Annotated in this window: 88 protein-coding genes, 2 tRNA genes and 1 riboswitch (1 of these 91 cut by a window edge); of the genes, 49 read left to right on the top strand and 41 right to left on the bottom strand. The window is 74.7% G+C overall.

Features of this window, described 5'->3' with window-relative positions:
• Nucleotides 1-1,021 precede the first annotated feature (1,021 nt).
• Genes ACI790_RS16350 through ACI790_RS16340 form a run of 3 tightly spaced genes read right to left on the bottom strand, consistent with a single transcriptional unit; the run spans nt 1,022 to nt 5,827 of the window.
• Entirely contained in the window at nt 1,022-3,136 is a 2,115-nt protein-coding gene (locus ACI790_RS16350) for a hypothetical protein (RefSeq protein ID WP_456570841.1), read from the bottom strand.
• Nucleotides 3,137-3,176: 40 nt separating this feature from the next.
• A complete protein-coding gene (locus ACI790_RS16345; protein ID WP_456570840.1) occupies nt 3,177-5,150 on the bottom strand; it encodes an ATP-binding protein in 1,974 nt (657 codons plus the stop codon).
• A complete protein-coding gene (locus tag ACI790_RS16340; protein WP_456570839.1) occupies nt 5,147-5,827 on the bottom strand; it encodes a hypothetical protein in 681 nt (226 codons plus the stop codon). The genes ACI790_RS16345 and ACI790_RS16340 overlap by 4 nt, the downstream gene beginning before the upstream one ends.
• Nucleotides 5,828-6,347: 520 nt before the next feature.
• Between ACI790_RS16340 and ACI790_RS16335 the strand changes: the two genes are divergently transcribed.
• The 10 genes from ACI790_RS16335 (at nt 6,348) to ACI790_RS16290 (ending at nt 15,005) form a co-directional block, all read left to right on the top strand.
• Nucleotides 6,348-6,917 (top strand): hypothetical protein, encoded by a 570-nt coding sequence (locus tag ACI790_RS16335; RefSeq protein ID WP_456570838.1) that lies wholly within the window; start codon nt 6,348-6,350, stop codon nt 6,915-6,917.
• On the top strand, nt 6,914-7,402 hold the full coding sequence (locus ACI790_RS16330) for a hypothetical protein (protein WP_456570837.1): 489 nt from the start codon (nt 6,914-6,916) through the stop codon (nt 7,400-7,402). The genes ACI790_RS16335 and ACI790_RS16330 overlap by 4 nt, the downstream gene beginning before the upstream one ends.
• Nucleotides 7,403-8,136: 734 nt before the next feature.
• A tRNA-Thr gene (locus ACI790_RS16325) sits at nt 8,137-8,212 on the top strand.
• A 51-nt stretch (nt 8,213-8,263) separates the two neighbouring features.
• On the top strand, nt 8,264-9,052 hold the full coding sequence (locus ACI790_RS16320; protein ID WP_456570836.1) for a TIGR03084 family metal-binding protein: 789 nt from the start codon (nt 8,264-8,266) through the stop codon (nt 9,050-9,052).
• Between the two features lie 112 nt (nt 9,053-9,164).
• Complete coding sequence (locus ACI790_RS16315) at nt 9,165-9,923, top strand: 3-hydroxyacyl-CoA dehydrogenase (RefSeq protein WP_456570835.1); 759 nt, start codon at nt 9,165-9,167, stop codon at nt 9,921-9,923.
• A complete protein-coding gene (locus tag ACI790_RS16310; protein WP_456570834.1) occupies nt 9,920-10,924 on the top strand; it encodes an NAD(P)H-dependent flavin oxidoreductase in 1,005 nt (334 codons plus the stop codon). Before ACI790_RS16315 ends, ACI790_RS16310 begins: the two co-directional genes overlap by 4 nt.
• Nucleotides 10,925-11,045: 121 nt before the next feature.
• Nucleotides 11,046-12,239 carry a thiolase family protein gene (locus ACI790_RS16305; RefSeq protein WP_456570833.1) on the top strand — a complete coding sequence of 398 codons (1,194 nt, stop codon included), beginning with the start codon at nt 11,046-11,048 and terminating at the stop codon, nt 12,237-12,239.
• A 67-nt stretch (nt 12,240-12,306) separates the two neighbouring features.
• On the top strand, nt 12,307-13,119 hold the full coding sequence (locus ACI790_RS16300; RefSeq protein WP_456570832.1) for a crotonase/enoyl-CoA hydratase family protein: 813 nt from the start codon (nt 12,307-12,309) through the stop codon (nt 13,117-13,119).
• A 61-nt stretch (nt 13,120-13,180) separates the two neighbouring features.
• A complete protein-coding gene (locus tag ACI790_RS16295) occupies nt 13,181-14,194 on the top strand; it encodes a phosphotransferase family protein (protein WP_456570831.1) in 1,014 nt (337 codons plus the stop codon).
• A 121-nt stretch (nt 14,195-14,315) separates the two neighbouring features.
• Complete coding sequence (locus ACI790_RS16290; RefSeq protein ID WP_456570830.1) at nt 14,316-15,005, top strand: TetR/AcrR family transcriptional regulator; 690 nt, start codon at nt 14,316-14,318, stop codon at nt 15,003-15,005.
• 101 nt (nt 15,006-15,106) lie between these two features.
• Here the strand turns inward: ACI790_RS16290 and ACI790_RS16285 are convergent, their stop codons facing one another.
• Nucleotides 15,107-15,505, bottom strand: coding sequence for a DUF5313 family protein (locus ACI790_RS16285; RefSeq protein ID WP_456570829.1), 399 nt, complete (start codon nt 15,503-15,505; stop codon nt 15,107-15,109).
• 74 nt (nt 15,506-15,579) lie between these two features.
• Between ACI790_RS16285 and rarD the strand changes: the two genes are divergently transcribed.
• From rarD to ACI790_RS16260, 5 genes are all read left to right on the top strand, one after another.
• Nucleotides 15,580-16,497, top strand: a complete 918-nt coding sequence (gene rarD, locus ACI790_RS16280) for an EamA family transporter RarD (protein ID WP_456570828.1) — start codon at nt 15,580-15,582, stop codon at nt 16,495-16,497.
• Nucleotides 16,498-16,613: 116 nt separating this feature from the next.
• Complete coding sequence (locus ACI790_RS16275; RefSeq protein WP_456570827.1) at nt 16,614-16,952, top strand: DUF3263 domain-containing protein; 339 nt, start codon at nt 16,614-16,616, stop codon at nt 16,950-16,952.
• 308 nt (nt 16,953-17,260) lie between these two features.
• On the top strand, nt 17,261-18,457 hold the full coding sequence (locus ACI790_RS16270; RefSeq protein WP_456570826.1) for a LytR C-terminal domain-containing protein: 1,197 nt from the start codon (nt 17,261-17,263) through the stop codon (nt 18,455-18,457).
• Between the two features lie 77 nt (nt 18,458-18,534).
• On the top strand, nt 18,535-21,414 hold the full coding sequence (locus ACI790_RS16265) for an alpha/beta fold hydrolase (protein WP_456570825.1): 2,880 nt from the start codon (nt 18,535-18,537) through the stop codon (nt 21,412-21,414).
• Nucleotides 21,414-22,289 carry an ABC transporter permease gene (locus ACI790_RS16260; protein WP_456570824.1) on the top strand — a complete coding sequence of 292 codons (876 nt, stop codon included), beginning with the start codon at nt 21,414-21,416 and terminating at the stop codon, nt 22,287-22,289. Before ACI790_RS16265 ends, ACI790_RS16260 begins: the two co-directional genes overlap by 1 nt.
• Before the next feature lie 68 nt (nt 22,290-22,357).
• Here ACI790_RS16260 and ACI790_RS16255 read toward each other — a convergent pair whose 3' ends face one another.
• Nucleotides 22,358-23,179, bottom strand: coding sequence for an HAD family hydrolase (locus tag ACI790_RS16255; protein ID WP_456570823.1), 822 nt, complete (start codon nt 23,177-23,179; stop codon nt 22,358-22,360).
• A 58-nt stretch (nt 23,180-23,237) separates the two neighbouring features.
• Nucleotides 23,238-23,367: riboswitch (SAM riboswitch) on the top strand.
• 12 nt (nt 23,368-23,379) lie between these two features.
• Here ACI790_RS16255 and thrC point away from each other — a divergent pair.
• The 3 genes from thrC (at nt 23,380) to groL (ending at nt 27,008) form a co-directional block, all read left to right on the top strand.
• Entirely contained in the window at nt 23,380-24,681 is a 1,302-nt protein-coding gene (thrC, locus tag ACI790_RS16250; RefSeq protein WP_456570822.1) for a threonine synthase, read from the top strand.
• Between the two features lie 196 nt (nt 24,682-24,877).
• Nucleotides 24,878-25,078, top strand: a complete 201-nt coding sequence (locus ACI790_RS16245) for a cold-shock protein (RefSeq protein WP_040337424.1) — start codon at nt 24,878-24,880, stop codon at nt 25,076-25,078.
• A gap of 304 nt (nt 25,079-25,382) precedes the next feature.
• Nucleotides 25,383-27,008 (top strand): chaperonin GroEL, encoded by a 1,626-nt coding sequence (gene groL / locus ACI790_RS16240; RefSeq protein WP_456570821.1) that lies wholly within the window; start codon nt 25,383-25,385, stop codon nt 27,006-27,008.
• A gap of 82 nt (nt 27,009-27,090) precedes the next feature.
• Here the strand turns inward: groL and ACI790_RS16235 are convergent, their stop codons facing one another.
• On the bottom strand, nt 27,091-27,459 hold the full coding sequence (locus ACI790_RS16235; protein ID WP_456570820.1) for a VOC family protein: 369 nt from the start codon (nt 27,457-27,459) through the stop codon (nt 27,091-27,093).
• Between the two features lie 25 nt (nt 27,460-27,484).
• Here ACI790_RS16235 and ACI790_RS16230 point away from each other — a divergent pair, with 25 nt between their 5' ends.
• Entirely contained in the window at nt 27,485-28,282 is a 798-nt protein-coding gene (locus ACI790_RS16230) for a DUF72 domain-containing protein (protein ID WP_456570819.1), read from the top strand.
• Between the two features lie 9 nt (nt 28,283-28,291).
• On the opposite strand, the gene ACI790_RS16225 is transcribed toward ACI790_RS16230, so the two are convergent.
• The 3 genes from ACI790_RS16225 to ACI790_RS16215 all read right to left on the bottom strand — a co-directional run bounded on the left by ACI790_RS16225 (nt 28,292) and on the right by ACI790_RS16215 (nt 30,870).
• Nucleotides 28,292-28,939, bottom strand: coding sequence for a hypothetical protein (locus ACI790_RS16225; RefSeq protein ID WP_456570818.1), 648 nt, complete (start codon nt 28,937-28,939; stop codon nt 28,292-28,294).
• Nucleotides 28,940-29,047: 108 nt separating this feature from the next.
• Entirely contained in the window at nt 29,048-29,878 is an 831-nt protein-coding gene (locus tag ACI790_RS16220) for an SDR family oxidoreductase (RefSeq protein WP_456570817.1), read from the bottom strand.
• Nucleotides 29,875-30,870, bottom strand: coding sequence for a Gfo/Idh/MocA family protein (locus ACI790_RS16215; RefSeq protein ID WP_456570816.1), 996 nt, complete (start codon nt 30,868-30,870; stop codon nt 29,875-29,877). The genes ACI790_RS16220 and ACI790_RS16215 overlap by 4 nt, the downstream gene beginning before the upstream one ends.
• Nucleotides 30,871-30,908: 38 nt before the next feature.
• Here ACI790_RS16215 and ACI790_RS16210 point away from each other — a divergent pair, with 38 nt between their 5' ends.
• Entirely contained in the window at nt 30,909-31,193 is a 285-nt protein-coding gene (locus tag ACI790_RS16210) for a DUF4031 domain-containing protein (protein ID WP_456570815.1), read from the top strand.
• On the opposite strand, the gene ACI790_RS16205 is transcribed toward ACI790_RS16210, so the two are convergent.
• Both ACI790_RS16205 and ACI790_RS16200 read right to left on the bottom strand, forming a co-directional pair.
• Nucleotides 31,150-31,791 (bottom strand): HD domain-containing protein, encoded by a 642-nt coding sequence (locus ACI790_RS16205; protein ID WP_456570814.1) that lies wholly within the window; start codon nt 31,789-31,791, stop codon nt 31,150-31,152. The two genes, ACI790_RS16210 and ACI790_RS16205, sit on opposite strands and share 44 nt — an antisense overlap.
• Entirely contained in the window at nt 31,788-33,059 is a 1,272-nt protein-coding gene (locus ACI790_RS16200; protein ID WP_456570813.1) for an ArgE/DapE family deacylase, read from the bottom strand. Before ACI790_RS16200 ends, ACI790_RS16205 begins: the two co-directional genes overlap by 4 nt.
• A 63-nt stretch (nt 33,060-33,122) precedes the next feature.
• On the opposite strand from ACI790_RS16200, the gene ACI790_RS16195 reads away from it, so the two are divergent.
• A complete protein-coding gene (locus tag ACI790_RS16195; protein ID WP_456570812.1) occupies nt 33,123-33,509 on the top strand; it encodes a DUF2510 domain-containing protein in 387 nt (128 codons plus the stop codon).
• Nucleotides 33,407-33,859 carry a phospholipid scramblase-related protein gene (locus ACI790_RS16190; RefSeq protein ID WP_456570811.1) on the top strand — a complete coding sequence of 151 codons (453 nt, stop codon included), beginning with the start codon at nt 33,407-33,409 and terminating at the stop codon, nt 33,857-33,859. The genes ACI790_RS16195 and ACI790_RS16190 overlap by 103 nt, the downstream gene beginning before the upstream one ends.
• Before the next feature lie 333 nt (nt 33,860-34,192).
• On the opposite strand, the gene ACI790_RS16185 is transcribed toward ACI790_RS16190, so the two are convergent.
• The 5 genes from ACI790_RS16185 to ACI790_RS16165 all read right to left on the bottom strand — a co-directional run bounded on the left by ACI790_RS16185 (nt 34,193) and on the right by ACI790_RS16165 (nt 40,188).
• Nucleotides 34,193-34,435: a DUF6458 family protein gene (locus ACI790_RS16185; protein ID WP_456570810.1), complete on the bottom strand. Its 243-nt coding sequence runs from the start codon at nt 34,433-34,435 to the stop codon at nt 34,193-34,195.
• Nucleotides 34,436-34,606: 171 nt separating this feature from the next.
• A complete protein-coding gene (locus ACI790_RS16180; protein ID WP_456570809.1) occupies nt 34,607-36,379 on the bottom strand; it encodes a DEAD/DEAH box helicase in 1,773 nt (590 codons plus the stop codon).
• 199 nt (nt 36,380-36,578) lie between these two features.
• Complete coding sequence (locus ACI790_RS16175; RefSeq protein WP_456570808.1) at nt 36,579-38,669, bottom strand: xanthine dehydrogenase family protein molybdopterin-binding subunit; 2,091 nt, start codon at nt 38,667-38,669, stop codon at nt 36,579-36,581.
• On the bottom strand, nt 38,666-39,685 hold the full coding sequence (locus tag ACI790_RS16170; RefSeq protein WP_456570807.1) for an FAD binding domain-containing protein: 1,020 nt from the start codon (nt 39,683-39,685) through the stop codon (nt 38,666-38,668). The genes ACI790_RS16175 and ACI790_RS16170 overlap by 4 nt, the downstream gene beginning before the upstream one ends.
• Nucleotides 39,682-40,188 (bottom strand): 2Fe-2S iron-sulfur cluster-binding protein, encoded by a 507-nt coding sequence (locus ACI790_RS16165; protein ID WP_456570806.1) that lies wholly within the window; start codon nt 40,186-40,188, stop codon nt 39,682-39,684. The genes ACI790_RS16170 and ACI790_RS16165 overlap by 4 nt, the downstream gene beginning before the upstream one ends.
• A gap of 255 nt (nt 40,189-40,443) precedes the next feature.
• On the opposite strand from ACI790_RS16165, the gene ACI790_RS16160 reads away from it, so the two are divergent.
• The gene (locus ACI790_RS16160) at nt 40,444-42,519 is read left to right on the top strand and encodes a DUF222 domain-containing protein (RefSeq protein WP_456570805.1); all 2,076 of its coding nucleotides are present in this window, start codon (nt 40,444-40,446) and stop codon (nt 42,517-42,519) included.
• A 28-nt stretch (nt 42,520-42,547) separates the two neighbouring features.
• A complete protein-coding gene (locus tag ACI790_RS16155; RefSeq protein ID WP_456570804.1) occupies nt 42,548-42,967 on the top strand; it encodes a hypothetical protein in 420 nt (139 codons plus the stop codon).
• Here the strand turns inward: ACI790_RS16155 and ACI790_RS16150 are convergent, their stop codons facing one another.
• Nucleotides 42,968-44,653 carry a DNA repair helicase XPB gene (locus ACI790_RS16150; RefSeq protein WP_456570803.1) on the bottom strand — a complete coding sequence of 562 codons (1,686 nt, stop codon included), beginning with the start codon at nt 44,651-44,653 and terminating at the stop codon, nt 42,968-42,970.
• A gap of 128 nt (nt 44,654-44,781) precedes the next feature.
• The gene (locus tag ACI790_RS16145; RefSeq protein ID WP_456570802.1) at nt 44,782-47,034 is read right to left on the bottom strand and encodes a helicase-associated domain-containing protein; all 2,253 of its coding nucleotides are present in this window, start codon (nt 47,032-47,034) and stop codon (nt 44,782-44,784) included.
• Nucleotides 47,035-47,086: 52 nt separating this feature from the next.
• Between ACI790_RS16145 and ACI790_RS16140 the strand changes: the two genes are divergently transcribed.
• The 3 genes from ACI790_RS16140 (at nt 47,087) to ACI790_RS16130 (ending at nt 49,621) form a co-directional block, all read left to right on the top strand.
• Nucleotides 47,087-47,611, top strand: coding sequence for a hypothetical protein (locus ACI790_RS16140; RefSeq protein ID WP_456570801.1), 525 nt, complete (start codon nt 47,087-47,089; stop codon nt 47,609-47,611).
• 116 nt (nt 47,612-47,727) lie between these two features.
• Nucleotides 47,728-47,958, top strand: a complete 231-nt coding sequence (locus tag ACI790_RS16135; RefSeq protein WP_456570800.1) for a hypothetical protein — start codon at nt 47,728-47,730, stop codon at nt 47,956-47,958.
• Between the two features lie 7 nt (nt 47,959-47,965).
• Nucleotides 47,966-49,621 (top strand): AMP-binding protein, encoded by a 1,656-nt coding sequence (locus tag ACI790_RS16130; protein WP_456570799.1) that lies wholly within the window; start codon nt 47,966-47,968, stop codon nt 49,619-49,621.
• Here the strand turns inward: ACI790_RS16130 and ACI790_RS16125 are convergent.
• Together ACI790_RS16125 and ACI790_RS16120 are read right to left on the bottom strand one after the other, a co-directional pair.
• Nucleotides 49,618-49,926, bottom strand: a complete 309-nt coding sequence (locus ACI790_RS16125; RefSeq protein ID WP_456570798.1) for a hypothetical protein — start codon at nt 49,924-49,926, stop codon at nt 49,618-49,620. The genes ACI790_RS16130 and ACI790_RS16125 overlap by 4 nt on opposite strands.
• 50 nt (nt 49,927-49,976) lie before the next feature.
• Complete coding sequence (locus ACI790_RS16120) at nt 49,977-50,744, bottom strand: endonuclease/exonuclease/phosphatase family protein (protein WP_456570797.1); 768 nt, start codon at nt 50,742-50,744, stop codon at nt 49,977-49,979.
• A gap of 77 nt (nt 50,745-50,821) precedes the next feature.
• Here ACI790_RS16120 and ACI790_RS16115 point away from each other — a divergent pair, with 77 nt between their 5' ends.
• The gene (locus ACI790_RS16115; RefSeq protein WP_456570796.1) at nt 50,822-51,388 is read left to right on the top strand and encodes a hypothetical protein; all 567 of its coding nucleotides are present in this window, start codon (nt 50,822-50,824) and stop codon (nt 51,386-51,388) included.
• Here the strand turns inward: ACI790_RS16115 and ACI790_RS16110 are convergent.
• Both ACI790_RS16110 and ACI790_RS16105 read right to left on the bottom strand, forming a co-directional pair.
• Entirely contained in the window at nt 51,375-51,695 is a 321-nt protein-coding gene (locus tag ACI790_RS16110) for a DUF202 domain-containing protein (protein WP_456570795.1), read from the bottom strand. The two genes, ACI790_RS16115 and ACI790_RS16110, sit on opposite strands and share 14 nt — an antisense overlap.
• Entirely contained in the window at nt 51,692-52,051 is a 360-nt protein-coding gene (locus tag ACI790_RS16105; protein ID WP_456570794.1) for a YidH family protein, read from the bottom strand. The genes ACI790_RS16110 and ACI790_RS16105 overlap by 4 nt, the downstream gene beginning before the upstream one ends.
• Nucleotides 52,052-52,207: 156 nt before the next feature.
• On the opposite strand from ACI790_RS16105, the gene ACI790_RS16100 reads away from it, so the two are divergent.
• The gene (locus ACI790_RS16100) at nt 52,208-52,603 is read left to right on the top strand and encodes a cold-shock protein (RefSeq protein WP_456570793.1); all 396 of its coding nucleotides are present in this window, start codon (nt 52,208-52,210) and stop codon (nt 52,601-52,603) included.
• A 10-nt stretch (nt 52,604-52,613) separates the two neighbouring features.
• Here ACI790_RS16100 and ACI790_RS16095 read toward each other — a convergent pair whose 3' ends face one another.
• Both ACI790_RS16095 and ACI790_RS16090 read right to left on the bottom strand, forming a co-directional pair.
• Nucleotides 52,614-53,078, bottom strand: coding sequence for a DUF2771 family protein (locus tag ACI790_RS16095; protein ID WP_456570792.1), 465 nt, complete (start codon nt 53,076-53,078; stop codon nt 52,614-52,616).
• A complete protein-coding gene (locus tag ACI790_RS16090) occupies nt 53,075-54,454 on the bottom strand; it encodes an MFS transporter (RefSeq protein ID WP_456570791.1) in 1,380 nt (459 codons plus the stop codon). The genes ACI790_RS16095 and ACI790_RS16090 overlap by 4 nt, the downstream gene beginning before the upstream one ends.
• Before the next feature lie 198 nt (nt 54,455-54,652).
• Between ACI790_RS16090 and ACI790_RS16085 the strand changes: the two genes are divergently transcribed.
• Nucleotides 54,653-55,465, top strand: coding sequence for a DUF3027 domain-containing protein (locus ACI790_RS16085; RefSeq protein WP_456570790.1), 813 nt, complete (start codon nt 54,653-54,655; stop codon nt 55,463-55,465).
• Here the strand turns inward: ACI790_RS16085 and ACI790_RS16080 are convergent.
• Nucleotides 55,455-55,694 (bottom strand): DUF2530 domain-containing protein, encoded by a 240-nt coding sequence (locus tag ACI790_RS16080; RefSeq protein ID WP_456570789.1) that lies wholly within the window; start codon nt 55,692-55,694, stop codon nt 55,455-55,457. The genes ACI790_RS16085 and ACI790_RS16080 overlap by 11 nt on opposite strands.
• A gap of 104 nt (nt 55,695-55,798) precedes the next feature.
• On the opposite strand from ACI790_RS16080, the gene ACI790_RS16075 reads away from it, so the two are divergent.
• Genes ACI790_RS16075 through thpR form a run of 5 tightly spaced genes read left to right on the top strand, consistent with a single transcriptional unit; the run spans nt 55,799 to nt 60,199 of the window.
• Nucleotides 55,799-57,346, top strand: coding sequence for an NCS2 family permease (locus tag ACI790_RS16075; RefSeq protein WP_456570788.1), 1,548 nt, complete (start codon nt 55,799-55,801; stop codon nt 57,344-57,346).
• Nucleotides 57,347-57,373: 27 nt separating this feature from the next.
• On the top strand, nt 57,374-57,808 hold the full coding sequence (locus ACI790_RS16070) for a MarR family winged helix-turn-helix transcriptional regulator (RefSeq protein ID WP_456570787.1): 435 nt from the start codon (nt 57,374-57,376) through the stop codon (nt 57,806-57,808).
• On the top strand, nt 57,805-59,190 hold the full coding sequence (locus tag ACI790_RS16065; protein WP_456570786.1) for an MFS transporter: 1,386 nt from the start codon (nt 57,805-57,807) through the stop codon (nt 59,188-59,190). Before ACI790_RS16070 ends, ACI790_RS16065 begins: the two co-directional genes overlap by 4 nt.
• A 59-nt stretch (nt 59,191-59,249) precedes the next feature.
• Nucleotides 59,250-59,633: a hypothetical protein gene (locus ACI790_RS16060; protein ID WP_456570785.1), complete on the top strand. Its 384-nt coding sequence runs from the start codon at nt 59,250-59,252 to the stop codon at nt 59,631-59,633.
• Nucleotides 59,594-60,199 carry an RNA 2',3'-cyclic phosphodiesterase gene (gene thpR, locus ACI790_RS16055; protein WP_456570842.1) on the top strand — a complete coding sequence of 202 codons (606 nt, stop codon included), beginning with the start codon at nt 59,594-59,596 and terminating at the stop codon, nt 60,197-60,199. Before ACI790_RS16060 ends, thpR begins: the two co-directional genes overlap by 40 nt.
• A gap of 1 nt (nt 60,200) precedes the next feature.
• Here thpR and ACI790_RS16050 read toward each other — a convergent pair whose 3' ends face one another.
• Complete coding sequence (locus ACI790_RS16050) at nt 60,201-61,169, bottom strand: aldo/keto reductase (RefSeq protein WP_456570784.1); 969 nt, start codon at nt 61,167-61,169, stop codon at nt 60,201-60,203.
• Nucleotides 61,170-61,196: 27 nt separating this feature from the next.
• On the opposite strand from ACI790_RS16050, the gene ACI790_RS16045 reads away from it, so the two are divergent.
• Entirely contained in the window at nt 61,197-62,030 is an 834-nt protein-coding gene (locus tag ACI790_RS16045) for a thioesterase family protein (protein ID WP_456570783.1), read from the top strand.
• Between the two features lies 1 nt (nt 62,031).
• On the opposite strand, the gene ACI790_RS16040 is transcribed toward ACI790_RS16045, so the two are convergent.
• From ACI790_RS16040 to ACI790_RS16030, 3 genes are read right to left on the bottom strand one after another with little or no spacing between them, the layout of a single operon-like run.
• On the bottom strand, nt 62,032-62,730 hold the full coding sequence (locus ACI790_RS16040; RefSeq protein ID WP_456570782.1) for a TetR/AcrR family transcriptional regulator: 699 nt from the start codon (nt 62,728-62,730) through the stop codon (nt 62,032-62,034).
• On the bottom strand, nt 62,646-63,416 hold the full coding sequence (locus tag ACI790_RS16035; protein ID WP_456570781.1) for an ABC transporter permease: 771 nt from the start codon (nt 63,414-63,416) through the stop codon (nt 62,646-62,648). The genes ACI790_RS16040 and ACI790_RS16035 overlap by 85 nt, the downstream gene beginning before the upstream one ends.
• On the bottom strand, nt 63,413-64,132 hold the full coding sequence (locus ACI790_RS16030; protein WP_456570780.1) for an ABC transporter ATP-binding protein: 720 nt from the start codon (nt 64,130-64,132) through the stop codon (nt 63,413-63,415). The genes ACI790_RS16035 and ACI790_RS16030 overlap by 4 nt, the downstream gene beginning before the upstream one ends.
• Before the next feature lie 124 nt (nt 64,133-64,256).
• Between ACI790_RS16030 and ACI790_RS16025 the strand changes: the two genes are divergently transcribed.
• The gene (locus tag ACI790_RS16025) at nt 64,257-65,063 is read left to right on the top strand and encodes a TrmH family RNA methyltransferase (protein ID WP_456570779.1); all 807 of its coding nucleotides are present in this window, start codon (nt 64,257-64,259) and stop codon (nt 65,061-65,063) included.
• A 15-nt stretch (nt 65,064-65,078) separates the two neighbouring features.
• Here the strand turns inward: ACI790_RS16025 and ACI790_RS16020 are convergent, their stop codons facing one another.
• Both ACI790_RS16020 and sepH read right to left on the bottom strand, forming a co-directional pair.
• Nucleotides 65,079-65,552, bottom strand: a complete 474-nt coding sequence (locus ACI790_RS16020; protein WP_456570778.1) for a general stress protein — start codon at nt 65,550-65,552, stop codon at nt 65,079-65,081.
• A 36-nt stretch (nt 65,553-65,588) separates the two neighbouring features.
• Nucleotides 65,589-66,512, bottom strand: a complete 924-nt coding sequence (gene sepH, locus ACI790_RS16015; protein ID WP_456570777.1) for a septation protein SepH — start codon at nt 66,510-66,512, stop codon at nt 65,589-65,591.
• 246 nt (nt 66,513-66,758) lie between these two features.
• On the opposite strand from sepH, the gene ACI790_RS16010 reads away from it, so the two are divergent.
• A complete protein-coding gene (locus tag ACI790_RS16010; RefSeq protein WP_456570776.1) occupies nt 66,759-68,660 on the top strand; it encodes a prolyl oligopeptidase family serine peptidase in 1,902 nt (633 codons plus the stop codon).
• Complete coding sequence (locus tag ACI790_RS16005) at nt 68,657-70,126, top strand: circularly permuted type 2 ATP-grasp protein (protein WP_456570775.1); 1,470 nt, start codon at nt 68,657-68,659, stop codon at nt 70,124-70,126. Before ACI790_RS16010 ends, ACI790_RS16005 begins: the two co-directional genes overlap by 4 nt.
• Nucleotides 70,127-70,139: 13 nt before the next feature.
• Here the strand turns inward: ACI790_RS16005 and ACI790_RS16000 are convergent, their stop codons facing one another.
• From ACI790_RS16000 to ACI790_RS15990, 3 genes are all read right to left on the bottom strand, one after another.
• On the bottom strand, nt 70,140-72,800 hold the full coding sequence (locus ACI790_RS16000; RefSeq protein ID WP_456570774.1) for an ATP-binding protein: 2,661 nt from the start codon (nt 72,798-72,800) through the stop codon (nt 70,140-70,142).
• A 33-nt stretch (nt 72,801-72,833) separates the two neighbouring features.
• Nucleotides 72,834-73,946 (bottom strand): phosphoserine transaminase, encoded by a 1,113-nt coding sequence (serC, locus tag ACI790_RS15995; RefSeq protein ID WP_456570773.1) that lies wholly within the window; start codon nt 73,944-73,946, stop codon nt 72,834-72,836.
• A 102-nt stretch (nt 73,947-74,048) separates the two neighbouring features.
• Nucleotides 74,049-75,167 (bottom strand): citrate synthase 2, encoded by a 1,119-nt coding sequence (locus ACI790_RS15990; RefSeq protein WP_456570772.1) that lies wholly within the window; start codon nt 75,165-75,167, stop codon nt 74,049-74,051.
• Between the two features lie 189 nt (nt 75,168-75,356).
• Between ACI790_RS15990 and pdxH the strand changes: the two genes are divergently transcribed.
• The gene (gene pdxH, locus ACI790_RS15985) at nt 75,357-76,004 is read left to right on the top strand and encodes a pyridoxamine 5'-phosphate oxidase (RefSeq protein WP_456570771.1); all 648 of its coding nucleotides are present in this window, start codon (nt 75,357-75,359) and stop codon (nt 76,002-76,004) included.
• A 16-nt stretch (nt 76,005-76,020) separates the two neighbouring features.
• A complete protein-coding gene (locus ACI790_RS15980; protein ID WP_456570770.1) occupies nt 76,021-77,358 on the top strand; it encodes an MFS transporter in 1,338 nt (445 codons plus the stop codon).
• Between the two features lie 117 nt (nt 77,359-77,475).
• On the opposite strand, the gene ACI790_RS15975 is transcribed toward ACI790_RS15980, so the two are convergent.
• Nucleotides 77,476-78,144: a UdgX family uracil-DNA binding protein gene (locus ACI790_RS15975; RefSeq protein WP_456570769.1), complete on the bottom strand. Its 669-nt coding sequence runs from the start codon at nt 78,142-78,144 to the stop codon at nt 77,476-77,478.
• Between the two features lie 144 nt (nt 78,145-78,288).
• Here ACI790_RS15975 and ACI790_RS15970 point away from each other — a divergent pair, with 144 nt between their 5' ends.
• The 6 genes from ACI790_RS15970 (at nt 78,289) to ACI790_RS15945 (ending at nt 86,391) form a co-directional block, all read left to right on the top strand.
• Complete coding sequence (locus tag ACI790_RS15970; protein ID WP_456570768.1) at nt 78,289-79,197, top strand: ABC transporter ATP-binding protein; 909 nt, start codon at nt 78,289-78,291, stop codon at nt 79,195-79,197.
• Complete coding sequence (locus ACI790_RS15965) at nt 79,194-80,378, top strand: ABC transporter permease (RefSeq protein ID WP_456570767.1); 1,185 nt, start codon at nt 79,194-79,196, stop codon at nt 80,376-80,378. The genes ACI790_RS15970 and ACI790_RS15965 overlap by 4 nt, the downstream gene beginning before the upstream one ends.
• Nucleotides 80,379-80,415: 37 nt before the next feature.
• Nucleotides 80,416-81,396, top strand: coding sequence for a TIGR03557 family F420-dependent LLM class oxidoreductase (locus tag ACI790_RS15960; protein WP_456570766.1), 981 nt, complete (start codon nt 80,416-80,418; stop codon nt 81,394-81,396).
• A 119-nt stretch (nt 81,397-81,515) separates the two neighbouring features.
• Complete coding sequence (locus tag ACI790_RS15955) at nt 81,516-82,376, top strand: tetratricopeptide repeat protein (RefSeq protein ID WP_456570765.1); 861 nt, start codon at nt 81,516-81,518, stop codon at nt 82,374-82,376.
• Nucleotides 82,377-82,442: 66 nt separating this feature from the next.
• Nucleotides 82,443-85,244 carry a phosphoenolpyruvate carboxylase gene (gene ppc / locus ACI790_RS15950; RefSeq protein ID WP_456570764.1) on the top strand — a complete coding sequence of 934 codons (2,802 nt, stop codon included), beginning with the start codon at nt 82,443-82,445 and terminating at the stop codon, nt 85,242-85,244.
• On the top strand, nt 85,237-86,391 hold the full coding sequence (locus ACI790_RS15945) for an inositol monophosphatase family protein (RefSeq protein ID WP_456570763.1): 1,155 nt from the start codon (nt 85,237-85,239) through the stop codon (nt 86,389-86,391). The genes ppc and ACI790_RS15945 overlap by 8 nt, the downstream gene beginning before the upstream one ends.
• On the opposite strand, the gene ACI790_RS15940 is transcribed toward ACI790_RS15945, so the two are convergent.
• A complete protein-coding gene (locus ACI790_RS15940; protein ID WP_456570762.1) occupies nt 86,357-87,769 on the bottom strand; it encodes an NADP oxidoreductase in 1,413 nt (470 codons plus the stop codon). The two genes, ACI790_RS15945 and ACI790_RS15940, sit on opposite strands and share 35 nt — an antisense overlap.
• 74 nt (nt 87,770-87,843) lie before the next feature.
• Between ACI790_RS15940 and ACI790_RS15935 the strand changes: the two genes are divergently transcribed.
• Complete coding sequence (locus tag ACI790_RS15935; RefSeq protein ID WP_456570761.1) at nt 87,844-88,152, top strand: putative quinol monooxygenase; 309 nt, start codon at nt 87,844-87,846, stop codon at nt 88,150-88,152.
• Here ACI790_RS15935 and ACI790_RS15930 read toward each other — a convergent pair.
• From ACI790_RS15930 to ACI790_RS15920, 3 genes are read right to left on the bottom strand one after another with little or no spacing between them, the layout of a single operon-like run.
• The gene (locus ACI790_RS15930) at nt 88,149-89,024 is read right to left on the bottom strand and encodes a hypothetical protein (protein WP_456570760.1); all 876 of its coding nucleotides are present in this window, start codon (nt 89,022-89,024) and stop codon (nt 88,149-88,151) included. The two genes, ACI790_RS15935 and ACI790_RS15930, sit on opposite strands and share 4 nt — an antisense overlap.
• A gap of 48 nt (nt 89,025-89,072) precedes the next feature.
• Nucleotides 89,073-89,882, bottom strand: a complete 810-nt coding sequence (locus ACI790_RS15925; RefSeq protein WP_456570759.1) for an Fpg/Nei family DNA glycosylase — start codon at nt 89,880-89,882, stop codon at nt 89,073-89,075.
• A gap of 33 nt (nt 89,883-89,915) precedes the next feature.
• Complete coding sequence (locus ACI790_RS15920) at nt 89,916-90,236, bottom strand: GNAT family N-acetyltransferase (RefSeq protein ID WP_456570758.1); 321 nt, start codon at nt 90,234-90,236, stop codon at nt 89,916-89,918.
• 185 nt (nt 90,237-90,421) lie between these two features.
• Here ACI790_RS15920 and ACI790_RS15915 point away from each other — a divergent pair.
• Nucleotides 90,422-90,494 (top strand) — tRNA-Arg (locus tag ACI790_RS15915).
• Nucleotides 90,495-90,844: 350 nt separating this feature from the next.
• On the opposite strand, the gene ACI790_RS15910 is transcribed toward ACI790_RS15915, so the two are convergent.
• Both ACI790_RS15910 and ACI790_RS15905 read right to left on the bottom strand, forming a co-directional pair.
• The gene (locus ACI790_RS15910) at nt 90,845-91,516 is read right to left on the bottom strand and encodes an ABC transporter ATP-binding protein (RefSeq protein WP_456570757.1); all 672 of its coding nucleotides are present in this window, start codon (nt 91,514-91,516) and stop codon (nt 90,845-90,847) included.
• A 39-nt stretch (nt 91,517-91,555) separates the two neighbouring features.
• Nucleotides 91,556-92,194, bottom strand: the 3' portion of a protein-coding gene (locus tag ACI790_RS15905; RefSeq protein WP_456570756.1) for an ABC transporter permease. 852 nt of this gene lie beyond the right edge of the window; 639 of the gene's 1,491 nt are visible here — the last part of the coding sequence; its start codon lies off the right edge, out of view; its stop codon occupies nt 91,556-91,558.

Below are 92,194 nucleotides of genomic sequence, written 5' to 3'. Positions count from 1 at the left end.
CGCCGCACTGCGGGCGCGATCGGCACTGCGCCGCACTGCGGGCGCGATCGGCACTGCGCCGCACTGCGGGCGCGATCGGCACTGCGCCGCACTGCGGGCGCGATCGGCACTGCGCCGCACTGCGGGCGCGATCGGCACTGCGCCGCACTGCGGGCCTACGGTGCCCACGTGAAGGAAGCGCTGCCGTCGCGTTCGGTGTGGTGCCAACGTGACGATCACGGGCGCTGCTCGCATGTCGCGGGCTACGAGGGGATGAGCCTGTGGCGTCTTCGCCGGCGCCCGGAGTTGTCGGCCCGGCTGTGCAACTGCGGCTGTCACACCGAGTGCGCACTGAGCGGCCAGCAGACCGCGCCCCGGACCGTCTGGCTGGAGCGGTGCACCTGCCCGGGGGCGGTCACCGCTCGGCAACGCCACGACCAGACGGAGCAGCGCAAGGCTGAGATGTCTGCAGTGATGGAGCAGGCGCGCCAGGAGGGAGCCCTCCAACCCGCCGAGATCGAGCGGCGGCTCCGGGCGGTCTTCGAGGCGCACGGGGAGCGCCCGCCACCGCTGGAAGGCGTCTCCCGGCTGTCGGCCGTCGCTACGGCGCCCCGCGGCACTCGGATGGTGCGACTGTTGTGGATGGGTGTGCTGGCCGTGGTCCGGGCCGTGCGGTGGGCGTGGGAGCCCACCCCAGTGGGCGCCGGTCACGACAACCGCACGCAGCGCGAGGCGGCTTCCTTGTCGTTGCCGGAGGCGGCGGCGCGGCGGCGACGCTGGTTGCGTCGGCGATCCGGTCGCGCGGCGGGCGCCGACTCCTGCTTGGTGTTTTCGCCGGAGTGGTCGGGCTGGTCAGCACATGGGCGCTCGTCCTGGTCACCGGAGTCACCGCGGTCTCGCGGGCCGCCGAGAAGCACGGGCCAGACCGGCAGGGACCTTCTTCACGGAACGGCCCGGCTGGGTGACGGGCCTGCCCGGGCCGTGATGGGCTGCACTGCGTCGCGATCGGCACTGCGTCGCGATCGGCACTGCGTCGCGATCTTCACCGCGCCGGCGAGGGCTCTCCTTCAGCGGTGTCATCGTCTGCCACTGCGACGTCGGGTTCAGGGGGCTCTTTCTCCCGAACAGCGCGACGCCTCCTCGCCGGCGCGCGGGCGTCGGACAGTTGGCGGGGTGTGGACCGGTTGCCCACCACCACCGCAACGACGACGTGCTGTGGGGAGGCGTCAGGTCGAGCCCTGTGCTCCGTCGCCCAGGCAAGGTCCCGCAGGCGCGGGACGCCGTCGGGGTGGTTGGAGAGGTCCAGGACCAGCAGCTGGCTGAACGGCACGTTGGCCCCGGAGTAGGCCGCCGACTGCGGCGCGTACTGGTCGAGCGAGTCCCTGCTGGCATCGGTGAGCTCGCGCTTGACCTCGGTCACCAGCTTCAACTCGCCGATGCGGACGATGACGTCGACGCGTCCCGCGGCGATGTGCGACACCTCGCACTGGACCCGTCCTGCGAACGTCTCCGAGTTGGCCAGCCAGAAGTAGAACTCCCACTGGAGGTCTTCCTCCTTCGGCCGCGTCTCGTCCTTGCTGAGGCGGCGCAGGATGTTCGGCCGGCCTGGGAGGAACGGGCCTGCGCGCTCGTACCGGTCCTGCAGGAACGTCAGGGTGCGGTCGAGCAGGGCGATCGCGGCAGCGCGGGCTTCTCCGGCGAACTCCGGGTGGGTGGAGAGCCCTTCGATGAGCTCATCGCGCACCCGGCCGAGTGCTGGATGTTCGGCCGTGCCGGAGGCGAACATGACGGTGAGGGCGCGGCCCAGCTGGGTGAGCTGTTCGTCATCGACATGCCTGGCGAAGGCGCGGGCGATGTCGGTGCCCAGGTCGCGGAGCCTGGGGGCGAAGCGGTCGATTCGGGCGTCGAGGGCTTCGTCGTCCTCCGCATCGGCGTCCTCGGGCAGATCTCGGTCTCGTGCGACGCCGGCGGTCCGGCGCTCGCGCACGGCCTGCATCAGCAACTCCGCGGCCGGCGGGAGCGTCGGCTCCTCCCGCTGCCGGTCGGCGTCGATCGTCCGCGTCAGCTGGTCGAGCAGGACGGCGTTGGCCGCGACGGGGTTTTCGATCGCTGGCCGCACGACCGCGGCAAGCCCCGCGGCCGGCGCGGTCGACCGTTCAGCCGTGTAAGCGCGAGCAAGCTGGCCTACGGCGGCGGTCGCCTCTAGCCAGCTCGGCTCGGCCAGGCGAGCGGCGGCGCGGCGCAGGTCGAGCACGAGCCCGAGCCACTCCACCTCGGCGTCCAGCTTGGGCCGCCGCCACGCCGGCTGGTGCATGTTCCGTGTCCACGAAGTCCGTCGCCGCATGACGGTCTCCAGCTCATCGACGGCCTCGACAAGCGGGCCGGTGTCGGCTGCGCCGAAGGCGGCGACAGCCGTGCAAACGGCCGCGTAGGCGGCCGCGTCATCCCGGGTGTCATCGAGGGAGTACGCCGCGCTGAACTGATCGGCCGCCTCCAGGAGCCCCCCGCTCGCGGCTGTCGCGTCGGTCTGCCGCAGCGCGGCGCGCATGCTGGCGCAGGCGAGCTCGTAGGCAGCATCCGCTGCGGAAACGTCCAAGTCCTGCAGTACGTGCAGCGCCTGCGTGAGCGGAGCCGTCAGGGTGCTGTCGTCGTCCCAGGCGTCCAGCGCGATGCCGATCAACCTCGGCAGCCGTTCGACGTAGTCCTCGGACACGGCCGGCCCGATGTCCGTGAGGCTGTGCAGCACCAGGTACGGCGTCACGGCACCGGCGATGGCGAGACGAAGGGCTCCCTCGAGGTGGGCCACCGCCAGCAGGGGACTGGGGTCCAGGCTGGTGCGGTGCCCCTCGAGGAGCGCTGTGTGCAGCGGAGCGGCCACCGTCCTCGCGGCGATCGGGTCGTCGAGCAGCACGTCGAGGCTGTCGCGTAGGGCCAGGTAGCTGGTCTGTTGCCGCAGGCGCGCCGCGAACTCGACCGTGGCCGCGGTCCAGGCGCCCGCTCCGTCGGAGATGGCGGCGACAAGGGTCGCGGCCGCGAGAGGCGCAAGGGGCGTGTCGGCGAGCTGGACGAGCTCGGTGGCGACGTCGGCAAGGCTGCCCAGGTTGGCCACATCGCACGTCTCACCGGCGGTCTCGGCGGTCACCAGGGCCAGCGCCACCGAGCCGGTCACGAGTGTGCCCGGAGGGCTCGACGACGGGTCACCACAGCGGCGCGTTGGGGGTGACTGGCCGCAGCACATGGTCGGCGTCGAGCCGTCCATCCGGCAGGGCCTGGTCCGCGGTCGTCGTGATGATCTGCAGCCCGGGCGTCTGGGCGGCCACCTCGATCAAGGCGTCGAGGATCTCGTGGGCGTCGTCGTCCTGGACCTCCTCCGCACGGAGGCTGTCCAGCATCAGCAGGCCGGGGTGGGTCGCAACTCCGCGGCGGGCCCCGACGCGCAGGAGAGCGATGATCGTGGCGATCCGCAGCCGCAGCCGTCCGCCGGCGCTCTGACTGCCGAAGGTCTGGCCGGTCACGCCGCCCTTGTCGACGAGCATGGTGCCGTTGAGCCGGATCTTGGCGCCGGTCACCGCCGTCATGCCGAAGGTGCGCGCGAGCTCGGCGATCTCGTCGCCCACCGCCTTGATCAGGTCTTCCGACTCTGCGGCCTGTTCCTGTTCGAGTTCGGCCGCGAGAGCTTCGAGGACGGCCAGCAGCCGCTCGCCCTGCGGTCCGCCGGTGTCCTCCTTCGAGTCGTCGAGCGACCTGGGGTCGGCTTCGGCGAGGACCGCCAGGGCACCTTCGGCGCGAGCGACCTCGAGTTCCAGCCGGGCGCGGTCACCCACCTGGCGTGCCGCCTCTGCCGCGGCGAGCTGCGCCTGTGCCGCCTCGAGCTGGGCGGTTAGGTCGCTGACCTCGGTCTCCGCTTGCTCCAGGGCGGCGAGCGCTGCCGTTTCCGCGGCGGTGGACGCGGTGAGGGCGTCCTGCCGTTCGGCGATGAGGTCTGCCGCCTCGTCCTCATCCCCGAGCAGAGGCGTGGTGCAGACCGCGCAGACATGGTCGGCGTCCTCCCGGACGCGTCGGCCCTCGGTGACCGGCGCCTCGCAGCGGGGACAGCTGGAGGGGTTGAGGCCGTGGAACAACTGCGCGGCGACAACGGTCTCCCGCTGAGAGGTCAGCGCACGCTCATCTGCCTGCCGCCCAGCCTTCGCCAGCCGGAACGCCTGTCCGAGCTGTGCCCACCGCTCGTCGGCCCGGGCAAGGCGCGCAGCGAGGGTACGCACACGGTTAGCGGCCTCCGTCGCCGATGGAGCCGATGCCGACGGGAGCGCAGCCAGCGCGGAGCGAGCCGTCGTGAGCGCGGTCTGTTCTCGGGCCTGTAGGTCCGGGAGGCCTGGGACCCCCACCTTTTTCAGCGACGTCCGCAGCCCGTCGCGGGCCGCCTGGACCCGCGTCAGCACGGCGGCGCGGGGGAGGTCGAGGAAGACCTTCAGCAGTCGGCCCGCGAGCCCGGCCATCGCCGTCTCACCGATCAGGATCTTGTCGCCGCCGGCCGGGGGGTAGATCGCACCGAAGTACGTCGGCCAGCCGTGGCGCTGGGTCAGCTCGTTCCTCTTGTCGTGTGCATGGAGCGGTTCGAGGCTCAGCCGATCCAGCATGAGCCCCTGGATGGCGTCGGTGTACTCGGCCTGGGCCGATGCGCTGACCAGCGGCCGCCCCATGGTGAACGCCCGGTCGAGCTGTTCGACCGTCGCCGCCTCGTGCACCGTGCCGGTGACCAGATCGCCGGCCTGCAGACGCAGCCGGATACCGAGGGCGCGGCCGTTGACCTCCACGTCGCACTCCACCAACTCCAGCCACATCGCCACGTCGGGCTGCAGCTCGCGGGGGGCACCCCGCAGACACCAGGTGATGATCTCCAGGACGCTCGTCTTCCCCACGAAGTTCGAGCCGACGACCATCGAGATCCCGTCCGGGAACGCGAAGCTCCGGTCGAACGCGCCCCCGCCGGCGCTCTCGTCCTTCGTGCCCGTGATCCGCAGCCGCAGGACGCGCATCGAACGCCGCGCTGCCGGTGTCGACACCGCGGCGACACCATGCGTCGCCATGACCCCCTCGACGTGCGACGCGGCGACACCGGTACGTGCGGCCACCCGCTGCGCCAGTGCGCTGTGCGAAGCGCTCATCGTCATGAGGACTCCTGCTCCTGCTCGTCGAGGGCAGCCAGCCGCTCACGCACCCGCGGGGCGATCGTCTGGATGCGGCTGTGCCACTCCGCGTCGGCGTACTCCGGCTGCGCGTACTGCATGTCCTTGAGGGCGGTGGGTCCGATGCCGCCGGTGAGCTCGACGAGCAGCTCCACGCGGTCGACGTAGTACTTCAGCTCGGGCACGTCGGCGATCATGTCGCGCGCGACGGAGCGCCCCTTGTCGGTGAGGTAGTAGTTGTGCTGGCGCGTGTGGCCGAGAGTCCCCTCGCGGCGGCGGAAGACCAGGGCCGCGGCCGTCAGCACGGAGAGCGCCTCGTCCAGCGGCTCGTAGGCCCCGAACCGGTAGCGCAACATCGGGTAGCGGCGCACCTCCGGTTCCTCCGAGGTGAGGATGGTGCGCGCCTGTTCCCGGAACGACAGATCGCCGGTCTCCTCGAACCGATCGAGCAGCAACTCGGCCAGGTAGTCCGGGTTGCGCAGCCAGAAGTCCATCTTCTGCAGCACCACCTGGGTGCGGAGGACCGCCACGGCAGCGGCTGGGACCCCATCAGGAGGCGGCGACGGTAGGTCCTCCGAGGCGTTCGCGATCAGCAGGAGCAGGCGCACCGCGTCCTGCATGCGCGACGTCGCAGGCGCGTCCCGCGCGTCGGGGCTCGTCATCGTGCGTCTCCCAGAGGTATCGGCCACGGAGGGGTGGCCGCGTCGCCCTCGTCCGAAGCCGGTTAGCACCCTAGACGCCGCAGTTTCGATGGACAGGCCACGGCGGCCGGACGGCGGACACCTCGAGGCGTCCAGGTGCCCATTGACAACCGGGCGGTGCGTTGGACGGTGCCCATTGGCTCGAGGAAGGCGAGCTGGACGGCCACCGCCCACCGGGCTCCGCTCCGACGAACTGAACAGAGATGAACGCAGTAGCGGCGTGGTGACGTCGGCACGCTGCTCGCACCGGCGCACCGAAGGAGGTGATCTGCCGCGCCGGTGGGGAAGCCGCGATGTCGGTCGTGTCTCCGCCGCGGGAGCTGCCCCGGTGCCCGAGAGGAGGTGAACCACTGCGCCGGTGGGAGCAATAGCGGCAGAAGCGGTCGGTCGCCGACACACGGACTCCCGTTCGCGCGCTCGGCTGGGTGAACCGCGGAGCTGACCGGTGGCGGTCGGACGGCGTCGTCTCGATGATCACGCGATGACCGAGGAGCGGCGCGGGCCGCGGTGGGGCCTCCTGCTGGCCTTCGGGCTTGCCGCAGGCATCTTCGTCGGCGGCGTCCAGCAGGCGGTGCGTGGCCTTGTGGGTGACGAGCCGTGGAACTGGGCGGAGATGGCCGTGTACGGCTTGGTGTGGGGCCTGCTCGCACCCCCGGCTATCTGGCTGGCCCGGCGAGCGGTCGACCGCGGCCGTCTTCCACAGAGCCCTTCCGGTCAGGTCCGTGCCCGGCAGTCGAAGCTGGTCGCCCCGGCGATGAGGTCAGGCGTCCTTCCACCCGACGCAGATCCCGACGTCTGGCGGCGGGCACTGCGTGCCGAGGTGCAGGAGTGGAACAGCCAGCGGTGGCTGGCCGTGGTCTTCGCTGTGGTGGGCGTTGGCATCATCGGGGCCGCGGCGGGCGTCGCCAACGACAACGCCTGGGGCGTGTGGATGGTGGCGATCGTCGTGGCCGCCGAGGGCGTGGTCGCCTACCGCTGGGCGGAGCGGCGGCTCCAGACCGCGCGACGGCTGCAGGCCGAGCTGCCGGCCGGTGGGAGCGGGCGCCAGTGACCGGCCCGGTGATCGCCGTGGTGGCGATCCTGCTGGGGCTGCCGTTGCTGGCCTGGTGGGTGGGGAGCCGTCGGGTGTGGTCGCGGCTGCGTCCAGGGGCCGATCCGGATCCGTGGGGCGACGCGATGCGCCAGTTCGGTCTGACACCGCAGGAGACGGCTCAGGTGGAGTCCGCGGTGACGTGGGGGCGCCGGCTGGACGACGAGCGGCTGCGCCGGGCCGCCGTCCAGTGGGCCCGGCAGCTCGTCGAGCAGGCCGAGGCCCGCCGTCGGATCCGTTCGAGGTCGGGGCGTCTCGCCGTACTCCTCGGTCTGGTTGTCTTCCTCGCGGCCGGCATCTCATGGATGGCGGTTCGCGAGGACGGGTTCCCCCGGAACGCGGTCGTCTGGTGGGTGATCTGGCCGGCGGTCATCGGGTGGATGGTGGGGGGCCCGCGTCGCGCCCTCCGGGTCAACTCGGATCCGGGCTCCACAGCCGACCGGTAGGGGCGCCCGCACGGCGCCGTGTCGGTTTCCCGGCGCTCAGGACCGCCGAGCCGATCGAGGGCTCCGCCCGGCCGAGTGAATCGGCGGCCGACCGGTGGCGCCCGCAACGGGCGTTCCCGATGATCACCCGCGTGACCGGACAACGGCGGGGCTCGCAATGACCGGGGATGGGAGTCCCAGGCGGGATCGTCGCAGCGCCGCGGACCGGACCCCGGAGCCGGTGGGCGTGCCGACGCTGGTGGCGTGGCATCGCACTGGGTTGGTCCTCGGGTTCATCGCGCTTGCCTGCCTGGTCGGCTTCGTGCTGTACCTGCTACTCGGCGGCAGCCGAGACAGCGCGTGGGTGCTCCTGGGTCTCGGTGCCTTCGTCTGCGGGTTGATCGGCCTGGGGTTCCTCCGCCGGACCTGGGATGACCCGGAGGTGAGGGACGACGCGCAGGTTGCCCGGGCGCGACGGTTGTCCTCGGTGGCGATGACGTCGTACGGCGTGGCACTGAATCCCGAACGCCATCTACGCCGTCCAGTCGGATGCTGCCGAGACGATGGACTGGCTCGGCGTGGTCTCCGCCGTTCTCGGCGCTGTCGCGGTGATGTGCTTCATCGCCATGCTGGTGGTCGCGACCCGGTGGAGCCCGTCGCGGCGCTGAGACGCCAGAGGCGGCCAGGTCACCGGCGCCGCGGAGTTCTTCCCTGCGTTGTCCCTAGACTTGTCCCGGGACTTGTTCCCATGTCCCGCCGGCGTGGCGCAACTGGTAGCGCACCCGACTTGTAATCGGGCGGTTAGGGGTTCGAGTCCCCTCGTCGGCTCCATGGTGTGATCGCGCGCAGGACGGGCCGGACCGGACGAGCGGAGGCCGATCGATGGCCGTGGACCTGGACGCGCTGATCACCGACCTGGTGGCCGAGTCCGCCGACCTCCACCGCGTGCTCGGCGATCTCGGGCCTGCGGACTGGGACCGGGACACCCCCGCCGTCGGCTGGACGATCCGGGACCAGGTCACCCACCTGGCGTTCTTCGACGAGGCCGCGGTGGCCTCGGCCACCGATCCCGACGGCTTCCGCGCCCGCGCCGACTCACCCGCCCTCCGCGCGGAGGACCACCCCGACCGGGTGGCCGAGCGCTTCGCCGGCCTGCCGGGTGCCGAGGCGCTGGCCTGGCTCGAGCGGGCGCGCCGCAGCTACGTCGAGGTCTTCGCCGCTCTCGATCCCGGCGTCCGGCTGCCCTGGTACGGCCCGCCGATGAGTCCTGCGTCGTCGGTGACGGCCCGGCTGATGGAGACGTGGGCGCACGGCCAGGACGTGCTGGACGCGCTCGGCCTCTCCCGCCGGCCGACCGACCGGCTGCGGCACGTCGCCCACCTCGGCGTCCGGACGATGGGCTGGAGCTTCCGCACCCACGGGCGTCCGGTGCCGGGGGAACCGATCCGGGTGGAGCTGGCGGCGCCGGACGGCGGCACGTGGTCGTGGGGGCCGGACGACGCGGCCGACCGGGTGACCGGCACCGCGGAGGACTTCTGCCTGCTGGTCACCCAGCGCCGGCACCGCAGCGGCACCGGGCTGCGCGCCGAGGGGCCGCACGCCGACGCGTGGCTCGACGTCGCCCAGGCCTTCGCGGGGGCGCCGGGTCCCGGCCGGCCGCCGGTCGCCTGACCTTCCGCCCGGCCGGACGCCGGAGGGACACCGCGGTGCGCACCATTGCCTGCTGCCCCATCGACGCCTAGATTAGCGAGCGCTAGGTATGCGTCACTCCGGGAGGCTGATCGTGCAACTGCAGGGAAAGACCGCGCTCGTCACCGGAGGTGCGTCCGGCCTCGGGCTGGCCACCGTCCGCAGGCTCCGGGCCGACGGTGCCCGCGTCGTGGCGCTCGACCTGCCCACGGCCGACCAGACGGCCCTCGGCGGCCTGGGCGACGGCGTGCGCTTCGTGGGCGCCGACGTCCGCGACGAGACCGCGGTGCAGGCCGCCGTGGACACCGCCAACGACGAAGGCACGCTCGCCGTCGTGGTCAACTGCGCCGGGATCGGCGCCGCCATCAAGACCGTGAGCAAGAAGGGGGCCTTCCCGCTCGCCGACTTCGACCGCGTCGTCGGCGTGAACCTGATCGGCACCTTCAACGTGATCCGCCTCGGCGCCACCGCCATCGCCGGCAACGAGGCGGACGGCGAGGAGCGCGGGGTCATCGTCAACACCGCCTCCGTCGCCGCGTTCGACGGCCAGATCGGGCAGGCCGCCTACTCGGCGTCCAAGGGCGGGGTGGTCGGCCTGACCCTCCCGGTCGCCCGGGACCTCGCCTCCTACGGGATCCGCGTCGTCACCATCGCGCCCGGCCTGTTCGAGACCCCGCTGCTCGGCGCGCTGCCCGAGGACGTCCGCACCGCGCTGGGCGCCCAGGTGCCGCACCCGAGCCGCCTCGGCCAGCCGGAGGAGTACGCCGACCTGGTCGCGGCCGTCGTGGGCAACCCGATGCTCAACGGGGAGACGATCCGGCTCGACGGCGCGATCCGGATGGCTCCGCGGTGACCGCCACCGTGCCGGCGCCGCGGCTCGACACCCGGCTCACCCGGCTGCTCGGCATCGAGCGGCCGGTGATCCAGGGCGGGATGCAGTGGGTCGGGCGGGCGGAGCTCGCCGCCGCCGTCTCCAACGCCGGCGGGCTCGGGATGCTCACCGCGCTCACCCAGCCCACGCCGCAGGCGCTGCGCGAGGAGATCGCGCGCTGCCGCGACCTCACCGACCGGCCGTTCGGCGTGAACCTCACGATCCTGCCGGCGATCAACCCGCCGCCCTACGCCGAGTACCGCGACGCCATCGCCGGCTCCGGCATCCGCATCGTCGAGACCGCCGGGGCGAACCCGGCCGAGCACATGCCCTTCTTCAAGGACGCCGGCATCACCGTGGTGCACAAGTGCACCAGCGTCCGGCACGCCCGGCGGGCCGAGGCCGAGGGCGTCGACGTCATCAGCATCGACGGCTTCGAGTGCGCCGGTCACCCGGGCGAGGACGACGTGCCCGGCATGGTGCTGGTGCCGGCGGCCGCGGCCGCCGTCGACATCCCCGTGGTCGCCTGCGGTGGGATCGCCGACGCCCGGGGCCTGGTGGCCGCGCTCGCCCTCGGGGCCGAGGGGGTCACGATGGGCACCCGGTTCCTGTGCACGCAGGAGTCACCGGTGCACGACGCGGTGAAGCAGCGGATCGTCGAGCTCACCGAGCGCGACACCGAGCTGATCTTCCGGCCGTTGCGCAACACCGCGCGGGTGGCCAGCAACGGCGTCAGCCGCGAGGTGGTCGCGATCCTCGACGACGGTGGCCGGTTCGAGGACGTCCGCGACCTCGTCGCCGGCGCGCGGGGGCGGCTGGTCTTCGAGGAGGGCGACGTCGAGCACGGCATCTGGACGGCGGGCATGAGCCAGGGCCTGGTCCACGACGTGCCCACGGTGGCCGAGGTGCTCGACCGCATGCTGCGCGAGGCGCACGAGCTGATCCACGGCCGACTCGCCACCTTCGCCGGCGGGCTCGGCTGAGCACCCCCGCCCGCTGCTCGGCCGTCGACACCACCGTCGCCACCGGGACCCCCGCTGCCGGGGAGCGCGACGTGTTGCTCCTCCCGGCCGACCGCACCGCACCGAACCAGGGAGAAACGCCATGAGAAGCGCCGTCATCGTCGACATCGTCCGCACCGCCTCCGGCAAGGGGAAGCCCGGCGGAGCGCTGTCCGGCACGCACCCCGTCGAGCTGCTCGCGACCGTCCTGCGGGCGCTCACCGAGCGCTCCGGCCTCGACCCCGCCCGGATCGACGACGTGATCACCGGGTGCGTGAGCCAGGTCGGCCAGCAGTCGCTGAACATCGGCCGGCAGGGCGTGCTGGCCGCCGGCTGGCCGGAGAGCGTGCCGGCCACCACGGTGGACCGCCAGTGCGGCTCCAGCCAGCAGGCCGTGCACTTCGCCGCGCAGGGCGTCATGGCCGGGGCCTACGACATCGTCGTCGCCGGTGGCGTGGAGTCGATGAGCCGGGTCCGGATGGGTGCCGCCGGCCTGGGCGAGGACCCGCTCGGGCCGTCGATGCACGCCCGCTACCCCGACGGGCTGGTCAACCAGGGCGTCTCCGCCGAGCTCATCGCCGACCGGTGGGGCCTGACCCGCGAGGAGCTCGACGAGTTCTCCGCCCGCTCCCACCAGCGCGCCGCGGCCGCCGCCGCCGCCGGGCAGTTCGACGACCAGATCGTGCCGGTGACCATCACCGGCGAGGGTGGCGGCAGCGCCGTCCACGTGCAGGACGAGACCGTGCGGGCGTCGACCACCGTCGAGGGCCTCGCCGGGCTGAGGACGTCCTTCGACAGCCCGGCCATGCGCGAGCGCTTCCCGCACCTGGACTGGAAGATCACGCCGGGCAACTCCTCGCCGCTCACCGACGGCGCCTCGGCGGCGCTGATCATGGGCGAGGACACCGCCGCGCAGCTCGGGCTCACCCCGCGCGCCCGGTTCCACACCTTTGCGCTGGCCGGCGACGACCCGATGCTGATGCTCACCGCCCCCATCCCGGCCAGCCGCAAGGCGCTGGAGCGCTCCGGACTGTCCATCGACGACATCGACGTCTACGAGGTGAACGAGGCCTTCGCGCCGGTGCCGCTGGTCTGGCAGCGCGAGCTGAAGGCCGACCCGGAGCGGCTGAACCCCAACGGCGGCGCGATCGCCCTGGGTCACCCCCTCGGCGGGTCCGGCACCCGCCTGATGGCCACCATGCTGGCCCACCTCGAGGCGACGGGCGGGCGCTACGCGCTGCAGACCATGTGCGAGGGCGGCGGCCTGGCCAACGCCACCATCCTCGAGCGGCTCTGACGCTCCCCACCCACCGAAGGGACCATGACATGAAGGTCATCACCGCCTGCGACGTCCTGGACATCCGGTGACCGCCACCGCGGGTGAACCGGCCGCCCGCTACGAGGTCCGCGGGCACGTCGCGGTCATCACGCTGAACCGCCCCGAGGCGCTCAACGCGGTGAACGCGGCCCTCTCGACCGCCGTCGGCACCGCGCTGGAGACGGCCGCGGCCGACGACGCGGTGCGGGTCGTGGTGGTCACCGGAACCGGGCGCGCGTTCTGCGCCGGCGCCGACCTCAAGGAACTCGCCGCTCAGCGCTCGGTGGCCGCCGAGGGGCATCCGGAATGGGGCTTCGCCGGGCTGGTCCGGCACTGGATCGACAAGCCCGTGATCGCGGCCGTCAACGGCTTCGCCATGGGCGGCGGCACGGAGATCGCGCTCGCCTGCGACCTGGTGGTGGCCGCGGAGACGGCGGTGTTCGGCCTGCCGGAGGTCAAGCGCGGGCTGCTCGCCGCGGCCGGCGGCGTGGTCCGGCTGCAGCGGCAGCTGCCGCTCAAGCGGGCGCTGGAGCTCGCGCTGACCGGCGATCCGGTCGACGCCGCCACCGCTCTCGAGTGGGGGCTGGTGAACCGCGTCGTCGCGCCGGAGGAGGTGCTCGACGCGGCGCTCGCGCTGGCCGAGCGCATCGCGGCCAACGCGCCGCTGTCGGTGCGGCACACCAAGCGCACGGTGCACCGGACCACCGCCGGGGGGTCCGACTGGGACCCGGCCTGGGCCGGCACCGACCCGTGGCAGGCCAACGAGGAGGCGACTGCGCTGGTGTTCGCCAGCCGGGACGCGGTGGAGGGTCCGACGGCGTTCGCGGAGAAGCGGCCGCCGCGCTGGGAGGGGCGGTGACCGGAGCCGCCGTCGCCGGTCCCGAGCGGGCGGTAGGGGCCCGGTGGTCGCGGGTGCCGCGGTGACCGGGACCCCGGGGCTAGACCTCGACCGGCTGGCCGGCCACCTCGTCGCCTGCGGGGTCGAGCCGGCCGGTCCGCTGCAGGCGGAGCTCATCGCGGGCGGCCGCTCGAACCTCACGTTCGCGGTGACCGACGGGAGTTCCCGGTGGGTGGTGCGCCGGCCGCCGCTGGCCGGCCTGACCGCGTCGGCCCACGACATGGCGCGGGAGTGGCGGGTGACCAGCGCGCTGGCGGGGACCCCGGTGCCGGTCGCCCGCCCGATCAGCCTGTGCGAGGACGACGCGGTGCTCGGCGCCCCGTTCACCGTGGTCGAGTGGGTCGACGGCGTGGTCGTGCGGGGCAGCGAGGACCTCGCCGGCCTGTCGGACGACGCGATCGAGGCGACGACCACGGCGCTGGTCCGGGTGCTCGTGGCGCTGCACGAGGTCGACGTCCCCGGGGTCGGGCTGACCGGCTTCGGCCGGCCGGAGGGCTTCCTGACCCGCCAGGTCGCCCTGTGGCGGCGGCAGTGGGACCGGACGCGCGGCCGCGAGCTGCCCGACCTGGAGCGGCTGCACGCCCGGCTCGCCGAGCGCGTCCCGGACTCCGGTGCGTCCACGGTCGTGCACGGGGACTACCGCATCGACAACACGATCCTGGACCGCACCGATCCCGCCACGGTGCGTGCGGTGGTCGACTGGGAGCTGTCCACGCTGGGGGACCCCCTCACCGACGTCGCGCTCATGTGCGTCTACCGCCATCCGGCGCTCGACGTCGTGCTCGGGTTCCCCGCCGCCTGGACCAGCCCCCGGCTCCCGTCGACAGAGGCCCTGGCCGAGACCTACTCGCGGCTGTCCGGGCGCGACCTCGGGGAGTGGCCCTTCTACCTCGCGCTGGCCCACCTCAAGCTGGCGGTCATCGCGGAGGGCATCGCGCACCGGTCCCGCGCCGGGGGAGGCGGCGACGCGCTCGGGGCCGCCGAGGCCGTGCCGCAGCTCGTCGCCGCCGGGCTGGCGGCGCTGGGGCCGCCGTGAACGGCCGGCTCCCCGCCCGGAATGGTGAGGAGAATCGTCCGTGGTGGTATCGGTACTTAGCGGGCGATAAGCTCGGGGCAGGGACGGTTACCGCGTCCCCCGTGCGTGACGGAGGGGTTCGATGACCGCGGTCCGGGAGGACGACGACTCGCTGACCGGGGGGCGCTGGCGCACCGAGAACGTGCTCGAGGTCAGCCCCATCCTGTCCGCCGCGCTCGACGCCTTCAACGAGCACGGCTACCACGGCACCACGGTCCGCGACATCGCCGGCCGGGTCGGCGTCACCGTGCCGGCGCTGTACTACCACCACGAGAACAAGGAGGCGATCCTCTTCGCCCTCCTGGACGCCGGCATCCGCCGGCTGACCCGGATGTGCGAGGGGGCGCTCGCCGATGCGGGCGACAACCTCGGGGACCGCTTCGTCAACCTCGTCGAGGCGATCGTGCTCTACATGGCGCACAGCACCAAGGTGGCCGGCGTCGATGCGGAGATCCGCTCGCTGAGCCCGGAGAACCGCACCGCCTACAGCGAGCAGCGCAAGCGCATCGAGGACATGCTCGTCGACACCCTCGCCGAGGGCGAGCGCGCCGGGCTCTTCGACGTGACCTCGCCCAAGGCGACGGCGCGGGCTCTGCTGGGCATGTTCCAGGCCATCGCCACCTGGTACCGGCCGGGCGGCCCGCTCTCCGCGGAGGACCTGGCGCGGGAGTACGTCGACATCGCCGCGCACACCGTCGGAGCACCGGCGGCCCTCATCCGTCGCGTCCGCGAGGCGGCTCCCTCCCGGTCGCGGGGCAGGGCGCGGCGGTGAGCGCACCCACGGAGGTGCACGGTCCGGGGACCGGCCCGCTCGCCGGCCTGCGGGTGGTGGACGTGCTGCGCGGCCGGGCCTGAGCTAGGCCCGACTCGCCGTCAGTCGAAGCTGCCCGCGCCGTCGCGCCGGTAGCGCGCCAGCCGCTCGATCCGGGTGCGCTCGGCCCGCTCGGCGCGCACCCGGGCGGCGGTGCCCGGCTCGTACCCGGCCTTCGCCACCCGGTGCTCGATGGTCTCCACCATGTAGGCGAGCGAGAACAGCAGCCCCAGCAGCAGCCCGCCGCCGGCCGCGGACACCCGGTACGCCAGCGGGACGGGCACCAGCAGCAGGCAGGCGACGACGAGCGGCAGCAGCTGCACGACCGCCCGGGCCAGGTGCCGCCAGACCCAGGTGCTGCGGGTCGTGTCGTCCAGCACCCACGGCGCCAGCTCGCGGGGGAGGCCCCCGCCGAGGGCGTACCAGACCCATTGCAGAGGGGTGGGCCGCTGTCTGCGCACGCTCCGACGGTAGGCCGCCGCGGAGCCGGATGACGCCGCGAGGTGGTCGCTGGGCACGGGCGTACGGTGCGGCCGTGGACGAACGTCGCCTGGGGGTGGTCTCCGGGCTCGGCGCCTACGCGCTCTGGGGCGTGTTCCCGCTCTACTTCCCCCTGCTCGAGCCCGCCGGCGGGCTGGAGATCGTCGCGCACCGGGTGCTCTGGTCGCTGCTGTTCGTGGGCCTGCTGCTGACCGTCGTCCGCCGGTGGGGGCACGTGCGCGCGGCGGTGAGCAGCCCGCGCACGCTGCTGGTGCTGGCCGGTGCCGCGGTGCTCATCGCGATGAACTGGCTGATCTACGTCTACGGCGTCAACTCCGGCCAGGTCGTGGAGACCTCGCTCGGCTACTTCATCAACCCGCTGGTCAGCGTGCTGCTCGGGGTGGTGGTGTTCGCCGAGCGGCTGCGGCCGCTGCAGTGGGTGGCCGTCGGCATCGCCGCCGTCGCCGTCGTCGTGCTGACCGTGGACTACGGGCGCCCGCCGTGGATCGCGCTGGGCGTGGCGGTCAGCTTCGGGCTGTACGGCCTGATGAAGAAGGTCGTGCGGGTCGAGGCGGCGCCGGGGTTGTTCCTGGAGACCGCGCTGGTGGCCGTGCCGGCCGGCGTCGTCCTGGCGGTGCTGCACACCGGCGGCACCGGGACCTTCGCCAACGCCGGGACCGGGCACGCGTTCCTGCTGGCCAGCGCCGGGGTGGCGACGGCGGTGCCGCTGCTGCTGTTCGCGGCGGCCGCCCGGCGGATCCCGCTGTCGACGGTGGGGCTGCTGCAGTACCTGACGCCGCTGATGCAGCTGGCGATCGGCGTCTTCGTCTACGGCGAGCCGATGCCGCCGGCCCGGCTGGCCGGTTTCGTGATCGTCTGGGTCGCCCTCGCGGTCTTCACCGTCGACACGCTGCGACACGCCCGGGCCGGTTCCCGGAGGGCCGTCCGGGCCGCGGTGGTCCCCACTCCCTGAGGCCCCCCGCGGCCCGGCGCGGCGCTCGGCCGGAAACGTCGGTGGCCGGGGCTACGGTCGTCCCCGAGCCGCCCGGGGTCCCCGGGCGGCGGAGCGTGGCAGGAGATGGACGAACCATGAACAGCGACCCAGCCCCCGTGGTCTCCCCGCCCCGGGCCGACGGGTCAGGGGAGGCAACCGCGCAGGTCGGCGGCGCGGGGCTGTCGCGGCACGAGCACGACATGCTCGGCTTCGAGCGGCAGTGGTGGCGGCGGGCCGGTGCCAAGGAGACGGCGATCCGCGACCTGTTCGGCACGACGCCGACGCGGTACTACCAGGCGCTCAACGCCCTGGTTGACCGTCCCGAGGCGATGGCCGTGGACCCGCTGCTGGTCCGGCGTCTCCGCCGGCTACGGACGACGCGGCAGCGAAACCGTTCGTCCCAAGTCCTGGGCAAGGCGAATGACATGGATTAGATTCGGTCACTGTGGGCAGGCACGCCGCGTCAGGTAGTGACGGACTGAGTCAGGGGAACCCGTCTGCGACCGTCGGGCGGCGCAGGACCGATGCCGTCGACAGTTCGTGGCCCGGCGGTGACGCCCGCCTGAGCGACCACCCCACCGCGCCCGGCCGCGAGCGCTCCGAGCGCCGTCGCGACGTCCTGCTGAGCGCGCCCGCCGGTGACGGTGCCCGTCCGGTCTCCCGCTCCCGGCTGCCGTTGCCCCCCGTGCCGGTCGGCGGCCGGCCCGCGGGCGGCGCCGCCCCGGCCGCACCGCGCCCCCCGGTGGCCCCCGCCGTCGCCCCCGCGCCGCGCACCAGCGCCGCTCCGTTCCGCGCGGTGCCCACCCCGGAGCCGCGGGAGGAGATCCCGGCACCGGCCCGCGGCGCCGACGTCCTCGCCCCGGCCTCCGCCGGCGATGCGCTGTTCGGCGCGCCCGCCCCGGCCGCCGCCCGGCCCGCCTCGTCGCTCCTGGTCGACGACGAGCCCCTCGTCACCACCGGCCCGGGCCGCGGCCCCGGCGGCCACACCTCCGCACCGCGCGTGCCCCGCGTGCCGCGGGTCCCGCGCCAGACCACGCCCTCGGGCGCGCCGTCGTCGTCGTACGGGGACTGGACCAAGCCCTCCCGGTCCGAGGACACCGGCCGTTCGCGGCTCGGGCCGGACACCGCCGGGGAGGGGCTGTTCGCGCCGGTCGCCCCGGCCACCACCGCGATCCCCGAGCGGGGCGCGACCCGCCGCGACGCGGCCCCGGAGGTCGCGGACGAGCTCGACGCCGACCTCGACGCCGCGTACGCCGACCTCGACGTCGACGACCATGCGGCCGACGACGCCCTCCCCGGCACCGCGACCGGTCCGGTCAAGGGCGGCCGGGCCGCCTACCGGGCCGAGCGCCAGGCCGCGGACGCCGCCCGCCGCAAGGCCGCCAAGCGCAACGGCACGCCCGAGGTGATCTTCGACGACGAGCCCGAGCGCAAGCCGCGGCGCGTCCTCACCGGGCTGGTCGCCATGGTCGTCGTCGCCGGTGCCGTCCTCGGCGTCTACCAGGTCACCGCCCCCCAGCAGCAGGAGACCGCCGCCGTGGCCGAGGCTCCCGCCACCGCGCCGGCCGTCGCCCCGCCCAGCGCGGCCCTGCCGCCGCTGACCATCGAGCCGGCTCCCGTGGAGCCGCCGGTCACCACTCCGGTCCGGGTCCCGGTCACGGTGCTCAACGCGACCACGGTTACCGGGCTGGCGGGCAGGATCTCCGGGGTCGTCACCGCCGGCGGCTGGGAGTCGCCCGGCGTGGGCGCCTACCCGGGCACGGACGTCGCCACCACCACGGTCTTCTTCACCGAGGGCGACGAGCAGCAGCGCCAGGCCGCGCTGCAGCTGATCGACCAGTTCCCGGACCTCGCCGGCCCCGCGCCGCGCTTCTTCGAGGTCACCGACGTCCCGGCGCCCGGCCTGGTCGTCGTCGCCACCGGCAACTGGCAGCCCTGACCCGGGCCGCTCCAGCCGCCCGGAACACCCGCAGGTGCCCGGCCGTTGGGCGCTTCGTGCGCACCCTCCGCGGGCTCGTGCGTCCCCGCCCGCGCTCCGGTGCGCGTGCCGCGGCCGCCGCCCTGCTCGCCCTCGCCCTGCCCACCGGCCTGCTGGTGCTCGCGCCGCCGGTTGGTGCCGCCGAGGTCGGCACCGAGGAGGCCCGCGTGCCCTCGGGCTCCGGCGACGACGCCGTCGAGCTCGACACCACGCTGTACCTCCCCGGCACCGACGACCCCGCCCCCGCGGTCGTGCTGGCGCACGGCTTCGGCGGCAGCAAGCGGTCGGTCGCCGACGAGGCCACCGCCCTGGCCGAGCGCGGCTACGTCGTCCTCACGTACTCCGCCCGCGGGTTCGGGCAGAGCACCGGCCGGATCGGGCTCAACGACCCGCGCTACGAGGTGGACGACCTCTCCACGCTGCTCGACCTGCTCGCCGAGCGCGAGGAGGTCGAGCTCGACGCCGACGGCGACCCGCGGGTGGGCGTGGCCGGCGGGTCCTACGGCGGGGCGCTGGCGCTGCTGGGGGCCGCCTACGACGAGCGGGTCGACGCCATCGCACCGCAGATCACCTGGAACTCGCTGACCACCGCGTTCTTCCCGTCGCAGGCCGGCGAGCTGCAGGCCGGCACGGTGGCCGCGGTCCCGCAGTCCGAGGCGACCGGCGTCTACAAGCGGCTGTGGGCCGGGCTGTTCTTCGGCATCGGCTCCGCCTCGGGCGGGCTGCTGGACTCCCTCGGGGCGGACGGGGGCGCCCCCGGCGCGGCGTCCGGCGCCTCGCTCGGCACCCTTCCGCCCGCGCTCCTCGAGCAGGCCGCCGAGAACCCCGAGGCCGCCGAGCTGCTGCTCACCTGCGGCCGGTTCCGGATCGAGGTGTGCCAGGCGTACCAGACGGCCGCGGCCTCGGGCATGCTCACGCCCGAGGTGGCCGCGGTGCTCGACCGCAGCAGCCCGGCCGGCGTCCTGGACCGCATCGACGTGCCGACGCTGCTGCTCCAGGGCACCCGGGACTCGCTCTTCGGCCTGGGCCAGGCCGACGCGAACGCCCGCGGGATCGCCGCCGACGGGACGCCGGTCAAGGTCGTCTGGTTCGACGGCGGCCACGACGCCTCGTCGTCGGAGCGGCAGACGCAGGCCCTGCGCGAGGAGATCGCCGGCTGGTTCGACTGGCACCTGCGGGGGGAGGGCGAGGACCCGGGCACGGGCTTCGAGTTCCCGGCGCCCACCGGGCTCGGCGCCACCATCGGCCGGGTCCAGGGCGGCGACCAGACCGTCGCCGCGGACGACTACCCGGGCCTGGACGGCGCGGAGCCGGCATCCCGCCGGTCGGTGACCGTCGAGGGGCCCGTGCAGCCGGTGGTCACCCCGGCCGGCGGCACGCCCGCCGCGCTCACCACCGTGCCCGGCCTGGGTGCGCTGACCGCCGCGCTCGGCGGGTCGACCGCGGAGATCCCGGGGCAGTACGCAGCCTTCGACAGCGCTCCGCTCGACGCCGCGGTCGAGGTCGTCGGCGCCTCGACCGTCGACCTCGCGGTGGCCTCGCCCAGCGGCTCGGCGACGCTGTTCGCCAAGCTCTACGACGTCGGTCCCGACGGCGCGACCACGCTGCCCGGCGGACTCGTGGCGCCGCTCGCGCTCACCGGCCTCTCGACCGATCCCACCGCCCCGACCAGGGTCAGCGTCACCCTGCCGGGCATCGTGCACCGCTTCGAGGCCGGCCACATGATGCGCGTGCTGGTCTCCTCCACCGACCAGGCCTTCGCGCTCCCCGGCGAGGCGGCCGTGTACTCGATCGGCCCGGCCTCGGCCGGCGCCGCGAACGGCGTGGCCGCGGGGGAGACGCTGCTGGCGGTCCCCGAGGTGAGCGGGCGCAGCGAGTCCACCGGCGGCACCTCGCGCTGGTGGGTGCTGCTCGCCGTCGTCGCCGGACTGGTGCTGCTCGGCTGGCTGGCCGCCCGCTGGTGGGGGAGCCGCCGGCGCCGGCAGATCTCGCAGGTCGAGCCGGACGGCGAGGACGTGCCGCTGCGGTTCACCGGCGTCACCAAGGCCTACAAGGACGGCTTCGTCGCCGTCCGGGACCTCTCCTTCGAGGTGCGGCGCGGGCAGGTGCTCGGGTTGCTCGGGCCCAACGGCGCCGGGAAGACGACGTCGCTGCGGATGCTGATGGGGCTGATCCGGCCCACCGAGGGACGGATCAGCGTCTTCGGGCACGCCGCCGCCCCGGGCGCCCCGGTGCTGTCCCGGCTCGGGTCGTTCGTGGAGGGCACCGGCCTGCAGCCGCACCTCTCCGGCCGCGACAACCTGACCCTCTACTGGGCCGCCACCGGCCGCCCGGCCGAGGACGCGCACATGGAGGAGGCGATCGCGGTCGCCGGCCTCGGCGCGGCCCTCGACCGGCCGGTCCGGCGGTACAGCCAGGGCATGCGCCAGCGGGTCGCGATCGCGCAGGCCATGCTCGGGCTGCCCGACCTGCTGGTCCTCGACGAGCCGACCAACGGGCTGGACCCGCCGCAGATCCACGCCATGCGCGAGGTGCTGCGGTCCTACGCCGCCACCGGGCGCACCGTGATCATCTCCAGCCACCTGCTCAGCGAGATCGAGCAGACCTGCAGCCACGTGGTCGTCATGGCCAAGGGCCAGAAGATCGTGCAGGGCACGGTGGAGGAGATCGTCGGCACCGGTGGCTCCGTGCTCGTCGGCCTGGCCGACGACGCCGACACCGACCGGGCGATCGCCGTCCTCTCCGCGCTGCCCGGGGTCACGGCCGGCCGCACCGACGAGGGGCTGGTGGCCGAGCTCGACGGTGCCCGCCGGGCCGACGCGCTGCAGGCGCTCGTCGCCGCCGGGATCGCCGTCGACCAGTTCACGCCGCGCCGTCGTCTCGAGGACGCCTTCCTGGCGCTCGTGGGGGAGAACTGATGAGCAGCACCACCGAGCACGTCCAGCCCACCGGCGCCGTCGCCGGGTACCGGCCGGAGCGGACGCTGCGGCTGCCGGTGGAGCTGCGCCGGCAGTTCAAGCGCCGGCGCACCCTCGGCGTCTTCGCGCTGATGGTGGCGCTGCCGCTGGTGCTCATCGCCGCGCTGCAGCTCGGCGCCAGCGAGGAGGCGGCGGAGAACACCCGGATCAACCTGGTCGACGTCGCGACGGCGAGCGGGCTGAACTTCACCCTGTTCGTGCTGTTCGCGACCACCGGCTTCTTCCTGGTCGTGGTCTACGCGCTGTTCTTCGGCGACACCGTGGCCGTCGAGGCGCAGTGGGGGTCGCTCCGGTACGCGCTGGCCACCCCGGTGCCGCGGATGCGGCTGCTCCGGCAGAAGTGGCTGGCCGCGCTCGTGCAGTCGGTGGCCGCGCTGCTCACCCTGGCGGCGGTGGCGGTGGTCGCCGGTGGCATCGCGTTCGGCTTCGGGGACATCCAGACGCCGGTCGGGGTCTCGATCGACCAGGGCGAGGGGATGCTGCGGCTGGCCGGGATGCTCGGCTACCTCGCCGTGCACCTGCTGGTCGTCGGCGCGCTGGCGTTCTGGTTCTCCACGATCACCGACGCGCCGCTGGCGGCGGTCGGCGGCGCGGTGTTCACCATGTTCGTCTTCGCGATCCTCGACCAGGTCGAGCAGCTGGGCTCGATCCGCGACTGGTTCCCGACGGCGGAGGAGTTCGCCTGGACCGACCTGCTGCAGACGCCGATCGACTCCGGCGACATGTTCCGCGGCGTCGTCCAGTCGCTGGTCTACATCGCGGTCTTCACCGCGCTCGGCTTCCGCCACTTCGCCCGCCGCGACGTCACCAGCTAGCGAGCCGTTCGTGCACGAACGGTCGTCCCGGACTGCCTGAGACGACCGCTCGTGCACGAACGGCGGGGTCAGAGGCTGGCGCGCACCGCCTGGGCCCAGCCCTCGCCCATCGCGGCGCCGGTGACGGCGGCGTTGGGGACGGCGGCCAGCGCCGCGGCCATCCCGTCGACCGCCCCGCCGTTCGCGGTGATCCACAACCGGCTCACGGCGGGCGCCATGTCCAGGTCGCTGATGCTGTCGCCGATCGCCACGGCGTCGTCGGGGGAGAGGCGCCGCCGCTCCAGGTCCCAGGCGATCGCGGCGCCCTTGGAGATGCCGCGCGGCATCAGGTGGTAGACCCGCGGCGGAGCCGGATCGGCGTCCAGGCCCATCCACGACGCCGCCGGGATCGCCCCGTTGTCCTTGAGGGTGAGCCAGCCCAGCCCCCGCTCGGCCAGCCAGGCGTCGACGGCGAGCGGGTCCACCCGGCCGCGCAGCAGCGCGTCGGTGGTGTGGGTCGCGTGCCACGGGGCGTGCCACTCCAGCCGCCCCGGGTTCGCGGTGACCAGCTCCTCGACGACGCCGAGCTCGGCCATGACGTCCATGGCGGTCCGCTCGCCGTACCCGGCGGGCAGCTCGCCGCGCAGCCGGTGGGTGTTCCGCCCGGAACCCCAGCCGATGGTGGCGCCCAGCTCGGCGATGGCGCCGTCGGCGGCGAAGATGCGCGCGGCCTCCACCACCTGCTCGTAGGTCCGGCCGCTGACCAGCACCAACGCGACCCCGGCGCGGTGCAGGTCCAGCAGGGCGCCGGCCGGGCCGTCGGTGAGCTCCCGGCCGGCGGTGTGCCAGAAGGAGCCGCGCGGGCCGACCATCGTGCCGTCGAGATCGGTGTAGACGATGCGGGCTGCCACGCCCCCATCCTGTCCGCCGGGAGATCCGTCACCGCCCGCGGGTACGATCCATCCCGTTCACTCATCCAGAGGGGCAGAGGGACACGGCCCGATGAAGCCCCGGCAACCGCCGTCCGACGCGAGAGCGCGGCGGGAGGTGCCAATTCCGTCCCGCGCGGCTCGACGGCCCGCAGCGGGGAAGATGAGGAGGTAGTCGTCGCATGACTCTCACCGCTCCCGGTTCCGTACAGGCCGACTCGTCCGCCGGTGGTCCGACCCCGCCCTGTCCCGCCCGCGGGCTCGTCTGCCGCAACTGCGGCGCCACCTTCGGGCTGATCGCCGAGCACGCCTGCGCCGAGTGCTTCGGCCCGCTCGAGGTCGACTACGACCCGGAGCTCATGCGCGCGGTCACCCGCGAGCAGATCGAGGCCGGGCCGCAGAACATCTGGCGGTACGTGGGGCTGCTGCCGGTGGGCCAGGACCCCGCCGAGCGCGTCTCCCTCGACCCGGGCATGACCCCGCTGGTGCGCGCCGACCGGCTGGCCGCCGAGCTGGGCCTGACCGGCGGGCTCTGGGTGAAGGACGACTCGGCCAACCCCACCCACTCGTTCAAGGACCGGGTGGTCAGCCTCGCGGCCACGGCCGCCAAGGGCCTGGGCTACACGAAGATCGCCGCCGCCTCCACCGGCAACCTGGCCAACTCCGTCGCCGCGCACGCGGCCCGGGTCGGCCTGCCGTCGTTCGTCTTCATCCCGGCCGACCTCGAGCCGGGGAAGGTCGTGCAGTCGGCGGTCTACGGCCAGACGCTGGTCGCCGTCGACGGCAGCTACGACGACGTCAACCGGCTGACCAGCGAGCTCGCCGAGACCGACGAGTTCGAGGACACCGCGTTCGTCAACCAGAACGTCCGGCCCTACTACGCCGAGGGCTCGAAGACGATGGGCTACGAGATCGCCGAGCAGCTCGGCTGGCGGATCCCGGCCCAGGTGGTCATCCCCATGGCGTCGGGCTCGCTGCTCACCAAGGTGGACAAGGCGTTCCGCGAGCTCAGCGCCGCGGGCATCGTCGAGGCCACCGAGTGGACGATCTTCGGCGCCCAGTCCGCCGGCTGCGACCCGATCGCCACCGCCTTCGACAACGGCTGGGACGTCGTCAAGCCGGTGAAGCCGACCGGGATCGCCAAGTCGCTGAACATCGGGAACCCGGCCGACGGCCCGTACGCGCTGGACGCCATCCGGCGCACCGGCGGAGCCGTGGCGCGCGTGGGCGACGACGAGATCGTGCAGGGCATCCGCGACCTCGCCCGCACCACCGGCGTGTTCGCCGAGACCGCCGGCGGCGTCACCGTCGCGGTGCTCCGGAAGCTGGTGGCGGACGGGCGCCTGGACCCGGCCAAGGAGACCGTCGTCCTCAACACCGGGGAAGGGCTGAAGACCCTCGACCCGCTGGAGCCGGTCGTCGGCCCGACGCACCGCGTCGAGCCGTCGCTGAAGTCGCTCCGGGCCGCCGGCCTCATCGGCTGACGGCGGCCCGCCGACCGGGCGACCGGCACGTCGCCCGATCCGGGCAACGGCACGGCGTCGATGTACCGCCGCGCGGCAATTCCTGATGTACGTTCTCGCGCGGTTCCAGTTCCATGTTCGTTCCGCGGGCGGAAGAGGTGGACCCGGCCCCCCGATCCAGAGGGGCCGTCCGCACGCACGAAACGTGGGAGCACACGTGGCACAGGGCACCGTGAAGTGGTTCAACGCCGAGAAGGGCTTCGGCTTCATCGCCGTCGACGGCGGCCAGGACGTCTTCGTCCACTACTCGGCCATCCAGATGGACGGGTACAAGAGCCTCGACGAGGGCCAGCGCGTCGAGTTCGAGGTCGTCCAGGGCGCCAAGGGCCCGCAGGCCGACGCCGTCCGCAGCGCCTGAGGACCACCCAGCAGTTCACCGGAGGCCCGGTTCCCCCGCGCGGGGAGCCGGGCTCTTCCGTCCCCGCCCCCGCGATCGACCCACCCCGCAGGGTGCCGTCCACGCGCCGGAGCACCCCCCGTTCTTGCACTCGCCAGGGTCGAGTGCCAGACTCGTTTCTGGCACTCGGGGCTCCCGAGTGCCAATCAGGTCGGAACGGTGAGGCACCGGTCCGTGGGCCGACGGAGCGCCCACGTCGCTGGTGCCGTCCGTCGCGGGCACCAACCCGGCCGTGCAGCGATCAATGCATGGAGGACATCACCACATGGCCAAGATGATCGCCTTCGAGGAAGAGGCGCGCCGCGGCCTCGAGCGGGGCATGAACACCCTCGCCGACGCCGTCAAGGTGACCCTCGGTCCCAAGGGCCGGAACGTCGTGCTGGAGAAGAAGTGGGGCGCCCCCACGATCACCAACGACGGTGTGAGCATCGCCAAGGAGATCGAGCTCGAGGACCCGTGGGAGAAGATCGGGGCCGAGCTCGTCAAGGAGGTCGCGAAGAAGACCGACGACGTCGCGGGTGACGGCACCACCACCGCCACCGTGCTCGCCCAGGCGCTCGTGCGCGAGGGCCTGCGCAACGTCGCCGCCGGCGCCAACCCGATGGCCCTGAAGAAGGGCATCGAGAAGGCCGTCGCCTCGGTCACCGAGTACCTCCTCTCCACGGCCAAGGACGTCGAGACCAAGGAGCAGATCGCCGCCACCGCGTCGATCTCCGCCGCCGACCCCGCCATCGGTGAGCTCATCGCCGAGGCGATGGACAAGGTGGGCAAGGAAGGCGTCATCACCGTCGAGGAGAGCAACACCTTCGGGCTCGAGCTCGAGCTCACCGAGGGCATGCGCTTCGACAAGGGCTACATCTCGCCCTACTTCGTGACCGACACCGAGCGCATGGAGGCCGTCCTCGACGACCCGTACGTGCTCGTCGTCAACTCGAAGATCAGCTCGGTCAAGGACCTGCTCCCGCTGCTGGAGAAGGTCATGCAGTCGGGCAAGCCGCTGGCCATCATCGCCGAGGACGTCGAGGGCGAGGGCCTCGCGACCCTGGTCGTGAACAAGATCCGTGGCACCTTCAAGTCCGTCGCCGTCAAGGCCCCGGGCTTCGGTGACCGCCGCAAGGCCATGCTGGGCGACATCGCCATCCTCACCGGTGGCCAGGTCATCAGCGAGGAGGTCGGCCTCAAGCTCGACACCGCCGGCCTCGAGCTGCTCGGCCGCGCCCGCAAGGTCGTCGTCACCAAGGACGAGACGACGATCGTCGAGGGTGCCGGTGACACCGACCAGATCCAGGGCCGGGTCAACCAGATCCGCAGCGAGATCGACCGCTCGGACTCCGACTACGACCGCGAGAAGCTGCAGGAGCGCCTGGCCAAGCTGGCCGGTGGCGTCGCCGTCATCAAGGCCGGCGCCGCGACCGAGGTCGAGCTCAAGGAGCGCAAGCACCGCATCGAGGACGCGGTGCGCAACGCCAAGGCCGCCGTCGAGGAGGGCATCGTCGCCGGTGGTGGCGTCGCCCTGGCGCAGGCCACCACCGTCGCGTTCGACAAGCTCGAGCTCGAGGGTGACGAGGCCACCGGTGCCAACATCGTGCGCGTCGCGCTCGAGGCGCCGCTGAAGCAGATCGCGATCAACGCCGGCCTCGAGGGCGGCGTCGTCGCGGAGAAGGTCCGCAACTCGGAGACCGGCTGGGGCCTCAACGCCGCCACCGGCGAGTACGTGGACCTGGTCGCCAGCGGGATCATCGACCCCGCCAAGGTGACCCGCTCGGCGCTGCAGAACGCCGCCTCCATCGCGGCGCTCTTCCTCACCACCGAGGCCGTCATCGCCGACAAGCCGGAGAAGAACGCCCCGGCCATGCCGAACAGCGATGGCATGGGTGGCATGGACTTCTGAGTCCAGCTCCCTCGTAGCACCAGCACTGCCCGGCAGGGGCGGTCCGCTTCCCAGCGGGCCGCCCCTGTCGGCGTCCGCGGGATCAGTCCTCCGGCGGGAAGCAGCAGAACTCGTTGCCCTCGGGGTCGGCCAGCACGTCGCAGTCGATGTCGCCGCCCTGCGACCGCACGACCCGGGCGCCGGCCGCCACCAGCGCGTCCCGGTCGCCGACGACGTCGAGGTGCATGCGGTTCTTCACCCACTTGGACTCGATCACCGGGTTGAGCCAGATGTCCGGCCCCGCACCCGCGGGATCGATGATCAGCGCCGGCCAGTCGCGCTCCCGCTCGGTGCCGTCGTCGAGCACGTCCTTGCGGACGTAGCCCAGCGCCGCGGCCCACCAGTCGGCCATCGACTGGTGGTCGCGGGCGTCGAGGCAGAGGTCCTTGAACCGGGCGGGTGAGTCAGCCATGAACCGGGAGGGTAGGCGGCTGACCGTGACGGTGATCATCGGGACGTCGGGGTGGCAGTACCGCGACTGGCGCGGGGCCTTCTACCCGCAGAAGCTCGCCCAACGGCTGTGGCTGGAGCACTACGTCGAGCACTTCGCCACCGTCGAGAGCAACAACGCCTTCTACCGGCTGCCCGAGCACGAGACGTTCGTGAAGTGGCGCGAGCGCACCCCGGCGGACTTCCGGTGGGCGGTCAAGGCCAGCCGGTTCCTCACCCACATCAAGCGGCTGCGCGAGCCGGAGGAGCCGGTGGCCCGGCTGATGGGCCGGGCGGAGGGCCTCGCGGCGAAGCTGGACACGATCCTGCTGCAGCTGCCGCCCACGCTGAAGGCGGACCCGGAGCTGCTGCGCGCCTGCCTGGCCCAGTTCCCCAGCGGCACCCGCGTGGCCGTGGAGCCCCGGCACGAGTCGTGGTGGACCGACGAGATCCGGGCGCTCCTGGAGCGCTACGGAGCAGCGCTGTGCTGGGCCGACCGGATGGAGCAGCCGGTCGCCCCGCTGTGGCGCACCGCCGACTGGGGGTACCTGCGGTTCCACACCGGCCTGGAGAACTGGCGCTACCGGCCGGAGACCCTCCAGCTGTGGGCCGACCGGCTGGCCGCCACGTACGGGGACGACGACGTGCTCGTCTACTTCAACAACGACCCGGGGTGCGCCGCGGTGATCGACGCGTGCCTGTTCGCCGATGCCGTGCGCCGGGCCGGGGGGACGCCGACCCGCGTCCCCACGGCCGACCAGGCGACCGGCCTGGCCTGGGCGCCGGTGGAGGACACCCCGGTCTGACCGGGCAGGTCAGCGCTTGCCGCGCCCCGCGTCCTCGGCACCAGCCGGGGCCTCCTCGACGCTCTCCTCGACGGGTGCGGCGGCGTCCCGAGCGGCCTTCGCGGCCTCGCGGGCGGCCTTATCGGCGTCCTTGGCGGCGTCCCGGGCGGCCTTCTCGGCCTCGCGCGCGGCGTCGCGGGACGCCTTCTCCGTGTCGTGGGCCGCCTTGCGGGCCTGCGCTGCGGCCAGCGACTCCTGGGCGTGCTCGTCGGCGTGGGCGATGGCGTTGTCCAGCCCGCGGAGGCCGCTGTCCCCGGCGCCGTCCTCGGTGGCCTCGTCGGTGGGCTCGTCGGTGGATTCCTCGGGCGCCTCCTCGGTGGGCTCCTCGGTGGGCGCCTCGGGCGCCTCCTCCGTGGGCTCCACGGTCCCGGTGAGCTGGGGGGCGTCGCCGGTCGGCAGGCCCTCGTCCGCGGAGTCGGTGGACTCCGGCAGCTCGAACGGCGTCACGCTCTCCACGGCGGAGGCGACGGCGTCCTGCACCGGAGCCGGCAGCGCACCGGCGGCCCCCGCGCCGGTCACGCCGGCGGCCGCGATGCCCAGGCCGGTGGCCACCTGCGCCACGGTGCCCGCGCCGGCGAACTTGGCGACGACGACGGCGAATCCCTCGAGCAGTGCCATGGATGGAGCCCCTTCCGGACGACCGGCCGCGGATGCGGCGCTTCGATCGCTTATCGGCAGCCGCCGGGAGCGGCTGCAGCCGGCCGGGGCGGATTCACCCGGACGGGGTCATCCGGCCGGCAGGTCGGCCAGGTGCTCGGCGACCGTGCGCGGGGCGCGGCCCAGCAGGTCGGTGAGCACCCGCGGGCTGCCGGTGAACCCGTGCGCGCGGTACCAGTCGAACATCGTGGCGCGGCACCGGCCGGCGTACGTCCCGTCGTCGGTGGTGGTCACGTCCACGGCGGTGACCGGCCGTCCGGAGTGGTCGGACAGCAGTGCCGCGACGTCGGGCGCGGTGAGCTCCTGGGGGCCCACGGCCTCGAAGGTGCCGCTGTCCAGCCCGTCGGCGGTGAGCAGCACCGCTGCGGCCTCGGCGACGTCGCGCAGGTCGACGAAGGACTGCGCCCGATCCAGGCCCCAGGGGCTGCGGAGCTCGCCGCTGTCCACCGCGCCCGCCACCTGCCCGTCGAGGTTGTCGGCGTAGGCGCACGGCTGCAGCACCCGCCACCGCGCCGCCGTGCCCGCGACCGCGCCGTCGAGGGCCTCCTCGACCCGGTCCTTGGCCGCGTGGTGGGGCATCGCGCGGATCTGCGGGCGGAGCACCGAGTGGTAGACGAGCCGGCGCACCCGCGCCCCGGCGGCCTGCGTCAGGACGGCGGGCGCCCCGGTCGCCTCGTGCGGGTCGAAGTTCGGCCAGATCAGGTACAGGGCGTCGGCGCCGGCCAGGACGGGGGAGAGGTCTCCGGTCAGGTCGCCGACGACCACCTCGGCGCCGAGCGCGTCGAGCTCGGGGCGCGGCCGGCGCGACGGCACGACCGCGCGGACCTCCTCGCCCCGGGACAGCAGCGCGCGGACGACGGCGGTGCCGGTGCCCCCGCCGGCGGCGGTCACGACGATCACAGGACGTCGACCGCCTCGGCGTGCCGGACACCGAGCTGCTCGGCCGCCTGGCCGAGCACGTCCTGGACGACCAGCGTGTCGGCCAGCGGCATGACGGCGCTCTCGGTCCGGCCGGCCCGCAGGCACTCGGTGACCTCGACCAGTTCGTGCGCGTACCCGGCACCCGTCTGCGGCTTCGTGATCGTCTCCGGCTCCGCGCCGGCGCGGTGCAGCACGATGGTGTCCGGGTGGTGGAAGCGGGGGAGGACGTCGATCCAGCCGGTCGTCCCGAACACTCGCGCCTGCCCGGGGAGCGCGTTGCGCAGCGAGGTGGTGAGCGCGGCCGTGCGGCCGTCGCCGAAGTCGAGGAGCAGAGCGGCGTCGGCGTCGGCCCCCGAGGGGAACACCGAGCCGGCGGCGACGACGCGCTCCGGCGTCCCCAGCAGCATCTGGGCGAAGGAGACGACGTAGACGCCGAGGTCCAGCAGTGCGCCACCGCCGAGCTCCATGGCGAAGAGCCGGTCGAGCGGGTCGTATTCGCGGGCCACGCCGAGATCGGCCTGCACCGACCGCACCTCGCCGATCGCGCCGTCGGCGATCAGCTCGCGCACGGCGACGACGGCGGGCTGGAAGCGCGTCCACATGGCCTCCATGACGAAGACGCCGGTCTCCCGGGCCAGGTCGACCACCTCGTGCGCGCCGGCGGTGGTGGCGGTGAACGACTTCTCCACCAGCAGCGCCTTGCCCGCGCGGAGGGCGGCCAGCGCGAGCGCGTGGTGCTGCGGGTGCGGGGTGGCGAGGTACAGCACGTCGACGTCCGGATCGGCGATGATCGCGGCGTAGGAGCCGTGCGCCCGGTCCAGGCCGTGCCGGGAGGCGAAGGCGTCGGCCCGCTCCGGCGACCGCGAGGCGACCGCCACCGCCCGCGCGCCCGGCACGTGCGCGAAGTCGTGCATCACGTTCTCGGCGATGCGGCCCGGCCCGATGACTCCCCAGCGGATCTCTGCACTCACCCGGCAGACGCTAGTCGGGGCGCGGCAGACTGCCTCCCGTGGCCGTGCTGATCGACTCCCCGGTGTGGCCCTGGCGCGGCCGCCGCTGGTCGCACCTGGTGAGCGACGTCAGCTACGACGAGCTGCACGCGTTCGTCGCCGCCGAGCTGGGCATCCCGCGGCGGGCCTTCCAGGGCGACCACTACGACATCCCCGAGGACCTCTACGCCGTCGCGGTGGCGGCCGGCGCGGAGCCGGTCGAGTGCCGGGAGCTGCTGCAGCGCCTGCTCGCGGCCGGTCTCAGGCTCCGGAAGCCCCGCCGGCCCGCTGCCTCAGCAGGGTGAGCTCCGCGGTCAGGTTCGCGCGGGCCAGCGGCTCCCACGCCGCGGCGGCGGGCAGCCGGTAGAGCCGGGGGAGCGCCAGCAGCTGCTCCAGGACGGTGATCCGCCCGGCGGTGAACGTCTCGTCGTCCAGGTGCCCGTACTCGGCGCGGATCGCCGACGCGTAGCCCGCGTACGCCCCCGGCGGGCTGGCGAGCACCGCGAGGTCCGCGTCGCAGAGGGCTGCGCCGTCGGCGTCGCCGGGTGCCACGTCGTGCCCGTCGGTGAGCAGCACCAGCCGCACCACCTCCTCGACCCGCTCGTCCGGCACGAGCCCGAGCAGGCCGGCGCGGGCCCGGGCGGCGCTGAGCTGCTCGTTGTCCGTCCGCTGCGGGTCGTAGACGACGTCGTGGTACCAGGCGGCCAGCCGCACGGCGTCGGGGTCGGGGACGTCGGCGACCAGCCGGTCGAGCAGGCCGAGAACCGCCGCCAGGTGCGCCAGGTCGTGGTAGCGGCGGTGCGGCTCGCTCCACGCCGCGACGACGGCGGCCCACTCGGTGCGCGACGTCGGGGAGTCGCCGGCCAGCGCCGCCCAGGCCTCGAAGCCGACCGGGCCGCTCACCGGACCCCGCAGCTGCGCAGCGCGAGCAGGGCGAAGGTGCGGGCCGCGGTGACCAGCTCGGCCACCTGCACCGACTCCTGCGGCCCGTGCGCGAGGTGGAGGTCGCCCGGGCCGTAGTGCAGCGTCGGGATGCCGGCGGCGGCGTAGAGCCGCAGGTCGGTGCCGGCGGCGATCGCCCGCTCGGCCGGCTCGGCGCCGCCGCCGTCCACCACCGCGGCGCGGACGGCGGGGAGCAGCGGGTGCCCGGCCGGCAGCTCGCCGCTGGCGAAGGCGCCGCCGGTCCAGGTCAGCCGCACGGGGTGCGCGGCCAGCCAGGGGTGCGCCGCGCAGACCTCGGCCAGCCGGGCCTCCAGCGCCGCCCGCGCCGTCTCGACGGGCTCGCCGACGCGCACCCCGTAGCGGCCCTCGGCGACGAGCCGGTCGGGGACGGAGCTCGCCCAGTCGCCGGCCTGCACCCGCCCGATGGAGATGCCGTGCGGGAACGGCGCGTCGCCGAAGCGCGGGTCGGCGTCGCGCTGCCGCTCGGCCTCGAAGGCGAGCAGCTCCGCGTGCACGTGCGCGAAGAGCTCGACGGCGCTGACGCCGCGGTCGCGCATCGCGGCGTGCGCGGCGTGGCCGCTCACCTCCAGCCGGAAGGTGAGGGCTCCGCCCTGGGCGGTGACCACGGCCCGTGCGGTGGGCTCGGGGATCACGCACAGCTCGCCGGTGTGCCCGCGGCGCAGCGTCGCCCAGGCGCCGAGGCCGCCGTCCTCCTCGCCGACGACGCCGTGCAGCGCGAGCGGGCGGGCCAGGCGCACCCCCGCCGTCCGGAGGGCGTGCACCGCCGCGAGCGTGGCGACCACGCCGGCCTTCATGTCGCAGGCGCCGCGGCCGTGCACGGCGCCGTCGCCGGTCCGCGGGACGAACGGGTCGCCCGCCCACAGGTCGCGGTCACCGGGCGGGACGACGTCGGTGTGCCCGGCCAGCACCAGCGCCGGCGTGCCGCCCTCGGCGCCGTCGACCGTGCCGACGACGCCCCACGCCTCGGTGCGCACCACCTCCTGGCCCGGGGCGCCGGGGGCGCTCGCCGCCTCCACCAGGTCGATCGGCCACCGGTCGACGGCGCAGCCCAGCTCCTCGAGCCAGTCGCCGAGGAGGTGCTGCACCTCGCTCTCGGCGGCGCTCCCGCCGACCGACGGGACGGCGATCATCGCGCACAGCCGCTCCACGGCCCACTGCTCGTCGACGGCGGCGAGCACGCGGGCCTCGACGGCGGTGAGGTCGGGCATGCGCGGGAGTCTGGCACGCGTCGCCGACAGGTCCGGCCGGTGCCGGCGGCTAGCTTGACCGCCGTGAGCCGACCCGCACCCCCGTCCGGCTGGTACCCCGACCCCGGCGGCGGCCCGGGCACCCGCTGGTGGGACGGCCAGGGCTGGACCGAGCACGTGCAGCAGGCCGCTCCGCCGCCTCCGCCCGCACCGACGGCCACCGGTCCCTCGCTGTACGACCAGCCGGTCCTCCTGGTGAACCAGAAGACCAAGCTCGTCGAGCTGACCAACGAGTACGCCGTGCTCGACGGGAACGGCCGGCAGATCGGCGCCGTCGTCCAGGTCGGGCAGAGCTCGCTGAGAAGGCGGTGCGGCTGGTCTCGAACCTCGACCAGTTCCTCACCCACCGGCTGGAGGTGGGGGACGCCCGCGGCCCGGTGCTCGTGCTCACCCGGCCGGCGAAGTTCGTGAAGTCGCGGGTGGTGGTGCAGCGCCCCGACGGCGCGCCGGTCGGGGAGGTCGTGCAGCCCAACGTCTTCGGCCGGATCCGGTTCGACCTGGTGGCCGGCGGCCGGCTGATCGGCGCGATCCAGGCCGAGAACTGGCGGGCCTGGGACTTCGCCATCACCGACGCGGCCGGCGTCGAGGTCGCGCGGATCACGAAGAAGTGGGAAGGGCTGGCCCGCACGATGTTCACCACGGCCGACCGCTACGTCGTCCTCGTGCACTACCGCCTGCCCGAGCCCCTGGCCAGCATGGTCATCGCCTCGGCGCTGACGGTGGACACCGCGCTCAAGCAGGACGAGCGCGGCTTCAACTAGCTCGTCCACCTCCGGACCGCGCCGCGGCCAGGTGCCGCACCCGCCCGGCGCGGACCCTCCGGCCCACTCGGCGAGACCGGGCGCACACCTCGCTCGGGACGACAGCGTCGGCGGTCGGCGGGTAGCCTCGGATGCGTCCGGGCCGGGTGCATCGTGCCCCCGGGTGCCATTTGGTTACGCCTTCACGGACTACCGCCCCGACCTCGGTCGGGGGCCTGGAGCCGCGTTGTGCATCTCGCCGCGAGGCGGCCGTCATCCGGTCCGGACCTCACACCTTCGAGAGCCCCCGCCCCGATCCGGGCGGGGGCTCTCGCGGCACCGGAGCGGGTCCGCTCAGTAGCGCTCCTCGGTGGTGCTCCGGCGGACCGGGGCACCGGCCGGGTCGCCGTAGGCGTCGGTCCGGGTGACCCGGCGCTGCCGGCTCCGGACGGCGAGCTCCAGCACGATGCCCAGCGCGCCGGCGATCATCAGGATCCAGCCGACCACCTGCAGGTCCACGCCGCTGACGTCGACGCGCAGCGCGAACGTCAGGATCGCGCCCAGCGCGAGCAGCACGATGGCGGTTCCCAGTCGCATGGCGAACTCCTTCGGTCGCGGTCCGGACGACGGACCGGCGGCGCACGCCGCGGGCGCAGCGGTTCCCGCGGGTGGAGCCGGGAACCGCCGCCCGCCCCGAAGTCACCCTGACGGGTGCGTCCGAGCCCCCCTCGACATGCCCGGGCCCGCCCTCAGCGGGCCGGCGGCGGCTCAGAGCATGGTGCGGAGGCGCTCCCGGCGGGCCCGGAGGACGTCGACCGACGCCGACGCCGACGGCGGGCCGGGCACCGACTGGCGCAGCTGGGTGTGCACCACGGCCTGCGGCTGCGAGGTGCGTGCCGCCACCCGGTTGACCAGGCGGTTGATCTCCCGGCGCAGCTCGGCGGCGTCGCGCCACGAGCGGCCGGCGTCGTCCTCGTCGGGGTGGTCCTCGACGAGCATGAACTCGTCGTCGTCGTTCCGGTGGCTCTGCGCGATGCGCACCCGCAGCTCGTCGTCCCGCTTGGCCAGCAGCGACGCCGTCTGCTCGGGGGTGAGCAGGCCGGGGATGCCGAGGAAGTCCTCCTCCTCGGGGGCGACCAGCGCCGGGCGGCCCTCACCGGTGTGCGCCGTGCCGCCGTGGAGCACGTGCGCGAAGCGGGCGTCGGCCTCGAGGGCCTCCCACTGCTTCATCTCGCCCTCCCGCGGCTCCCGCGGCGGCAGGTCGAGCGCCTCCAGCTCCTCGTCGGGCTGGGTCCGCGGCGGTGGCATGACGTGGTTGCGCTGCTCCTCCATGGAGGCGGCCAGCGACAGCAGCGGGCGCACCGCGGGGAGGAACACCGTCGCCGACTCGTGCGGCGAGCGGGAGCGGACCACGCGCCCGACCGCCTGGGCGAAGAACAGCGGGGTCCGGTAGGAGGTCATCCAGGCGAGGACGGCGGCGCGCGGGACGTCGACGCCCTCGGAGATCATCCGGACGCAGACGGCGATCCGCGCCGACCCGGTGGCGAAGCGCTCGATCTTCTTCGACGCCTTGGGGTCGTCGGAGAGGATCAGCTCGGCGGCCTTGCCGGTGACCCGGCGGACGATCTTCGCGTAGGCGCGGGCGTCGTCCTGGTCGCTGGCGAGGATCAGGCCGGCGGCGTCGGGCATGCCGCCCTCCTCGCGCAGGTGGGTGATCCGGTCGTCCATCGCGGCGATGACGTGCGGCACCCACTGGCCTTTGGGGTCCAGGGCGGTGCGCCAGGCCTGCATCTCCACCGACTTCGTGCCGGCCTCGCTCAGCGACGCGGCGACGACGTCGCCGGCGGAGTTCCGCCAGCGCGAGGTCCCGGTGTAGGCGGCGAAGACGACGGGGCGGACGACGTTGTCGGCCAGCGCCTCCTTGTAGCCGTAGGTGTAGTCGGCGCGGCTGACCAGACCGCCCGCCTCGCCCTCGAAGGTGTCCTCCTCGTAGCGGACGAAGGGGATGCGCTCGTCGGGCTTGGTGCGGAAGGGGGTCCCGGTGAGGCAGAGCCGGCGCGCGGCCATGCCGTAGGCCTCCTCGACCGCCTCGCCCCAGGAGAGGCCGTCGCCGGCGTGGTGCACCTCGTCCAGGATGACCAGCGACTTCACCGCGGTCGCGCGCGCCGCGTGCAGCATCGGCTTGCCGGCGACCTGCGCGTAGGTGGTCACGTAGCCCTGGGTGCCCGCCCGCACCGGGCCGACGGCGTTGGTCAGGTTCGGGTCGAGGACGATGCCCATGGCGTCGGCGGCCTCGGCCCACTGCAGGCGCAGGTGATCGGTCGGGGCGACGACGACCACCCGGGCGACCTCGCGCCGGGACAGCAGCCGGGCGGCCAGCGTCAGGGCGAAGGTCGTCTTGCCGGCGCCGGGCGTAGCGGTGACGAGGAAGTCCTTGGGGGAGGCCTCCTCGTACTGGCCGAGGGCGGCCTGCTGCCATGCCCGGAGTGGTCGGCTGGTCGTCTGCGGGGCCCGGGCCGCCGCTGCTGCTGCAGTCGCCATGTCGGGGCCCATTCTGGTCGGCGACGGGGCAACACGCCCAACGGGGGCCTCCCGCGCGCCACCGTCGTCGCACCGTATGGCGACGTCGGCGCACGCCGCTGACCAGCGGGTTCGCCCACCGCACGACGGCGGTATGGCGAGAGTCACCGGCGTGGCGGACCGACTCGTCACGTCACGCCGGTCACGCCCGACGCACGGGTCAGGGCAGCCCCGGGAGGAGCTTGTCCAGCGTCACCGGGAGGTCCCGCACCCGCACGCCGGTGGCGTGGTGGACGGCGTTGACGACGGCGGCTGCCGTCCCGGTGATGCCGATCTCGCCGATGCCCTTGGTGCCCATCACGTTGACGTACGGGTCGTGCTCGTCGATCCACAGCGCCTCGACCTCGCCGACGTCGGCGTTGACGGAGATGTGGTACTCGGCGAGGTCGTGGTTGGCCACCTGACCGATCCGCGGGTCCCAGACGCTGTTCTCGTGCAGCGCCATCGACAGCCCCATCGTCATGCCCCCGATGAGCTGCGACCGGGCGGTCCGGGGGTTGACCACCCGGCCGACGCCGAAGACGCCCAGCAGCCGCGGCACCCGGATCTCCCCGGTGTCCACGTGCACGCGGGCCTCGACGAACTGCGCGCCGAACGCGTACGGCGCATGGGCGTCGTCCTTGGCCGCCTGGTCGACGTCGCCGGAGATCTCGTCGCCGTCGGCCGGCGACCCGCCGAACTTGTCGCGGAAGGCGCGGGCGGCCACCACCAGCGCCGAGCCCCAGGTGTTCGTCCCCGACGAGCCGCCGGCCACGGAAGCGGTGGGGTAGCGGGTGTCGCCGATCCGCACCTCCACGTCGGCGACGTCGACGGCCAGGGCGTCGGCGGTGATCTGCGGCAGGATCGTCCACGCCCCGGTGCCGAGGTCCGCGGCGCCGATCTCGGCTACGTAGCGGCCGTCCGCGTACCGCAGGTTCGCCGTCGACGTGGCCTGGCGCATCGTCGGGTAGACCGACGAGGCGACCCCGTACCCGACCAGCCAGTCGCCCTGCCGGTGCCCGCCCGGTCCGCGACGGTCCCAGCCGAACCGGTCGGCGCCCTCGCGCAGGCAGCGCACCAGGTTGCGACTGGACCAGGGCTTCTTCGTCTCCGGGTCCACCTCCGGCTCGTTGCGGATCCGCAGCTCGACCGGGTCGATGCCCAGCTCCTCGGCGAGCTCGTCCATCGCGACCTCGGGACCGAACATGCCCGGGCACTCGCCCGGGGCGCGGAACCACGAGGGCACCGGGACGTCGAGGCCCGCCAGCCGGTGCGTGCTGCGTCGGTTGGGGGAGGCGTACATCATCCGCGTGGGAACGCCGGTCTGCTCCGCGTACTCCTTGATCCGCGAGGTCTGCTCCACCACGTCGATCGCGATCGCCTGGAGCCGGCCCCGCCGGTCGGCGGCCAGCTGCATCGTCTGGATCGTCGGCGTGCGGTAGCCGGCCAGGAAGAACATCTGCTGCCGGGTGAGCGCCAGTTTCACCGGCCGGCCGGGGAGCGCCCGGGCGGCGAGCGCGGCGAGCATGACGTTCGCGTGCGGCCGCCCCTTGGAGCCGAAGCCGCCGCCGACGTACGGGCAGACCACCCGCACCTGCTCCTGGTCCAGGCCGAAGACCTCGCAGACCGCGGCGCGGTCGGGGTGCACGCCCTGGGTGGAGTCCCACAGGGTCAGGAACTGCGCGTCCGCGTCCCAGAGCGCCGTCGTCGCGTGCGGCTCGAGCGGGTTGTTGTGGTACATCGCGGTGGAGTAGGTGCGCTCCAGCGTCACCTCCGCGGTGGCCATCGCGGCGGCGACGTCGCCCTCGGCGGTGTCGGTCTCGTGCCCGGCGTTGACCTTCTCCGGCGCGTACAGGTCGTCCCGGTCGATCGCCAGCGCCGAGTCGTGCGGCTGCTCGGCATAGGTGACGACGATCGAGTCGGCGGCCTGCCGGGCGACCTCCGACGTCTCGGCGATCACCACGCCGACCAGCTGCCCGCGGAAGGCGACCTCGTCGCTCTGCAGGACGGCGTACTCGGCGTCCTCGGTGCTCGCCAGCCGCTCGGCGTCGAACGGGGTGAGGACCCGCAGCACGCCGTCCAGCGCCTCGGCCGCCGCGGTGTCCACGGCGGTCACCCGTCCGCGGGCGATCGTGGCCTGCACCGGGTGGCAGTAGGCGGGGTCGTCCACCGGCGTCTCGTAGGCGTAGGTGGCGGTGCCCCGGACCTTCGGCTCGCCGTCCCGGCGGACCAGGTCCTGGCCGATGGCGCGCGGCTCCAGCAGGTCGGTCATGACTGCTCCTCCGGGACGAGGCCGCGCAGGGTCGCGGCCACGGTGCGGGCGACGAGCGGGATCTTGAAGCCGTTGCCGCCCTCCACCCCGGGCTGCGGCTGGGCGGCCGCCAGTTCGGCGTCCATCGCGGCGCGCACGGCGTGCTCGGTCAGCGGGCCGCCACGCAGGATCTCCTCGGCGCGGGTGGCCCGCCACGGCTTGTGCGCCACCCCGCCCAGGGCGATCCGGACGTCGCCGTCGCCGGTGACGACGGCGGCGACCGACACCAGCGCGAAGGCGTAGGAGGCCCGGTCGCGCACCTTGCGGTAGGCCGACCGGGCGCCGATCGGCAGCGGGGGGAGGTCGATCGCGGTGACGAGCTCGCCGTGCTCGAGCACCGTGTCCCGGGAGGGGTCGTCGCCGGGTAGCCGGTGCAGGTCGACGAACGGGACGGTGCGCACGCCGGCCGGGCCGAGGGTGTGCACCTGCGCGTCGAGTGCGGCCAGGGCGACGGCCATGTCGGAGGGGTGCGTGGCGATGCACGTCTCCGGCGCGGTCGGGTCCGGCAGCGCGCCCGGCGTCCCGAGGATCGCGTGGTACCGGACGTAGCCGCCGACGGCGGAGCAGCCGCTGCCGGGCTCCCGCTTGTTGCACGGCGTCGTGACGTCCTGGAAGTACGGGCAGCGGGTGCGCTGCAGCGGGTTGCCGCCGGTGGTGGCCATGTTCCGCAGCTGGCCGGTCGCCCCGGCCAGCAGCGCCTGGGCGAGCACCGGGTAGCGCTCCCGGACGCGGCGATCGGCGGCGACCTCGCTGTTGGTGCTCGCGGCCCCCAGGCGCAGCCCGTCGTCGTCGAGGTCGGTGATCTCGCGGGAGGTGAGCGTGCGGACGTCGACGACCAGGTCCGGGCGGGCGACGCCGAGCCGCAGGTGGTCGACGAGGTTGGTGCCGCCGGCGAGGAAGACGGCGTTCGGCTCGGCGGCGACGTCCCGGACGGCCTCGGCGACGTCGCCGGGCCTCGCGAAGGCGAAGGGCTTCATGCGCCGGCCGCTTCCTGCACCGCGGGCGTGATGTTCACGTAGGCGGCGCAGCGGCAGAGGTTGCCGCTCATCCGTTCGGCGACCTCGTCGTGGGTCATCTCCGGATCGGCGATGAGGTTCTCGGTGACGTGGCTGGGCCAGCCGCGCTCGAACTCGTCGATCACCCCGACGGCGGAGCAGACCTGGCCGGGGGTGCAGTAGCCGCACTGGAAGGCGTCCCGCTCGAGGAACGCCCGCTGCACCGGGTGCAGCTCGCCGTCGCGCGCCAGGCCGTCGGCCGTGGTGATCTCGGCCCCGTCGTGCGCGACCGCGAGCGCGAGGCAGGAGAGCGCCCGCTGCCCGTCGAGCAGGATCGTGCAGGCCCCGCACTGGCCGTGGTCGCAGCCCTTCTTCGGGCTCGCGTTGCCGAGCCGCTCGCGCAGCGCGTCGAGCAGGGAGGTGCGGGTGTCGACGGTCAGCCGGCGGGTCTCGCCGTCGACCCGCAGGGTGATGTCCGCGTCCATGGCCCGCCGGTGCCCCTCCCGGTCGGCGTGGCAAACCCGGTGCAGGCGGCAACCGGGCCGCCGGGTCGGCCCCCGGCTGAGCCGGCTGCCGGTGGCGGGGCGCCGCGGCTGGACGGAGACCGGTCACCGTCCCGATGCCCGGCAGCTCACCCCTGACGACCGGCGCGACGAGGTGCACATGGAGGTGGTCTGGCGGGCGTCCGCTCCCGAGCAGGCGCCCGGAAAGTGTCGGTGGTCGAACATACGATCGATCACGTGAAGGACGCCGGGACGACGACCAGCGCACCGCCGGGTGCGCCGGCTGTCGGCTGGGCGACCGGGCCGCTCGGCGCGGTGCAGGCCGCCGACCGGGAGATCGCCCGGCAGACCGCGCTGCGCGCCCGGGCGGTCGCCGAGTTCGCCGCGGCCCGCCCGGTGTCCCGGGACCGGCCGCCGGGCGAGCCGGGCGCCATGAGCGCCGATCGCCGTGCCTCCCGGCCCGAGGTGCTCGCCGACGTCAGCGAGTGGGCCACCCAGGAACTGGCCGTCGCCCTGTCCCGCACCTCGCAGTCGGCCGAGGCGCTGCTCATCCGGTCGTTGACGCTCGTGCACCGGCTGCCCGGGACGCTGGCGGCCCTCGAGTCGGGCGCGCTGCACGACGGGCACCTCTGGCCGATGCTCGGCACCGTCGCGCCGATCGCGGACCCGAAAGTCCGCGCCGAGGTGGAGGCCGAGCTGCTCGCCTGGGCCGCGCGGCGGGCCACCACCACCCCGGCGCAACTGGGTGACAAGGCGCGGCGCGTGGTCCTTCGGCGCGATGCGCGCGACGCTGCAGGCCGGCTGGCCCGGGCGCTGCGCCGGCGTGGGATATCGGTCCGGCCGGAGGGTACCGACGGGATGGCCGTGCTGAGCGCGCTGCTCACCGTGCCGGAGGCCCAGGCGCTGCTCGACGCGCTCGGCCGGTACGCCGACGAGCTCGACAGCGGGCCGGACGACCGGCGCACCCGCGGCCAGAAGATGGCCGACTGCCTGCTCGACCTCGTGCTGCGGCCTGGCGAGCACGCACTGCCGCCGGTGACCGCGCAGCTGACCGTGGTCGCCGGGGTGTGCACCCTGCTGGGCGGCGACGAGCCGGGCGAGATCGGCGGCCAGGCAGTCCCTGCCGAGCTCGTGCGGGCGCTGGCCCGCGCCCTGGGCCTGCTCCCCGATGCCACTCCGGTCGATCCGCCCGCGGGCACCGGACCGGACCCCGACCCCACGCCGGCCACCGCGCCACCGGCCCTGTTCCCCACGCCGGCCACCGCGCCACCGGCCCTGTTCCCCACGCCGGCCACCGCACCACCGGCCCTGTTCCCCACGCCGGCCACCGCACCACCGGCCCGGTACCCCACCGAGGACGAGGCGCTGGCCGACTGGTGGGCGGCCACCGAGGCGCTCGTCCTCCAGGAGTGGGGCGGACAACCCGACCCGCCACAGGAGGAGATGGAACGCCACTGGGCCGAAGGAGCCCGCTGGGCGGGCATGCCCACAGCCATCGATCTCGGCATGCTCGGCCCACCCTCCGCCGAACCCCCAGCCGCTGGATGCGCACGCGACGACGGCACCACGGCGCAGGATCCACCGGCCACCGGTACGTGGGCGGCGGCCGATCGTGCCGTCGACGTCGCAGGTCTGGCGCTGCTCGACCTGGAGCGCGCCGTGGGGCGGGCGCAGAGCGCGGTGACGGCCGCGCGGCTCGACGATGCCGACGACGAGGAGGCGTGGCGGACCGGCCCCGAAGGCCGGACGTCTGCGGCACCCGATGCGATCGCTGCCCTGGCTGCTGCGGCCCGGGAGCAGCGCGCGGCCCTGGCCGACCTGCTGCACCGCACCGGCGGTGGCGGCCTCGCCGACCGGCCGCGCATCGCCGTGGTCGACGAGCTCACCGGCGCCCTGCTGGCGCTCACCGATGCGCCGGAGCTCCGCCGGCTGGCCGTCTGCGAGGACACCGCCTGCCGCCGCGACCCGGCCCACTGCGACCACGACCTGAGCGGCCGGCCCGGGCTCGGGCCACCGCCACCCACCGACGGCTACCGGCCGAGCGCCGCGCTCGATCGCCACCTCCGCGCCCGCGACCGGCGCTGCCGCTTCCCCGGCTGCCGCCGGCCGGTCCCGCGCGGCGGCGAGCTCGACCACGACCGCCCGTACCCCGACGGACCCACCGCCGCGACCAACCTGGTCGGCTACTGCACGTCGCACCACCGCGGCAAGCACCAGGCACCCGGGTGGCAGCACGAGCTGGCGCCCGACGGCACCCTCACGGTGACCACCCCGAGCGGCCTGCTGGCGTGCACCTCGCCGCCGCCCTACTAGGGCGCCGACGGCACTGCGGTGCGGCCGCATGACGCGCTTCGTGATCGACGCACCCACGCTGCTGCACCTGGTGGCCGAGGGCGTCGCCGTCGCGCCCGGCCACCAGCTGGTCGCGCCGCAGGTGCTGCGCTCGCAGGCGCTCGACCTGCTGTTCGCCGCCGTTCGCCGGGGAGAACTGACCGAGCGCGAGTCCCTGGCGCGGCACGACGCGATGACCCGCGTGGAGATCCGCTCGCTCGGCGACCGCGTCAGCCGTCAGGTCGCCCGGGCTATCGCCCGCGAGCACGACGTGGAGTCGACGACCGACGCCGAGTACCTGGCCGTCACCCGGCTGCAGCCGACGTCTTCGTCTCCGTGGACCCGGCCGCGCGGGCGCGAGCGGAGGGCATCGTCCCGGTGGAACGGCCGACCGGTTGCCGGCGCCGTGATCCGGTCGGCGGCGCCGTGATCAGTCGGCCGGCTCGTCCACCCAGTCGGGGCCGTTGACCTCGCCGGGGCCGGCCAGGTCGGCGGCGTCGACGATCGTGTACGCGTAGCCCTGCTCGGCGAGGAACCGCTGCCGGTGCGCGGCGTACTCGCTGTCGAGGGTGTCGCGGCTGACCACCGTGTAGAAGTGGGCCTGCCGGCCGTCGGCCTTCGGGCGCAGCACCCGGCCCAGCCGCTGGGCCTCCTCCTGGCGCGAGCCGAACGTCCCGGACACCTGCACCGCGACCGCGGCCTCGGGCAGGTCGATGGAGAAGTTCGCGACCTTCGAGACGACGAGCGTCTTGATCTCGCCGATGCGGAACGCCTGGAACAGCCGCTCCCGCTCCTTGTTCGTCGTCGATCCCTGGATGACCGGGGCGTCGAGCGCGGCGCCGAGCTCCTCGAGCTGGTCGAGGTAGGCGCCGATGACCAGCTTCTGCTCCTCGGGGTGGCGCTCCAGCACCCGCCGGATCACCGGCAGCTTCGACTGCGCGGTGGCCGCGATCCGGTACCGCTCCTCGGGCTCGGCGACGGCGTAGGTCATCCGCTCCTCGTCGTCGAGCGACACCCGCACCTCGATGCACTCGGCCGGCGCGATGTAGCCCTGCGCCTCGATGTCGCGCCACGGGGCGTCGTACCGCTTCGGGCCGATGAGCGAGAAGACGTCGTCCTCGCGCCCGTCCTCGCGCACCAGCGTGGCGGTGAGGCCGAGCCGGCGGCGGGACTGCAGGTCGGCGGTCAGCCGGAAGATCGGCGCCGGCAGCAGGTGCACCTCGTCGTAGACGATCAGGCCCCAGTCCTGTGCGTCGAACAGGTCCAGGTGCCGGTACTCGCCCTTTCGGCGGGTGGTGATCACCTGGTAGGTCGCGATGGTGACCGGGCGGATCTCCTTGCGCTCTCCGGAGTACTCGCCGATCTCGTCCTCGGTCAGGGAGGTGCGGGCGATCAGCTCGCGCTTCCACTGCCGCCCGGCGACGGTGTTGGTCACCAGGATCAGCGTGGTGGCCTTCGCCTCGGCCATCGCGGCGGCACCGACCAGCGTCTTGCCCGCGCCGCAGGGCAGCACGACGACGCCCGAGCCGCCGGCCCAGAACCCCTCGACGGCCTCCTGCTGGTAGTCGCGCAGGTGCCAGTCGGCCTGATCGAGCTCGATCGGGTGCGCCTGGCCGTCGACGTAGCCGGCGAGGTCCTCGGCCGGCCAGCCGATCTTGAGCAGCGCCTGCTTGAGCCGCCCGCGCTCCGACGGGTGCACGACGACGCTGTCGGGGTCGATCCGCGCGCCGAGCATCGGGGCGACCCGCTTGGAGCGGATGACCTCCTCCAGCACGGCGCGGTCGGTGGTCGTGAGCACGAGCCCGTGCACCGGGTTGTTGGCCAGCGTCAGCCGCCCGAACCGGTCCATGGTGTCGGCGACGTCGACCAGCAGCGCGTGCGGCACCGGGTAGCGGGAGAACCGCACCAGGGCGTCGACGACCTGCTCGGCGTCGTGCCCCGCGGCCCGGGCGTTCCACAGCGCGAGCGGCGTCACCCGGTAGGTGTGCACGTGCTCCGGCGAGCGCTCCAGCTCCGCGAACGGGGCGATCGCCGCCCGGCAGTCACGGGCCAGCGGGTGGTCGACCTCGAGCAGCAGGGTCTTGTCCGACTGGACGATCAGCGGGCCGTCGCTCAACGCGGGGACTCCTCCGGGGTTCGGGACGACGACGCGAACGGATCGCGCCGGACTGCTCACGGTAACGCCGGAGGGCGACAGCCCCTTCCGGGCCGGCGGTGTGCGCCGTCCCTCAGCGGGCCGGCCGGTCAGCCCGCGTCGTCGGGTTCCACCAGGGCGACCGAGGTGATCCGGTGCACGGCGAAGGTCCGGTTCTCCCCGCGCCGCTCGTCGTAGCCGGAGAGGAAACCCCCGGCCAGCGACACCGGCTGCACCACCCGCTGGCTCCCGCTGCCCTGGGCGTCGACGTAGCCGAGCCACACCGGCACCCCCTCGCGGAGCGCCCGGGAGAGCAGTTCGAGCGTCGACGCCGTCGTCACGCCGGGCACCTGGCGCACCGCCTCGCCGCGGCGGGCGGCCAGCGCGGCGTCACCGGCGCGGATCTCTCGGACCGTCGCGTCCAGGTCGTCGGCCGAGAGCGGCCGCGGCGCCGGGTGCGACTCGCTGCCGGTCCGGCGACCGGCGGCCCGGGGCCGGGCCGGCGGCCGGGTGAGGACGGCGCCGCCCGGGTTCTCCCCGGCCGGGGCGTAGCCCGCCTCGCGCAGCACCGTGAGCACCTCGTCGGCGCCGAGCCCGCTGACCAGCACGCCCGGTGCCAGCCGGCGCAGCTCCGCGGCCGCGGTCCGGCGGTCGTTGAGCACCTGGGAGAGCAGCCCGTGGTCGTCGGAGCGCACGTAGGACTCGATCGCGCCCACCCGCAGCCGGCCGTGCTGGCGGGCGACGTCGTCGACCAGGTAGTCGAGGGCCTGGGGCACCGGCGTCCGCGACGCGTGCTCGAAGAAGTCGTGCAGGTCCGACGCCGACCAGCCGGCGTCCAGCGCCCGGCGGACCGAGGACTCCGACACCCGGAACACCGTCGCCCCGCCCGAGGACTCCACGTCGGCGACGACGGCGAGCGTGTCGGCCAGCTCCGCGACCAGCGGACCGGGCGCGATCAGCGAGAGGTCGGGCTGGGCGAGCACGTGGTCGACCGGCTCGGGCATCAGCCCGCGCATGCCGTCGGCCGCGCCGTCCTCACCCGCGCCGAGCAGCCCGCGGCCGGCGGTGGAGAGGACGCCGGACACCAGGACGCCGAGCCGCGCGGCCTCGCCGAGCATGTCGGGCACCGGCGCCAGCCGGTCGGCCCGGCGTGGCGTGCGCCAGCGCAGCAGCGCGGTCAGGTCGTCCGGCGCCAGCCCCGAGCCCGGCGGCTGCTCGGCCAGCACGGTGAGCGCCGAGCGGCGGATCGCCGGCGCGGTGTGCCGCACCAGGTCGGGGGAGAGCGCGTTGGCCGCCTTGCCGGCCAGGTCGCGCACCCCGACCAGCGACGGCAGCCGCACGCCGTCCAGCCAGCCGGCGGCCAGCACGGCCCAGCGGTCGGCGAGGTCCTGCTCCCGCCAGACGTCGTAGGCGCGGGTGGGCAGCCACTCGTCGCGGTGCGGCCCGCCCACGTCGAGCAGGCCACCGGCGAACGCCAGCTCCAGCAGCCAGGCGGCCTCCGGCTCGGTCACGTGCAGCGCCCGCGCCAGGCGCTTCTGGTCGCGCACGCCGACGCCGCCGCTGCGCAGCAGCCCGGCGGGCTCCTCCTCGAGCATCGCCAGCAGCTCGCCGATCCGGCCGACGGTCTCCAGCGCGGCGCCGGCGGCCTGGCGGTCGAGCACCCGCAGCTCGCGCGTGACCACCGCGGGCTCGGGCCGCCGCCGCGGCGGGCCGTAGGGGGCGTCGCCGCGCAGCAGCAGGCCGATCTCCCGGGGGAGCTCGACGTTCAGCGCGTCGATCCGGGCGAGCAGCCCCCGCTGCAGCAGCCGTCGGGCCGGCGTCGCCGTGCCGTTGGCGGGTGCGTCGGGGAGGTGGCCCACCGGCCGGTCACCGGCCAGCCTCTCCAGGACGGCGCGCTCCTCGGGGGCGAGCTCGGCCAGCGCGGCGGGGAGGTCGGCCGGCAGCTGGACGCGCAGGTCGAGGGCGCGGCGCCCCAGCCCCGCGGGGTGCCGGACGGCGCGCCGCACGGGGTCGGGGGCGTGCAGCACGTCGTCGCCCCACAGCAGGGCCCGGGTGCGGAGCGCCTCCACGGCGCCGGTGAGGACGTCGTCGGGCACCTCGGGCAGCGCGGCGATCAGCTCGTCGGGCGCCATGCCGTCGGTGGGCGCGAGGAGCACCACGTCGAGCACCTGCAGCGTCGCGGCGTCCAGCTCGTCGAGCGCGCGGTCGACCGACACCGGCACCGCCAGGCGGCTGGCCAGGGCGACGACGTCGGAGGGGGCGGGGCGCGCGACGTCGGGCCGGGCCACCAGCAACGCGCGCACCTGCTCGTCGCTGCGGGTGCGCAGCCAGGCGGCGAGCGTGGCAGGGGCTTCCGTGGACATCCGGTCCACGCTACGTCCCCGATCGCGCCGGTGCTCCTGCCAGCATGGGTGCATGCACCCGGCGAGTGACGATCCGCAGACCCGGACGGCCCTCGCCGCCCACCAGGCCGGGGCCCTGCGCTGGCTCGGGGGCGGCGGGATCGCCGTCGTCCTGGGGGTCCTGCTCGCCGCCGCCGCGGTGATGGTGGCCGGGGAGAGCGGTCAGCGCCTGCCCGGGGCGGGGCTCGGCGTCGTCGTCCTGGTGGTCGGCGGGCTCGCCGCGGTGGCCGCCGGGGCCGGCGCCCTGGTGCGCACCCGGCGCTGGGAGCGGGCGCTGGCCTCGACCGCCTGGCGCACCGGCACGCTGCGGATCGCCGGCCCGGCGCTGCTGGCCTTCGAGCCCGCCGGGTACGACGAGCTGGCCGGCGAGCCGGTGCGGCTGCGGCTGCTGAGCACCGCCGCCTGGCGCACCCGGGCGGTGCAGGCCCTCGACGGCGGGATCGTGCAGGCCGCGCCCGTGGGCGGGGGGCGGTGGGTGCTCACCGCCGACGGCGCGGGCACCGTCTACGGCGCCCGCGAGGTCACCCGGTCCCGCTGAGCGCGACATCGGCCGCCCTCCCCGGGGCGGTGGCGTGCGCCCGGCGGGCGGCATCGGCGAAGATGAGGGGGAACGGTGCACCGCGCGGTGCACCCGGTACCGCACACGGAGGCGTCATGGCCAAGCGCAACGAGAAGCACGCGCACCTGGTGGAGCCCACCTGGGGCGAGTCGGAGGACGGCGGCCCGCCGCTGACCGAGCTCTCGGCCTCGGTCGCCGGTGGGCTCTCGCCGTTCGGGCAGGACCACGAGTTCCCGCTCCCGGCCGACCGGCTGCGCTACGCGCACCCGACCGACAAGCCCAACCGGGCGGGCGTGCAGACGCCCGAGGGCCGGCGTCGGCGGTGAGCGAGCGATGACCGCACCCGCGCTGCCGTCCTACAGCAGCGGAACCTCGACCACCCCCCTGCTCGGGGACACCATCGGGGCCAACCTCGATCGGACGGCGGCGCGGGTGGGTGACCACGAGGCGCTGGTCGAGTGCGCCTCCGGTCGCCGCTGGACCTATCCGCAGCTGGTCGCCGACGTCGACGCCTGCGCGCTCGGCCTGGACGCCCTCGGCGTGCGGAAGGGCGACCGGGTCGGCATCTGGGCGCCCAACTGCGCTGAGTGGGTCTTCGTCCAGTACGCGACGGCCAAGCTCGGCGCGATCCTGGTCAACATCAACCCGGCCTACCGCACGCACGAGCTCGCCTACGTGCTCAAGCAGGCCGGCATCTCCGTGCTGGTGAGCGCACCGGAGTTCAAGACCAGCGACTACCGCGCCATGGTCGGCGAGGTGCGCGGCGACTGCCCCGAGCTGCGCGAGGTGGTGTTCCTCGGCTCCCCGGAGTGGGAGCGGCTGATGGACACCGGCCGGGCGGGGGACCGCGGGCGCCTCGCCGAGCGGGCGGCCGAGCTGTCGGCCGACGACCCGATCAACATCCAGTACACCTCGGGGACGACGGGCTTCCCGAAGGGCGCCACGCTCACCCACCACAACCTGCTCAACAACGGCTTCTTCGTGGGCGAGGGCTGCGGCTACACCGAGGCCGACCGCGTCTGCATCCCGGTGCCCTACTACCACTGCTTCGGCATGGGGATGGGCAACCTCGGCGCCACCTCGCACGGCGCGACGATGGTGATCCCGGCGCCCGGCTTCGACCCCGCGCTGACCCTGCAGGCCGTCCAGGACGAGCGGTGCACCTCGCTGTACGGCGTCCCGACGATGTTCATCGCCGAGCTGGGCCTGCCGGACTTCGCCGGGTACGACCTCACCAGCCTGCGCACCGGCATCATGGCCGGCTCCCCGTGCCCGGTCGAGGTGATGAAGCGGGTGGTCAGCGAGATGGGCATGACCGAGGTGACCATCTGCTACGGCATGACCGAGACCTCACCGGTCTCCACGCAGACCGGCGCCGACGACGACCTCGAGCGCCGCACCGCCACCGTCGGCCGGGTGCACCCGCACCTGGAGGTGAAGGTCGTCGACCCGGCGACCGGGCTGACCGTGCCGCGCGGGACGCCGGGGGAGTTCTGCACCCGCGGCTACTCGGTGATGCTCGGCTACTGGAACGAGCCGGAGAAGACCGCCGAGGTCATCGACCGCGCCCGCTGGATGCACACCGGCGACCTCGCCGTCATGGACGAGGCCGGCTACCTCAACATCGTCGGCCGGATCAAGGACATGGTCATCCGCGGCGGGGAGAACGTGTACCCGCGGGAGATCGAGGAGTTCCTCTACACCCACCCCGACGTCGTCGACGCGCAGGTGATCGGCGTTCCCGACGAGCGCTACGGGGAGGAGCTGATGGCCTGGGTGCGGCTGCGCGAGGGGGCCGAGCCGCTCACCGCCGAGGCGCTGCGGGACTTCTGCGCCGGGAAGCTGGCCCACTACAAGGTGCCGCGGTACGTGAAGGTCGTCGACGAGTTCCCGATGACGGTCACCGGCAAGATCCGCAAGGTCGAGATGCGGCAGGTGTCGGTCGAGGAGCTGGGTCTGCAGGGGGCGGCGGAGCGCCGCTTCGCCTAGGCGTTCATCGACGACGACGGGGCCAGCCGGACGATCAGCTTCGACAGCAGGCTGCCCACGACCACCCAGATCAGCGCGGCCAGGGCGGCGTTGATCGCCTCGGCGACCTTCGGGTCCGACGGGGTGAACAGGTCCTCGGTGAACCAGCCGAACGAGTCGCGCCAGCCGGCCGCGAACTGCACCAGCCCGTTGGCCGGGTTCGCCTCGAAGAGCACGAACACCGCGTGCACCACGATGACCGCGGCGATCACCGCGAACACCACGCGCACGATGCCGGCGACGAGGGACAGGATCCGGGCGGTCATGCCGATCATGATCCACCCGGCGGCGGTGCTCCGCGACCCGCCCCTGCGGATCAGCCCGCGTCGACGGGGACGACGAGCGCCCGGTGGTCGGACAGCGGCAGCCGCACGGCCTCGGCCGGTCCGCTCGCGCGGAGGGCCCCGCGGACCAGGACGTGGTCCAGCTGCCGGGACGGCCGGGGCGCCGGGAAGGTGGCCGCCGAGGCGATCGGGGTCAGCCCGCTGTTCCGCGCGGCGGCGCGCTGCTGCATGTTGAGGTCGCCCATGAGCACCAGCGGCTCCCGGGTGCCCTGCAGTGAACGCACCAGCGTGCGCAGCTGGTGGCCGTTCCAGCGCGGGATGAACGACAGGTGGGTGTTGCAGACGGTGAACTGGCCGAAGGGGCCGTCCAGGACGGCGGCCACCGCAACCCGCGGCTCGTCCCGGGCCAGGAAGGGACGCCGCGACTGCGGGGACCACAACGGCACGCTGACCTGCAGCGGGGCCAGGCGCACCACCCGCCAGGAGACGACGGGGTAGCGCGACAGCAGCGAGATCCCGTAGCTGGCCGACCCCGGCTGCTCCTCGCCGGTGGCGGCCATCCAGGTGCCGCCCGGGGTGCCGGCGAGGGCGGCGACGAACTGCGAGTCCACCGCGCCCATCGCCTCGGCCGCGACGGCGGTCAGGTCCGCGCCCAGCGACCGGGGCTGGTCGCGGTCCACCTCCTGCAGGCCCAGGACGTCGACGTCCAGGCTCTTCACCGCCGCGGCCAGCCGGTCGACGTCGACCCGGCCGTCGTCGAGGGAGCGGCCGTGCAGGAGGTTGAAGGTCGCGATGCGCACCCGCCTCCTGTGCCCACCCGGTGCCGGATCTACCTCCCGCGCGCGTGCGCGCGCCGCGACCGGGTAGCGAGGGTCGCGTGGAGACCTCGCCCCGTGACCAGGTGCGCGACCTGCTGAAGCGGACCGCCGTCGCGCTCAAGGACGCCGAGGTGCCCTTCGCGCTCTGCGGGGGCTACGCCGCCTGGGTGCGGGGCGCCCCCGAGCCCGACCACGACGCCGACTTCGTGGTCCCGGCGGCCGAGGCAGAGCGGGCGGGCAAGGCGCTGGCCGACGCCGGCCTGCAGGTCGTGGACCCGGCGGAGGACTGGCTGCTCAAGGTGGTGCAGGACGAGGTCTTCGTCGACGTGGTGTGGCGGACGTGCGGCCGTCCCGCGGAACTCGACCTGGTGGAGCGGGCGGAGACGCTGCCGGTCCTCTCGGTCCAGATGCCGGTGCTCGACGCCACCGACGTCCTCGCCGCCAAGCTCATGGCCCTCGACGAGCACTACTGCGACTTCACCCGGCTGCTGCCGGTGGCCCGGGCGATGCGCGAGCAGGTGGACTGGCCGCGGGTGGCCCGCGAGGTGGCCGGCAACGACTTCGCCGTCGTCTTCCTGGTCCTGCTGGACCGGCTCGGCATCGCCCCCGGTGTCACCCCGGGATGACCACGGCGACGGCGGCGGCGAGCGCGGTGAGCGCCACGACGGCGGTCACCGCCCGGCCCGGCGCCGGCGCGGTCACCGCGCGGCCCCCGGCGACCCGGTCCTGCACCTGCCGGTAGCGCGCCGGGGCCAGGCCGCCCAGCACGGCCAGGCCCAGCAGGGCGGCCACCCCCGCGACCACGAGCAGCGCCGGGCGCCCGACCTCGAGCGCCCGGTGAGCGAGCAGCGCCGCGACGGCCAGCACGCCCAGGCCGGTGCGCTGCCAGGCCAGCGCGGTGCGCTCCGGCTGGGTCTCCATCGCCGCGGTCACCCGCGCATCACCTCGACGCCGACCAGCACGCCGACCACGACCACGACCGCGGCCACCGCGGCGGCCACCGCCGGGACGACGGAGCTCGACGGGAGCGCCCGCCCCGCCGCGATCGCCGTCTCGTTGGCCCGCCACCGGCGGTAGCCGGCCAGCGCGGTGCCCAGCCCGATCAGCACCAGGGCCAGGGAGACGGCGGCGCTGCCCCAGCGCACGCCCAGGTCGGGGGCGTAGGTGGCGACGGCGACCCCGCCGGCGACCAGGGCCAGGCCGGTGCGCAGCCAGGCCAGCAGCGTCCGCTCGTTGGCGAGGGTGAACCGGTAATCGGGGTGGTCGGGGCCGTCGGCGCGCTCGGGCACCGGCTCAGGGTAGGGACGGCGGGGCGGGCGCGCCGGAACGGGCAGGTCGGAGGAGCGTCGCGGCGGCTAACCTGTGCACCGGGTGGAGCGTGCCGCCCGTCGTCGTCCGGACCGGCCCGCGGGCCGCGCCACACCGAGGAACTGAGGGATCACACCGTGCCCACCGGCAGAGTGAAGTGGTTCAACGCGGAGAAGGGCTTCGGCTTCCTGTCCCGCGAGGACGGGCCCGACGTCTTCGTGCACAAGGACGCGCTCCCGGCCGGCACCAGCGACCTCAAGCCCGGCCAGCGGGTGGAGTTCGGCATCGTCGCCGGCCGCCGGGGCGACCAGGCGCTGCAGGTGCGCATCCTCGACCCGCTGCCCTCGGTGGCGGCCACCGTGGCCGCGAAGAACCGGAAGAAGCCCGACGAGCTGGTGCCGATCATCGAGGACCTGATCAAGCTGCTCGACGACGTCGGCGAGGGGTTGCGCCACGGCCGGCACCCCGACCGCGCGGAGGCCCGCAAGGTCGCGTCGGTGCTGCGCGCGGTCGCCGGCGACCTGGAGGGCTGACCCGGCTCGCTCAGCCCTGCAGGTCGCCGCCGGCGCGGAGGATGCCGATCGGCCAGGCGCCGGTGAACTCGCCGCAGTCGCCGCCCTTGTCCTCGACGACGACGAGGTAGAAGGCGGGCGGGACGACGTCCGAGGAGTTGATCTCCGCGAACGTCTCCGTGCCCGCCGGGACGTCGACCTCGCCGATCACCTGCTGCAGCGACTCGTCGAACACCTGCACCTGCCAGCCGCGCTCGGCGATCCGCTCGGGCACCGTCAGCGAGATGTCGGTGCCGGGGGAGACCTCGACGACCGGCGGCGTGGTCTCGTAGCGCTGCCCCTCGCCGTCCAGGCAGTACTGGGTCGGCCGGGCGGTCACGTCCTGGCTCCCGGCCTGCACCCGGACGTCGCCGGGGGTGTCGGGCTCGCCCGCGCAGGCGGCCAGCGAGCCGGCGGCGCAGAGGGCGAGCAGGGACGCGGTCGCGGGCCTTCTCACGTCCACGACGGTCCCACCGGGGTCGTCGGCGCGTCCGGGGACCCCGTGGCCGCGGCCGGCCGGCCGCTGCGGTAGAGGGTCCACAGGACCAGCCCGACGGCGAGCGCGAGCAGCGCGGCGGCCACGGTGAACCCGATCCAGCCGGTGGGCGGCAGCGCGATGCCCAGCGCCCCGCCGACCACCCAGGCCAGCTGCAGCATCGTCTCCGACCGGGCGAAGGCCGAGGCGCGCAGGCTCTCGGGCACCTCGCGCTGGATGATCGCGTCCAGGGACACCTTGCCCAGCGCGTTGGCGACGGCGGAGACGGCGGCCACCAGCACCGCCATGCCGTAGCTGTAGAACACCGCGGCCAGGACGGTGACGACCGCCGCGGCGGAGGCGGCCCAGAGCACCAGCCGGTCGGGGGCGGCGGTGTGCAGCCGGGAGCCGACCGCCGTCCCGGTGAAGCTGCCGGCGCCGGCCGCCACCGCGAGCGCGCCGAGGGCAGCCGTCGCCGCCCAGCCGTCGGCGAACGTCGCCTGCACCAGGAACGCCATGAAGATGGTGAGGAACCCACCGAGCCCGCGCAGGGCCGCGTTGGCCCGCAGCGCCAGCACCACGTGCGGCGGGACCCGGCGCCGCCGGCCGGGCAGCGGGATCTCCGTGGTGGTGAGCACGTCGGCCGGCTCCTCGCCGACGGGGACGTCGACGTGCGGGGGGAGCCGGACGGCGAGGACCGCGCCGGTGAGGAACACCGCGGCGGTCGCCCACAGCTCCCAGTCGAAGCCGATCAGCGTGGCCACCCCCGCGGCGAGCCCGCCGGCGATCCCGGCGGTCGCCAGCCCGAACACCGACAGGCGGGCGTTCGCCGACGTCAGCGACATCGCGCCGGGCAGCACCCGGGGGACCACCGCCGCCCGCAGCACGTTGTGCGCCTTGGAGAGCACCAGCACGCCGAGCGCCGCCGGGTACAGCCAGAAGTCGTCGAAGTGCGCGGCCATGACCAGGGCGAGGACCGCCCGGCCGCCCAGCGAGACGCCCATGGCCCACCGCCGCCCGCGCTGCAGCCGGTCCAGCGCCGGCCCGATGACCGGGGCGAGGAGGGCGAACGGGGCCATCGTCACCAGCAGGTAGAGCGCGACGTTGCCGCGCTGGGCGTCGGTCGTGGCGGCGAAGAACAGCGTTCCGGCCAGGGAGACGGCGATCATCGCGTCCCCGGCCATGTGCAGGGCGTTGACCCACAGCAGCTGGGTCAGGCCGCTCTCCCCGGCGCCGTCGGCGCGGCTGGCCGTCCGCACCCGCCGGGCCGCGGCGACGGTGAGCTCGCGGCTGCGGGCGGCGGCGACGCGGGTGACGGTGAGCTTGGTCGGGGTCGGGGGCGGGGTCGGCGACGGCATCGGCCGGGTCTGCGGCCGCGGGACGCCGAGCGGGGTCGTGTCGACGCGGTCGGGCCCGGGAGGCGCCGCCCGCCGGGACAGCCGCGCCCGCCGGGGAGTACCGGGCGGGCGGCGGGACGCGGGCACGAGCCCATGGTGCCGCACCGGCCCGGGAGTCCGGTCGGAGCCGGACGCCGGGTCGTCAGCCACAATGGGTCCGTGTCCGAGTCCTTCGCAGCAGTCCGGTCCGCATCCGCCGCGGTCGACCCGCTGACCGCCGCGATCGAGCCGGCCCGCGCGGCCGCCGTCGAGACGGCCGGCGACGCCGACGCGGTCGGCGAGCACCTGGGCGCCACGCCCGAGCCCGTCTCCGACGGGGAGTCCCCGGCCGAGCTGGGCGAGGTGCTCACCCACACCTTCGCCAGCCGGCTGCCCGGGTACGTCGGCTGGCACTGGGCGGTGACGATCGCGCGGGTCCCCGGCGAGGACCGGATCACCGTGGACGAGGTCGTGCTGCTGCCCGGTGACCAGGCGCTGCTGGCGCCGGCCTGGGTGCCGTGGCACGAGCGGCTGCGCCCGGGCGACCTGTCGGTCGGTGACGTCCTGCCGGCCACCGAGGACGACCACCGGCTGGCACCGGCGTACACGCTCGACGACGACTCCGCCGACGACCCCGAGGGTCGGGTGGTCGCCCGGGAGCTCGGCCTCGGCCGGGAACGGGTGATGTCCCGGGAGGGGCGGTCGGACGCGGTGGCCCGCTGGACGGCGGGGGAGTTCGGCCCGACGGCGCCGATGGCCCGGCAGGCGCCCGGCTCGTGCGCCACCTGCGGCTTCTACCTCCCGCTGGCCGGCTCGCTGCGGCAGATGCTCGGCGCCTGCGGCAACGCCTACGCGCCCGCCGACGGCCGGGTGGTCACCGCCGACTACGGCTGCGGGGCGCACAGCCAGGCCACGCTCGTCGTCGTGCAGGACACCGAGGTGGTCACCTCGGCCCGCTATGACACGTCGGAGTACGACGTCCTCAGCGACTGACCTCCGACTCGTCGCGGTCGCGCAGCTGGCCCTGCAGCTTCATCACGCCGAGGCCGAGCAGCGCCAGCCCGATCGCGGCCACGCAGGTCCAGGTCCACATCCGGTCCACCCGGTCGCCCAGGACGAGCAGGACGACGAGGGCCACCGCCCACAGCGCCGTCCCGGCCAGCACCACCCGGGCGGTGTCGACCTGCAGCGGCGGCGGAGCCTGCTTGAGTGGACCGGGCACGAGGGCACCCTAGAGTGCGGCGGGGTCACGGGTGAACACGCCCGCAACGGGCGTATGGCACGCTGTCGCCGCTCGTTGGCCACCGCACCGCCCGGAGAGTCCGCATGCCCCAGCAGTCCCGTCCCTCCGGTGGCGCCGGCGCCTCGGGTGGCCCGCTCTCCACCGGTGACACCCCTGCCGACGTCTCGGCGGGCACGCCGCCCACCGTCCCCCGCCGCAGCGAGGGCCCGCGGGTGCGCCCGAAGAACGGCATGGACCGGTACTTCGACATCAGCGCCCGCCGGTCGACCGTCGGCCGCGAGGTGCGCGGCGGGTTCACGACCTTCTTCACGATGGCCTACATCGTGGTGCTCAACCCGATCATCCTGTCCGGCGTCGACGTCGAGGGGAACGTGCTCCCGTTCGCCTCCGTGGCGGCCGTGACGGCGCTGGTGGCCGGTGCGATGACGCTGCTCATGGGCATCGTCGGGCGCTACCCGCTGGCCGTCGCCACGGGCCTGGGCATCAACGCGATCGTCGCCGTCTTCGCGGCCACCCAGCTGTCCTGGCCGGAGGTCATGGGCCTGGTCGTGCTCGAGGGCCTGCTGATCACCGTGCTGGTGCTCACCGGCTTCCGCAAGGCGGTGTTCGAGGCCATCCCGCCGCAGCTGAAGACGGCGATCGCGGTCGGCATCGGCTTCTTCCTCACCATCATCGGCCTGGCCGACGCGGGCGTCATCCGCACCGGCGCCCCGCTGATCAGCTTCGGCGTGAACGGCCAGCTGGCCGGGTGGCCGATCCTCGTCTTCGTCGTCGGCCTGCTGCTGACCGCGGTGCTCGTGGTCCGCAAGGTCCGGGGCGCGCTGCTCATCGGCATCGTCGCCTCGACGGTCCTCGCCATCGTCATCGAGGCGATCGCCGAGGTCGGCCCGCGCACCGGCGCGGACGGCAGCGAGGCCAACGCCCGCGGGTGGGCGCTGCAGGTGCCGGCCCTGCCCGACGACGTCGTGGGCGTGCCCGACCTGTCGATCATCGGCAACTTCTCGCTGTTCGGCGGCTTCGAGCGCATCGGCGTCGTCGCCGCGCTGCTCATCGTCTTCTCGATCATGATCGCGGACTTCTTCGACACCGTCGGCACCGTGACCGCCGTCGGTGCCGAGGCCGACCTGCTCGACGAGAACCGCAACCTGCCGCGCTCGCAGCCGGTGCTGCTGGTCGACTCGCTGGCCGCGGCGGCCGGTGGTGCGGCGAGCATCTCGTCGAACACCACCTACGTCGAGAGCACGGCCGGGGTGGCCGACGGCGCCCGCACCGGGCTGGCCAGCGTCGTCACCGGGGTGCTGTTCCTCGTCGCCACGCTGTTCACCCCGCTGGTGCAGGTGGTGCCCTCGGAGGCGGCCGCCCCGGCGCTGGTGATCGTCGGCGCGCTGATGATCAGCCAGATCAAGAACCTCACGTGGGACGACATGTCCCTGGTCATCCCGGCGTTCCTGACCATCGCCCTGATGCCGTTCACCTACTCGATCACCAACGGCATCGGCGCCGGGGTCATCAGCTTCGTGCTGCTGCGCCTGGTCGTCGGGCGGCGCCGGGACATCCACCCGCTCATGTGGGTGGTGGCCGCGCTGTTCTTCGTCTACTTCGCCCTCGAGCCGCTGCAGCAGCTGTTCTGAGCGACCTCCTGAGTTAGGCTAACTATCGTGAGCCGGACGACGCTCGACACCGCCGCGCTCGCGCACGAGCTGCGGCTGTCGGTGATGCGGTTCTCGCGGCGGCTGCGCAACCAGCGGGTGGACACCTCGGTGACCCTCACCCACCTGGCGGCGCTGTCGACGCTGAAGCGGCACGGCCCGATGAGCCCGGGGGAGCTGGCCGGCCACGAGCGGGTCCAGCCGCCGTCGATGACCCGCGTCGTCGTCGCGCTCGAGAACGCCGGGCTGGTCACCCGCACCCCGCACCCGACCGACGGGCGCCAGGTGATCATCGACCTGACGCCGGCCGCCGAGGAGATGCTCTCGGCCGAGGCCCGGGCGCGGGAGGCGTGGCTGGCCGGCCGGCTCCAGGAGCTGACCGCCGAGGAGCGGGCGGTGCTGCGCGAGGCGGCGGAGATCATGGACAAGCTCGCCAGTGGGTGACCTGCACGAGCACTGACCAGCGGACGCCGTCCGAGCAGGGCAACGGCATGTTCCGCGCCCTCCGGGTGCGTAACTTCCGGCGCTACGCCTCCGCCAACCTGCTGAGCCTCACCGGCACCTGGATGCAGCGCATCGGCCAGGACTGGCTGGTGCTGCAGCTCTCCGACGGCAGCGGCGTCGCCCTCGGCCTGATCACCGCGCTGCAGTTCGGGCCGTCGCTGCTGCTGAGCATGTACGGCGGCGTCCTCGCCGACCGCTATCCCAAGCGCCGCCTCCTGCTGATCAGCCAGGCGCTCATGGGGCTGCTGTCCCTGGTCCTCGCGACGCTGGTGGCCACCGGCGCGATCGAGCTCTGGCACGTCTTCGTGCTGGCCGGGGCGCTCGGCTCGGTGTCGGCGGTGGACGTGCCGGTGCGGCAGGCGTTCGTGTCCGAGATGGTGGGCCCGGGGCTGATCACCAACGCCGTCAGCCTCAACTCGACCATCTTCAACGGCGCCCGGCTGGTCGGGCCCGCGCTCGCCGGGCTGCTGATCGGGGCCGCGTCGGGGAACACCGCGCCGGCCTTCTTCGTCAACGCGGCCAGCTTCGCCTTCACCATCGTGGCGCTCGCCGGCATGCGCGCCGACGAGCTGCTGCCCAGCCCGCCGGTCGCCCGGGGCCGGGGCCAGCTGCGCGCGGGGCTCGCCTACACCCGGGCCCACCCGGACCTGCTGCTCGCGATGGGGCTCGCCTTCGTGATCGGCACGTTCGGCTTCAACTACCAGGTCACCATCGCGCTGATGGCCCGGGAGACGTTCGACCTCGGTGCCGAGGCGTTCGGCCTGCTGTCCACCTGCTTCGCCGTCGGCTCGCTCAGCGGCGCGCTGCTGTCCACCCGCCGCAGCGTCCGCCCCCGACAGCGGTTCCTCGTCGGCTCCGCGGTGGTGTTCGGGGCGTTCACCGTGCTCGCCGGGCTGATGCCGACGTACCTCGCCTTCGCCGTGCTGCTGGTGCCGACCGGTGCGGCGGCACTGGTCTTCAGCGTCGCCAACAACAGCTTCGTGCAGCTCGGTGTCGAGCCGCAGATGCGCGGGCGGGTCATGGCGCTGTACTTCATGTGCTTCATGGGCGGCACGCCGGTGGGCGCCCCGCTGGTCGGCTGGGTCTCCGAGCACTTCGGCGCGCCGTGGGGCCTCATCCTCGGCGGTGGGGTCTGCGTCGTCGCCGGTCTCGGGGCGGCCGCGCTGCTGGCCCGCCGCCGGTCGGTCCGCGTCCAGGTGGAGCGGGCGCCGCTGCGCGTCCGCCTCCGGGTCGGTCCGCAGCGCCCCGTCGTCCCCTCGCCGCAGCTGCGGGCCCAGGAGGAGAAGATGGCCGAGAAGGCGCCGGGGCAGCAGACGCTCTGAGCTTGCTCCGCGCGCGTACCGTCGGCTGCACCGGTTCCGCACCTGCGCGGGGGGTCACCATGGCCGCACTCATCCAGCTCATCGCGCTGCTCGCCGCGTTCGCCGGGCTGATCGCCCTCTTCGGCCCGCTGACCCGGCGGGTGGAGGCCTGGTCGGCCCGCCGCCACGCCGCGCGCCACCCCGTTCCCTCCGGCCGTTCGCTGCAGCGGGTGGCGGCCGATCTGCGCCGGCTCGGCCGGCAGGTGGCCGTCGTGCCCGCCGGGTCGCCGATGGTGCGCCGCCGCGCGGTGCAGGCCGCCTACGACGACGTGCTGCTCGAGGCCGCCGCGATGCTCGGCGAGCCGTCGGAGCTGGCCGGGCTGCGCGACGACCGGGCCCGCGAGATCGAGCGGCTCCGGTTGATCTGCGCCCTCCGCCGGGCCGGCCTGCAGGTGCCCGTCTGACCCCCGATGGCCCCGGGCGCCGGCTGTTCGTCGCCGTCGACCCGCCGGATGACGCCCGCCGCGACCTCGAGCGCGTGCTCGCCCCGCTGCGGGACGCCCCGGGGGCGCCGCGGTGGAGCCGCCCCGACCGATGGCACCTGACGCTGCTGTTCCTGGGCGGGGTGCCGGACGCCGTGGTGCCCGGCCTGGTGGCCGCCGTCGCGCCCGCCGTCGCCGCGACGCCGCCGATGACGCTGCGGCTGGCCGGGGGAGGGCGATTCGGCTCGCTGCGCCGTCCGCAGGTGGCCTGGACCGGGCTCGACGGCGACGTCGCCCCGCTGGTCGCGCTCGCCGGCCGGCTGGCCGCGGCCGCGCGCGGCCTCGGCCTGCCGGTGGAGGACCGCCCGTTCCGCCCGCATCTCACCCTCGGCCGGTGGCGGCCCGGCCGGCCGGCCGACGGCGCCCTGACCGACCGGCTGGCCGGCTACCGTGGGCCGGCGTGGCCGGTGACCGAGGTGCGGCTGGTCGAGAGCCGGCTGGGCCCCACGCCGCAGTACACGACCCTGGCCGCGTGGCCGGTCGGGTGACTCACCAGGCGTACTCCATCGGAGCGGCCCGGTAGCCGGGGAAGATCTCGTCGAGCCGGCCCAGCGCGGCGTCGTCCAGCCGCACCTCCAGGGCCCGCAGCGCCCCCTTGAACTGGTCCATGGTGCGCGGGCCGACGATCGGTGCGGTGACCGCGGGCTGGTGCAGCAGCCAGGCCAGGCCGACGTCGGCCGGCGCGTGCCCCAGCTCCCGGCAGAGGGCCTCGTAGGCCTCGAGCGCCGGCCGGTGCTTCTCCACCCGCTTCCGCGTGCGCTCGTCGTCGCGCCGCCCGCCCTCGATCCTCTCCAGGACGCCGGCCAGCAGCCCGCCGGCCAGCGGGCTCCACGGCAGGATGCCGACGCCGAGGTGCTGCGCGGCCGGCAGCACCTCCAGCTCCACGTGCCGGGTGAGCAGGTTGTAGTGCGACTGCTCGCTGACCAGGCCGGTGGAGTGCCGGCGCTCCGCCACCGCGTTGGCGCGGGTGATCTGCCAGGCGGCGTGGTTGGACGAGCCGACGTAGAGCACCTTGCCCTGGGCGACCAGCGTCTCGCAGGCCTGCCAGATCTCCTCCCACGGCGTGCGCAGGTCGACGTGGTGGAACTGGTAGAGGTCGATCCAGTCGGTCCGCATCCGGCGCAGCGAGCCCTCGCAGGCGCGGACGATGTTGCGGGCGGAGAGGAACGTGTCGTTGGGCCAGTCCGACATCCCGCCGTAGACCTTGGTGGCCAGCACCGTCTTCTCCCGGCGTCCCTCGCCCCGGGCGAACCAGCTGCCCAGCACCTCCTCGGTGCGGCCCTTGCCGGCGTCGAAGCCGTAGACGTTCGCGGTGTCGAAGAAGTTCACGCCCTCGGCCAGCGCCCGGTCCATGACCGCGTGCGAGTCGTCCTCCCCGGTCCTCCAGCCGAAGTTCATGGTCCCCAGGCAGAGCCGGGAGACGGACAGGCCGCTGCGACCCAGGTGCGTGTACTCCACGACAGGCACCCTGGCACTCTGGGGCACGTGCCGCAGGTTGATCCCCCCACCACCGCCGACTCCGAGTTCGACCGCGCGACGACGGTCCACCGCGCCGAGGCAGGTGGCTACGTCGCCGACCTCCAGCCGGGCTGGGACGTGGGCAGCGGAATCCTCAACGGCGGCTACCTGCTCGCCGTCGCGGCGCGGGCGGCCGTGGCCGACAGCCCGCACCCGGACCCGGTCGCGGTGTCGGCCAGCTACCTGCGCGCGACGCCTCCTGGCCCGGCGACGCTGGCCGTCACGCCGGGACCGGCGGGGCGCACCCTCGCGCACACCGGCGTCGTCCTCAGCGGCGCCGAAGGTCCCACGCTCACGGTGCAGGTGACGACGGCGACGCTGTCCGACGACGTCCCGGTGCACTCCGCGCCCGGGCCGGAGGTACCGCCGGTCGAGCAGTGCCTCGCAGCGCAGCCGGGCGCCGACATGGGCGGACATCCTGTGCCCGCGGTGGGCTTGCGGCATCGGGTGGAGACCCGCCTGGACCCGGCGACCGCCGGGTGGGCGCTCGGCCGTCCGTCGGGTGAGCCGGTCATGCGCGCCTGGCTGCGGCTCGCCGACGGCCGGGACCCCGACCCGCTTGCGCTGCTGCTCTTCGCCGACGTGCTTCCCCCGACGAGCTGGTCGATGGGGTTGATGGGCTGGGCGCCGACTGTCCAGCTCCAGGTGCTGGTGCGCGCGCTCCCGGCGCCGGGGTGGTGCCTGGCCGAAGCGCGGGCCAACGAGATCGCCGGTGGCTGGCTCGACGAGGAGTACCGGATCTGGGACTCCACAGGGCGGCTGGTCGCGCAGAGCCGTCAGCTGGCCCGCGCCCCCCGCTGAGTCAACGGCGGGGCATCTCCATCTCGCCGGTGAGGTAGCGCTGGACGGTGGGACCCATCGCGGCGACCAGTGACTCCGGGGACGCCGTGGCCAGCGGCTCCACCTTCAGGACGTACCGCGCCATGACCAGCCCGATCAGCTGGCTGGCCACCAGCGCCCCCCGTGCCGCGCGCTCGGCCGGCGGCAGGTCCAGCGTGCCCACGACCCGGCGCAGCACCTGGGACACGAGGAACTCCCGCAGCAGCTTCGCCGTCCACTCGTTGCCGACGGCGGAGCGGACGAGCGCCAGCGCCGCCGGCTGCATGGGGCCGTCCCAGACCCGCAGCAGCATCCGGACGAGGTTCTCGCCCAGGTTGTCGCGGCCCCCCGCGAGCACCTCGGGCAGCAGCTCGGCCGGGTTGGCCGGCGCCTCGACCGCGGCCAGGAAGAGCTTGTCCTTGCTGCCGAAGTAGTGGTGCACGAGCGCGGGGTCGACGCCGGCCGCCCCGGCGATCTGCCGGATGGTGGCGCCGTCGAAACCGCGCTCGGCGAAGGCCTCCCGGGCCGCGGCCAGGACGGCGTCCCGGGTGTCCGGCTTCCCGGGCCGTCGCCCGGTCGGCCGGTTGCCTGCTCCGGTCAGCTGGTCCTCCTCCGCAGGGTCGCCGCCGCCAGGGCGAGGGCGAGCAGGGCGACGCCGGCAACGATCCCGACGTCGGCCCACATCGTGCCCGTCGCCGACGGGGACCGCCCGACCTCCTGCAGCGCCTCGACGGCGTAGGTGAGCGGCAGGACGTCGCTGACCGCCCGCAGCCAGCCGGCCATCTGCTCGCGGGGGACGAGCAGCCCGCAGAGGAAGAACTGCGGCAGCACGACCACCGGCATGAACTGCACCGCCTGGAACTCGCTGCGGGCGAAGGCGCTGGCCAGCAGGCCCAGCGCGACGCCCAGCACCGCGTCGGCGACGGCGATGAGCACGACCAGGGCGATCGCGCCGGTCACGTCGAGGTCGTAGAGCGTCACCGCGACCGTCACGGTCACCACCGCCTGCAGCGCCGCCGCCAGACCGAAGGCCAGGCCGTAGCCGAGCAGCAGGTCCAGCCGGGCCAGCGGGGTGGTGAGCAGCCGCTCCAGCGTGCCGGAGGTGCGCTCGCGCAGCATCGCGATGCTGGTCACCAGGAACATCACCACGAACGGGAAGATCCCGAGCATGGTCAGGCCGACCCGGTCGAACGTGCCCGGCTGGCCCGGAAGGGTCGGTAGGTCCTTCCACAGCAGGTGGAGGAGGCCGAGCAGCACGCTCGGCAGCACCAGCAGCATCGCGATGGTGCGGTGGTCGTGCCGCAGCTGGCGGAGCACCCGGCCGGCGGTGGCCGCGGTGAGCCGGGGGCTCGCCAGGGCGGTGCTCACGCCGCGACCCCCGTCCGGGCGCGGACGACGGCGAGGAAGGCCTCCTCCAGATCGGGGGAGCCGCCGTCGGCCCGCAGCTGCGCCGGCGTGGAGTCGGCGAGCAGCTCGCCGTCGCGCAGCAGCAGCAGGCGGTCGCACCGGCCGGCCTCGTCCATGACGTGGCTGGACACGACCAGCGTCGTGCCGGACGCCGCGAGGGCGTGGAACCGCGCCCAGAGGTCGGCGCGCAGCACCGGGTCCAGCCCGACGGTCGGCTCGTCCAGCACCAGCACCTCGGGTTCGCCGACCAGGGCGCAGGCCAGCGAAGCGCGCCCGCGCTGGCCGCCGGAGAGATCGGCGACCAGCCGGCCGGCCGCGGACGCCAGGCCGACGTCGGCGATGGCGGCATCCGCCTCGCCCGCACGTCGGCCGTGCAGGGCGGCGAAGTAGCGGGCGTTCTCCCGCACCGTGAGGTCGGCGTACACGCTCGGCGCCTGGGTGACGTAGCCGACACGGGCGCGCAGGGCGGGGGAGCCGGCGGGTTCGCCGAGCACCGTGACGGTGCCCGACCGGATCCGCTGGACCCCGACGAGCGCGCGCAGCAGCGTCGTCTTCCCGCTGCCGCTCGGTCCCAGCAGGCCGGTGACCTGCCCCTGGGGGACGGCGAAGGAGAGGCCGGGGAGCACGCGCCTGCGGCCCCGGTCGACGACGAGATCGGTGACGGTGACGGCGTCCATGACGCGCCCTCCAGACTCAACGGCTGATGAACTCAACGCTAGATGAGTTGCTCGGGGGACGTCAACGGGGTCGTCGGTCCCGCCGGGTGCCGGCGGGTGCTGCCGGCCGGGCAGAATCGCGGCCGTGCCCCCTCCCGTCGTCATCACCGATCCGGACGACGAGCGGGTGGCGGACTTCCGCGACCTCAAGGCGGGGGACCGGCCGGCGGGCACCCCCCGCGGCACCGGCCCGGTGATCGTGGAGGGTGTGCCCGCGGTGCAGCGGCTGCTGGCGTCCCCGTACCGGGTGCGGGCGGTCTTCGGGGTCCCCGGGCGGGTGGCCGCGCTGGGCCTGCCCGACGACGTCCCGGCCTACGAGGCGGACAAGTGGGTGCTGTCGGAGGTCATCGGCTTCCGGCTCACCCGCGGCGTGGTCGCCTCCGCCGACCGCCGTCCCGCCGACGACCTCGACGCCGTCCTGGCCGGCCCGGATCCGGCGGCGCCCCGCCGGCTGGCCGTCCTGGAGGCGCTCAACGACGCGGAGAACCTCGGCTCGATCGCCCGCTCGGCGGTGGCGCTCGGGGTGGACGGGTTGCTGCTGGACCCGCGCTGTGCCGATCCGCTCTACCGCCGTTCGGTGCGCGTCTCGATGGGCCACGTGCTCTCGCTGCCGTTCGCCGTGCTGCCGGAGTGGCCGGCCGGCCTGGAGCGGCTGCACGACGCCGGGTACCTGACGGTGGCGCTGACCCCGGCCGCGGACGCCCTCGACCTGGCCGACGTCGATCCGCGCGCGCACCCGCGCACGGCGGTGCTGCTCGGCGCCGAGGGCCCGGGGCTCACGCCCGCGGCGCAGCAGGCGGCGCGGGTGCGCGCCCGGATCCCGATGCGGACGGGCGTGGACTCCCTGGGCGTCGCGGCCGCGGCGGCGGTCGCCTTCGCCACCCTGCGCTGACGCGCCGGGGACAGCTCAGCCGCGGAGCGAGAAGCGGGCGAGCAGGGCGCGCGCCTCCTCGGCGTGCGCCGGGTTGCACATCACGTCGTACCGGCTCGCGGTGATCTTGCTCGTGCTGGTGAAGTCGCGGCGGCCGCGGGTCGCGGCGTACCCCATCCCGCCGAAGGCGGCGCCGAACACCACGCCGATCAGCAGCCCCGTGAGCACCGAGCCGATCCAGTTGGCGCCGTCCGCGGCGAAGATGCCGAGCAGCAGGCCGACGAACAGACCCCACCAGGCGCCCGCGGCCGCACCGGCGGCGACGGCGCGGCCGATGGTCATCCGCCCGGTCACCGTCTCGACCATCCGCAGGTCCGTGCCGATGATCGTCACGTTCTCGACGGCGAACTTCTCGTCGGAGAGGTAGTCGACCGCCGCCTGGGCTCGCTCGTAGCTGTCGTAGGACCCGACCTGCACGCCGCCCAGCGGCATCGACACCGAAGCACTCATGCCCGGTCAACTACCCAGCCGACCGCGGTGTTCCACTCAGCGGTTGCGGCGGACCCCGAAGACGATGTCCTCCCACGCCGGGATGCGGGCGCGCGGGTCCTCGTCCTCGTCGGAGCCCTCGCGGCCGCCCCGGCCCAGCACGATGGTGTCGTGCTCGGCGACCTCGTCGAGGAGCGCCGCCATCGCCTCGTCGTCCTCGGGGGAGCCGTCGGGGGCGTGCACGTCGCGCACGAGGGCGTCCTCGTCCTCCGCCGAGGACGGCGCGGGGGAGGGGGCGGGCGCAGGCTCGGGCGCGCGGACCACCGAGACCGGGCGGCTGCGGGTGATCGGCGCGGGCAGGCCCGCGGGCACCTCCGGGACCACCCGCACCAGGCGGGTGCCCTCGGCGAAGTCGGTGGTCGCGGCGTCGGCGGGGGTGACCGTGCGGGAGGGCAGGTCGTAGCTCCACCGGGCGGTGCCGGACTTCGCTCCGGCGCGCCACGCGCCGGTGACCACCCAGGTGCCGTCGTCGCCCCGATAGGCGTCCCACTCGACGGCGTCGATGTCGGTGTCGATCAGCCGCAGCCGCTCGAGCATGAACTGCTGGAGGACCGCCCCGGGGGCGCCCTCGGTCAGCCGCACGCGCGCCTCGCGGGCCTGCCCGGCCACGCGCTCGCGCTCCTGCAGCACCGGGTGGGCGAAGCGCATGATCCGCTCCACCCGTGCCCCGGTGGCGGCCGCGACCTGCTCGGGCGTCTCTCCCGAGCGGATGCGGGACTGGATCACCCGCGGCGGCAGCTCGGTACCGAGGTCGACGTCGATCTGGGTGAGCCGGCGGGCGTCCCCGCGGGCGGCCGCACGCAGGCGGTCGTCGATCGGGAGCTCGAACCTCTCCCCGCCGTCGGGGGCGTCGGGGCCCTCCGCGGAGAGGATGACGCTCTTCCCGTCGTCGGAGAGCGCCACGAGGCGCAGCGTGCGCATGGCGACCTCCTGCAAGCGGCGCGGCGGGCCCGGACGAGAGCCCGGTTCCCGAGGCTATCCGGGTCCGGGCGGCGCCGCGCGCAGGCGGCCCGGCGTGGCGCGCCCGCACGTCCGGCGTCCGCGTCCTCCCGGCGGGGGTGCGGACGCGGACTTTCCACGCCGATGACACCCCTGACACACCACCGCAACGGGAGCCCGACACAGTGGGGCGCCCGCCAGCGGACCGAACCGAGCCGAGGAGGAGCGATGGCCAGCCCGGTGACCGACCAGTGGACGGCCGCGCCCGCGGGGTTCCCCGCCCTGGAAGCGCTGGCACCGCCCGAGGCGCTGCCGGCCGACGTCCGCCACGTCATCACCCGGGTCGCCGGTGCCGCGGCCGCCTGGTGCCCGGCACCGTCCCCGGACGGCGGGCGGATCGCCTACGTCACCGACCGGTCGGGCCTGCCCCGCCTGGAGGTCGCCGCCCTGGACGGCGCGACGCCCCCGCGTCAGGTCTCCGGCGCCGACCAGGAGGTCGTCTCCGTCACCTGGTCGCCCGACGGCGCGTGGCTGGCCTACCTGGTCAGCCCCGGCGGGTCCATCTGCGCCGAGCTGCACGTGGTCCGCCCCGACGGCACCGGCTCCCGGCCGGTGGCCGGGCAGGACCCGCGCGCGACCGTCGTCCCCGGGTCCTGGGCCGGGCCGCGGCACTACGTCTGCTCGATCGCGTCGGGCAACGGACCCGACGCCGACGTCGTCCTGGTCGACGTCGTCACCGGCGAGCAGCGGACGCTCGCCTCCGGCGGCTTCCTCTCCGTGACCGCCCTCTCCGCCGACCACCGCACCGTCCTCGCCCGGCGCGGGCCCCGCGCCTTCCGGCACTCCGTCGTCATCGACGTCGCGACCGGGATACAGCGCCGGGTGCTCCCGCTCGACGTGCCCGGGGGGATCGCGTCGGAGGACGGCCGGTTCACCGCCGACGGGCGGACGGTGCACGTCCGCGCCGCCCTGCCGGGCCCGCCCGGCGCCGACCGGGCCGGCCTGGTCGCCGTCCCGGTCGATGACGACGGTGTCCCCGGCCGGGGGCGCACGGTGCTGTACCGGGCCGACGCCGACCTCGACGGCTACGCGGTGCGGCCCGACGGCACCGTCCTCGCGCTGTGGACCGCCGACGGGGTCAGCCAGCTGTGGCTGCACGCGCTGTCCGACGGCGCCGTCGTCCGCCGGATCCCGCTGCCCGAGCCGGTGCTCTCCGGCTGGGCGCCGGCCGCCGGGGCCGACGCGCTGATCGCCGAGCTGTCCGGCCCCCGGGCACCCCGCGGGCTGTGGCGGGTGCCGCTCGACGGCACCGGCGCACCCCAGCCGCTGGCCTGCTCGCCGGCGCGCCCGGACCCGCGCGGCCTGGTCGAGCCGGTGCTGCACCGGTACGTGGCCCCCGACGGCGTCGCGCTCTCCGGCTGGCTGTACACGCCGGAGGGCCACCGGGGCCCGAACCGAACGGTGGTCAGCTTCCACGGCGGCCCGGAGGGGCAGGAGCGCCCCGGCTGGTCCCCGATCACGCAGAGCATGGTGGCCGCGGGCCTCACCGTCTTCGCGCCCAACGTCCGCGGGTCGGGCGGCTTCGGCCGCGCCTTCATGACCGCCGACGACGGGCCGGCGCGCGAGGCGTCCTTCGCCGACGTCCCGGCGACGGTGGACGAGCTGGTGACCGCCGGCATCGCCGCCCCCGGGCAGATCGGCGCGCACGGCTGGTCCTACGGCGGCTACCTGACGCTGGTGGCGCTCACCCGCTGGCCGGACCTGTTCGCCGCCGGGGCCTCGCTGGCCGGGATGAGCGACCTGCGTACCTTCTTCGCCGGCACCGAGCCGTGGATGGCCGCGGCGTCGGTGACGGAGTACGGGGACCCGGTCGCCGACCGCGACATGCTGGCCGCGATCTCGCCGATGACGGCCCTGGACCGGCTGACGTCGCCGGTGCTGCTGGCGCACGGGGACCGCGACACGAACGTGCCGGTGGCCGAGTCGGTGCAGGCGCACCAGGCCCTCCAGGCGCGGGGTGCGTGCGTCGACCTGCTGCTCTTCGCCGGCGAGGGGCACGCCATCGTGGGCCGGGACCACCTGGTCGAACTGGGCGGACGACTCGCCGCCTGGTTCGATCGGTGGTTGTGAACGGGGAGATCTTCGCCGGGTACTCCACCGCGCGCACCGACGAGGCCGTCGATGCGCGCGGCCGGCTGCGCGCGGGATGGGCCGGGCCCGCCGCTGCCCTGGAGCGGCTGGGACCGGACGGCCTGACCGCCGCCACCCGGCACCTGGCGGACTGGCGCGAGGAGCACGGCGTCACGGTCTCGGCCTGGGTGGACGGCCGGCAGGAGGTGCGCCCGGTGCCCATGGACCCGGTGCCCCGGCTGGTCGACGCCGCCACGTGGGCCGCGCTGGCGGCGGGCGTGGCCCAGCGGCACCGGGCCCTCAACGCCTTCCTCGCCGACACCTACCGCCCGGCCGGGCGCCGGCGGGGCGACAGCGATCGGGCGCCGGAGGTCGTGCGGGCCGGCGTGCTGCCCGAGTGGGCCGTGGCGCACGCCCCCGGCCGCGATCCGGACGCGGTGTCCCGCGCCTGGCCGGGGCAGCCCCGGGCGACGGTGGCGGCGGCCGACCTGGTGCGCACCACCGGCGACCGCTGGGTGGTCGCGTGCGACGACCTCCGGGTGCCGTCGGGCATCGGGTACGCGCTGGCCGACCGGGCGGCCGCGCGGACGGCCGTGCCGGAGCTGTTCGCCGGCCGGCAGCCGAGGGACCCGGCCGAGGCCGTCGCCCTGCTGGCCGCCGCACTGACCGCCGCCGCGCCGCCGGCGACGTCCCGCCCGCCGCGGATCGCGGTGCTCACCCAGGGGGAGAGCGCCGCGGCCTGGTTCGAGCACCAGGTGCTGGCCGAGGCGCTGGGGGCGCCGCTGGTGCGGGCCGGTGACCTGTGGCCGCGCAGCGACGGGGGAGTGGAGGCCGCCGTGGACGGCGGCCGGGTGCCGGTCGACGTGCTCTACCGGCAGTTCGACGACGCGCTGCTCGGCGCCTTTCCCACGGGTGCCGGCCTGCCGCTGGACGTCGCCCTCACCGAGGCCGTCCGGGCCGGCCGGCTCGGGCTCGCCAACGTGCCCGGGAACGGCGTGGCCGACGACGCGGCGGCCTACGCCTGGGTCCCGTCGCTGATCCGCTTCTACCTGGGCGAGGAGCCGTTGCTGGACTCCGCGCGGACCTGGGTGCTGGCCGACCCGGCGGCGGAGTCCGCCGTACAGGACCGGCTGGCCGAGCTGGAGGTGCGGTCGGTCGCCGGGTACGGCAGCCGGGACGTCGTCTCCGGCCCGGCCTGCTCGGCGGCCGAGCTGGCCGCGCTGCGCGCCGAGATCTCCGCGGCGCCGCACCGGTTCGTCGCCCGGGAGCCCCTGGAGCCCTCGACGGCGCCGACCCTGGTCGACGGCGTCCTGGCGCCCCGGCCGGTGTGCCTGCGGGTCTTCTCCGTCGCCGGCGCGAGCACCACCGCCCTGCCCGTCGCCCTGACCCGGGTGGCCACCGAGGACGGGCCGGACCTGCCGGGCGCGCCCGGCGACGGCAGCAAGGACACCTGGCTGCTGCGCTGAGCCCGGCCGCGGGTCAGGCGGCGGAGAGCCCGGACCTGATCCGCACCGTCGTGCCGTGCGGGCTGGGGATGGCGGTGACGTCGCCGAAGGCGCTCATCAGCGTCGAGCCGCGGCCGCGGTCCATGCTGGGCACCCGTTCCCGCCACTGCCCGTAGTCGCGGATCGTGATCTCGACGAGGCCGGCGCCGACGTCGGCGGCGACGTCGACGAACGGCTCGGTCGGGTCCTGGGCGTGCTCGACCGCGTTCGTGGCCGCCTCGCACGCGGCCAGCAGCAGGTCGTAGGCGTGGTCGGGGTCCACGCCGGCCTCTGCCAGCAGCGCGCGCAGCCGGCGGCGGACGACCGGGATCGAGGACACGTCCGCGGGCACCCGCCACTGCGCCCGGTGCGGGCCGGCCGGCGCCGTCGCCGTCCGCGGCGCGGGCGCCGGGGCCGGGCGGTGGACCGGGGTGGCGGCCGGCGGCGGGGGGAGCGGTGCCGGGGCCGGGGCGGACACCGGTTCCGGCGGCCCGGAGGGGCCGACGGCGCGCCCTCCGGCCCGCTCGAGCGCGACGCGCACGCGGGCGATCAGCTCCGCGGCGCGGAAGGGCTTGGCCAGGTAGTCGTCGGCGCCGGCCTCCAGGCCCTCCACCGAGGCCTCCTGGCCGGCCCGGGCGGTCAGCATGATCACCGGGATGGCTCGGGTGGCCGGGTCGGCGCGCAGCGCCCGCAGCAGCTCGAAGCCGTCGATGCGGGGCATCATCACGTCGGTCAGCACCAGGTCGGGAGCGCGCTCGGCGATCGCGGCGAGCGCCTCCTCGCCGTTGGCCGTCGTGCGCACCGTCCAGTGCGGGCCGAGCAGCCGGGTCAGGTAGGCGCGCATGTCGGCGTTGTCGTCGACGACCAGCACGTCGGCGCCGCCCACCGCCCCGGGGGTCGTGCCGGCGGGCCGGGACGTCTCCTCCGCCCAGCTGGCCGCCTCGCCGTGGGCGGCCTCGGACGGCACCGCGGACGGCCCGGCCGGCGCGGCGTCGGGGCGGCCGGAGGGGAGCGCGACGGCGAACGTGCTGCCCCGGCCCGGCTCGCTGGTCACCGTGACGCTGCCGCCGTGCAGCGCGGCGAGCTCCTGCACGAGGGCCAGCCCGATGCCGGTGCCCTCCCGGGTGCGCGCGGCGGAGCCGGCGACGCGGTGGAACCGCTCGAACAGGTGCGGCAGCTCCTCGGCCACGATGCCGACGCCGGTGTCGGCGACGGTGAGCACGAAGCCGTCGTCGGCGTCGCGCAGGGCCACCGCGATACCGCCCACGAAGGTGTACTTCACCGCGTTGGCCAGCAGGTTGACGACGATCTTCTCCCACATCCGCGGGTCGACGAACGCCGGTCGGCCCAGCGGCGGGCAGTCGACGGTGAGCTGCAGCCCGGCCCGCTCCGCGGCCGAGCGGAAGATGCCGGCCAGCTCGGCGGTGAACGTGGCGACGTCGGTCTCCACCCGCACCGGCGTCGCCCGTCCCGCCTCGATGCTGGCGAAGTCGAGCAGGTCGTTGACCAGCCGCTGCAGCCGCTGCCCGTTGCGGACGGCGAGGGTGAGCTGCTCGCGGACGTCGTCGGTCAGCGGCGGATCGGCCTCCTCCAGGACGTCGCGCAGCGGGCCCAGCAGCAGGGTGAGCGGCGTGCGCAGCTCGTGGCTGACGTCGGCGAAGAAGGTGGTCTTGGCCCGGTCCAGCGCGGCGAGGGACTCCGCGCGCTCCCGCTCGCTCTCGAACGCGCGGATGTTGACCAGGGCACCGGTGAACTGGCCGGCCACCAGCTCGTGGAAGGTCCGGTAATCGGCGTCCAGCGCGCGGCTGGGCGACTTGCCGAGGACCAGCAGCCCCACCGGGGCGGCGTCCCGGCTGACCGTCAACGGGAGGACGACCGCCTCGGTGACCGGATCCCCCCACGGGCCGCCGGTGACGCCGAGCCCGGCCGCCGGCGGGAGGGCCGCCCCCGGATCGGTCACCGCCGGCAGCAGGTCCGCGTCGACGCCCGTGGTGGCCACCCGCCGGAAGCTGCCGTCGTCGGCGGAGAGGTAGACGGCGGCGAAGGGGACGTCGAGGGCGTCGCTGCCGAGGGCAGTGCACATGGCGGTCACCGTCGCTCGCTCGTCGCCGAGCCGGGCGCCCTGCACGGACAGCGTGTGCAGCAGCTGCTGGCGCCGTGCGGCGAGCAGCTCGCCGGTGACCTCGGTGCAGACGGCGTGCATCCCGGCGACCCGGCCGTCGTCGTCGAAGGCGGGGGCGTGGGAGACGGTGAAGTAGGTCTCCTCGCGGTACCCGGCGCGCTCCAGCAGGAGCAGCAGGCCCGGCAGCCAGGAGGCCTCGAGCGTGGTCATCGCGTGCGCGATGGGAGGGCCGAGCGCGTCCCAGCCCTCGGCCAGCGTCTGCCGGATGTCCTCGCCGATCGCCGGGTGCTTGGCACCGATGAGCGGGGCGTAGGCGTCGTTGTAGAACTGCCGGAACTCCGGACCCCAGGTCAGGACCATGGGGAACTTCGAGACCAGCACCGTGCGCACGGCGTGGCGGAGGCTGGCCGGCCAGGTCTCGACCGGCCCGAGCGGCGTGCTCGCCCAGTCGAGGGCGGCCATGATGCGACCGGCCTCGCCGCCGGCGGTGAAGAGATCACCGCCGGCGGAGCACGACGACCTACCGGGGCGCACGCCCACCTCCAGCGAAGAAGCCGGCCAGCTCGCTCAGAGACGCTCTGCCACGTGGTCGATGCAGGCGGTCAGCGCGGTCACGTCGTCGGGGTCGACGGCGGGGAACATGCCGACGCGCAGCTGGTTGCGGCCGAGCTTGCGGTAGGGCTCGACGTCGACGACGCCGTGGGCGCGCAGCGTCGTCGCCAGGGCGGCGGCGTCGACCGAGTCGGCGAAGTCGATGGTGCCCACGACGTAGCTGCGGTGGTCGGGGTCGGCCACGAACGGCGTCGCGTACGGCGACTTCTCCGCCCAGCCGTAGAGCCGGCTCGAGGACTCGCGGCTGCGGGCCACGGCCCCGGAGAGCCCGCCGAGGGAGAGCAGCCAGTCGATCTGGTCGGCCAGCAGGAAGAGCGTGGCGACCGCCGGGGTGTTGTAGGTCTGGTCCTTCGAGGAGTTGTCGACGGCGATCGACAGGTCGAGGAACCCGGGGATCCAGCGGCCGGACGCCTTGATCTCGGCCACCCGCTGGAGGGCGTCGGCCGACATGAGGGCCACCCAGAGGCCGCCGTCGGCGGCGAAGGACTTCTGCGGCGCGAAGTAGTAGACGTCGGTCTGCGAGACGTCGACCGGCAGGCCGCCGGCGCCGCTGGTGGCGTCGATGAGCACGAGGGCGTCCTCGGTGCCCGACGGCCGGGCGATCGGCGCCATCACGCCGGTCGAGGTCTCGTTGTGCGCCCAGCCGTAGGCGTCCACGCCCTCGGTGGCGGTGGGCAGCGCCAGCGACCCGGGGTCGGCCGTCACGATCACCGGGTCGCCCAGGAACGGGGCCTCCTTCGCGCCGGAGGCGAACTTGGCCGAGAACTCCCCGTAGGTTCCGAAGGCGGCGCGGTCCCGGATGAGGCCGAAGAGCGCCGCGTCCCAGAACGCGGTGGTGCCGCCGTTGCCGAGCACGACCTGGTAGCCGTCGGGCAGGTCGAACAGCGCGGTGAGCCCCTCGCGCACCCGGCGGACCAGGTTCTTCACCGGCGCCTGGCGGTGGGAGGTGCCCATGATCGCCGCACCGTCCCCGGCCAGGGCCCGGAGCGCCTCGGGGCGCACCTTGGACGGGCCGCACCCGAACCGCCCGTCGGCGGGCAGAAGCTCGGCGGGGATGGTGATGGACATCCGTGGGAGGCCTTCCGGTTCGCGTGGATCGTGCGGAGCGCCCGACGACGACGGCCCGGGTCGCGGAGTGCGGCCGGGCCGTCGTCATCGGGGCGGTGCTGGTCAGACCGAGGCGGCCTGGTGGTTGATGGTGTCCCAGCCCTCGACGGCCTCGGGCTTGCGCGAGTCGGGGCCGATGTAGCGGGCGGACGGGCGCACGAGGCGGCCGGTGTTCTTCTGCTCGAGGATGTGCGCGCACCAGCCGGCGGTGCGGGCGCAGGTGAACATCGAGGTGAACATGTGGCTCGGGACCTCGGCGAAGTCCAGGACGATCGCCGCCCAGAACTCCACGTTCGTCTCGACCGGCCGGTCGGGACGGCGCTCGCGCAGCTCCTTCAGGGCGGCCTGCTCCAGGGCGAGGGCGGCCTCGAAGCGCGGGGCGCCGAGCTCCTGGGCCGAGCGGCGCAGCACGCGGGCGCGGGGGTCCTCGGCGCGGTAGACCCGGTGGCCGAAGCCCATCAACCGCTCCTTGCGGTCGAGCAGGTCCTTCACGTACTTCTCGGCGTCGCCGGTCTTCTCGACGTCGTCGAGCATGTGCAGCACCCGGGACGGCGCGCCGCCGTGCAGCGGGCCGGACATCGCGCCGATCGCGCCGGACATGGCGGCGGCGACGTCGGCGCCGGTGGAGGCGATGACGCGGGCGGTGAACGTCGAGGCGTTCATGCCGTGCTCGGCGGCCGACGTCCAGTAGGCGTCGACGGCGGCGACGTGCCGGGGGTCGGGCTCGCCGCGCCAGCGGACCATGAAGCGCTCGACGATGGTGGAGGCCTCGTCGATCCGCGACTGCGGGACGGCGGGGGTGCCGATGCCGCGGGCGGACTGCGCCACGTAGGACAGCGCCATGACGGCGGCGCGGGCCAGCTGGTCCCGGGCCTCCTCGGTGGAGATGTCCAGGAGCGGGCGGTAGCCCCAGAAGGGCGCGAGCATGGCCAGCGCGGCCTGCACGTCGACCCGCACGTCACCGCTGTGCACCGGGATCGGGAACGGCTCGGCCGGCGGCAGGCCCGGGCCGAACTTGCCGTCGACCAGCAGGGCCCAGACGTTGCCGAAGGTGACCTTGCCGACCAGGTCCTCGATGTCGACGCCGCGGTAGCGCAGCGAACCGCCGTCCTTGTCGGGTTCGGCGATCTCGGTCTCGAAGGCGATGACGCCTTCGAGACCGGGTACGAAGTCGTCGGCCATCTCGCATGCTCCTCTGCGCGCGGACCCACGTGCGCGCAGGAGAGCTGGCGCACGATTGCCAGTCGACCCTAAGGCCGTCGCCCCCGTCCTGGCACGCGGGGGGCGGTGCGAGCACGATCCGGGCCGTCCGCACCGCCGGCACCGGTGGTCCGCGCGGCCGTCCGCGCGCGGCGGTGTCAGCATGGCTGCGTGCCCGACCTGACCCGCATGCGCAACGACTACACGCTCGGGAGGCTGCGCGAGGACGAGCTCGCGCCCACCTGGGTCGAGCAGTTCGACCGCTGGTTCGCCGACGCCGTCGCCGCGGAGATCCCCGAGCCCAACGCCGTGGTGGTGGCGACCGCCGACGCCGACGGCGCACCGGACGCCCGGGTCGTGCTGATGAAGGGCTACGACGGCGACGGGATCGTTTTCGGCACCAGCTACGCCTCGGCCAAGGGCGCGCAGCTCGCCGCCAACCCCCGCGCGGCGCTGGTCTTCCCGTGGCACGCGCTGCAGCGCCAGGTGCGGGTGACCGGCCGGGTGGAGCGGATCGGCGACGCGGCCTCCGACGCGCTCTGGGACCCCCGGCCGCGCGGGTCGCAGGTGGCGGCCGCCGCCTCGGTGCAGTCGACCGTCGTCGACTCCCGGCGGGAGCTCGAGGAGCGCGTGCGGCGGCTCGACGAGCAGACGCCCGAGGGCAAGCTGCCCCGGCCCGCGGCGTGGGGCGGCTACCGGGTGGTCCCGGAGCGGGTCGAGTTCTGGCAGGGGGGCGGCGACCGGCTGCACGACCGGCTGCGGTTCGTGCTCGACGAGGCCGAGGGCGGGGGCTGGATCGTCCAGCGGCTCGCGCCGTGAGCGCGCAGGTGCTGTCGTGAGCCAGCCGGTCGACCCAGCGGAGAGCGGTGCGCCGGTCGAGGAGCCGGTTCCCGAGCGGGTGCGCCGGCGGGGCTGGACGATCGACACCACGCCGTTGCGCGACCCCGGCTACCGGCGGCTGTTCTGGGGCATCGCCACCACCACGATCGGCCAGCAGATGACCCTGGTCGCCGTTCCGTTCCAGGTCTACGCGCTCACCGGGTCCTCCTTCATGGTCGGCGTCACCTCGATGGTCGCGCTGGTCCCCCTGATCGTCTTCGGTCTGCTCGGCGGGGCGATCGCCGATGCGATGGACCGCCGGCGGCTCCTCGTGATCACCTCGGTCGGTGCGGCGGTCACCAGCGCGCTGCTGGCGGTGCAGGCGCTGCTGCCCGGCGGCGGGAACCTCCTCCTGCTGTGGGTGCTCACCGCCGCCGTCTCCGGCTTCACGGCGGTCAACTCCCCGGCGCGCTACGCCGTCATCCCGGCGCTCGTCGGCCCGGCGGGAGTGCCGGCGGCGAACGCGCTGGCGATGACTGTCCGGCAGATCGGCGTCATCGTCGGCCCGCTGGTCGCCGGCCTCCTGATCGGGCTCGGCTCCCTGTTCACCGCCTACGCCATCGACGCCGTCGGCTTCCTCGTGGCCGTGCTGCTCCTGCGGGGGCTGCCGCCGCTGCCACCGGGACGGGGGGCCGGTCCGATCCGGCTGCGGGCGACGGTGCAGGGGGTCGGGGAGGGCTTCGCGTTCCTGCGCACCCAGCCGGTGCTGCTCATGACGTTCGTCGTCGACATCATCGCGATGCTCTTCGCCTGGCCGCAGGCCGTGTTCCCGGAGCTCTCCGAGACCCGGTTCGAGGGCTCGCCCAACGCGCTGGGCTGGCTGTTCGCCGGCATCTCCATCGGTGCGCTGGCGATGGGCCTGACCTCGGGCTGGGTGTCGAGGGTCGACCGGCAGGGCGCGGTGGTGATCGTCTCGATCGCGGTGTGGGGCGTCGCGATCATCGGCTTCGGCTACGCCCCGACGCTGTGGCTGGCGGTGCTGTGCCTGGCTGTCGCGGGAGCGGGGGACATGGTCAGCGCGGTGCTGCGCTCGGCGATGCTCCAGCTGGCCGCGCCCGACGAGATGCGGGGGCGGATGCAGGGGGTCTTCATCGTCGTGGTCACCGGCGGGCCCCGGCTGGGCGACCTGCGCGCCGGCGGGCTGGCCAGCGCCGCCGGCGTCACCTTCGCCATGGTGTCCGGTGGGGTGGTGGTGGTGCTCGCGATGGTCGCCGTCGCGCTGCTCGTGCCCTCGTTCTGGCTCTTCCGCGCCTCGCGGTCCACCGTCGACCCGGACTCGCGCCCCGCTGCCTGAGCCGGCGGCGGGTCCGGCCGGGCTCGCCCGCCCCCGAGAGTGGCGAGACCGGCCGGACGCCTGCCTCCGTATCCGATCCTGACCGGTCCCACTCGTCGGTAATGAAACCGACACGGTTCAGGCGAGGGTGCGGCTCACCACCGCGAGGTCGGCGACGAGCGCGGCGTAGGCGGCGTCCCGGGCCTCGGCGGGGGTGCGGAGGATCGCCGAGGGGTGGGTGGTGGCGAGGATCCAGGTCTGGTGCGGGGCGTCCTCGTCGTCGTCCTCCGTCGGCGCCGGGGCACCCGGCGGCGTCCAGGGCAGCAGCTGCCCGTGCTCGCGGGTGATGCGGAACGACGGGGAGATCAGCGCCTTGGCCGCCGTCGCGCCCAGGGCGACGACCACCTCCGGCTGGAGCACGGCGAACTCCGCCTCCAGCCACGGCCGGCAGGCCCGCAGGTGCTCGGGTCGGGGCGTCTGGTGGATGCGTCGCTTGCCCTTCACGGTGTGCGAGAAGTGCTTGACCGCGTTGGTGACGTAGCTGTCCCGCCGGTCGATGCCGGCGTCGGTCAGCGCCTTGTCCAGCAGCCGCCCGGCCGGGCCGACGAACGGCTCGCCCCGGCGGTCCTCCTGGTCGCCGGGCTGCTCCCCGACGAACACCACGCGGGCCGTCTCGGGTCCCTCGCCGAAGACCGTCTGGGTGGTGTCCTGCCACAGCTCGCAGGCCCGGCAGCCCGCGGCCGCCCCGCGGAGCTGGTCGAGGCCGGCACCGGAAGGCGGCTGCGCTCCGCCGTCGCGCTCGCTCATGCCCCGATGACACCGCACCCCGGCACCGGCCGCGAGGCGGGCCCGCCACCGAGCGTTCACCTGCGGTTCCGACGGCGTCCGGCTCCGCCGAGATCGTGAGCACCGCTACGGTTCCGGTGGCAGTGCTCGACAGCGGGAGGACATGTGCTCGAGTTCGACGGGCTCCGCAAGAGCTTCGGCGACATCAAGGTCCTCGACGGCGTGGGCTTCGCCGTCCGACCGGGCTCCATGTTCGGTTTCTGCGGCGCCAACGGCGCCGGGAAGACGACGACGATGCGGATCGCCATGGGGCTGGTCCGACCGGACGCCGGCGAGGTGCGCTGGCAGGGCCGGGCGCTGGACCAGGTCACCCGCAGCCGGATCGGCTACATGCCGGAGGAGCGCGGCCTCTACCCGAAGATGAAGGTCGGCGAGCAGGTCACCTACTTCGCCCGGCTGCACGGCCTGGACGCCGCCGCGGCGGCGAGGGCGGCGGGGGAGTGGGTCGAGCGGCTGGGCCTCGGGGAGCGCCGCGGTGACCCCGTGGAGAAGCTGTCGCTGGGCAACCAGCAGCGCGTGCAGCTCGCCGCGGCGCTGGTCAGCCGGCCCGAGGTGCTCATCCTCGACGAGCCGTTCTCCGGCCTGGATCCGGTGGGCGTCGACTCCCTGGCCGAGGCGCTCCTCGAGCAGGTCCGCACCGGGGTCCCCGTCGTCTTCTCCAGCCACCAGCTCGACCTGGTCGAACGGCTGTGCGACTCGGTCGGCATCCTCGCCCGGGGCCGGATGGTCGCCTCGGGCACCGTCGCCGAGCTGCGCGCCCGGGAGGCGGGCCGGCTGCTGCGGGTCGTCGTCCCCGCGGCCCCGCGGGGCTGGGCCGCCGCGCTGCCCGGCGTGCGCGTCGTCTCAGAGTCCGCCGGGGACACGCTCCTCGACCTCGGGGCCGGGGGCGACGACCAGGCGGTCCTCGCCGCCGCCCTGCGCACCGGGCCGGTCACCCACTTCGCCCGGCGGGAGCCCTCGCTCGTCGAGCTGTTCCGCGAGGCCGTCGCCCAGCCGCAGGAGGTGGCCGCATGACCGCGCCCCGCACCCTCACCAGCGCCGCCAAGGTCAGGCTGGTCGCCGCGCGCGAGCTCTCCACCCGCCTCCGGGACAAGAGCTTCATCATCAGCTCGATCGTGATCCTGGTCGTGATCCTCGGCGCGATGGCGTTCCAGGTGGTCATCAGCTCCGGCGGCGAGGAGAGCCGGATCGGCGTCGTCGGCGGCGACGCCTCCGTGACCGCCGCCCTGGAGGCCCAGGGCGAGGCGCTGGACGTCGACGTCGCCGTGGTGGAGCTCGCCGACGAGGACGCCGCCCGCACGGCGGTCGAGGTCGAGGACGTCGACGGCGCCCTCCTGGGCGGCGCCGACCCCGAGCTGGTGGTGCGCGAGTCCGCCGGTGGCACCCTCGAGGCGATCGTGCAGGGCGCGGTCGGGCAGCTCGCGCTCGCCCAGCAGCTCGCCGACGCCGGGGTGACCCAGCTGGACGTGCCCGAGGTCGCGGTCACCCCGTTGGACCCGGACGCCGCGGCCGACGACCAGCGGATCATCACCGCGATCATCGGCGTGGTCCTGCTCTACAGCCTGCTCATCCTGTTCGGCCAGTTCATCGCCCAGGGTGTGGTGGAGGAGAAGGCCAGCCGGGTCGTCGAGCTGCTGCTGGCCACGATGCGCCCCTGGCAGCTGCTCGCCGGCAAGATCCTCGGCCTCGGGGTGCTGGCGCTCGGCCAGATGGTGCTCATCGGCGTCGTCGGCGTCGGGGGAGCGCTCGTCTTCGACGTCGTGGAGGTGCCCGGCGAGCTGATCGGCACCGTCCTCACGGTGATCGCCTGGTTCCTGGTCGGCTACGCCTTCTACGCCGCGGTGTTCGCGGTGGCGGCCTCGCTGGTGAGCCGCCAGGAGGACCTGGCCACGGTGATCATGCCGACGTCCATGGTGCTGATCGTCGCGTTCTTCGTCGGCATCCAGGCCGCCGCCGACCCCTCCGGCGGCCTGGCGCGGGTGACGTCGTACGTGCCGGGGCTCTCGCCGCTGGTCATGCCGGTGCGGCAGGCCGCCGGCGAGGTCGCCCTCTGGGAGGTCGAGCTGGCCGTGCTGCTGATGCTGGTCGCGATCACGCTGATCGTGCGGCTGGGCGGGCGGATCTACGCCGGCGCGCTGCTGCGCACCAGCGGGAAGGTCAAGGTCCGGGAGGCGCTGCGCGCCGAGCGCGCCTGATCGGTTGGGGTCCGGCCGGTCCGGGTAGCCGCGCGGCATGGCGATGCAGCTGGGGTACACGATGATGACCGAGCAGGCCGGGCCCCGGGACCTGGTCCGCCACGTGGTGGGCGCCGAGGAGGTCGGCTTCGACTTCGCCGTCAGCAGCGACCACTACTTCCCGTGGCTGGACGAGATGGGCCACTCGCCGAACGCCTGGGTGACCCTGGGTGCGGCGGCGCAGGCGACGAGCCGCATCCCGCTGATGACGTACGTGACCTGCCCGAGCTTCCGGTACCACCCGGCGGTCGTGGCGCAGCAGGCGGCGACGCTGCAGATCCTGTCCGAGGGACGCTTCACGCTGGGCCTGGGCGCGGGGGAGAACCTCAACGAGCACGTCGTCGGTGCCGGCTGGCCGCCGGCCGACGTCCGCCAGGAGATGCTCGGCGAGGCGATCCACATCATCCGGGACCTGTTCGCCGGCGACGGCTACACGAACTTCCGCGGCGAGCACTTCGACGTCGAGTCGGCGAAGCTCTGGGACCTGCCCGAGAAGCGGGTGCCGATCGGCGTCGCGTCCGGGGGGAAGCAGGCGTCCACGATCGCGGGAGAGCTCGCCGACGCCCTGATCGCCACCGAGCCGAAGCCGGAGCTGGTGGAGGCGTTCGACGCCGCGGGCGGCACGGGCAAGCCGCGGATCGCGCAGATGCCGATCAGCTTCGGCGCCGACAAGGCCGCCGCCGTGACCCGGGCGCACAGCCTGTTCCGCTGGTTCGGCCTGGGCTGGAAGGTCAATTCCGAGCTCCCCGGGCCCACGGCCTTCGACGCCGCCAGCCAGTTCGTCCGCGAGGAGGACGTCGAGGGCAGCATCCCGTGCGGGGACGACGTCGAGGCGGTGATCGCCGGCGCGAAGGAGTACGCCGACGCCGGTTTCACCCACCTGGCCCTCGTGCAGATCGGCGGGGACCAGCAGCAGCCGTACCTGGAGTGGGCCCAGCGCGACCTCCTGCCGGCCTGGCGCGAGGCGTTCGGGAGCTGACCGCCCGGCCCGGGGCGGCAGCTGATCGGGTGACGGCGGCCCCCCGGGCCGATCCCTTGGGGTGAGGTTCCCGGGCAGGGGGGCGCGGGAGCGGCCCGGGCGCCGCGATCATCGGCGTCATGACCGAGGACCTGGACGTGCGGCTGCGGCGGCTGCTCGCCTCCGACGACGCCGACGCGCTGATCGACCTCGGCTGCGACCTGGCCGACGCCGGCCGGCAGGAGGACGCCGAGCGCTGCTTCCGGCGCGCCTTCGACCTCGGCGACTCCGTGGCCGCGTTCAACCTCGGCAACTCGCTCGCCGCGCAGCACCGCTGGGCGGAGGCGGTGGACGTGTACGAGATCGCCCTGCGCGCCGGCGAGGCCGACGCGTGGCGCAACCTCGGCCTGGTGCTGGAGGACCTCGGTGACCTGGCCGGCGCCATGCGCGCCTACCGGGGCGCCGCGGCCGCCGGCGACCTGGAGGGTGGCTTGCAGCTGGCGTTCCTGCTCCGCGAGCAGGGGGAGCGCGAGCAGGCGATGGCGGTGGCGGAGGAGTTCGCCGCCGCCGGTGACGAGGAGGCGGCGGCCGTCGTCGCCTGCTGGCGCTGGTGCGCCACGCTCGACCCGGCCCTGGAGGACGACCTGCGGGCCGGTCAGCACCACTTCCCGGCCGCCCGGGCGGACCTCGCGCACCTGCTGCGCGAGACCGGCCGCTCGGCCGAGGCCCGCTCGGTGCTCGAGCGCGGCGCCAAGCTGGGCGAGCAGGTGGCCTGGCTGCCGCTGGGCAACCTCTACCGCGAGGAGCTGGGCGACGAGGAGGCCGCGGAGGAGGCCTACCGCAGCGGCATCGCCGCCGGCGACCCGTACTGCCACCAGAACCTGGCGGTGCTGCTGGCCGACCGGGGCGATCTCGAGGGCGCCGTCGAGCAGTTCCGGCTCGGCGCGGCCGCGGGGGACCAGCTGGCCGCCCAGTGCCTGCGGGAGCTCGAGCTCGACTGACACCGGGGCGGCGCTCCGGCCGGCCGCCGACATGAGCCCGTCACACGGTCCGGCGATACTCGGCATGTGTCCGAAGCCACTGTCGACGTCGCCGATCTCCGCCACCACGGGGCCAGCGGTCCCGGCGACCGCGCCGACGAGGAGCCGCTGCGCGCCGACATCCGCCTGCTGGGGCGCGTCCTCGGCGAGGTGATCGGCGAGCAGGCCGGGCCCGACGTGCTCGAGCTGGTCGAGTCCACCCGGGTCGAGGCGTTCCGCATCCGCCGCTCGGAGGTCGACCGGGCCGAGCTCGCCCGCCGGCTCGCCGGCCTCGACGTGCGCTCGGCCAACCACGTGATCCGCGCGTTCAGCCACTTCTCGCTGCTGGCCAACCTCGCCGAGGACATCCACCACGAGCGGCGGCGCCGGCACCACCGGCGGGCCGGCTCGCCGCCGCAGCAGGGCAGCCTGGCGGCGTCGTTCGCGCTGCTGGACGAGGCGGACATCCCGGTCGACACGGTGGCCCGCGAGCTCGCCGGCGCCCTGGTCTGCCCGGTGGTCACCGCGCACCCCACCGAGGTCCGCCGCAAGACCGTGTTCCAGGTGCAGCGCCAGGTCACCCAGCTGATCCGGGAACGCGACCGGGCCGGCGACGGAGACGGCGACGCCGCCTGGTCCGCGCAGCTGTGGCGCTCGGTGCTCACCCTCTGGCAGACGGCGCTGCTGCGGCTGTCCCGGCTGCGGCTGCAGGACGAGATCGACGAGGCGCTGCGCTACTACGAGCTGTCGCTGTTCGACGTCGTGCCGGCGATCAACGCCGAGCTGCGGCAGGCGGTGGAGCAGCGCTGGCCCGGCGCGGGGGTGCTGCGCCGGCCGATGCTGCTGCCCGGGTCGTGGATCGGCGGTGACCGCGACGGCAACCCCTTCGTCACCGCCGAGGCGTTGCGGCGGGCCACCACCCGGCAGGCGGAGACCGCGCTCGGCCACCACCTGGCCGAGCTGGCGGAGCTGCGCAGCGAGCTGTCCATGTCGGACCGACTGGTCACCCCCACCCCCCAGCTGTACTCGCTGGCCGAGGCCTCGCGCGACGACTCCCCGTTCCGCGCCGACGAGCCCTACCGGCGGGCGCTCACCGGGATCTCCGCACGCCTGGCGGCCACCGCGGCCCGCGTGCTGGGCTCCGTGCCCGGCGACGAGGCCGCCGGGGTGCTCCCGCCCTACGACAGCCCCGACGAGCTGCGCGCCGACCTCGACGTCGTCGACGCCTCGCTGCGCAGCCACGGCGCCGGCCCCCTCGCCGACGACCGGCTGCTCCGGCTGCGGGAGGCGGTCGAGGTCTTCGGCTTCCACCTCTGCGGGCTGGACCTCCGGCAGAACTCCGCCGTCCACGAGCAGGTCGTCGCCGAGCTGCTGGCCTGGGCCGGGGTCTGCCCGGACTACGCCTCGCTCGACGAGGCGGCCCGGGTGGAGCTGCTGGCCGGGGAGCTGACGCTGCGCCGGCCGCTGGTGCGCCCGGGCGCCGAGCTGTCCGAGGAGACCCGCAAGGAGCTCGACGTCCTGCTCGCCGCCGCCGACCAGGTGGCGCTGCTCGGGCCGCGGACCATCCCGAACTACGTGATCAGCATGTGCGAGTCGGTGAGCGACGTGCTCGAGGTCGCCGTCCTGCTCAAGGAGGTCGGCCTGCTCGACCCGGCCGGCGTCGACGGCCCCACCTGCCCGGTGGGCATCTCGCCGCTGTTCGAGACGATCGACGACCTGCAGGCCGCGGCGACCACGCTCGGCGCGGTCCTGGACCAGCCGCTCTACCGGTCGCTGGTCGCCGCCCGGGGCGACGCGCAGGAGGTCATGCTCGGCTACTCCGACAGCAACAAGGACGGCGGCTACCTCGCCGCCAACTGGGCGCTGTACCGGGCCGAGCTGGACCTGGTGGAGGTCGCCCGGCGCGAGGGCATCCGGCTGCGGCTGTTCCACGGGCGCGGCGGCACCGTCGGCCGCGGCGGCGGGCCCAGCTACGAGGCGATCCGGGCGCAGCCCCCGGGGGCGGTGGCCGGCGCGCTGCGGCTCACCGAGCAGGGCGAGGTGATCGCCGCGAAGTACGCCGACCCCGACCTCGCCCGCCGCAACCTGGAGGCGCTGGTCGCCGCCACCCTGGAGTCCACCCTGCTCGACGTCGAGGGGCTCGGCGACGACGCCGACGAGGCCTACGCCGTGCTCGACGACCTCGCCGCCCGCGCGCGGCAGGCCTACCGGGAGCTGGTGCACGAGACACCCGGGTTCGTGGCGTGGTTCCGGGCGGCCACCCCGATCGGGGAGCTGGCCGAGCTGAACATCGGCAGCCGGCCGCCGTCCCGCAAGGCCGGCGACTCCATCGCCGACCTGCGGGCGATCCCCTGGGTGTTCAGCTGGTCGCAGACCCGGATCATGCTGCCCGGCTGGTACGGCACCGGATCGGCGCTGGAGTCGTGGGTGGGTGGTTCCGACGAGCGGCTGGAGCGGCTGCGCGAGCTGCACCGCCGGTGGCCGTTCTTCCGCACGGTGCTGTCGAACATGGGCATGGTGCTGGCCAAGACCGACCTGGGGCTGGCCGCCCGCTACGCGGAGCTGGTGCCCGACGAGGAGCTGCGCGCCCGGGTGTTCGACCGGATCACCGAGGAGCACGAGCGCACCTGCCGGATGGCACTGGCCATCACCGGCGACGACGACCTGCTGGCCGACAACCCGGCGCTCGCCCGCTCGATCCGCAACCGGTTCCCCTACCTCGAGCCGCTGCACCACCTGCAGGTGGAGATGCTGCGGCGCCGGCGCAGCGGCGAGGACGACGAGCTCACCAGCCGCAACATCCAGCTCACGATCAACGGGATCGCGACCGCGCTGCGCAACAGTGGCTGAGCACTGGTTCCTGCGCCGGCGGCCCGAGTCGGACGGCGACCTCCGGGTGGCGGTCAGCGGCGCCGACGTGCGGGCCGCGGCGCTGACCCTCGGGATGCCGCCCGCCGGGCTGGCGCCGGCCGTGCACGACCCCCGGCTGCGGGTGCTGCTCGGCGGCGGCCAGGCGGCGCTGGTGCGGCGCCAGTGGCATCCCGACGGCTACGCCGAGGCGGTGGTCCTCCGGCGCACCGGCGTGCCGCTGGACCACCCGGCGGTGCGCGCCCTGGCCGCCGGCTGGGGCTGCGAGCGGGCCCGGCACGGCAGCACCGACCGCTGGATCGCCGTTCCGGGGCCCGGGCCCGACGCGGCCGTGGCCGACCGGTTCCGGCACCTCGCCGCGCTGGCCGCGACCCGGGTGGAGATCGCGGTGGCGCTCGCCCGCGACAGCGGCGAGGAGCGCATCAAGGACGACGGCAGCCCGTCGCTCGCCGCCGACGAGGCCGCGCACGCCGCCGCGGTGGAGGTGCTGGCCCCGCTGGGGATCACCGTGCTCAGCGAGGAGCGGCGGGACCGCCCGGTCGCCCCCGGCGAGCCGTGGATCGTGCTGGACCCGCTGGACGGCACCGGCAACTTCTCCGCGGGGCTGGCGCCGTGGGCGTTCTCGGCGGGGCTGGTGCGCGACGGCGTGCCGGTCGCCGGCCTGGTGGCCGACCTGGCCTCGGGGCGGCGGTGGACCGGGGTGGTGGGGGTGGGCGCCGAGCGCGACGGGGTGCCGATCTCCCCGCGGCCGGGCAGCACCGTGGTGGTGCCCAGCGGCCCGGGCGGCGGGGCGGTCGGCGTGCCCGCGACGGCGCGGCGGGTGCGGATCACCGGCTGCACCGCCGTCGACCTGTGCCTGGTGGCCGACGGCTCGGCCGCGGCCTGGCACGACCTCGACCGGGGCGGCACTCACGTGCACGACGTGGCCGGCGGCCTGGCGGTACTGCGCGCCGCGGGCGGGGTGGCGCTCACCGGCGACGGCCGGCCGCTGTCGCTGGCCCCGGACACCGAGGGGCGGATCCGGTTCGCGGCCGCCGCGGACGACGCGGCGGCCCGGGAGCTGATCGCCGCCCTGGGGGAGGCGCGGCGGCCGGTCAGCGGGCGGTGGCGGCCCGGATGGCGGCCATGAGCGCCTCCCGCTCGTGCAGCGTCGTGCGCGCCCGGCCGCGGGTCGCGCCCAGGGCCTGCTCGGCGGCGTCGATCGCCCGCCAGTCCTCCAGCAGCACGGGTTCGGCACCGCGCGCCTGCAGGGTGTGCACCAGGTCGTCGACCGGCCCGCGCACCCGCAGCGTCCCGTCCGCGGCGTCGGCCAGGAGCCCGGCGACGGTCTCCCGCGCGTCGTGCTTGTTGGTGCCCACCACGCCGCTGGGCCCGCGCTTGATCCAGCCGGCGACGTACTCACCGGCCGAGGGCCGGCCGTCGCGCAGCACCCGGCCGGTGCCGTCGTGCGGCACGGTGCCCGTGCGCGGATCGACCGGCAGCCCGGGCAGCGGCGTCCCGAGGTAGCCGACCGACCGCACCACCAGGTCGGCCGGGAGCACCTCGAACTCGCCGGTGCCGACCGCCCGGCCGTCGCCGTCGACGGCGGTGCGCTCCACCTCGACGCCGGTCACCCGGTCGGTGCCCAGCAGCCGCACCGGCCGCGAGTAGAAGCGCAGCCGCAGCCGGGTGCGGCCGGGCTCGGGCACGTGCTGCGACCAGTCGCGCAGTACCGCGAGGTTGCGGGTGGCGTTCCGGTCGGTGGCCGCGCGCGCCTCGGCGTCCGGGTCGAGCTCGAGGTCGCCCGGGTCGACCAGCACCGTGGCCGCGGCCAGCTCGCCGAGCTCGCGCAGCTCCTGGGTGGTGAAGGTGGCCTGTGCCGGGCCGCGGCGGCCGAGCACGGTGACCTCCTCCACCGGCGCGGCGGCCAGGACGTCGATGACGTGCTGGGGCATGTCGGTGGGCTCGAGCTCCTCGGCGGTGCGGGCGAGGATCCGCCCGACGTCGAGCGCGACGTTGCCCACGCCGATCACCACCGCCGACCGGACGCCGGCCAGCGCCGCCTCCACGGTGGAACGGTCGGCGTCGGGGTGCCCGGTGTACCAGGCCACGACGTCGGTGGCGGGCAGGCTGCCGGTCAGCTCCTCGCCGTCGATGCCCAGGTGCCGGTCGAGCGCGGCGCCGTAGGTGTAGACGACGGCGTCGACGTGCGCGCGGAGCTCGGCCAGCGACAGGTCGGTGCCCACCTCCACGTTGCCGACGAACCGGACCAGCGGGTGGTCGAGGCTGCGGTGCAGGGTGTCGCGGATGGCTCGCATCTTCGGGTGGTCGGGGGCGATGCCGTGGCGGACCAGCCCGAACGGCGTGGGCAGCCGGTCGACCAGGTCGACGGCGACGGGGACCTCGGTCTGCCGGGTCAGCGCGTCGGCGGCGTAGATGCCGGCGGGGCCGGCGCCCACGATGGCCACCCGCAACGGATGGCCGGTGGTCGGGGGAGGGGGAGCACCGTCGTCGACCACGACTGGCATCCTGACCCGGCCGGGGCCGCTCCACCAGAGCAACCGCCCGGGTCATTTCCGTTCCCGCTGCTCCAGGAGGCCCCGTGTCCGTCGTCGTCGTCGCCACCATCACCCCGAAGCCCGACGCGGTGGACGCCGTCCGGGAGGCGATCCTCGCCGCCGTGCCCGCAGTGCACGGGGAGCCCGGCTGCGAGCTCTACGCCCTGCACGAGGCCGACGGGGTCTTCGTGATGGTGGAGAAGTGGGAGAGCCCCGAGGCGCTGCGCACGCACGGCAAGGCCGAGGCCCTCACGACCCTGGGGGCGGCGCTGGCCGGCAAGCTGGCCGCCCCGCTCGACGTGAAGCGCCTCACCGCCGTCCCGGCCGGGGACGCGGACAAGGGCGCGCTCTAGCCGTCGGCCGTGGCCCGGCGGCAGGCGTGGTCGTGGTCGAGGTCGTCCTCGATGTACTGGACCATCACCACGCTGCCGCGGGGCACCAGCGCGTCGTCGTCGCAGGCCTCGCGCGCGTCCGCGCGGTCGGCGGCGCCGGCCAGCCAGCTGTCGAGGCCGGTCAGGTTGCTGCCCGCCGGCACGTCGCCGACGATCCGGCCCCACTGGTAGTCGGTCGAGTACAGGCCCACCCGGCCGTCCCTGCCGGTGAGGTACGCGGTCATGCCCTCGAGCGTCGCCCGGTTGCGGGCCTGCGCCTCGTCGGACCCGTACTGCCAGGTGTTCATGGTCTCGACGTCCAGCCACCAGGTGTAGTGCTCGGGACGGCTGTCCAGCTGCACCGCGCGGGCGGCGGGGCGGAAGAACGACTGGACGCTGGCGCGCGCCCGCTCCCAGCCGTACTGCCAGCTGCAGGCCGTCGAGTTGGCGCCGTCGCAGTCGCCGTAGGGCGTGTCGCCGTCGGACGGCCAGGTGGTGACCAGGTCGCGCACCTGACCGGGGTTGGCGGTGTTGAGGTACAGCTGCAACGGCGGCTGACCGGGCACGGCGCCCGACGAGCCGGCCGCCCACCCCAGCTGCTCGGCGAGGCAGGGGTTGGTGCGCGTGGACAGGCCGCCGTTGACCCCGACGACGGCGAACGCGGCGTCGTCGGGCAGGTCGGTCCCGCACTGCGGGTGGGAGACGTCGTAGCCGACGGTACTGACCGGGTCCTCCCGCTCGGCGGTCGCGGTCGGCGACGTGGGGGACGTGGGCGCGGCCGAGGCCGCCGCCGGGACGCCGACCAGGCCGGCGACCGCGGTCAGCGTGATCGCCCATCGTGACCGTCGTCCCACTCTTCCCGACGGTACACGCGGGAGGAGGCGCCGAGGCGTCGCCGCAGGTCAGACAGCCTGGCAGACCGGGCACCAGTAGAGGTTGCGCCCGGCCATGACCTGCGTGCGGATCTCGGTGCCGCACAGCCGGCACGGCAGGCCGGTGCGCCGGTAGACGTAGTGCGCGTCCTCCCGCCGGACCGCGCCGCTGCGGCGGGAGCGGTCCTCGGGCCGGGTGGTGACGATCCGGCCCATCCGGACGCCGGCCCGCAGCAGCGTGACCAGGTCCTGCCACATCGACGCCCACAGGCCGGCGTCGATCTGCTTGCCGGGGCGGAACGGCGAGACCCGGTGCCGGAAGAGCACCTCGGCCCGGTACACGTTCCCGACGCCGGCCAGCACCGACTGGTCCATGAGCAGGGCGCCGATCGCGGTGCGGCTGCCGGCGATCCGCCGGTGGGCGACCGATCCGTCGGCGCGGGGGCGCAGCGGGTCGGGGCCCAGCCGGTCGAGGATGCGGTCCACCTCGGGTGCCGCCAGCACCTCGCACGCGGTGGGGCCGCGCAGGTCGGTCCACACCCCGGCGCCGTCGGGCCCGTCGGCCTCCCAGCGCATGCGCAGCGCCCCCTTCGCCGGGGGCGGCATGCCGGCGCCCGTGGTGAAGGTGCCGTAGAGACCCAGGTGCACGTGCAGGCTGTCGCCACCGAAGCGGGCGAACAGGTGCTTGCCGTAGGAGAAGACCTCGTCCAGCACCCGGCCGTCGAGCAGGCCGGCGCCCGCGTCGAAGCGGCCCTGCGGGCTCGTGACGTGCACCGGGCGGCCGGCGAACAGCAGCTGCTGCTCCCGCGCCAGGCGGAAGAGGGTGTGGCCCTCGGGCATCCGCGCAGCCTAGGTGGCCGCCGCGCGGTGCGCTCAGTGGTCGGCGGTCGCCAGCCCGAAGTGCGGGCGGTCGTCGACGGCCACCAGGTCGACCAGCTCGGGGTGCTGCTGGATGTAGTGGCGGATGAACGAGCAGTACGGCAGCACGGTCAGGCCGCGCTCCCGGGCGGCGGAGAGCACCTCGGCGACCAGCGTCGTCCCGATGCCCTGCCCACCGACGGAGGGATCGACCTCGGTGTGCGGGAGGGTCATCTGCCCGTTCTCGACGTGGTAGCTGGCGAGTCCGACGACCCGCTCGCCCTGCCGTACCTCGAAGCGTCCCCGCTCGGGGACGTCGATCACCGTGGTCTCCATCGTTGTCGTCCACCTTCCCTGGCCTCCGGCGCCGTTGCCGGAGCTCGGTGTGTGCCCCAGCACGGTAACCCCCTGGAACCGCGCCGTCTCTCTTCCGTACCCACGAGTCGGGTGCAGCGAGGGTTCCGCCGGGCCACCCGTTAGCCTCTCGGCGAAGGTCCGGCGCGCGTGAACCGCGCGCCACGGCCCCCGTAGCTCAGGGGATAGAGCATCGGTTTCCTAAACCGTGTGTCGCAGGTTCGAATCCTGCCGGGGGCACTAGCAAGACCGCAGGTCACACGTCTGGCAAGCGTCTTCGTCGGACCTGGCCGCAAGTGGTCGTGGCATGTTGCGTGTCACGTTGGCCGTCTATCGACACTCGGTCGTCGCGGTCTGTGCATCGCACTGCACATTAGGCCGTGGGCGTAGCGCGCCCTAGAGGACCAGTATGGGTTGGGACCGACGACCTCTTCCACCGCCGCGCTGAGGGCCACCCGTGCTCGATTGGTGGCTGTTCGAGACACGACGTCGAGTCTCAGACAGGCGCTCGGAACTTCGTGGGCAAAGGTCAAAATGACCAGGTAGTCCAGGCCGTTGAGGGTCAGCCTGGAGCCATGATCGGTAGGCCGCTACACGACCGAACGCTCCTGCAACTTGCCACGCACGATCCGCAGCCGGCGCTCGGCTCGCGCCGCGACGGCGGAATCGTGTGTCACGACCACCAGCGTCAGCTGCTGCTGCCGACAGAGTTGTTCGAGGATCGCGATGATCTCGTCGCGAGTGGGTTCGTCCAGGTTCCCGGTCGGCTCGTCGGCGAGCAGGACGCGCGGTTGCTTCACGATCGCCCGGGCGATGGCCACGCGCTGCTGCTGCCCACCGGACATCTGCGGCGGCAGGTGGTGGAGCCGGTCCGCGAGTCCTACTTCGGCCAGGGCCGCGGCGGCGCGCTGCCGCCGCTCCGGCGAGGAGACACCGAGCGGGACCAACGCCGTCTCGACGTTCTCCTGGGCGTTCAACGTCGAGATCAGGTTGAACGACTGGAAGACGATCCCGATCTCGCGGGCGCGCAGTTCGGTGAGGCGCCGCTCGGAAGCGTCGGACAGGTCCTCATCGCCCAGGCGCACCGAGCCGGACGTGGGCCGGTCGACGGCACCGAGCATCTGGAGGAGCGTGGATTTCCCGCCCCCGGTGGGGCCTTCGACGGCGACCATCTGCCCCGCGGGGATGGTGAGGCTCACCTTGTCGAGGGCGGTGATGGTCTTCTTCTCCGAAGGGTAGGTCTTGCTGACGTCTGTGAGCACGTACATCGTCGGTCTCCGATCGGGTCTGGTGAGGTCAGGTCAGTCGATGCTGCGAAGGGCTGCGGCCGGACGCAGTCGGGCAGCCCGCCAGCCCCCGAGGACGCCGGCCACGAGACCTCCGACGAGGGCCAGCGCGATGCCGAGCAGGACGATGGTCACGTTCACGGGCGCGTTCAGGACGACGTCGACGCTGCTCGTCTGGTCGGCGATCGGGTTGCGACCACCTCCGCCGCCGAAGGGGCCAGCGCCGCCCGGTCCCATCGGCATCTGCCCGGCGGCCGCGGCACCGTCGGCGGCCGCAGGCAGAGTGGAGCTTCCTGTCTGGCCGGAGAGCGTGATGCCGGCCGCGTTGATGGCCATGATCGACAGCAGGCCGATGGCCAGACCGGCGACGCCGCCGAGAACGCCCTGCATCAGCGATTCGGTGCCCACCTGGCGCACGATGCGGCCGTTGCTCCAGCCGATCGCTTTCAAGGTGCCGAAGTCGCGGGTACGCCGGGTGACTCCAGAGATGGTGAACAGGGCGGCCAGGGCGAAGGCCAGGACCAGCCCCGCCACGGACAGCCAGGTGCCCAACCTGCTGACCAGAGAAGAAGCGGACGACAGCGAACCCGAGACGTTCGACGCCAGATCCGACTGCGTGGAGACCGTCGCGTCGGGCAGCTCCGCAGAGATGTC

This window comes from Blastococcus sp. SYSU DS0539 (assembly GCF_054050855.1).
The sequence above is the reverse complement of the archived record's forward strand: the minus strand, read 5'-3'. Positions and strand labels throughout refer to the sequence as shown.

Coding starts and splice junctions, on each gene's coding strand:
- ACI790_RS16345 (WP_456570840.1), bottom strand. CDS start 5,150: ATGACGATGAGCGCTTCGCACAGCGCACTGGCGCAGCGGGTGGCCGCA.
- ACI790_RS16340 (WP_456570839.1), bottom strand. CDS start 5,827: ATGACGAGCCCCGACGCGCGGGACGCGCCTGCGACGTCGCGCATGCAG.
- ACI790_RS16335 (WP_456570838.1), top strand. CDS start 6,348: ATGACCGAGGAGCGGCGCGGGCCGCGGTGGGGCCTCCTGCTGGCCTTC.
- ACI790_RS16320 (WP_456570836.1), top strand. CDS start 8,264: ATGGCCGTGGACCTGGACGCGCTGATCACCGACCTGGTGGCCGAGTCC.
- ACI790_RS16305 (WP_456570833.1), top strand. CDS start 11,046: ATGAGAAGCGCCGTCATCGTCGACATCGTCCGCACCGCCTCCGGCAAG.
- ACI790_RS16290 (WP_456570830.1), top strand. CDS start 14,316: ATGACCGCGGTCCGGGAGGACGACGACTCGCTGACCGGGGGGCGCTGG.
- ACI790_RS16275 (WP_456570827.1), top strand. CDS start 16,614: ATGAACAGCGACCCAGCCCCCGTGGTCTCCCCGCCCCGGGCCGACGGG.
- ACI790_RS16260 (WP_456570824.1), top strand. CDS start 21,414: ATGAGCAGCACCACCGAGCACGTCCAGCCCACCGGCGCCGTCGCCGGG.
- thrC (WP_456570822.1), top strand. CDS start 23,380: ATGACTCTCACCGCTCCCGGTTCCGTACAGGCCGACTCGTCCGCCGGT.
- groL (WP_456570821.1), top strand. CDS start 25,383: ATGGCCAAGATGATCGCCTTCGAGGAAGAGGCGCGCCGCGGCCTCGAG.
- ACI790_RS16235 (WP_456570820.1), bottom strand. CDS start 27,459: ATGGCTGACTCACCCGCCCGGTTCAAGGACCTCTGCCTCGACGCCCGC.
- ACI790_RS16225 (WP_456570818.1), bottom strand. CDS start 28,939: ATGGCACTGCTCGAGGGATTCGCCGTCGTCGTCGCCAAGTTCGCCGGC.
- ACI790_RS16200 (WP_456570813.1), bottom strand. CDS start 33,059: ATGCCCGACCTCACCGCCGTCGAGGCCCGCGTGCTCGCCGCCGTCGAC.
- ACI790_RS16185 (WP_456570810.1), bottom strand. CDS start 34,435: ATGCGACTGGGAACCGCCATCGTGCTGCTCGCGCTGGGCGCGATCCTG.
- ACI790_RS16180 (WP_456570809.1), bottom strand. CDS start 36,379: ATGGCGACTGCAGCAGCAGCGGCGGCCCGGGCCCCGCAGACGACCAGC.
- ACI790_RS16175 (WP_456570808.1), bottom strand. CDS start 38,669: ATGACCGACCTGCTGGAGCCGCGCGCCATCGGCCAGGACCTGGTCCGC.
- ACI790_RS16170 (WP_456570807.1), bottom strand. CDS start 39,685: ATGAAGCCCTTCGCCTTCGCGAGGCCCGGCGACGTCGCCGAGGCCGTC.
- ACI790_RS16165 (WP_456570806.1), bottom strand. CDS start 40,188: ATGGACGCGGACATCACCCTGCGGGTCGACGGCGAGACCCGCCGGCTG.
- ACI790_RS16155 (WP_456570804.1), top strand. CDS start 42,548: ATGACGCGCTTCGTGATCGACGCACCCACGCTGCTGCACCTGGTGGCC.
- ACI790_RS16145 (WP_456570802.1), bottom strand. CDS start 47,034: ATGTCCACGGAAGCCCCTGCCACGCTCGCCGCCTGGCTGCGCACCCGC.
- ACI790_RS16140 (WP_456570801.1), top strand. CDS start 47,087: ATGCACCCGGCGAGTGACGATCCGCAGACCCGGACGGCCCTCGCCGCC.
- ACI790_RS16135 (WP_456570800.1), top strand. CDS start 47,728: ATGGCCAAGCGCAACGAGAAGCACGCGCACCTGGTGGAGCCCACCTGG.
- ACI790_RS16130 (WP_456570799.1), top strand. CDS start 47,966: ATGACCGCACCCGCGCTGCCGTCCTACAGCAGCGGAACCTCGACCACC.
- ACI790_RS16125 (WP_456570798.1), bottom strand. CDS start 49,926: ATGACCGCCCGGATCCTGTCCCTCGTCGCCGGCATCGTGCGCGTGGTG.
- ACI790_RS16090 (WP_456570791.1), bottom strand. CDS start 54,454: ATGCCGTCGCCGACCCCGCCCCCGACCCCGACCAAGCTCACCGTCACC.
- ACI790_RS16075 (WP_456570788.1), top strand. CDS start 55,799: ATGCCCCAGCAGTCCCGTCCCTCCGGTGGCGCCGGCGCCTCGGGTGGC.
- ACI790_RS16060 (WP_456570785.1), top strand. CDS start 59,250: ATGGCCGCACTCATCCAGCTCATCGCGCTGCTCGCCGCGTTCGCCGGG.
- ACI790_RS16030 (WP_456570780.1), bottom strand. CDS start 64,132: ATGGACGCCGTCACCGTCACCGATCTCGTCGTCGACCGGGGCCGCAGG.
- ACI790_RS16020 (WP_456570778.1), bottom strand. CDS start 65,552: ATGAGTGCTTCGGTGTCGATGCCGCTGGGCGGCGTGCAGGTCGGGTCC.
- sepH (WP_456570777.1), bottom strand. CDS start 66,512: ATGCGCACGCTGCGCCTCGTGGCGCTCTCCGACGACGGGAAGAGCGTC.
- ACI790_RS16010 (WP_456570776.1), top strand. CDS start 66,759: ATGGCCAGCCCGGTGACCGACCAGTGGACGGCCGCGCCCGCGGGGTTC.
- serC (WP_456570773.1), bottom strand. CDS start 73,946: ATGTCCATCACCATCCCCGCCGAGCTTCTGCCCGCCGACGGGCGGTTC.
- ACI790_RS15990 (WP_456570772.1), bottom strand. CDS start 75,167: ATGGCCGACGACTTCGTACCCGGTCTCGAAGGCGTCATCGCCTTCGAG.
- ACI790_RS15975 (WP_456570769.1), bottom strand. CDS start 78,144: ATGAGCGAGCGCGACGGCGGAGCGCAGCCGCCTTCCGGTGCCGGCCTC.
- ACI790_RS15965 (WP_456570767.1), top strand. CDS start 79,194: ATGACCGCGCCCCGCACCCTCACCAGCGCCGCCAAGGTCAGGCTGGTC.
- ACI790_RS15960 (WP_456570766.1), top strand. CDS start 80,416: ATGGCGATGCAGCTGGGGTACACGATGATGACCGAGCAGGCCGGGCCC.
- ACI790_RS15955 (WP_456570765.1), top strand. CDS start 81,516: ATGACCGAGGACCTGGACGTGCGGCTGCGGCGGCTGCTCGCCTCCGAC.
- ACI790_RS15940 (WP_456570762.1), bottom strand. CDS start 87,769: ATGCCAGTCGTGGTCGACGACGGTGCTCCCCCTCCCCCGACCACCGGC.
- ACI790_RS15925 (WP_456570759.1), bottom strand. CDS start 89,882: ATGCCCGAGGGCCACACCCTCTTCCGCCTGGCGCGGGAGCAGCAGCTG.
- ACI790_RS15920 (WP_456570758.1), bottom strand. CDS start 90,236: ATGGAGACCACGGTGATCGACGTCCCCGAGCGGGGACGCTTCGAGGTA.